The organism is Zavarzinia compransoris, assembly GCF_003173055.1.
Taxonomy (GTDB): domain Bacteria; phylum Pseudomonadota; class Alphaproteobacteria; order Zavarziniales; family Zavarziniaceae; genus Zavarzinia; species Zavarzinia compransoris.
This window is the reverse complement of record NZ_QGLF01000004.1, coordinates 1-110,345: the sequence shown is the minus strand read 5'-3', so window position 1 is coordinate 110,345 and position 110,345 is coordinate 1. Positions and strand designations below refer to the sequence as shown.

108 protein-coding genes, 2 tRNA genes and 3 riboswitches (1 of these 113 running past the window's edge) are annotated in these 110,345 nt (G+C 69.5%); of the genes, 52 read left to right on the top strand and 58 right to left on the bottom strand.

The window, feature by feature from the left end:
* A protein-coding gene (locus DKG75_RS14390) for a succinyl-CoA:acetate CoA-transferase ScpC (protein ID WP_109921830.1) crosses the window boundary here: on the top strand, window positions 1-892 show its 3' portion. The gene continues 605 nt to the left of window position 1, outside the view; only the last 892 of its 1,497 coding nucleotides appear in the window; the start codon falls outside the window, past its left edge; the stop codon is at window positions 890-892.
* Window positions 893-953: 61 nt separating this feature from the next.
* On the opposite strand, the gene cydX is transcribed toward DKG75_RS14390, so the two are convergent.
* The 6 genes from cydX to DKG75_RS14360 are packed head-to-tail and all read right to left on the bottom strand — an operon-like array spanning window position 954 to window position 7,787.
* Window positions 954-1,073 carry a cytochrome bd-I oxidase subunit CydX gene (gene cydX, locus DKG75_RS14385; RefSeq protein WP_109921829.1) on the bottom strand — a complete coding sequence of 40 codons (120 nt, stop codon included), beginning with the start codon at window positions 1,071-1,073 and terminating at the stop codon, window positions 954-956.
* Between the two features lie 15 nt (window positions 1,074-1,088).
* On the bottom strand, window positions 1,089-2,243 hold the full coding sequence (gene cydB / locus DKG75_RS14380) for a cytochrome d ubiquinol oxidase subunit II (protein WP_109921828.1): 1,155 nt from the start codon (window positions 2,241-2,243) through the stop codon (window positions 1,089-1,091).
* Window positions 2,244-2,248: 5 nt separating this feature from the next.
* Window positions 2,249-3,823 (bottom strand): cytochrome ubiquinol oxidase subunit I, encoded by a 1,575-nt coding sequence (locus tag DKG75_RS14375; protein WP_109921827.1) that lies wholly within the window; start codon window positions 3,821-3,823, stop codon window positions 2,249-2,251.
* Window positions 3,824-3,865: 42 nt separating this feature from the next.
* Window positions 3,866-5,584 (bottom strand): amino acid ABC transporter ATP-binding/permease protein, encoded by a 1,719-nt coding sequence (locus DKG75_RS14370; protein ID WP_109921826.1) that lies wholly within the window; start codon window positions 5,582-5,584, stop codon window positions 3,866-3,868.
* Window positions 5,566-7,242 carry a thiol reductant ABC exporter subunit CydD gene (gene cydD, locus DKG75_RS14365; protein ID WP_109921825.1) on the bottom strand — a complete coding sequence of 559 codons (1,677 nt, stop codon included), beginning with the start codon at window positions 7,240-7,242 and terminating at the stop codon, window positions 5,566-5,568. The genes DKG75_RS14370 and cydD overlap by 19 nt, the downstream gene beginning before the upstream one ends.
* A 2-nt stretch (window positions 7,243-7,244) precedes the next feature.
* Window positions 7,245-7,787, bottom strand: a complete 543-nt coding sequence (locus DKG75_RS14360) for a GbsR/MarR family transcriptional regulator (protein WP_109921824.1) — start codon at window positions 7,785-7,787, stop codon at window positions 7,245-7,247.
* 223 nt (window positions 7,788-8,010) lie between these two features.
* On the opposite strand from DKG75_RS14360, the gene DKG75_RS14355 reads away from it, so the two are divergent.
* From DKG75_RS14355 to DKG75_RS14340, 4 genes are read left to right on the top strand one after another with little or no spacing between them, the layout of a single operon-like run.
* The gene (locus tag DKG75_RS14355; RefSeq protein WP_109921823.1) at window positions 8,011-8,328 is read left to right on the top strand and encodes an ArsR/SmtB family transcription factor; all 318 of its coding nucleotides are present in this window, start codon (window positions 8,011-8,013) and stop codon (window positions 8,326-8,328) included.
* Entirely contained in the window at window positions 8,321-8,743 is a 423-nt protein-coding gene (locus tag DKG75_RS14350; RefSeq protein WP_109921822.1) for a YeeE/YedE family protein, read from the top strand. Before DKG75_RS14355 ends, DKG75_RS14350 begins: the two co-directional genes overlap by 8 nt.
* Before the next feature lie 11 nt (window positions 8,744-8,754).
* On the top strand, window positions 8,755-9,171 hold the full coding sequence (locus DKG75_RS14345; protein WP_109921821.1) for a DUF6691 family protein: 417 nt from the start codon (window positions 8,755-8,757) through the stop codon (window positions 9,169-9,171).
* A 5-nt stretch (window positions 9,172-9,176) separates the two neighbouring features.
* Window positions 9,177-9,833: a DUF599 domain-containing protein gene (locus DKG75_RS14340; RefSeq protein WP_109921820.1), complete on the top strand. Its 657-nt coding sequence runs from the start codon at window positions 9,177-9,179 to the stop codon at window positions 9,831-9,833.
* Between the two features lie 77 nt (window positions 9,834-9,910).
* On the opposite strand, the gene DKG75_RS14335 is transcribed toward DKG75_RS14340, so the two are convergent.
* From DKG75_RS14335 to DKG75_RS14295, 9 genes are all read right to left on the bottom strand, one after another.
* A complete protein-coding gene (locus DKG75_RS14335; RefSeq protein ID WP_109921819.1) occupies window positions 9,911-11,659 on the bottom strand; it encodes a SulP family inorganic anion transporter in 1,749 nt (582 codons plus the stop codon).
* Entirely contained in the window at window positions 11,659-12,273 is a 615-nt protein-coding gene (locus tag DKG75_RS14330) for a class I SAM-dependent methyltransferase (RefSeq protein WP_166646586.1), read from the bottom strand. The genes DKG75_RS14335 and DKG75_RS14330 overlap by 1 nt, the downstream gene beginning before the upstream one ends.
* Window positions 12,274-12,284: 11 nt before the next feature.
* Window positions 12,285-14,048, bottom strand: coding sequence for a bifunctional protein tyrosine phosphatase family protein/NAD(P)/FAD-dependent oxidoreductase (locus DKG75_RS14325; protein WP_109921817.1), 1,764 nt, complete (start codon window positions 14,046-14,048; stop codon window positions 12,285-12,287).
* A gap of 38 nt (window positions 14,049-14,086) precedes the next feature.
* On the bottom strand, window positions 14,087-14,503 hold the full coding sequence (locus tag DKG75_RS14320; protein WP_109921816.1) for a TIGR01244 family sulfur transferase: 417 nt from the start codon (window positions 14,501-14,503) through the stop codon (window positions 14,087-14,089).
* A 1-nt stretch (window position 14,504) separates the two neighbouring features.
* Entirely contained in the window at window positions 14,505-14,705 is a 201-nt protein-coding gene (locus tag DKG75_RS14315) for a YgaP family membrane protein (protein WP_109921815.1), read from the bottom strand.
* 13 nt (window positions 14,706-14,718) lie between these two features.
* The gene (locus DKG75_RS14310; RefSeq protein WP_109921814.1) at window positions 14,719-15,582 is read right to left on the bottom strand and encodes an MBL fold metallo-hydrolase; all 864 of its coding nucleotides are present in this window, start codon (window positions 15,580-15,582) and stop codon (window positions 14,719-14,721) included.
* A 281-nt stretch (window positions 15,583-15,863) separates the two neighbouring features.
* Window positions 15,864-16,262, bottom strand: coding sequence for an ArsR/SmtB family transcription factor (locus tag DKG75_RS14305; RefSeq protein ID WP_109921813.1), 399 nt, complete (start codon window positions 16,260-16,262; stop codon window positions 15,864-15,866).
* Window positions 16,262-16,978, bottom strand: a complete 717-nt coding sequence (locus DKG75_RS14300; RefSeq protein ID WP_243746611.1) for a peroxiredoxin — start codon at window positions 16,976-16,978, stop codon at window positions 16,262-16,264. The genes DKG75_RS14305 and DKG75_RS14300 overlap by 1 nt, the downstream gene beginning before the upstream one ends.
* Before the next feature lie 81 nt (window positions 16,979-17,059).
* Window positions 17,060-17,746: a helix-turn-helix domain-containing protein gene (locus DKG75_RS14295; RefSeq protein ID WP_109921811.1), complete on the bottom strand. Its 687-nt coding sequence runs from the start codon at window positions 17,744-17,746 to the stop codon at window positions 17,060-17,062.
* A gap of 147 nt (window positions 17,747-17,893) precedes the next feature.
* Here DKG75_RS14295 and DKG75_RS23020 point away from each other — a divergent pair, with 147 nt between their 5' ends.
* Complete coding sequence (locus DKG75_RS23020; protein WP_166646587.1) at window positions 17,894-18,283, top strand: response regulator; 390 nt, start codon at window positions 17,894-17,896, stop codon at window positions 18,281-18,283.
* 3 nt (window positions 18,284-18,286) lie between these two features.
* Here the strand turns inward: DKG75_RS23020 and DKG75_RS14285 are convergent, their stop codons facing one another.
* On the bottom strand, window positions 18,287-18,952 hold the full coding sequence (locus DKG75_RS14285) for a TetR/AcrR family transcriptional regulator (protein ID WP_109921810.1): 666 nt from the start codon (window positions 18,950-18,952) through the stop codon (window positions 18,287-18,289).
* A 187-nt stretch (window positions 18,953-19,139) separates the two neighbouring features.
* Here DKG75_RS14285 and DKG75_RS14280 point away from each other — a divergent pair, with 187 nt between their 5' ends.
* From DKG75_RS14280 to DKG75_RS14260, 5 genes are read left to right on the top strand one after another with little or no spacing between them, the layout of a single operon-like run.
* Window positions 19,140-20,156, top strand: a complete 1,017-nt coding sequence (locus tag DKG75_RS14280; RefSeq protein ID WP_166646588.1) for a BMP family protein — start codon at window positions 19,140-19,142, stop codon at window positions 20,154-20,156.
* A 6-nt stretch (window positions 20,157-20,162) separates the two neighbouring features.
* Window positions 20,163-21,677 carry an ABC transporter ATP-binding protein gene (locus DKG75_RS14275; protein WP_109921808.1) on the top strand — a complete coding sequence of 505 codons (1,515 nt, stop codon included), beginning with the start codon at window positions 20,163-20,165 and terminating at the stop codon, window positions 21,675-21,677.
* Window positions 21,674-22,741 (top strand): ABC transporter permease, encoded by a 1,068-nt coding sequence (locus DKG75_RS14270; RefSeq protein ID WP_109921807.1) that lies wholly within the window; start codon window positions 21,674-21,676, stop codon window positions 22,739-22,741. Before DKG75_RS14275 ends, DKG75_RS14270 begins: the two co-directional genes overlap by 4 nt.
* The gene (locus DKG75_RS14265; protein WP_109921806.1) at window positions 22,734-23,678 is read left to right on the top strand and encodes an ABC transporter permease; all 945 of its coding nucleotides are present in this window, start codon (window positions 22,734-22,736) and stop codon (window positions 23,676-23,678) included. The genes DKG75_RS14270 and DKG75_RS14265 overlap by 8 nt, the downstream gene beginning before the upstream one ends.
* Window positions 23,675-24,946: an amidohydrolase family protein gene (locus DKG75_RS14260; RefSeq protein WP_109921805.1), complete on the top strand. Its 1,272-nt coding sequence runs from the start codon at window positions 23,675-23,677 to the stop codon at window positions 24,944-24,946. The genes DKG75_RS14265 and DKG75_RS14260 overlap by 4 nt, the downstream gene beginning before the upstream one ends.
* On the opposite strand, the gene DKG75_RS14255 is transcribed toward DKG75_RS14260, so the two are convergent.
* The 8 genes from DKG75_RS14255 to cobD form a co-directional block, all read right to left on the bottom strand.
* On the bottom strand, window positions 24,947-27,103 hold the full coding sequence (locus tag DKG75_RS14255; protein WP_109921804.1) for a malate synthase G: 2,157 nt from the start codon (window positions 27,101-27,103) through the stop codon (window positions 24,947-24,949).
* Window positions 27,104-27,144: 41 nt separating this feature from the next.
* Window positions 27,145-27,552, bottom strand: coding sequence for a GlcG/HbpS family heme-binding protein (locus DKG75_RS14250; RefSeq protein WP_109921803.1), 408 nt, complete (start codon window positions 27,550-27,552; stop codon window positions 27,145-27,147).
* Window positions 27,553-27,644: 92 nt separating this feature from the next.
* A complete protein-coding gene (locus tag DKG75_RS14245; protein WP_109921802.1) occupies window positions 27,645-28,442 on the bottom strand; it encodes an ABC transporter ATP-binding protein in 798 nt (265 codons plus the stop codon).
* A complete protein-coding gene (locus tag DKG75_RS14240; RefSeq protein ID WP_109921801.1) occupies window positions 28,442-29,446 on the bottom strand; it encodes a FecCD family ABC transporter permease in 1,005 nt (334 codons plus the stop codon). Before DKG75_RS14240 ends, DKG75_RS14245 begins: the two co-directional genes overlap by 1 nt.
* Window positions 29,446-30,279 carry an ABC transporter substrate-binding protein gene (locus DKG75_RS14235; RefSeq protein ID WP_109921800.1) on the bottom strand — a complete coding sequence of 278 codons (834 nt, stop codon included), beginning with the start codon at window positions 30,277-30,279 and terminating at the stop codon, window positions 29,446-29,448. The genes DKG75_RS14240 and DKG75_RS14235 overlap by 1 nt, the downstream gene beginning before the upstream one ends.
* A 2-nt stretch (window positions 30,280-30,281) precedes the next feature.
* Window positions 30,282-32,222: a TonB-dependent receptor plug domain-containing protein gene (locus tag DKG75_RS14230; protein WP_166646594.1), complete on the bottom strand. Its 1,941-nt coding sequence runs from the start codon at window positions 32,220-32,222 to the stop codon at window positions 30,282-30,284.
* 147 nt (window positions 32,223-32,369) lie between these two features.
* Window positions 32,370-32,554, bottom strand: a riboswitch (cobalamin riboswitch).
* Window positions 32,555-32,589: 35 nt separating this feature from the next.
* Window positions 32,590-33,231: a 5,6-dimethylbenzimidazole synthase gene (bluB, locus tag DKG75_RS14225; RefSeq protein ID WP_109921798.1), complete on the bottom strand. Its 642-nt coding sequence runs from the start codon at window positions 33,229-33,231 to the stop codon at window positions 32,590-32,592.
* The gene (gene cobD / locus DKG75_RS14220; protein WP_208112266.1) at window positions 33,228-34,220 is read right to left on the bottom strand and encodes a threonine-phosphate decarboxylase CobD; all 993 of its coding nucleotides are present in this window, start codon (window positions 34,218-34,220) and stop codon (window positions 33,228-33,230) included. The genes bluB and cobD overlap by 4 nt, the downstream gene beginning before the upstream one ends.
* Before the next feature lie 34 nt (window positions 34,221-34,254).
* Here cobD and cbiB point away from each other — a divergent pair, with 34 nt between their 5' ends.
* From cbiB to DKG75_RS14200, 4 genes are all read left to right on the top strand, one after another.
* The gene (gene cbiB / locus DKG75_RS14215) at window positions 34,255-35,232 is read left to right on the top strand and encodes an adenosylcobinamide-phosphate synthase CbiB (RefSeq protein WP_109921796.1); all 978 of its coding nucleotides are present in this window, start codon (window positions 34,255-34,257) and stop codon (window positions 35,230-35,232) included.
* A gap of 26 nt (window positions 35,233-35,258) precedes the next feature.
* Window positions 35,259-36,080 (top strand): PaaX family transcriptional regulator C-terminal domain-containing protein, encoded by an 822-nt coding sequence (locus DKG75_RS14210; RefSeq protein WP_109921795.1) that lies wholly within the window; start codon window positions 35,259-35,261, stop codon window positions 36,078-36,080.
* Complete coding sequence (locus DKG75_RS14205; protein ID WP_109921794.1) at window positions 36,055-37,017, top strand: fatty acid desaturase family protein; 963 nt, start codon at window positions 36,055-36,057, stop codon at window positions 37,015-37,017. The genes DKG75_RS14210 and DKG75_RS14205 overlap by 26 nt, the downstream gene beginning before the upstream one ends.
* Before the next feature lie 153 nt (window positions 37,018-37,170).
* Window positions 37,171-38,103 (top strand): GIY-YIG nuclease family protein, encoded by a 933-nt coding sequence (locus tag DKG75_RS14200; RefSeq protein WP_109921793.1) that lies wholly within the window; start codon window positions 37,171-37,173, stop codon window positions 38,101-38,103.
* Window positions 38,104-38,143: 40 nt separating this feature from the next.
* On the opposite strand, the gene DKG75_RS14195 is transcribed toward DKG75_RS14200, so the two are convergent.
* Window positions 38,144-39,607, bottom strand: coding sequence for a cobyric acid synthase (locus DKG75_RS14195; RefSeq protein ID WP_208112267.1), 1,464 nt, complete (start codon window positions 39,605-39,607; stop codon window positions 38,144-38,146).
* A complete protein-coding gene (gene cobO / locus DKG75_RS14190) occupies window positions 39,607-40,224 on the bottom strand; it encodes a cob(I)yrinic acid a,c-diamide adenosyltransferase (protein WP_109921792.1) in 618 nt (205 codons plus the stop codon). The genes DKG75_RS14195 and cobO overlap by 1 nt, the downstream gene beginning before the upstream one ends.
* Window positions 40,225-40,314: 90 nt before the next feature.
* Window positions 40,315-40,497, top strand: a riboswitch (cobalamin riboswitch).
* Between the two features lie 107 nt (window positions 40,498-40,604).
* Here cobO and DKG75_RS14185 point away from each other — a divergent pair.
* The 7 genes from DKG75_RS14185 to cobJ are packed head-to-tail and all read left to right on the top strand — an operon-like array spanning window position 40,605 to window position 48,568.
* Entirely contained in the window at window positions 40,605-40,970 is a 366-nt protein-coding gene (locus DKG75_RS14185) for a DUF1636 family protein (RefSeq protein WP_166646595.1), read from the top strand.
* Complete coding sequence (gene cobW / locus DKG75_RS14180; protein WP_109921790.1) at window positions 40,967-42,004, top strand: cobalamin biosynthesis protein CobW; 1,038 nt, start codon at window positions 40,967-40,969, stop codon at window positions 42,002-42,004. Before DKG75_RS14185 ends, cobW begins: the two co-directional genes overlap by 4 nt.
* A gap of 4 nt (window positions 42,005-42,008) precedes the next feature.
* Window positions 42,009-45,296 (top strand): cobaltochelatase subunit CobN, encoded by a 3,288-nt coding sequence (gene cobN, locus DKG75_RS14175; RefSeq protein ID WP_109921789.1) that lies wholly within the window; start codon window positions 42,009-42,011, stop codon window positions 45,294-45,296.
* On the top strand, window positions 45,293-46,471 hold the full coding sequence (locus DKG75_RS14170; protein ID WP_109921788.1) for a hypothetical protein: 1,179 nt from the start codon (window positions 45,293-45,295) through the stop codon (window positions 46,469-46,471). Before cobN ends, DKG75_RS14170 begins: the two co-directional genes overlap by 4 nt.
* On the top strand, window positions 46,468-47,100 hold the full coding sequence (locus DKG75_RS14165) for a precorrin-8X methylmutase (protein ID WP_109921787.1): 633 nt from the start codon (window positions 46,468-46,470) through the stop codon (window positions 47,098-47,100). The genes DKG75_RS14170 and DKG75_RS14165 overlap by 4 nt, the downstream gene beginning before the upstream one ends.
* Window positions 47,097-47,822: a precorrin-2 C(20)-methyltransferase gene (locus DKG75_RS14160; protein WP_109921786.1), complete on the top strand. Its 726-nt coding sequence runs from the start codon at window positions 47,097-47,099 to the stop codon at window positions 47,820-47,822. The genes DKG75_RS14165 and DKG75_RS14160 overlap by 4 nt, the downstream gene beginning before the upstream one ends.
* Window positions 47,819-48,568: a precorrin-3B C(17)-methyltransferase gene (cobJ, locus tag DKG75_RS14155; RefSeq protein ID WP_109921785.1), complete on the top strand. Its 750-nt coding sequence runs from the start codon at window positions 47,819-47,821 to the stop codon at window positions 48,566-48,568. Before DKG75_RS14160 ends, cobJ begins: the two co-directional genes overlap by 4 nt.
* Here the strand turns inward: cobJ and DKG75_RS14150 are convergent.
* Window positions 48,544-49,296: a cobalt-precorrin-6A reductase gene (locus DKG75_RS14150; RefSeq protein ID WP_109921784.1), complete on the bottom strand. Its 753-nt coding sequence runs from the start codon at window positions 49,294-49,296 to the stop codon at window positions 48,544-48,546. The genes cobJ and DKG75_RS14150 overlap by 25 nt on opposite strands.
* A 24-nt stretch (window positions 49,297-49,320) precedes the next feature.
* Here DKG75_RS14150 and cbiE point away from each other — a divergent pair, with 24 nt between their 5' ends.
* From cbiE to cobM, 3 genes are read left to right on the top strand one after another with little or no spacing between them, the layout of a single operon-like run.
* A complete protein-coding gene (gene cbiE, locus DKG75_RS14145) occupies window positions 49,321-50,559 on the top strand; it encodes a precorrin-6y C5,15-methyltransferase (decarboxylating) subunit CbiE (RefSeq protein ID WP_109921783.1) in 1,239 nt (412 codons plus the stop codon).
* The gene (locus tag DKG75_RS14140; protein WP_166646596.1) at window positions 50,538-50,918 is read left to right on the top strand and encodes a cobalamin biosynthesis protein; all 381 of its coding nucleotides are present in this window, start codon (window positions 50,538-50,540) and stop codon (window positions 50,916-50,918) included. The genes cbiE and DKG75_RS14140 overlap by 22 nt, the downstream gene beginning before the upstream one ends.
* A complete protein-coding gene (cobM, locus tag DKG75_RS14135) occupies window positions 50,915-51,685 on the top strand; it encodes a precorrin-4 C(11)-methyltransferase (protein WP_109921781.1) in 771 nt (256 codons plus the stop codon). The genes DKG75_RS14140 and cobM overlap by 4 nt, the downstream gene beginning before the upstream one ends.
* Here the strand turns inward: cobM and DKG75_RS14130 are convergent.
* The gene (locus DKG75_RS14130) at window positions 51,676-52,746 is read right to left on the bottom strand and encodes a cobalt-precorrin-5B (C(1))-methyltransferase (protein WP_109921780.1); all 1,071 of its coding nucleotides are present in this window, start codon (window positions 52,744-52,746) and stop codon (window positions 51,676-51,678) included. The genes cobM and DKG75_RS14130 overlap by 10 nt on opposite strands.
* Window positions 52,747-52,775: 29 nt before the next feature.
* On the opposite strand from DKG75_RS14130, the gene DKG75_RS14125 reads away from it, so the two are divergent.
* Window positions 52,776-54,086: a cobyrinic acid a,c-diamide synthase CobB gene (locus DKG75_RS14125; protein ID WP_109921779.1), complete on the top strand. Its 1,311-nt coding sequence runs from the start codon at window positions 52,776-52,778 to the stop codon at window positions 54,084-54,086.
* Window positions 54,087-54,089: 3 nt separating this feature from the next.
* On the opposite strand, the gene DKG75_RS14120 is transcribed toward DKG75_RS14125, so the two are convergent.
* The 4 genes from DKG75_RS14120 to DKG75_RS14105 are packed head-to-tail and all read right to left on the bottom strand — an operon-like array spanning window position 54,090 to window position 58,077.
* A complete protein-coding gene (locus tag DKG75_RS14120) occupies window positions 54,090-55,376 on the bottom strand; it encodes a M20 family metallopeptidase (RefSeq protein ID WP_109921778.1) in 1,287 nt (428 codons plus the stop codon).
* Window positions 55,373-55,849 (bottom strand): GNAT family N-acetyltransferase, encoded by a 477-nt coding sequence (locus tag DKG75_RS14115; RefSeq protein WP_243746617.1) that lies wholly within the window; start codon window positions 55,847-55,849, stop codon window positions 55,373-55,375. Before DKG75_RS14115 ends, DKG75_RS14120 begins: the two co-directional genes overlap by 4 nt.
* Window positions 55,846-56,778 (bottom strand): 3,5-dioxohexanoate:acetyl-CoA acetone transferase, encoded by a 933-nt coding sequence (gene kce, locus DKG75_RS14110; protein WP_109921777.1) that lies wholly within the window; start codon window positions 56,776-56,778, stop codon window positions 55,846-55,848. The genes DKG75_RS14115 and kce overlap by 4 nt, the downstream gene beginning before the upstream one ends.
* A 3-nt stretch (window positions 56,779-56,781) precedes the next feature.
* Window positions 56,782-58,077, bottom strand: coding sequence for an aminotransferase family protein (locus tag DKG75_RS14105; RefSeq protein WP_243746618.1), 1,296 nt, complete (start codon window positions 58,075-58,077; stop codon window positions 56,782-56,784).
* Window positions 58,078-58,391: 314 nt separating this feature from the next.
* On the opposite strand from DKG75_RS14105, the gene DKG75_RS14100 reads away from it, so the two are divergent.
* Together DKG75_RS14100 and DKG75_RS14095 are read left to right on the top strand one after the other, a co-directional pair.
* Complete coding sequence (locus DKG75_RS14100) at window positions 58,392-58,664, top strand: type II toxin-antitoxin system RelE/ParE family toxin (protein WP_109921775.1); 273 nt, start codon at window positions 58,392-58,394, stop codon at window positions 58,662-58,664.
* Window positions 58,664-58,963 carry a HigA family addiction module antitoxin gene (locus DKG75_RS14095; protein WP_109921774.1) on the top strand — a complete coding sequence of 100 codons (300 nt, stop codon included), beginning with the start codon at window positions 58,664-58,666 and terminating at the stop codon, window positions 58,961-58,963. Before DKG75_RS14100 ends, DKG75_RS14095 begins: the two co-directional genes overlap by 1 nt.
* Before the next feature lie 225 nt (window positions 58,964-59,188).
* On the opposite strand, the gene DKG75_RS14090 is transcribed toward DKG75_RS14095, so the two are convergent.
* Window positions 59,189-59,265: transfer RNA gene (locus tag DKG75_RS14090), tRNA-Pro, on the bottom strand.
* 79 nt (window positions 59,266-59,344) lie between these two features.
* Window positions 59,345-59,451: riboswitch (TPP riboswitch) on the top strand.
* Between DKG75_RS14090 and DKG75_RS14085 the strand changes: the two genes are divergently transcribed.
* The 3 genes from DKG75_RS14085 (at window position 59,445) to DKG75_RS14075 (ending at window position 61,968) form a co-directional block, all read left to right on the top strand.
* A complete protein-coding gene (locus tag DKG75_RS14085) occupies window positions 59,445-60,239 on the top strand; it encodes an ABC transporter ATP-binding protein (RefSeq protein WP_109921773.1) in 795 nt (264 codons plus the stop codon). It overlaps the preceding riboswitch by 7 nt.
* The gene (locus DKG75_RS14080) at window positions 60,236-61,033 is read left to right on the top strand and encodes an ABC transporter permease (RefSeq protein WP_109921772.1); all 798 of its coding nucleotides are present in this window, start codon (window positions 60,236-60,238) and stop codon (window positions 61,031-61,033) included. The genes DKG75_RS14085 and DKG75_RS14080 overlap by 4 nt, the downstream gene beginning before the upstream one ends.
* Window positions 61,030-61,968 carry an ABC transporter substrate-binding protein gene (locus tag DKG75_RS14075; RefSeq protein ID WP_109921771.1) on the top strand — a complete coding sequence of 313 codons (939 nt, stop codon included), beginning with the start codon at window positions 61,030-61,032 and terminating at the stop codon, window positions 61,966-61,968. Before DKG75_RS14080 ends, DKG75_RS14075 begins: the two co-directional genes overlap by 4 nt.
* Before the next feature lie 65 nt (window positions 61,969-62,033).
* Here DKG75_RS14075 and DKG75_RS14070 read toward each other — a convergent pair whose 3' ends face one another.
* Window positions 62,034-62,567 (bottom strand): cold-shock protein, encoded by a 534-nt coding sequence (locus tag DKG75_RS14070; protein WP_109921770.1) that lies wholly within the window; start codon window positions 62,565-62,567, stop codon window positions 62,034-62,036.
* Window positions 62,568-62,874: 307 nt separating this feature from the next.
* On the opposite strand from DKG75_RS14070, the gene DKG75_RS14065 reads away from it, so the two are divergent.
* From DKG75_RS14065 to mce, 11 genes are all read left to right on the top strand, one after another.
* Window positions 62,875-63,366: a Na+/H+ antiporter subunit E gene (locus tag DKG75_RS14065; protein WP_109921769.1), complete on the top strand. Its 492-nt coding sequence runs from the start codon at window positions 62,875-62,877 to the stop codon at window positions 63,364-63,366.
* A gap of 1 nt (window position 63,367) precedes the next feature.
* On the top strand, window positions 63,368-63,625 hold the full coding sequence (locus DKG75_RS14060; RefSeq protein WP_109921768.1) for an MrpF/PhaF family protein: 258 nt from the start codon (window positions 63,368-63,370) through the stop codon (window positions 63,623-63,625).
* Window positions 63,622-63,975, top strand: coding sequence for a monovalent cation/H(+) antiporter subunit G (gene mnhG, locus DKG75_RS14055; protein ID WP_109921767.1), 354 nt, complete (start codon window positions 63,622-63,624; stop codon window positions 63,973-63,975). Before DKG75_RS14060 ends, mnhG begins: the two co-directional genes overlap by 4 nt.
* A 3-nt stretch (window positions 63,976-63,978) precedes the next feature.
* Window positions 63,979-64,953 (top strand): DUF4040 domain-containing protein, encoded by a 975-nt coding sequence (locus tag DKG75_RS14050; protein WP_109921766.1) that lies wholly within the window; start codon window positions 63,979-63,981, stop codon window positions 64,951-64,953.
* A complete protein-coding gene (locus tag DKG75_RS14045; protein ID WP_109921765.1) occupies window positions 64,950-65,333 on the top strand; it encodes a cation:proton antiporter subunit C in 384 nt (127 codons plus the stop codon). Before DKG75_RS14050 ends, DKG75_RS14045 begins: the two co-directional genes overlap by 4 nt.
* Window positions 65,330-66,814 (top strand): proton-conducting transporter transmembrane domain-containing protein, encoded by a 1,485-nt coding sequence (locus tag DKG75_RS14040; RefSeq protein WP_109921764.1) that lies wholly within the window; start codon window positions 65,330-65,332, stop codon window positions 66,812-66,814. Before DKG75_RS14045 ends, DKG75_RS14040 begins: the two co-directional genes overlap by 4 nt.
* A gap of 4 nt (window positions 66,815-66,818) precedes the next feature.
* Window positions 66,819-68,312: a proton-conducting transporter transmembrane domain-containing protein gene (locus tag DKG75_RS14035; protein WP_109921763.1), complete on the top strand. Its 1,494-nt coding sequence runs from the start codon at window positions 66,819-66,821 to the stop codon at window positions 68,310-68,312.
* Window positions 68,309-69,883, top strand: coding sequence for a proton-conducting transporter transmembrane domain-containing protein (locus DKG75_RS14030; RefSeq protein ID WP_109921762.1), 1,575 nt, complete (start codon window positions 68,309-68,311; stop codon window positions 69,881-69,883). Before DKG75_RS14035 ends, DKG75_RS14030 begins: the two co-directional genes overlap by 4 nt.
* A gap of 15 nt (window positions 69,884-69,898) precedes the next feature.
* The gene (locus DKG75_RS14025; RefSeq protein ID WP_166646597.1) at window positions 69,899-70,306 is read left to right on the top strand and encodes a DUF4149 domain-containing protein; all 408 of its coding nucleotides are present in this window, start codon (window positions 69,899-69,901) and stop codon (window positions 70,304-70,306) included.
* Between the two features lie 16 nt (window positions 70,307-70,322).
* Entirely contained in the window at window positions 70,323-70,859 is a 537-nt protein-coding gene (locus tag DKG75_RS14020; protein ID WP_109921760.1) for a glutathione peroxidase, read from the top strand.
* A gap of 79 nt (window positions 70,860-70,938) precedes the next feature.
* Window positions 70,939-71,361 carry a methylmalonyl-CoA epimerase gene (mce, locus tag DKG75_RS14015; RefSeq protein ID WP_109921759.1) on the top strand — a complete coding sequence of 141 codons (423 nt, stop codon included), beginning with the start codon at window positions 70,939-70,941 and terminating at the stop codon, window positions 71,359-71,361.
* A 51-nt stretch (window positions 71,362-71,412) separates the two neighbouring features.
* Here mce and DKG75_RS14010 read toward each other — a convergent pair whose 3' ends face one another.
* Window positions 71,413-72,018 (bottom strand): hypothetical protein, encoded by a 606-nt coding sequence (locus DKG75_RS14010; RefSeq protein WP_109921758.1) that lies wholly within the window; start codon window positions 72,016-72,018, stop codon window positions 71,413-71,415.
* A 127-nt stretch (window positions 72,019-72,145) separates the two neighbouring features.
* On the opposite strand from DKG75_RS14010, the gene DKG75_RS14005 reads away from it, so the two are divergent.
* Window positions 72,146-73,120, top strand: a complete 975-nt coding sequence (locus DKG75_RS14005; protein WP_109921757.1) for a hypothetical protein — start codon at window positions 72,146-72,148, stop codon at window positions 73,118-73,120.
* Here the strand turns inward: DKG75_RS14005 and DKG75_RS14000 are convergent.
* Window positions 73,054-73,386, bottom strand: coding sequence for a hypothetical protein (locus DKG75_RS14000; protein ID WP_133637093.1), 333 nt, complete (start codon window positions 73,384-73,386; stop codon window positions 73,054-73,056). The two genes, DKG75_RS14005 and DKG75_RS14000, sit on opposite strands and share 67 nt — an antisense overlap.
* Before the next feature lie 91 nt (window positions 73,387-73,477).
* Between DKG75_RS14000 and DKG75_RS13995 the strand changes: the two genes are divergently transcribed.
* Both DKG75_RS13995 and DKG75_RS13990 read left to right on the top strand, forming a co-directional pair.
* Window positions 73,478-73,756 carry a type II toxin-antitoxin system RelE/ParE family toxin gene (locus tag DKG75_RS13995; protein WP_109921755.1) on the top strand — a complete coding sequence of 93 codons (279 nt, stop codon included), beginning with the start codon at window positions 73,478-73,480 and terminating at the stop codon, window positions 73,754-73,756.
* A 113-nt stretch (window positions 73,757-73,869) separates the two neighbouring features.
* The gene (locus DKG75_RS13990) at window positions 73,870-74,175 is read left to right on the top strand and encodes a HigA family addiction module antitoxin (protein ID WP_109921754.1); all 306 of its coding nucleotides are present in this window, start codon (window positions 73,870-73,872) and stop codon (window positions 74,173-74,175) included.
* Window positions 74,176-74,244: 69 nt separating this feature from the next.
* On the opposite strand, the gene DKG75_RS13985 is transcribed toward DKG75_RS13990, so the two are convergent.
* From DKG75_RS13985 to tsaE, 7 genes are all read right to left on the bottom strand, one after another.
* Window positions 74,245-74,319: transfer RNA gene (locus DKG75_RS13985), tRNA-Gly, on the bottom strand.
* A gap of 106 nt (window positions 74,320-74,425) precedes the next feature.
* Window positions 74,426-74,746: a thioredoxin TrxA gene (gene trxA / locus DKG75_RS13980; protein WP_109921753.1), complete on the bottom strand. Its 321-nt coding sequence runs from the start codon at window positions 74,744-74,746 to the stop codon at window positions 74,426-74,428.
* A gap of 67 nt (window positions 74,747-74,813) precedes the next feature.
* Entirely contained in the window at window positions 74,814-78,233 is a 3,420-nt protein-coding gene (gene addA, locus DKG75_RS13975; protein WP_166646598.1) for a double-strand break repair helicase AddA, read from the bottom strand.
* Window positions 78,230-81,217, bottom strand: coding sequence for a double-strand break repair protein AddB (addB, locus tag DKG75_RS13970; protein WP_243746620.1), 2,988 nt, complete (start codon window positions 81,215-81,217; stop codon window positions 78,230-78,232). Before addB ends, addA begins: the two co-directional genes overlap by 4 nt.
* Complete coding sequence (locus tag DKG75_RS13965; RefSeq protein WP_109921750.1) at window positions 81,201-81,932, bottom strand: nucleotidyltransferase family protein; 732 nt, start codon at window positions 81,930-81,932, stop codon at window positions 81,201-81,203. The genes addB and DKG75_RS13965 overlap by 17 nt, the downstream gene beginning before the upstream one ends.
* Window positions 81,929-82,975 carry an aminoglycoside phosphotransferase family protein gene (locus tag DKG75_RS13960; RefSeq protein WP_109921749.1) on the bottom strand — a complete coding sequence of 349 codons (1,047 nt, stop codon included), beginning with the start codon at window positions 82,973-82,975 and terminating at the stop codon, window positions 81,929-81,931. Before DKG75_RS13960 ends, DKG75_RS13965 begins: the two co-directional genes overlap by 4 nt.
* A complete protein-coding gene (gene tsaE / locus DKG75_RS13955) occupies window positions 82,972-83,457 on the bottom strand; it encodes a tRNA (adenosine(37)-N6)-threonylcarbamoyltransferase complex ATPase subunit type 1 TsaE (RefSeq protein ID WP_166646599.1) in 486 nt (161 codons plus the stop codon). The genes DKG75_RS13960 and tsaE overlap by 4 nt, the downstream gene beginning before the upstream one ends.
* 115 nt (window positions 83,458-83,572) lie before the next feature.
* Here tsaE and DKG75_RS13950 point away from each other — a divergent pair, with 115 nt between their 5' ends.
* Entirely contained in the window at window positions 83,573-84,595 is a 1,023-nt protein-coding gene (locus DKG75_RS13950; RefSeq protein ID WP_109921748.1) for an NAD(P)/FAD-dependent oxidoreductase, read from the top strand.
* 22 nt (window positions 84,596-84,617) lie between these two features.
* Window positions 84,618-84,944, top strand: a complete 327-nt coding sequence (locus DKG75_RS13945) for a YnfA family protein (protein ID WP_109921747.1) — start codon at window positions 84,618-84,620, stop codon at window positions 84,942-84,944.
* Between the two features lies 1 nt (window position 84,945).
* Here DKG75_RS13945 and DKG75_RS13940 read toward each other — a convergent pair whose 3' ends face one another.
* From DKG75_RS13940 to DKG75_RS13920, 5 genes are all read right to left on the bottom strand, one after another.
* Window positions 84,946-86,016, bottom strand: a complete 1,071-nt coding sequence (locus tag DKG75_RS13940) for a GSCFA domain-containing protein (RefSeq protein ID WP_208112268.1) — start codon at window positions 86,014-86,016, stop codon at window positions 84,946-84,948.
* Window positions 86,017-86,018: 2 nt separating this feature from the next.
* The gene (locus tag DKG75_RS13935) at window positions 86,019-86,876 is read right to left on the bottom strand and encodes a WcbI family polysaccharide biosynthesis putative acetyltransferase (RefSeq protein WP_109921746.1); all 858 of its coding nucleotides are present in this window, start codon (window positions 86,874-86,876) and stop codon (window positions 86,019-86,021) included.
* Window positions 86,877-86,993: 117 nt separating this feature from the next.
* Window positions 86,994-87,329: a hypothetical protein gene (locus DKG75_RS13930; RefSeq protein WP_109921745.1), complete on the bottom strand. Its 336-nt coding sequence runs from the start codon at window positions 87,327-87,329 to the stop codon at window positions 86,994-86,996.
* 8 nt (window positions 87,330-87,337) lie between these two features.
* Window positions 87,338-88,216: a TraB/GumN family protein gene (locus tag DKG75_RS13925; protein WP_166646600.1), complete on the bottom strand. Its 879-nt coding sequence runs from the start codon at window positions 88,214-88,216 to the stop codon at window positions 87,338-87,340.
* The gene (locus DKG75_RS13920) at window positions 88,213-88,986 is read right to left on the bottom strand and encodes a SapC family protein (protein WP_133637096.1); all 774 of its coding nucleotides are present in this window, start codon (window positions 88,984-88,986) and stop codon (window positions 88,213-88,215) included. The genes DKG75_RS13925 and DKG75_RS13920 overlap by 4 nt, the downstream gene beginning before the upstream one ends.
* 167 nt (window positions 88,987-89,153) lie before the next feature.
* On the opposite strand from DKG75_RS13920, the gene msrA reads away from it, so the two are divergent.
* Window positions 89,154-89,777: a peptide-methionine (S)-S-oxide reductase MsrA gene (gene msrA / locus DKG75_RS13915; RefSeq protein WP_109921743.1), complete on the top strand. Its 624-nt coding sequence runs from the start codon at window positions 89,154-89,156 to the stop codon at window positions 89,775-89,777.
* 32 nt (window positions 89,778-89,809) lie between these two features.
* On the opposite strand, the gene DKG75_RS13910 is transcribed toward msrA, so the two are convergent.
* Window positions 89,810-91,483, bottom strand: coding sequence for a serine protease (locus DKG75_RS13910; protein ID WP_109921742.1), 1,674 nt, complete (start codon window positions 91,481-91,483; stop codon window positions 89,810-89,812).
* Window positions 91,484-91,787: 304 nt separating this feature from the next.
* On the opposite strand from DKG75_RS13910, the gene DKG75_RS13905 reads away from it, so the two are divergent.
* Window positions 91,788-93,653: a hypothetical protein gene (locus DKG75_RS13905; RefSeq protein ID WP_109921741.1), complete on the top strand. Its 1,866-nt coding sequence runs from the start codon at window positions 91,788-91,790 to the stop codon at window positions 93,651-93,653.
* Between the two features lie 76 nt (window positions 93,654-93,729).
* Window positions 93,730-94,893, top strand: a complete 1,164-nt coding sequence (locus DKG75_RS13900) for a DUF3089 domain-containing protein (RefSeq protein ID WP_109921740.1) — start codon at window positions 93,730-93,732, stop codon at window positions 94,891-94,893.
* Here the strand turns inward: DKG75_RS13900 and DKG75_RS13895 are convergent.
* The 5 genes from DKG75_RS13895 to DKG75_RS13875 all read right to left on the bottom strand — a co-directional run bounded on the left by DKG75_RS13895 (window position 94,883) and on the right by DKG75_RS13875 (window position 100,535).
* The gene (locus tag DKG75_RS13895) at window positions 94,883-96,142 is read right to left on the bottom strand and encodes a DUF445 domain-containing protein (protein ID WP_109921739.1); all 1,260 of its coding nucleotides are present in this window, start codon (window positions 96,140-96,142) and stop codon (window positions 94,883-94,885) included. The genes DKG75_RS13900 and DKG75_RS13895 overlap by 11 nt on opposite strands.
* Window positions 96,143-96,202: 60 nt before the next feature.
* Complete coding sequence (locus DKG75_RS13890) at window positions 96,203-97,000, bottom strand: esterase/lipase family protein (RefSeq protein WP_109921738.1); 798 nt, start codon at window positions 96,998-97,000, stop codon at window positions 96,203-96,205.
* Window positions 97,001-97,088: 88 nt separating this feature from the next.
* The gene (locus tag DKG75_RS13885) at window positions 97,089-97,670 is read right to left on the bottom strand and encodes a glutathione peroxidase (protein ID WP_109921737.1); all 582 of its coding nucleotides are present in this window, start codon (window positions 97,668-97,670) and stop codon (window positions 97,089-97,091) included.
* Window positions 97,671-97,940: 270 nt separating this feature from the next.
* Window positions 97,941-99,146, bottom strand: coding sequence for an AGE family epimerase/isomerase (locus DKG75_RS13880; protein ID WP_166646601.1), 1,206 nt, complete (start codon window positions 99,144-99,146; stop codon window positions 97,941-97,943).
* Window positions 99,147-99,485: 339 nt separating this feature from the next.
* The gene (locus tag DKG75_RS13875) at window positions 99,486-100,535 is read right to left on the bottom strand and encodes a mannose-1-phosphate guanylyltransferase (protein WP_109921735.1); all 1,050 of its coding nucleotides are present in this window, start codon (window positions 100,533-100,535) and stop codon (window positions 99,486-99,488) included.
* A 745-nt stretch (window positions 100,536-101,280) separates the two neighbouring features.
* Between DKG75_RS13875 and DKG75_RS13870 the strand changes: the two genes are divergently transcribed.
* Window positions 101,281-103,983 (top strand): glycosyltransferase family protein, encoded by a 2,703-nt coding sequence (locus tag DKG75_RS13870; protein ID WP_109921734.1) that lies wholly within the window; start codon window positions 101,281-101,283, stop codon window positions 103,981-103,983.
* A 22-nt stretch (window positions 103,984-104,005) separates the two neighbouring features.
* Here DKG75_RS13870 and DKG75_RS13865 read toward each other — a convergent pair whose 3' ends face one another.
* The 4 genes from DKG75_RS13865 to DKG75_RS13850 all read right to left on the bottom strand — a co-directional run bounded on the left by DKG75_RS13865 (window position 104,006) and on the right by DKG75_RS13850 (window position 108,533).
* A complete protein-coding gene (locus DKG75_RS13865) occupies window positions 104,006-105,679 on the bottom strand; it encodes a hypothetical protein (RefSeq protein ID WP_133637089.1) in 1,674 nt (557 codons plus the stop codon).
* Window positions 105,680-105,934: 255 nt separating this feature from the next.
* Entirely contained in the window at window positions 105,935-106,597 is a 663-nt protein-coding gene (locus DKG75_RS13860) for an ABC transporter ATP-binding protein (protein WP_109921732.1), read from the bottom strand.
* A gap of 12 nt (window positions 106,598-106,609) precedes the next feature.
* Window positions 106,610-107,440, bottom strand: a complete 831-nt coding sequence (locus tag DKG75_RS13855) for an ABC transporter permease (protein WP_109921731.1) — start codon at window positions 107,438-107,440, stop codon at window positions 106,610-106,612.
* On the bottom strand, window positions 107,427-108,533 hold the full coding sequence (locus tag DKG75_RS13850; protein WP_109921730.1) for a KpsE/RkpR family capsule polysaccharide export protein: 1,107 nt from the start codon (window positions 108,531-108,533) through the stop codon (window positions 107,427-107,429). Before DKG75_RS13850 ends, DKG75_RS13855 begins: the two co-directional genes overlap by 14 nt.
* 928 nt (window positions 108,534-109,461) lie before the next feature.
* Between DKG75_RS13850 and DKG75_RS13845 the strand changes: the two genes are divergently transcribed.
* On the top strand, window positions 109,462-110,345 hold an 884-nt coding region (locus tag DKG75_RS13845; protein WP_211315710.1), incomplete at its 3' end, for a coiled-coil domain-containing protein.

Genomic DNA, 110,345 nt, shown 5'->3' with positions numbered 1-110,345 from the left:
CTATATCCCGATCCCGCCGGAAAAGATCGCGGCGATCGTGCTGACCGGCAAGAAGGACAGTTCCTCGAACATCCTGCCGCCGGACGCCGAGACGCAGGCGATCGCCGGCCACCTGATCCGCTTCTTCGAGGGCGAGGTGGCGAAGGGCCGCCTCGGCTATAACCTCCAGCCCCTTCAGGCGGGCATCGGCACCATCGCCAATGCGGTGCTGCACGGCTTCATCGACAGCCCGTTCAAGGACCTGACGATGTATTCCGAGGTGTTGCAGGACAGCACCTTCCAATTGCTCGACGCCGGCAAGATGCTGTTCGCATCCGGCGCCTCCATGACCCTGTCCAAGGAGATGGAGGCCCGGGTCCTGCCCGCCTTCGCCACCTATCGCGACCGGCTGGTGCTGCGCCCGCAGGAGATCTCCAATCATCCGGAGGTGATCCGCCGCCTCGGCATCATCGCCATCAACACGGCGCTCGAGGTCGATCTCTACGGCAACGTGAATTCGACCCATGTGAATGCCACCCACATGATGAACGGCATCGGCGGCTCGGGCGATTTCGCGCGCAATGCCTATCTCTCGATCTTCGTCACCAAGTCGGTGGCGAAGGCGGGCGCCATTTCGTCGATCGTGCCCTTCGTCACCCATGTCGACCATTGCGAGCACGACGTCGACCTGATCGTGACCGAGCAGGGCCTTGCCGACCTGCGCGGCCTCGCCCCGCGCGAGCGGGCGCAAGCGATCATCGACCATTGCACCCACCCGGATTACCGCCCGGCCCTGCAAGCCTATTTCGACGAGGCGAAGGCCCGCGGCGGGCACACGCCCCATGTGCTGGAACGGGCCTTCGCCTGGCACCTCGCCTATCGCGACCGGGGCACGATGAAGGCGGCCTTCTGAGAGGCCGGACACGACAAGGGCGCCGGCGGTAACCGCCGGCGCCCTTTTTCTTTGCGCTTGCTTATTTCCCGGCCAGTTTCTTCCGGGCGGCCTCGTCATCCATCAGTTCGTACCACATGGCGTTGAGGACGGCGAAGGCGGCGGCCAGCGGCAGGCCGAGCAACCAGGCGAAATACCACATCTGTCTTTCTCCTTGTCAGTAGGCGTGACCGCCCTTGCGGGTGATGTCGGCGGCTTCGACCTTGCCCCACAGGATCTTGTAGACCCAGGCGGTATAGGCCAGCACGATCGGCAGGAAGATGACGACGACGCCGAGCATGATGAACAGCGTGAGGTGGCTCGACGAGGAATCGAACACCGTCAGGCTGGCGCGCGGATCGATCGAGGACGGCAGGATGAAGGGGAACATCGACAGGCCGACGGTCGAGATGATCCCGAAGATCGACAGCTTGCTGGCCAGCAGGGTCAGGCCTTCCTTGCGCGCCCCGAAGCCGACGAAGGCGAGGAAGGCGCCGAGAAGCCCCAGCACCGGCGCGATCAACATCCAGGGATGAGCGCCGTAATTGGCGAACCACGCCCCGGCGACGACGCTGACCGTCTTCGACAGGGGATTGGACGGCCCCGCCCCGTCCTGCACGCTGGTGATCACATAGCCGTCGACCATGAAATAGAGCGCGACGCCGCCGAGCGCGAACAGCACGACGCTGGCGAAGGATGCGCCCTGGCCGAAGCGCCGGGCCCGTTCCTGCACGGCACCGCTCGTCTTCAGCATCAGCCAGGCGGCGCCATGGGTGACCAGCATGGCGACCGAGAGCAGGCCGCACAGCAGGGCATAGGGGTTGAGCAGGGCGAAGAACGTCCCCTCGTAGACGATGCGGAGATCGTCCTCGAGCCGGAACGGAACCCCCTGGAGCACATTGCCGACGGCGACGCCGAAGATCAGCGCCGGCACGAAGCCGCCGACGAACAGGGCCCAGTCCCAACCGCTGCGCCAGGCGGCGCTGTCCCGCTTGCTGCGGTACTTGAAGCCGACCGGGCGCAGGATCAGCGCGGCGAGGATCGCGAACATGGCCAGATAGAAGCCCGAGAAGGACACGGCGTAGAGCTGCGGCCAGGCGGCGAAAATGGCGCCGCCGCCGAGGATCAGCCACACCTGGTTGCCTTCCCACACGGGCCCGACGGTGTTGATGACGATGCGCCGCTCCAGGTCGCCCTTGCCGACGAAGGGCAGCAGGGCGCCGACGCCAAGGTCGAAGCCGTCGGTGGCGGCGAAGCCGATCAGCAGGATCCCGAGCAGCAGCCACCAGATCAGGCGGAGCGTTTCGTAGTCGATCAGTTGATGAAGGATCATGTCGGTTACTCCCCGGGCACGATGGCGGGCGAGATCAGACGGGCTTCCGGCGCCTCGTCCGGTTCGGGCCCCTTGCGGATGGCCTTCAGCATCAAGCCCATCTCGATGACGATCAGCACGGTATAGATGGCGACGAAGCCGACGATGGTGAGCAGCAGCGTGCCTGCGCCGAGGTTCGACACCGCCGCCGCCGTGGGCAGCACGCCTTCGATGATCCAGGGCTGGCGGCCGAATTCCGCGACCACCCAGCCGAGTTCCGCCGCGATCCAGGGCAGCGGGATCGCCAGCACCGCGAGCTTCAGCAGCCAGGGCCGCTCGGTCAGGCGGCGCCGGGCCGAGAGGACGAAGAAGGTTCCGGTCAGGATGATGAAGAAGAAACCGAGGCCGACCATGATGCGGAAGGCCCAGAACAGGGGCAGGACCTCGGGCACCGTGTCCCAGGCCGCCTTGTCGATCTGTTCCGGCGTCGCCGTGCGCGGATCGTCGGTGTAACGCTTGAGCAGCAGGGCATAACCGAGCGAGGCGCCGTTGTTCTCGAAGGCGGCGGTCACTTCGGGCGCGACACCCTTGCCGCCGGCGGCGCGGATCTGCTGCAGGGCGTCATAGGCGATGATACCCTCGGCGATGCGGCCCTTGGCGCTTTCGACCAGATCCTTGATGCCGGGCAATTCCTCGGTCAGCGAGCGGGTGGCGATCAGGCCCATGACGGCGGGGATATGGACCGCGAAATGGGTCTCCCGCGCCTCCTGGTCGGGGAAGCCGATCAGGGTGAAGTCGGCGGGCGCCGGCTGGGTCTCCCACATGCCCTCTATGGCCGCGAGCTTCATCTTCTGGTGCTCGTTGGCGAGATAGCCGCTTTCATCGCCAAGGACGACGACCGAGAGCGAGGCAGCGAGGCCGAAGGAGGCGGCGACCGTCATCGAGCGCTTGGCGATCTCAAGATGGCGGCCCTTCAGCGCATACCAGGCCGAGACGCCGAGGACGAAGATCGCCGCCGTGGTGTAACCGGCCGAGACCGTATGGACGAATTTCGCCTGGGCCACGGGGTTGAACACCACGTCGAAGAAATTCTCCACCTCCATGCGCATGGTCTGGGGGTTGAAGCGGGCACCGATCGGGTTCTGCATCCAGCCGTTGGCGATCAGGATCCACAGGGCCGAGAAATTCGAGCCGAGCGCCACCGCCCAGGTGGCGACGAGGTGCCCGACCCTGGACATCTTGTCCCAGCCGAAGAAGAACAGGCCGACGAAGGTCGCCTCGAGGAAGAAGGCCATCAGGCCCTCGATCGCCAGCGGCGCGCCGAAGACGTCGCCGACGTAATGGCTGTAGTAACTCCAGTTCATGCCGAACTGGAATTCCATGACGATGCCGGTGGCGACGCCAAGGACGAAGTTGATGCCGAACAGCGTGCCCCAGAACTTGGTCATCTGCCGCCAGATCGGGCGGCCGGTCATGACATAGACCGTCTCCATGATCGCGAGCAGGATCGAGAGACCAAGGGTCAAGGGCACGAATAGAAAATGGTAGAGCGCCGTGATCGCGAACTGCAGTCGCGACAGGCTGACGATATCCAGTTCCATGCCGTTTCACGCCGGCGGCTGCCGGCGCCCTCCTGTTGGACCTCACCCGTTGCCGGGTGCAACACCGGACGCCCGCGCGGACCGCAGCCCCGCGAGCATGTCCTCGAACGCCGCCTCGCCCTTGCGGGCTTGGCGGCGGATACCACCGCCACCGATTTCGACCAGCCGGTCGGCGAAAGCCGCCTCGCGCCGCAGATGGGTGGCGATCACGACCGTCCGCCCCTGGGCCCGCCGGGCTATCCTGGCCAGCACATCGGCGGCGGTCGCTTCGTCCAGCGCCTCCGTAGGTTCGTCGAGCAGCCAGACCGGGACCTTGCGCTGGATCAAGCGGGCGAGCGCCAGGCGTCTCATCTGGCCGCCGGAAAGCCCGAGGCCGCCGTCGCCGAGCATGGTCGAAAGCCCCGCCGGCAAGGCGCGGACATCGTCGCCGAGCCCCGCCGCATCGAGCGCCGCCATCAGGTCCCCGTCCCCGGCCGCGGGATCGGCAAGGCGCAGGTTGCCGGCCAGGGAGTCGCGGAAAACCTGGCTTTGCTGGGTGAGAAGGGCTGCCGGCAGGGTCTCCACCCGGCCCCACGCAGCCGCGATTTCCCCGGCGACGAGGGCCAGCAGGCTGGACTTGCCCGCCCCGCTCGGCCCGATCAGGGCGACGATTTCGCCGGGTGCGACGGACAGCGTGAGATCGGCGAATACCGGACTTGCGGCACCCGCATGGGTTAGAGAAACCCGGTCGAGGCGAAGCGCCGCGCCCCCCGCGGGCGCCGGCAGCGGCGGCACCGGCGCGGTTCCGTCGAGCGCCGGCCCCAGCCGGTCGAGGGCGAGCAGGCTGCGGCCGATCTCGACCGCGCCCCGGCGCAGCGCCGCAAAGGGTTCCATCACGGCGAGCGCGACCAGCACGGCGAAGGCGGCAAGCGGCGCATCGATCGCCCCCTGCCCCGCCAGATGGCCGACGGCGAGCAGCACGCCGGCCAGGACCAGCGCCGCGGCCAAGCCGAGGGCGAGGCCGGCCGCGGTCTCGATCCGGTTCAGCCGGTCGTCCGCTGCGGCGAGATAGCGGTCGGCGGCAAGGGCCGCCTCGCGCGCCGCCGCCAGCCGCCCGGCCATGGCCAGATCGGCCTGGCCGTCGACCAGATCGACCGTGCGCGCCCGCAGCGCCTCCAACCCCAGGGCCCGGCGCCGGGCCGGACGCCGCCCCGCCCGCGCCGCCAGCACGGGAATGCCGAGGCCCGCCCCCGCCAGCACCAGCGCAAGCCCGAGGCCGAGCCAGGGCGCGAGCAGGCCCAGGGCGACGGCGGCCGCCAGCGCCGTGCCCAGCGCCGCGGCCAGGGGCACCAGCAGGCGCAGGTAGAGCGATTCGAGGGCATCGATATCATTGGTCAGGCGGAACAGCAGGCGGGCCGGCCGGGCGAACAGCTCGCGTGCGGCGCCCGGCTGGGCGTAATGGCGGAACACCTGCCCGCGCAGGCGGGCGAGCAGCGCCAGCGTCGCGTCATGGGTGACCAGCCGTTCGCCGTAACGCGCCCCGGTCCGCCCGAGGGCGAGCAGGCGGATCCCCGCCGCCGGCGCGAAGACATCGAAGGCGAGCGCCGTCGCCGGCACCAGCCCGGCCAGCGCGGTCGCGGTGATGAACCAGCCGGACAGGCCGAGCAGGGCGATCCCCGCCAGCACCGTGACCACGGCCAGGATACAGCCGAAGGCGAGCTGGCGCCTGTCGGCCAGCGCCAGCAAGCGGGTAAGCGCCGGTCTCAGGCGACGGCGGCGCATGGCGCGTCTCCCGGCGGGTTCAGGTGGATCACCCGGTCCATGGCGGCGGCCAGCACCGGATCATGGGTGGCGACGATCAGGCCCCGCCCCTCGGCGAGGCGAAGCAGGCCGGCCGTGACCGCCTGCGCGGTTTCGGCATCGAGATGGGCGGTCGGCTCGTCCGCCAGGATCAGGCCCAGATGCGGCGTCGCCGCCGCCCGGGCGATGGCGAGGCGCAGCACCTCCCCGCCCGAAAGGCCGAGGCCGCCCTCGCCCAGCACGCGGGCACCGTCGGTGCCGCCGACCGGGGCGAGCGCCGCCGTCTCGATCGCCGCCGCGACCGCCGCCGGCCCGACGCCGGCCCGGCCCAGCGCGATATTGGCACGCATCGAGCCCGGAAAGACATGGGGCCGCTGGCCGATCCAGGCCATGCCGGCGCGAAGGGCGGCGGCATTTTCCGCGCCCAGGACCTGCCCGCCGATCAGTACCCGGCCGCTTTCCGGCACCAGAAGGCCGGCGATCAGGGCCAGCAGGGTGGATTTGCCCGCCCCGCTCGGCGCCATCAGCGCGACTTTCTCGCCCGGCTTCAGGGCCAACGCGAAGCCGTCGAGCACGGCCGCCGCCGCCCCGGCATGGCGGAAGCGCAGCGCCTCCACCGTCACCGCCGGCGCCGGCCCCGGCTGCCGTGCCGGCGCGGGGTCGAGGGCGCCGGGCAGGTCCAGCCCCGGCGCCAGCAAGCCTTCCAGCGCCGCGACGCCGGCCGCCCCGGCGGCGCGGTCGTGCCAGACGGCGGAGAGATCGCGCAGGGGTTCGAAAAAGGCCGGGGCCAGCAGCAGGATGAACAGCCCCTCGCCCAGGCTCAGCACCCCGCCCCAGGCGCCGAAAGCCAATTGCCCGAGCAGGTGAAAGCCGACATAGACCGCGACCATGGCCACGCCGAGCGCGGAAAAGAGTTCGAGCACGGCGGAAGAGAGGAAGGCGATGCGCAGCACCGCCATGGTGCGCTGTTGCAGGCCGCGCGCCGCGGCGTCCAGCCGTTCGGCGGTGGCGGCGACCGCGTTCAGCCCGCGGATGGTGGCAAGCCCGCGCAGGCGGTCGAGCAGGAAGGCGTTCATGCCGCCGAGTTCGACCATCTGCGCCTCGCTCGCCGCCTTGGCGCGCCAGCCGACCAGGGCCATGAAGACCGGGATCAAAGGCGCCGCGACGAGAAGGATCAGCGCCGCGACCCAGGACAGGGTGCCGACGACGGCGGCAATGGCCAGGGGCACCGCCATCACCCGCCATTGCACCGGGCGGAACCGTTGCAGGAAGGGCAGCACCGCCTCGGCCTGTTCGGCCAGGACGCTGGCGGCAAGGCCGGCGGGATGGCGCCGGGGATCGAAGGGCGAGCCTTCGGCCAGCACGGTCAGCGCGCGGGCCCGCGCCGCCGTCAGCAGGGCCCGCGCCCGGCGATAGGACAGGCGCCCGCCCCAGGCCTCCAGCCCCGCCCGCAAGGCGCCGAGGGCAAGGACCAGGGCCGCCGGCCCCGCCGCCGCGCCGAGGCCGCCCCCCGCCGCCAGCGCATCGATGCCCAGGGCGAGGCCGGCCGCCTGGGGCAGCCACAGGAGGGCGGCGGCCAGGGCGAGAGCGGCGCCGCGGTCGGGCGGCGCGCCCCGTTCGATGGCATTGTCCCGGGCCATGGTCAGCGCCCCTTCCGGCCCGGCGCCCGGTCGAGCAGGCGGGTGATGCCGGCGCCGAGGCCGAGAAGCGCCGTCAGGCGTTCCGTGTCCAGGCGCTTCACGTCGTCGTACCAGCCGGTCAATTGCTCGATCAGGCCGTGCATTTCGGCAAGGCGCGCCTGGGCATGGCGTTCCGCCGCCGTTTCCGGCACTTCCATCAGAATGTCGCGCAGCACGGACAAGGTTGGATCGACCTCGCGCTTTTTGCGTTCTTCGGCCAGCGCCCGAAGGATGATCCAAATATCCGATGGTGTCGTGAAAAAATCGCGACGGTCGTCGGGCCGATGGCGCAGGAGAACGAGATTCCAGGCCTGAAGCTCGCGCAGGGACATGGAGACATTGGAGCGGGAAATGCCCAGGGCCTCGACGATCTGATCGGCGCACAGCGGCTCGGGCGAGACATAGAGCAGGGCATAGATCTGCCCCACCGTCCGGTTGATGCCCCAGCGGCTGCCCATTTCACCGAAGTGAAGCACGAAGGTCTGGATCAGCGGCGGCAGTTTCATGGCGGGCCTGCCCGCTTCCTCTCATTTCAATAAGTCCTGAAAATACGATAATCTTAAGTGATATCGGGAACAAGGGCGCAACCGCCCCTGCGACAAGATAGAGCGCCCCCGTGACCGGCCGCCGCAGCCCCCTGCGCCAATCGTCGCAGGGCCGGTGCGACGGGGTTCCGTATGTGCGGGAGCCCCCTGGCGCTGGCACGCCGGAAGGTATATATTCAAATTCATGAATATACATAATGTGGAGCGTAAAACCGCCCTGGTGGCGGAAACGCTGAAATCCCTTGCCCATCCGAAGCGGCTTCTCCTCCTCTGCCACATGACGGCGGGGGAGCAGACGGTGGGGGAACTCGCCCGCCGGCTGGCGTGGCGCGAATCCTCCGTCTCCCAGGCCCTGATGGGGCTGCGGCGCGAAGGCATGGTCGCCGGCCGGCGCGAGGGCCAGCACATCCATTACGCCATCGCCCGCGACGACGTGCGCCGGCTGCTCGGCTTTCTCTATGCCACCTATTGCCAGGACGAGGACGACCCCGACCATGACTGATTTCCTGCTGCCAACCCTGGGCGGGGCGCTGATCGCCTTGTCCGCCATCGTCATGATGGGCGCGCTCGGCCGTATCGCCGGGATCAGCGGCATCCTGGGCGGCCTGCTGCCCCCCGCCCCGGCCCGGGGCGAGGAGGCGGGGATCCGCCTCGCCTTCATCGCCGGCCTTTTGGGCGGGCCGCTGCTGCTGGCCCTTGCCGCCGGCGGCAGCGGGATCGGCGCCCCCGTCGTCTCCCTGCCCCTGATGATCGCCGGCGGTTTCATCGTCGGCGTCGGCACCGCGCTCGGTTCCGGCTGCACCTCGGGCCACGGTATCTGCGGGCTGCCGCGCCTGTCGCCGCGCAGCTTCGTCGCGGTCGGGACCTTCATGGCCACCGGCATCGCCACCGTCTTCGTCGTCCGCCACCTGATCTGAGGAACGGTACCATGGCACGCATCCTGACCGCCCTTGCCGCCGGGCTCGTCTTCGGCCTCGGCCTTGCCCTGGCGGGCATGACCGATCCGGCCCGGGTCCTCGGCTTCCTCGACCTTGCCGGCGCGTGGGATCCCTCGCTCGCCTTCGTCATGGGGGCCGGGGTCATCGTCACCTTCATCGGCTACCGCCTGGTCTTCGCCCGCGGGCGGCCGCTGCTGGCCGCCAGCTTCCAGGTGCCGACGCGGCGCGACATCGACCTCAATCTGGTCGGCGGCGCCGCCCTGTTCGGCATCGGCTGGGGCCTTGCCGGCTATTGCCCGGGGCCGGCGCTGTCGTCGCTGGTCGGCGGCGATCTCCGGGTGCTCTATCTCGTCCTGGCCATGGTCGCCGGCATGCTGGTCGTCCGCCTCGCCCGGGCGAAGGGGTGACGGGGATGGAACAGCCCGATCTCTGGCGCTGGGCGGGGCTCGGCGCCGGGGCCCTGGCGCTGGCCCTGTTCGACCTGCGCCAGCGCCGCCGGGCGACCGCGCGCCAGCGCCATGCCCGCCTGCGCGGCCGCTGGCTCGATGCGGTGCTGGCCCGGCCGGGGCAGGAAATCGTCGCGGTGCAGACCATCCGCAATTCGGTGATGGCGGCGACCATCGTCGCCTCGACCACGGTGATCGCCCTGATGGGCACCATCAGCCTGGTCGGCCCGGTCGCCCTGCATCTGGCGCTGCGCGCCGCCGATACCCTGGGCGAGACCGCGATCACGCCGGTACGCACGGCGATCGGCGGACTGATCGTCGCCACCCTGTTCACGTCCTTCATCCTGGCGACCCAGTCGGCGCGCTTCTACAACCACCTCGGCTATCTGGTCGGCTTCGGGGCCGATATCGCGCCCGAGGACCGGGCGGTCGCCCAGCGCTATGTCGCCCTGGCCGGGCGCTATTACAGCGACAGCCTGCGCACCCTGTTCTATCTGGCGCCCCTGGTCGCCGGCCTTCTGGAACCCCTGGCGGTCCTGCCCGGCGTCCTGCTGATCATCGCCGCCCTGGCCTGGTTCGACCGGGGCGGCGCCTCGCCTCAGAGTTTGTCCGATTTCGGCTGAATCAGCCAAAATCGAAAAAGACAAACGGCCACGCATCAGGCTGGAATTTGTCCGCTTCAGCATGAAGCGGACAAACTCTAAGCCCGGCGCAGCGCCGGCCCGTCCTCGCAACAGGCGGGGTCGAGGGCGGCCAGGGCCGCCTGCTGGCTGAGGAAGACCCGGCCCGACAGATGTTCGAGGAACGGGGTGCGCTTCAGGCGGTCCATCACCGGCCCCTTGACCTCGGAAAGGTGAAAGGCGACGCCGGCCGCCTTCAGCCGGGCGTCGATCGCCTCCAGGCTTTCGAGCGCGCTGGCATCGATCAGGTTGACCGCCGAACACATCAGCACGACATGGCGCACCGACCGGCGCCGGGCGATCAGGTCGTAGATCCGGTCTTCGAGATAGCGGGCATTGGCGAAATAGAGGCTTTCGTCGACCCGGAGGCTGAGGACCGTCTCGCTCTCGATCACCGCATGGCGCTCGACGTTGCGGAAATGCTCGGTTCCGGGCACGCGGCCGACGATCGCCATATGGGGCCGGCTGGTCCGGTGCAGGAAGAGGAGAAGGGAGACGGCGACCCCGGCGACGATCCCCGCCTCGACCCCGACCAGCAGGACAAGGGCGATGGTCACCGCCATGGCGGCGAAATCGGCCCGCGAATAGCGCCACGTCCGGCCCAGCGCCCCGAGATCGACCAGCGACAGCACGGCGACGATGATGGTCGCCGCCAGCACCGCCTGGGGCAGTTTCTCGAACAGTGGCGTGAACAGCAGGGTGGTGACCAGCAGGCCCAGGGCGGTGAAGACGCCGGCCAGCGGCGTTTCCGCCCCGGCATCGAAATTGACCACCGAGCGGGCGAAACCGCCGGTGACCGGATAACCGCCGGTGACCGCCGCCGCGACATTGGCCGCGCCCAGGCCGACCAGTTCGGCATTGGCATCGATCCGCTGGCGCCGCTTGGCCGCCAGGGTCTGGGCGACGGACACGGACTCGACGAAGCCGACGACGCTGATCAGCAGCGCCGGCCCCGCCAGCGCCAGCCAGAGACCGGCATCGAACAGCGGCAGCCCCAGGGGCGGCAGGCCGCCGGGGATGAGACCGACCGTCTTTACCCCCTCGGCATCCAGGGCGAAGCCGGTCACCACCGCAATCGAACCGACCACCGCCGCCACCGGCCCCGCCTTCGCCACCATGTCGGCCGCCCGGGCCCCAAGGCCCAGGCGGACCAGCAAAGGTTTCAGGCGCTTGCGCACCCAGAACAGGAAGACGGTCGCGACCGCGCCGATCGCCAGCGTGTAGGGATTGACCGCCGAGAGCCCCTGGAACAATTCGGCCGCCAGTGCCGGCAGCGTATCGCCCGCTGCCTTCACCCCCAGGATATGCTTCAACTGGCTGGCCGCGATCAGCAGGCCGGAGGCCGAGATAAAGCCCGAGATCACCGAATGCGACAGGAAATTCGCCAGGAACCCCAGGCGAAACACCGCCATCGCCAGCAGGATGAGACCGGATTCGAGCGCCAGGATCAGCGCCGCGGCGACATATTCGGGCGTGCCCGGCGCCGCCACCGTGCCGGCCGCGGCCGCCGTCATCAGCGAGACCACCGCCACCGGCCCCACCGCCAGCGTCCGGCTGGTGCCGAACAGGGCATAGGCGACCAGCGGCAGGATCGAGGCATAAAGCCCGATCTGCGGCGGCAGGCCCGCCAGCATGGCATAGGCCAGGCTTTGCGGCACCAGCATGATGGTGACGACGATGGCGGCGACCAGATCGCTCGCCAGGGTGCGGCGATCGTAGCGGCGGCCCCAGTCGAGACAGGGCAGCAGGCGGGCCAGCTTCGGCGACATCAAAGGTTCCCCAGGCGGCGGGCGCGCAGGCGGATCAGGGCGGCCGGGCCCTGGTGGCCCCGGCCCTCCTCCAGCACCGCCTCGGGCGTCGACAGATGCTCGATCGAGAGAGCGGCGAAATCGGCGCGCAATTCGTCGGCGCCGTAATACCAGCCCGGCTCGGCCGGCCCGCCGGAGGGGCGGCCGCATTGCTCGGCCCGGAAGCCTTCGATGATCGCCAGGCCGCGGGGGGCCAGCGCCCGGACCATCCCGGCATGGACCAGGGCACGCAGGGCCCGGGGCATATGGGCATAGACGGCGACCACGCCGTCATAGAGGCCGGCGGGCGGCGACCACAGGCCCAGGTCCTGCTGCACCACGGCGAGCGGCAGGCGCAGGGCCTGGGCGCGGCTGCGCAACTGGGCGCAGGCGACGGCGGACAGGTCCATCGCGGTCACGGTGTAACCGCGCGCGGCCAATGCCAGGGCATGGCGGCCCTGACCCTCGGCAAGGCACAGCACCCGGCCGCCCGGGGGAATGGCGCCGGCACTGTCCATGACGAAGACGGAAGGGGCGAGGCCGTAATAGGCCTCGTCCCGCGCGAAGCGCTCGTCCCAGGGGTTCAGCGCCGCCATGCCGGCCCGCCTCACCGCCGGCCGGCCTGGCGGGCGGGCGAGGATTTGGCGCAATCGTCGAGGGACGGATCCTCGGCCCGGGCCTGGGGTTCGTGCGGCAGCAGCTTCGGCGCCGCCAGCCATTCCCGCCCCTTCAGCATGAAGTCGAAATAGAGCGTCGGCATGAAATCCGCCTTCAGCCACCAGGCCAGCCGGCGCGGCACTGCGGGATCGAGCGGGAAGGTCGGCAGCAGCTTGCCGCCATAGCCGAATTCGGCCAGCACCACCTTGCCCTTCTCGACCGTCAGCGGGCAGGAGCCGTAACCGTCGTAGATCGCCCGCGGGCTCTTGCCGTCGAGGATGGCGATGATGTTCTCGGCCACCACCGGCGCCTGCTTGCGCACCGCCGCCGCCGTCTTGGCGTTGGGCGCCGAGGCGACGTCGCCCAGCGAGAAGACATTGCCGTAACGCTTGTGGCGCAGGGTTTCCTGGTCGACATCGACCCAGCCCGCCGCATCGGCGAAGGGCGAGGCTTGAATGAAGTCCGGCGCCGATTGCGGCGGCACCACATGCAGCATGTCGAAGGGCTTGACCACGCGGGATACCGTGCCGTCCGCCGCCTTGACGTCGAAATGGGCTTCGCGCTTGGCGCCGTCCACCGCCTTCAGGTTCGAATTGAAGGCAAGCCTGGCGCCGTAAGCCTCGACATATTTCATCAGGGGCGGCACGAAGGTGCCGACGCCGAACAGCACCGCGCCGGCATTGTCCAGCTCGACCTCGATCTTCGACAGCACGCCCTGGCGACGCCAATAGTCGCAAGAGAGATAGAGCGCTTTCTGCGGCGCGCCGGCGCATTTGATCGGCATGGGCGGCTGGGTGAAGATCGCCCGCCCGCCGCGCAGGCCCTGGACCAACTGGAAAGTATAGGGGGCGAGATCGAACAGGTAGTTCGAGGTGACGCCGTTCCGGCCCAGGGTCTCGGCCAGCCCTTCGATGGCGTTCCAGCGCAGCGTGAGACCGGGGGCGACCACCAGGGTCCGGTAGGCGAGACGCCCGCCGTCCTCCAGCACCACGAGGTTGCGTTCCGGCTCGAAGGCCGCGGCGGCGGCGCGGATCCAGCGCACCCCCTTGGGGATGACGCGCGCCATCGGCCGTTCCGTGCGGGCACGGTCGAAGGCGCCGGCGCCGACCAGGGTCCAGGCCGGCTGGTAGTAATGCTTGTCCGAGGGCTCGACGATGGCGATGGCAAGGTCGGGCCGGCGCTTGCGCAGGCTGGCGGCGGCGGCGCAGCCGGCCGCCCCGCCGCCGACGATCAGGACGTCGAAACTGGTGGCGCGGGTGAAGGGCAGGACATCGCCGCCGCCCTTGCCGCTGGCGGCCAGCGCCTCGAGCCGGCCGCGCAGGCCTTCGATGTCATAGCCGGCGCCGGCGGCGGTGGCGATCAGGGCCTCCGCCGTCAGGTGATGGGCTTCGGCCAGGGCCCAGAGGGTGGTGGAACGGGTGCCGGTGCGGCAGAAGGCCAGCACCGGCCCCTTCAAGTCGTCGAGGGCGGCGCGGAATGCCTCCGCCGCCGCATCCGGCGCCTGGCCGGAAATCACCGGAATATGGCGATAGGCGAGGCCATGACGCCGGGCCGCCGCCTCGATCGTGGTGCCGGCCGGCTGGTCCGCCGCCTCGCCGTCGGGGCGGTTGTTGATGATGGCGCGATAGCCCAGCGCCGACAGGGCGCCGACATCCGCCTCCCCGATCTGCGGGGCGACGGAGAGAAAGGGCGTGAGTTTCTTCAGGCGGTCCATCCGGTGATCCTCCCCAGCCGGTTATGATGCGCCCCGGCTCACAGCCGGGGCTTGAGCGCGGTCAGGTCGCAGCCGGCGGCCGCGGCCTCGGCGATGACCGTATCGGCAGCGCGCCGGCCCCGCTGGCCGAGCGCCCAGAGCACGGCGGAACGATTGCCCGTGCGGCAATAGGCGAGGACCCTGCCGCCGCCGGCCGCCGCCCGCGCGGCCTCGAAGGCGGCGGCATCGCCATCGGTCGCGGCCGCGGCGGAGGCGATCGGGATGTGACGCGCCGCGATCCCCACCGCCTCGGCCGCCGCCGCCATGTCGGCGAAGCTCGGCTGGCCGGGGTCTTCGCCGTCCGGGCGGTTGACGATCATCATGCGATAGCCGGCGGCGGCCAGCGCCGGCAGGTCGCCCGGCCCGATCTGGCCGGTGACGGCGAGATCGGGGGCCAAAGCCTTCAGGTCCGGCATGTCAGCGCCTCGCGACCTTGCAGGTGCGGATGCCGAACAGCGTGTAAAGCGGGCACCACGACAGGCCGGCGGTCAGCAGCGGCACCAGGCCGATCAGGCCGAACCAGCGCCCGCCGCCGTCGAGAACGAACAGCAGCGACAGCAGCGCGAGGCCGGCGACGATGCGGAAGGCCCGGTCCAGGGCACCGATATTGCGATCCATGATCCGGTCTCCCTCACAGCGCGTTCAGCGGGATCTTCAGGTAACGGGTGCCGTTGTCTTCCGGCGGCGGCAGTTCGCCGGCGCGCATGTTCACCTGCACCGAAGGCAGGATCAGCCGCGGCATCGAGAGGGTCGCGTCGCGTTTCTCGCGCATGGCGACGAAATCCGCCGCCGCGATCCCGTCGCGGACGTGGATGTTCTTCGCCCTCTCCTCCGCCACCGTGGTTTCCCAGGCGTAGGTCTCGCGCCCCGGGGCCTTGTAGTCGTGGCACATGAAGAGGCGGGTTTCCGGCGGCAGGGCGAAAATCCGGCCGATCGAGCGGAACAGGGTCGCCGCGTCGCCGCCCGGGAAATCGCAGCGCGCGGTGCCGTAGTCCGGCATGAACAGCGTATCGCCGACGAAGCCGGCATCGCCGATCAGATAGGTCAGGCAGGCCGGCGTGTGACCCGGCGTGTGCAGCACCCGGCCGGCGATGGAGCCGACGGCGAAAGTGTCGCCGTCGGCGAACAGGCGGTCGAACTGGCGGCCGTCGGTGGCGAAGCCCTGCTCGGCGTTGAACACTTTCGAGAAAATGCCCTGCACGGTGCGGATGTCAGCGCCGATGGCGATCCGGCCGCCGAGGGTGGCCTTCAGATAGGGCGCGGCCGACAGATGATCGGCATGGACATGGGTTTCGAGCAGCCAGTCGACGGTCAGCCCCCGCTCCCGGACGAAGGCCACGATCCTGTCCGCCGAGGCATGGGACGTTCGGCCCGAGGCGGGGTCGTAGTCGAGAACGGAGTCGACGATGGCCGCGATCTTGGTCGCCGGATCCTCGACCACATAGCTGACCGTGAAGGTCGGCTCGTCGAAGAAGGCATGAACGAGGGGCTGCATGCTCGGTCTCCTGGGCTTTCGCCGTTTCTCGATTCACGTTTTATATTTACGTGAATCAATATTCAAGATCAAAACAGTTCGAAACTGTAAAACCATGCCGCCGGCGCAGCCCAGTTTCGGCTGTTTCCCTGGCTGGGCGCGGCTATCGCCAGATGCCGGCGCCCGGCCGATGATCCTGAACATAGGCTTCCGCTGCCGGATTTCAATATATATTTTACGTAAATATATATTGAAACGGCGCGATATCCCCTGCCCCGCCCCTGCGGGGCGGGGCAGGGGCTTCAGGGGGCGCTGCGGCGGCGGATGGTCGGGAAGGCGGCGGCTTCGCCGAGACTGGCGGGGCGGGACGGCCCGGGCCCGGCGGGAAGGACGGCGGGCGCGACCGGCTGGCCGCAGAACAGGCTGTTCATCAGGGCGATCAGGGGGCGGGCGCGCTCGTCGGTCAGGCGGTAGATGACCGACTTCGCCTCGCGCCGGCCGGCGATGATGCCGGCCTCGCGCAGGATGCCCAATTGCTGCGACAGGGTCGGCTGGCGGATGCCAAGCTCGGCCTCGAGGTCCGCCACCGATCTCTCGCCGCCCAGCAGGTGGCAGACGATCATCATGCGGTTGGCATTGGCCAGGACCTTGAGGAATTCGGCGGCCTGTTCGGCCATGGGCTGCAGGTCGGCGCCAGCCATCAGCGGCGGCCCTTGCGGCCGCGGGCGGCGGGCGCGCCAGCCGGGGTGAAATACCAGTCGCCGCCCTCGGCCGGGGCGCGGCGATGCCGGGCCTCGTCGAGCAGCAGGGGCGGCGGCGCCAGCACGGGATCGCCCGCCTGCCAGTCGGCCGGGACCGAGCAGGTGCCGTCCTGCGCCGCCTGAAGCCCGGCGATCAGGCGCAGCAATTCCCCGACCGAGCGGCCGACCGCCATCGGGTAATATTGGATCGCCTGGATGATGCCGTCCGGATCGATGACGAAGGCGGCCCTGATGGTCGCCGTGGTCGCCGCCTTGGGGTGGACCATGCCGAAAGCGCGGGAAATCGCCAGCGAGACATCCTCGACGATGGGGAAATCGACGGCGACGCCGAATTTCTCCTCGATCGACAGGCTCCAGGCGATATGGGCGAACAGACTGTCGACCGACAGCGCCACCACCTCGCAGCCGAGCGCGCGGAAGCGGCCGATCTGTTTCGCGACAGCGACGAATTCCGAGGTGCAGACCGGGGTGAAATCGGCGGGATGGGACAGCAGCAGGACCCAGCGCCCGCGATAGTCGGACAGGGTCACCACCCCCATGGTCGAGCGGGCCTGGAAATCCGGCGCCGCCTCGCCGATCAGGGGCAGGCTGTCGTGAGGGGACAGGCGGTCTTCAGGCGGGCAAGCCGCATCGGCAGGAAAGGCCTGGTCGGTCAAGGGGATCGTGCTCCGGCGCCGTGGTCCCCCCATATAGGACGCCGGCCCGGACAATTTCAATATTTCCTAAGTGATCATCCGTCACTCGCACATCTCTTCCAGCGCCTCGCGGTTGCGCAGGATGATGTTGCGCGACTTCGGGATCTCGATCAGCCCTTCCGCCTGGAGCTGGCTGAGGGTGCGGGACACGGTCTCGATGGTCAGGCTCAGGTAGTCGGCCATGTCCTGGCGGCTCATGGGCAGTTCGAGGCCGGTGCGGACATCCGCCCGCTCCGCCATGTCGAGCAGGAAGCCGGCGACGCGCTCGCAGGCGGTCTTGTGGCTCAGCATGGCGACATGCTCGTGGGCCCGCTCCAGGCCCTGGATGGCCAGCCGGAACAGGGTGGCGGCGACATCGCCGCGCCGCGCCGCCAGATCGTTCAGGGCGGTGCGGCGCACCACCTGCACCGCCGCCGGGCCCAGCGCCTCGGCCGAGGCCCGATGGCTGCCGCCCGCCTCGATGCCGAAATATTCGCCCGCCAGATGGAAGCCTTCGACCTGCCGGCGGCCGTCGCGCAGGATGCGATAGGTGCGCACCCAGCCCGACACCACCTTGTAGAGGCAATCCGCCTTCTCGCCTTGGCCGAAGATTTCGGCGCCGCGGGCGAAATGCATCACCTGGCCGAGATCCATCGGCAGGTCGTCGTCGCCGAAGGAGGCCGCCCGGACCGGAAACAGCGCGGCGGGAAACGGGACGGCATTGGCGGTGTCGATCTTGGCGGCGTACATCGGGCAATTCCTTTCGGCTGGCAGGAACAGTCCTACGCCTTCGCGCGGCCCCGCGACATTCAGGGCGGGCGCATAAGGGAAACTACGTATCCGGGGATTTTGCTTTGGATCAATGGCAGGCGCCCCGGAACCGGCATGATGCCCGCCATGGACGACCGCCTGCCCTTCGACGGTTCGACGAGCCCCCGCCCCTGCATCGCCCTGATCGAGGACGATGTGCCGCTGCTCGACGCGCTGTGCTTCGCCCTCGACACCGAGGGTTACGCCATCCGCGCCTTCGCGGACGAGGCCAGCCTGCTCGCCGCGGGCGACCTCGGCGACGTCCGCTGCTTCGTGATCGATTTCATGCTGGTGCCGATGGACGGGCTGGACCTGCTGGCCGAATTGCGCCGGCGCGGCTCCACCGCCCCCGCCATCCTGATCACCACCGAGCCGGACAAGCGCTGCCGCCGCCGGGCCCGGCTGATGGGCGCCGCCATCATCGAGAAACCCCTGATGACCGACGCCCTCAGCCGCAAGATCCGGGCGCTGGTCTGAACCTCAGCGCCTGATGCCGCAGCCCTTCAGGACGATGGCGGTCACGGTTTCGATCGCATCCTCGAAATCCTGTTCGCGCAGGCGGCGGTGGCCGAGCACGGCCCCGATCTGGGCGGCGAAATCGGCATAGGTCTGGGTCGCCGCCCAGACCAGGAAGAAGAAATGATGGGGCGAGACCGGGTCCATCCGCCCCTCGGCCGCCCAGGATGCCAGGACCTTGGCCTTCTCCTCGACCCAGCCGCGCAACTCCTCCTCGAGGAAGGGGCGGAGGATGGGGGCGCCGCGGATGATCTCGGTCGCGAAAATGCGCGAGGCGAGCGGGCGTTTCCGGGAATAGAGGAGCTTTCGCCGGATATAGCCGGCGACCGCCGCCGCCGGATCGTCCCGGGCCGTGATCTCGCCGAACGCCTTCAGCCACAGATCGACGATGCCCGCCACCACCTCGCGGTAGATCGCTTCCTTGGTGCCGAAATAATAGTGGACGTTGGATTTGGCGAGGCCGGCGAGTTCGGCGATCTCGGCCGTGGTCGCGCCGTCGTAGCCCCGCTCGGCGAAGACCTTTTCCGCCGCCGCGATGATCTGCGCCTTGTTGCGCGCCCGGATGCGGCCGCCGCGCGGCTGGGCGTCCTCGTCCGTATTGTCGTCGTCGAAGCCGAAGCCGTGCACCATGAACCAGCGCCTCCCACGCCCCTTCATCGTTAACGGATGCGGGTCGCCCTGTGAAGCCGGGGCGGTCGCAAAAAACCTAACCAATTGGACAATTTTTCTTGATCGCGCTGAAAGCCGGAGTGAAAACTTGTGCACCCACGGGCAACGGAATTGCCAGAGGCTAAAATTTGGGCAAATGGGGGATGCAATGACAGTGCATGGCTGGAAATTGTCGCGGCGCGGGCTGGTGGCCGGCCTCTTTGCCGCGGCGGTGGCGCTGACGGGGCTTGCCGGCACGCCGGCGGCCCGGGCGGAGGAAAAGCTGAAGGTCGCCGCCGTGTTCGAAACCCCGATCGAGGAACCCTGGGTCAACCAGATCCATGTCGCCCTCGAAAAGGCCAAGACCGAACACGGCATCGAATACGTCTATTCCGAAAGCGTGAAATCCGCCGATTTCGAGCGGGTGATGCGCGAATATGCCGAAGGCGGCTACAAGCTGATCACCGGCGATGCCTTCGGCGCCGAGCGCATCGCGCGGAAGGTCGCCAAGGATTACCCGGACGTCGCCTTCGTCTTCGGCTCGGGCATCGGCCCGGCGGAACCGAATTTCGGCGTCTTCGACAATTGGATCCACGAGCCCGCCTATCTCTCGGGGCTGATCGCCGGCAAGCTGACCAAGACCAAGGTGGTGGGCGCGGTTGCCGCCATGCCGATCCCCGAGGTCAACCGGCTGGTCAATGCCTTCTGCGCCGGGGCCAAGGAAGCCAACCCCGAGGTGAAGTGCAAATTCTCCTTCATCGGCTCGTTCTTCGATCCGCCCAAGGCGAAGGAAGCGGCGCTGGCCCAGATCGAATCCGGCGTCGACGTCATCTATGCCGAACGCTTCGGCGTGGTCGAAGCCGCGGTCGAGAAGAAGATCCTGGCCATTTCCAACATGTCCGACCAATCGTCGCTCGGCCCCGATACGGTGATCACCGGCCCGGTCTGGGACATGAGCCCGACCGTCAACCAGATGATCAAGCTGGTGAAGGCCGGCGTCTTCACGGCGCAGGATTTCGGCGGCTTCTCCTTCATGGGCAAGGGCGGCTCCTATCTGGCGCCCTATCACAAGTTCGACACCGTTCTGCCGGCCGAGGTGAAGGATCTCGTCGCCAAGAAGACGGCGGAAATCCTGGACGGCACCTATCGCGTCGACGTCGACGAATCGATCCCGAAGTCGGAGTAACCGGGCATGGCGCATGCCCTGCTGGAAATGCGCGGCATCACCAAGCGCTTCGGCGCGGTCGTCGCCAACGACCGCGTCGGGCTCGGCCTCGACCCCGGCGACATCCTGGGCCTGCTCGGCGAGAACGGCGCCGGCAAGACCACTTTGATGAATATCCTCTTCGGCGCCTATGCGCCCGACGAGGGCGAGATCCTGGTCGACGGCCGGCCCGTCGCCATTCATGCGCCGGCCGATGCGCTGGCGCTCGGCATCGGCATGGTGCACCAGCATTTCCACCTGGTGCCGAGCATGACCGTGCTCGAAAACCTGATGATCGGCCTGCCCGGGCGGCGCGGCCGGCTGGACCGGGCCGGCGCGCTGGCCCGGCTGCGGCGGGTGGAGGCGGATTTCGGCCTCGCCCTCGATCCCGATGCCCTGGTTTCCGGCCTTGCCATCGGCCAGCAGCAGCGCCTGGAAATCCTGAAAGTCCTGTTCCGGGGGGCGCGCATCGTCATCCTGGACGAGCCGACCGCGGTCCTGACCCCGCAGGAGGCGGAAAGCCTGTTCCAGGCCCTGCGCGCCATGGCGGCCCAGGGCTTCGGCATCATCTTCATTTCCCACAAGCTGCACGAGGTTCGCGCCCTCACCACCCGGGTCACCGTGTTGCGCCAGGGCCGCATCGCCGCCAGCCTGCCCATGTCGGACACGATCACCGACCGGCAATTGGCCGAACTCATGTGCGGCCATGAATTGAGCGCGCCGGCAAAGCCCGCGGCCGAGGTCGGCGCCCCCCTTCTCAGCCTCGACCGGGTCTCGACCGATGGCGGCCGGCGGCTGCGCCTTGCCGATGTCAGCCTCGAGGTCCGGGCCGGGGAAATCCTCGGCATCGCCGGGGTTTCGGGCAATGGCCAGCGCGAGCTGGCCGATGTCGTCGCCGGCATGCTGGCGCCCGTCGCCGGCACGGTGACGATCGACGGCCGGCCGGTGGAACGCTTCACGCCCCGGGGCATGCAGGCCCGCCGCGTCGGCCGCGTGCCGGAAGACCGCATGACCACGGGGCTGATCACCGCCCTGCCGCTTTCCGACAGCATGGTCCTGCCCTGGATCACGACGCGGCCCTTCAGCCGCTTCGGCCTGATCGACCATGGCGCCGTGCGCCGCTTCGTCGAAAGCGAGATCCGCGCCTTCGCCATCCGCACCCCGGGGCCGGCGGCGCGCACCGGCACCTTGTCCGGCGGCAACCTGCAGAAGGCGCTGCTGGCCCGCGAACTGGCGCGCGATCCCCTGGTCCTGCTGGCGGCGCAGCCGACCCGGGGCCTGGATGTCGGGGCCGCCCGCTTCGTCCACGAGAAATTCCTGGCGTTGCGCGCCGCCGGCCGCGCCGTCATCGTGATTTCCGAGGACCTGGAGGAATTGTTCCAGCTGTCGGACCGGATCGCCGTGATGTTCGAGGGCCGGATCATGGGCACCCTGCCCATCGCCGAAGCCAGTGTCGCCCGCATCGGCCTGATGATGAGCGGCGCCGAAGGGATCGCCGCATGATCCGCCTGCGCCTGGAACAACGCGCCGCGACACCGGTCTGGTTCTATGCCGCCCTGCCGCTGGCGGCGGTGCTGGCGACCCTCGTCCTTTGCGCCGGGCTGATCGTGCTTGCCGGCGGCAATGTGTTCGAGGCTTACGGCAAGCTCTTCCTGTCGCCCGTCGCCTCGCGCTTCGCCCTGGTCGAGACGGCGGTGAAGGCGGCGCCGCTGATCTTCACCGGGCTTGCGGTCGCCATCGCCTTCCGGGCCAAATTCTGGAACATCGGCGGCGAAGGGCAATTGCTGGTCGGCGCCATGGCCGCCGCCTTCATCGGCGGGCGGACAAGCCTGCCGGACCTAAGCCTGATCCCCCTGATGATCCTGGCCGGCGCCCTGGCCGGGGCGGCCTGGGCCATGGTGCCGGCGCTCCTGCGCACCCGCTTCAAGGTCGACGAGGTGGTGGTCAGCCTGCTGCTGAACTTCATCGTCTTCTACGCCATGATGGCCCTGCTCGACGGCGTGTGGAAGGACCCCTTGTCCGGCTATCCGGATTCGCCCGACATCCGCGACGAGGCGGGTTTCCCGACCCTGGTGGCGCGCACCCGCCTGCACCTGGGCGTGGCCCTGGCCTTTCTGGCCGTGCCCGTCGTTCATATCGTCATGCGTCACACCACCCTCGGCTTCGCCATCCGCGCGACGGGGGAGAATACGACCGCCGCCGCCTATGCCGGCTTCCCAGTCGGGCGGGTGACGCTGGCGACCGCCGCCCTGTCGGGCGCGATGGCCGGGCTGGCCGGGGTCGGCGAAGTGGGCGGGCTGCATTACCAGGTGATGGCCGGGATCTCACCCGGCTACGGCTATACCGGGATCGTCATCGCCATGCTGGCCGGGCTCAACCCGCTGGGGGTGCTGCCGGCCGCCTTCTTCTTCGCCGTGGTCATCACCGGGGCCGAGGCGATGAGCCGGGCGACCGGCATCCCGGTCTATCTGGCCGATGTCATCCAGGGCACGGCGCTGATCACCATGCTGATCGCCCTGCTGTTCACGCGCTATCGCCTGCGTTTCCGGGGGGCCGCCCATGGATGAGATCTGGGGCCAGATTTTCCAGATCGGCTTTTTCGCCGCCCTGCTGCGCATCGCGACGCCGCTGATCCTGGCCTCGCTCGGCGAGATGTTCGCGGAACGGGCCGGGGTCCTCAACCTCGGGATCGAGGGCATCATGCTGCTCTCGGCCATGACCGGGTTTTCGACCGCTTATTTCACCGGCTCGCTCTGGCTCGGGCTCGCTGCCGCCATGGCGACGGGGGCGGCCATGGGCGTGCTCATGGGGGTGCTCACAGTTACTTTGGGGCTGTCGCAGCATGTCTCCGGGATCGGGGTGACCATGCTGTGCACCGGCTTCGCCTTCTTCTTCTACCGCCTGATCTTCGGCCAGCCGGGCACGCCGCCGGCGATCACCGCCTTCACCACCGTGCCCCTGCCCCTGCTGTCCGACCTTCCCTTCATCGGCCCGGTGCTGTTCGACCAGTTCGCCCTGGTCTATCTCGCCCTGGTCGCGGTGCCGGTTGCCGCCTTCGTGCTTTACCGCACGCCCTGGGGCCTCAGCCTGCGCGCGGTGGGCGAGAACCCGCGCGCCGCCGATTCGGCCGGCATCGGCGTGGCCGCCACGCGCTATCAGGCGCTGATGCTGTCGGGCGCCCTGATGGGGGCGGCCGGGGCCTTCCTGACCATGGCGCAATTCAACGCCTTCACCTTCGGGGTGATCTCGGGGCGCGGCTGGGTGTGCATCGCCCTTGTCGTCTTCGGGCAGTGGAGCCCGTGGAAATGCGCCCTGGGCGCCCTGGTCTTCGCCCTGATCGATACGCTGCAACTGCGCCTTCAGGCGTCGAACGCGATCGATGTGCCCTATCAGGTCTTCCTGATGCTGCCCTTCGTGCTTACCATCGTCGCCATGGCCCTGGTCTCGCGCAATGCCCGGGCCCCCGCCGCCCTGCTGACCCCGTTCCGGAAGGAGGAACGATGAGCCTCGATCTCCTGATCCGCAATGTCGCCCTGCCCGACGGCAGCCGCAGCGACATCGCCATCGACAAGGGGATCATCGTCGAGGTCGCACCCGCCATCGCCGCCGAGGCCGGCCGCGTGATCGAGGGCGAGGGTTATCTGGCGACCCCGCCCTTCGTCGACAGCCATTTTCACATGGATTCGACCCTCAGCCTGGGCATGCCGCGCCTGAACCAGTCGGGCACCCTGCTCGAAGGGATCGCGCTCTGGGGCGAGTTGAAACCCCATCTGACGGTGGCGGCGATCAAGGCCCGCGCCCTCGATTTCTGCAAGCTGGCGATCGCCCGGGGGACGCTGGCCATCCGCAGCCATGTCGATATCTGCGACGACCGCCTGCTGGCGGTCGATGCCCTGCTCGAGGTGCGGGCGGAGATGCGGCCCTATATCGACCTGCAACTGGTCGCCTTTCCGCAGGACGGCTATCTGCGCTATGGCCGCTCGGCGGAAAACCTGGCCCGGGCCTTGAACCGCGGGGTCGATGTCGTCGGCGGCATTCCCCATTTCGAGCGCACCATGGCCGATGGCGCCGCCTCGGTCCGTACCCTGTGCGAGATCGCGGCGAAGCGCGGCCTGCTGGTCGACATGCATTGCGACGAATCGGACGATCCCCTGTCGCGCCACGTCGAAAGTCTCACCTGTGAGACCACGCGCCTCGGCCTGCAGGGCCGGGTCACCGGCTCGCATCTGACCTCCATGCATTCCATGGACAATTACTATGTCTCCAAGCTGATCGGCCTCATGCGCGAGGCGGACCTGCATGTCGTCGCCAATCCCCTGATCAACATCACCCTTCAGGGCCGCCACGACACTTACCCCAAGCGCCGGGGCATGACCCGGGTGAAGGAATTGCTGGCCGCCGGGCTCAATGTCGCCTGCGGGCACGATTGCGTGATGGACCCGTGGTATCCCCTCGGCAGCCACGACATGCTGGAGGTCGCCAGCATGGGCCTCCATGTCGGCCAGATGACCGGGGTGGCCGAGATGGCAGCGATGTTCCAATCCGTCACCAGCCATGGCGCCAAAGTCCTGCACCTGGACGGTTACGGCATCGCCAAGGGCGCGCGGGGCGACGTGGTGATCCTTCAGGCGCGCAACCCGATCGAGGCCCTGCGCCTGAAGCCCGCCCGCCTCTATGTGATCCGTGGCGGCACGGTGATCGCCGAAACCCCGAAGGTGGAGGCATTGCTCCACCTCGGGGCCGGCGCCCAGGCGTTCGACTTCACCCGCTGATCAGCCCTTGGCGACGAGGCGCCACTTGTGCAGCAGGGGTTCGGTGTAGCCGCTCGGCTGTTCGCGGCCCTTGAACACGAGGTCGAGGGCGGCCTGATAGGCGACACTCCCCTCATAGGCCGGCACCATGGGCTTGTAGAGGGGATCGCCCGCATTCTGGCCGTCGACCACCGCCGCCATGCGCCGGAACGTCTCGTGCACCTGATCCGCGGTCACGATGCCGTGGTGCAGCCAGTTCGCCATGTGCTGGCTGGAGATGCGCAGGGTCGCCCGGTCTTCCATCAGGCCGATGTCGTTGATGTCCGGCACTTTGGAACAGCCCACCCCCTGGTCGATCCAGCGCACCACGTAGCCGAGGATGCCTTGGGCGTTATTGTCCAGTTCCGCCCGGATCTCGTCCGGAGACCAATTGGTGTCGGTGGCGACCGGGATGGTCAGCAGGGCATCCAGCACGTCTTCCGACTGGCCTTCCAGCCCGGCCTGGATCTCCGCCACATCGACCTCGTGGTAATGCAGGGCGTGCAGGGTCGCCGCCGTCGGCGACGGCACCCAGGCCGTGTTGGCCCCGGCCTTGGGGTGGGCGATCTTCTGCTTCAGCATCTCGCCCATCAGGTCCGGCATCGCCCACATGCCCTTGCCGATCTGCGCCTTGCCGCGCAACCCGCAGGCAAGGCCGGTCAGGACATTGTTCCGCTCGTAGGCCGAAATCCAGGCGGATGATTTCATCGCGCCCTTCCGCACCATGGGCCCGGCTGCCATCGAGGTGTGGATCTCGTCGCCCGTGCGGTCCAGGAAGCCCGTGTTGATGAAGGCCACCCGGTGCTTGGCCGCCGCGATAGCGGCCTTCAGGTTCACGGTCGTCCGGCGTTCCTCGTCCATGATGCCGAGCTTCACCGTATAGGGGGCGAGGCCGGCCAGTTCCTCCGCCCGGCCGAAAAGCTCGTCGGCGAAGGCCACCTCTTCCGGCCCATGCATCTTCGGCTTCACGATATAGATCGAACCGGCGCGGGAGTTGCGCAAGGGGCCCGTGCCCAGCAGGTCGTGCCTGGCGATCGTGACCGAGACCACCGCATCCAATATGCCTTCCGGGATCTCGCTGCCGTCCTCAAGCAGGATCGCCGGGTTGGTCATCAGGTGGCCGACATTGCGGATGAACATGAGCGAGCGGCCCGGCAGGGTGAGCGTGCCGCCCCCCGGCGTCGCATAGGTCCGGTCCGGGTTCATGGCGCGGGTAAAGGTCCGGCCGCCCTTCGCCACCTCTTCCGTCAGCGTGCCCTGCATCAGGCCCAGCCAATGGCCATAGGCGACGACCTTGTCCGCCGCATCGACCGCGGCGACCGAATCCTCGCAGTCCATGATCGTGGTCAGGGCCGCTTCCACCAGCAGGTCCTTCACCCCGGCGGGATCGGTGCTGCCGATGGGATGGGTCTTGTCGATCTGGATTTCGATGTGCAGCCCGTTGTTGACCAGCAGGATCGCGCTGGGCGCCTCCACCGGGCCGCCGTAGCCGACATATTGGCCGGGATCGGCGAGGCCGATCTCGCCATCGCCCATGATCGCGACCAGGGCGCCGCCGGCGATGGCATAGCCGCGGGCATCCTTGTGGCTGCCGCCGGCAAGCGGGGCCGCGAGATCGAGGACGTCGCGGGCATAGGCGATGACCTTGTCGCCCCGGGCCGGGTTGTAGCCCTGGCCCTTCCCGGCGCCGCCGGTCTCGGGAATGGCGTCGGTGCCGTAGAGGGCATCGTAGAGACTGCCCCAGCGGGCATTCACGGCATTGAGGGCATAGCGCGCATTCATCACCGGCACGACGAGCTGGGGCCCGGCCTGGGCCGAGATTTCCGTGTCGATGCCCGTGGTCTCGATGGCGACATGCTCGGGCACGGGGGCGAGATAGCCGATCCCGGAAAGGAACGCCTTGTAGGCGGCAAGGTCGCCCTTGCCGTTCGCCCGGTGCCAGGCGTCGATCTGGGCCTGGATATCGTCGCGCTTCGCCAGCAGGGCCTTGTTCTTTGGGGCGAGGTCATGGGCGACGGCGTCGAGGCCGGCCCAGAAGGCCCCGGCCTCGATGCCCGTGCCCGGCAGGGCCCGGTCTTCGATGAAGGCGGCAAGCTCGGCCGCGACCTGGAGACGATGGCGGGTAACGCGGGATGTCATGGGGCACCCTCCGGCGGTAAGCGGGAACGAACGGGCGGGGTTCAGCCGAGCAGGGCGGCGATGCCGGCCTTGGCGATCTGAGCGTCTTCCGAGGATTTCACCCCCGAAACGCCGACGGCGGCGATGGTCTCGCCGTCGACGATCACGGGCACACCGCCTTCCAGCGTCCCCTGGATATAGGGCACCGAGAGGAAGGACACCCGGCCGCCGTTGATCATATCCTCGTAGATCTTGCTTTCGCGTCGGCCGAGGGCGGCGGTGCGGGCCTTTTCCGGCGCGATATAGGCGGAAAGCGCCGGCGCCCCGTCGAGCCGGGTCAGGCCAAGGAGATGGCCGCCGTCGTCGACGACGGCGATCGTCACCGCCCAGCCGTTGGCCAGCGCCTCGGCGCGGGCGGCGGCGAGGATGGTATCGACGTCGACATGGGTCAGGACGGCCTTGGATTTCATGCCAGCACTCCTTGGGGCAAACGCATCACCGCACCTTAAAGGCTGGCCTGCCGCCCCGTCCACCCGGCGGCGGCGGAAGCACTGTTCGGGGATCAAGAAAAATCCCGGCCGTCACCCGGCGGCAACCGCCGCCATGGCAGGGTGAAGCACAGGCCCTCGGCCGCGCCGTGCAGGGCCTTGATGTGATAGGCCTCGGCAATGTTGCGGTCGGAAAGGACCGCGCCCGCCGGCCCGTCGGCCAGCACCCTGCCCCCGGCCAGCAGCACCAGGCGGTCGCAGAAACGCGCCGCCAGGGTCAGGTCGTGCAGCACGACCACCACCCCCGCCCCCTTTTCGGTGACGGAGCGGAGCAATTCCATGGTGTGCAACTGGTGATAGGGATCGAGGGCGGCCACCGGCTCGTCCGCCAGCAGCATTTCGCCCTCGACCGCCAGGGCCCGGGCCAGCAGGGCCCGCATCCGTTCCCCGCCCGACAGCGTGTCGAAGCGGCGGGCGGCGAGCACCGTGGTCTCGGTCGCGGCCAGCGCGGCGGCGACGGCGGCAAGATCCGCCGCCGTCTCGCCCGACAGGGGCCGGCGGTGCGGCAGGCGCCCCAGGCGCACCAATTGGTCGACCCGGATCGGCCAATGGGCGTCCGCATCCTGGGCCAGATAGGCAAGGCGCCGGGCCAGCGCCGGCCGGCTCATCTCGCGCAGGCTCTGGCCGTCATAGGTGACGCGGCCCGCCGCCGGCGCCGCCAGCCCGGCCAGATGGCGCAGCAGCGTGGTCTTGCCCGCGCCGTTCGGCCCGATCAGCCCGACCATTTCCCCGGGCCGGCAGGAGAGCGTGACCTCGCCCAGCACCAGCTTGTCGCCCGCCCGGCAGGCCAGCCCCGTCGCCTCGATCAGCATCACGCCCCCTCCCGCCGCAGGCGATAGATCAGGGAGAAGAGGAAGGGCGCCCCGACCACGGCCGTCAGCACCCCGAGCTTCAGTTCCGGCTGCACCGCGAGCAGGCGGACGGCAATATCGGCCAGGAGCAGCAGGGCCGCCCCCCCGAAGCCGGAGACCAGCAGCAGGCGCCCGGGCCGGTGCCCGACGAAGGGCCGCAGCACATGGGGCACGACCAGCCCGATGAAGCCGATCGCCCCGGTGACCGCGACCGCCGCCCCGACCGAGAGCGCGGTGCCGGTCACGAGCTTCAGGCGCAGGCGCTTCAGGTCGAAGCCCATGCTGGTCGCCGTATCGTCGCCGAGCGACAGCCCGTCGAGCGCGCGGGCGGACGACAGCAGCAATGCCCAGCCGACCGCCATCAGGGGCAGCGCCAGCATGACGTGATCCATGCTGCGGTCGGTCAGCGAGCCCATGAGCCAGAAGGTGATCTCGACCACCGCATAGGGATTGGGCGAGAGATTGAGGGCGAGCGCGGTCAGGGCGCCGGCGAAGGCGGAAATCGCCACCCCGGCCAGCACCAGCGTCGTCGTCCCCGCCCCGCGCCCGACCATGGCATAGAGCAGCACGGTCGCGACCAGCGCCCCCGCGATCCCGCCCAGCGGCAGGGCCAGGGTGAAGGCCCCGGCCAGCCCGGAATAGAACACGAGGACGGCACCGAGCGCCGCCGCGCTGGACACCCCGATCACCCCGGGCTCGGCCAGGGGATTGCGCAGGAGGCCCTGCAAGGCCGCCCCGGCCAGCCCCAGGGTGAAGCCGGTCAAAACGCCCATCAGCGCCCGCGGCAGGCGGAGATCGGCCAGGATCAGGGCGGGCAGCGTCTCCCGCCCGGCCAGCCAGTCGGCGAAGGCGGCACCGAGATCGAAGGGGGCATAGCCGATGGCGACGGAGGCGGCGAACAACCCGCCGGTGGCCAGGATAAGAACGGCCAGCAGCAGGCCGTAGGGCGGCTCGCGCCGGGGCATCAGGGTGTTCCTTCCAGGCGGCGGCCGATCTCGGCAAGGCGGGCGACGGCCTCGACCACCGCCGGCCCGGCGCAGGTCCAAAGCCGGGACGGCAGGCCCGCCGCCTGCATCCGGTTCGGCATGTTGCGCAGCACCGGGTGGCGCAGCACGTCATAGGCGAGGGCCGGGGCCGGCACTTCCTCCTCGTCCAGGATCACGAGGTCGGGCTTGGCCAGCACCAATGCCTCCAGCGGCAATTCGCGATAGGTGGCGAGGACCGGATCGGCGCCGAGGTTGACCAGCCCGGCGCGCCGCATCAGGTGATCGACCAGCGAGCCCTGCCCGACCGTGAAACCGTTCGGGCGCAGCACCAGGGCGCGCAGCGGCCGCTCCACCGGGGTAACGGCGGCAAGGCCGGCCATCATCGCCGCCACCATCGCCTCGCCTCGCTCGGCATGGCCGAGCAGGGCCGCGACCGCGCGGATCTGGGCGGTCACCTCGTCGAAAGTGGCCGGGGCATCCAGTTCCACCACCGACAGCCCCACCTGCTTCAGAAGGGCGACCGTGCCCCTGGTGGTATAGCGCCCGGCAAGGACCAGGTCGGGGCGGGAGGCGATGATTTCCTCCGCCTGGCCGTGGTTGACCGGCACCGTGGCGGCCAGCGCCGCGACATTGGACCCGGCCGGATCCCGCGACAGGAAGGAGACGGAGGCCACCTGCGCCCGGTCGGCCAGTTGCAGCACCAGTTCGTCGGCGCAGAGATTGATCGAGACGATGCGCTGCGGCGCGGCCGTCGCCGCCGTCCCGGCCAGGACGGCGGCGAGAAACGCAAGCCGTGCCGCCGCGCCCGCCATGCTCAGAAGGTCGCTTTCACGCCGCCGATGGCGAGACGGCCGTTGGAGCCGAAGGAATAGACTTCCTCGTAATCCGTATCGAACAGATTCTCGACCCGGCCGTAGAGCTGGACGTTGTCGAGGACGTCATAGGCGCCGGCGACATTGACCAGGGTATAATCGTCCATCGGGACATTGCGGTTGTTGAAGGAACTGTCGAACACCCGGTCGGTGAAATCGCCGTGATAGACGACGCCGACATTGGCAAGCGCCCGGCCGTCGAGGAAACGATAGGTGACGTCGAAGGTCCCGGCCTGTTCCGGCCGGCGCACCAGTTGCACGCCCTGGGCATCCTCGCTGTCCATATAGGTATAGGTGGCGCGGAGCGTCAGGCCGTTCAGGGGTTCCAGCGTGCCCTCGACCTCGACGCCCCGGACCTTGGAAGTGCCGGCGAGATTGATCGGGCGCGAGACGCCGCCGCCCAGGAATTCGCTGCTGATCAGGTCGGAAATCGACTGGCGGAAATAGGTCGCGCCGACGGCCCCGCGCCCGCCCCAGAACGACTGGTCGACGCCGATGTCGAAGCCCCGCGTCTGTTCCGGCTTCAGGCCCGGGTTGCCGACGAACGTATTGCTGTAGCCGTGGAGTTCGAGCAGGGTCGGGTTCTTCACCCCGGTCCCGTGCGAGGCGTGGAACTTGGTGCCAAGCGTATCGATGAAATAGGCTGCGGTCAGGCGGTAGGTATTGGCGTCCTCGAACCGCTCGTTCTCGTCGCGGCGGAAGGCGGCGGTCAGGCTGAGGCCGTCCAGCAGGCTGACCTGATATTGCCCGGTGTAACCGGTCTGGTCGATCGAGGTCGAGAGATAGCTGCCGAAGCTGCTCCAGATCCGGGCATCGTCCTCTTTCCGCTCCGCCGCCAGGGTGAAGACATGGGAGGCGCCGGCAAGGGACGGCGTGTCGATGCGGAAATCGGTCTGGTAGTCGTAGCGGGTGCTGGTGCCCCGCGTAGTGAAGGTCGGGTCACCGTTGACGATATCGCCGTAGTAATCGACGTCGCTGTCGGCCCGGCTGATGCCGAGGCGGTGGGTCCAGCGGCCGTCCAGCAGGGAAAGCCGGGTCTGGCCGCGGAAGAAGCTCTGCCGCCCGCTGCCGCCGGCGCGATCGTCCAGGGTCAGGCTGATGCCGGTGCCGGGCTCGATGCCGAAGCCCTCGTCGCCCTCGCGGCGGAATTCGGTGCCGCGCGCGACGACGTCGAAACCCAGTTCCGGCAGCGGATCATAGGCGAATTTCAGATAGGCGGTGCCGTTGTTGTAACCGTCCCGTTCCGTATTGCCCCGCGCCTCGGCGGCGGAGGAAAAGCCGGAGGTAACGCCGCCGGTGACGCCGGCGAGAATGCTGTATTGTTCCCCGCCCGCGCTGAACGACAGGGCGCCCGCCGCGGTGCCCCGGCTGCCGGCTTCGGCGCTGAGGGCGACGCTCGGCTTGCCGCTGCCCTTGCGGGTGACGATGTTGACGACGCCGCCGGCCGCGTCCGAGCCGTAGAGCGCCGATTGCGGCCCGCGCAGCACCTCGATCCGCTCGATGTCGGCGGTCGGGATATGGGCGAAATCGACGCTGGAATCCGCGGCCGGGTCGTTGACCACCACGCCGTCGATCATGACCAGGGTCTGGTTGGTTTCGCTGCCCCGGATGCCGGCGCCGGTCAGGCCGCCGGTGACGCCGGTGCGGGTGACCGAAACCCCGGGCACGAGGCGCAGCGCGTCGGAGACGAGGCGCACCTGCTTTGCCTCCAGGTATTCCCGGTCGAGCACGGTGACCGTGCTGCCCACCTCGGTCAGCGGGGTCTGCTCGCCGCGATTGGCGGTGACGGAGACGGCGGGCAATTCCTCCGCCGCCAGGGCCGAAGCCGGCAAAGCGGCGGCGGAAACGACGGCGAGAAGCGAAACCCTGACCCCGAAAGACATGCCCATACCCCCTGCACCGCCAGATGGCGGCAACCGATGATCGAGGGACGCCGTGCGGGGAAGGGCTGGAGAAGCCCCGCCGCGACAGCGTCCATGACGCATCACCGCAGCGGGTTGACCGCACCCTGGGCTCGCCCGGCCCGGGGTTGAGTGATGCCCTCGGCGGCAGGTCTCCTGGCTCGCGGGTTATGGCCTTGCACCGTCTTCCCGGCCCAAAGGCCAGTGACGAATGGTGCAGGCTCGCCGCTTACAGTTGCGGGGACAGCCACGGCAGGGCTTTCGCCTTCCGTGTTCCCTTTTAATCCGGTGGAACCGCCAAAGCAGGCGCAGTTGAAGCGCGGCGCACGGAAGATGTCAATCCCGTTGCTCAGCGGCGCAGGCGGCGGCCGTCCAGGGGGGTGCGGGCCTGCCAGCCGTGGCGTTCCAGTTCCGGGTCCTCGTGCTCCTCGACCGGATGGCCGATGCACAGATAGGCGATCAGATGCCAGCCCGGATCGCAGTCGAGATCATCATTCACGGTCAGGGGATCGAGGATCGACACCCAGCCGACGCCGACGCCATGGGCCCGCGCCGCCAGCCACAGGGTATGGACGGCGGTGGTCGCCGAATGCTCGATGGTCGCGGGCATGGTGCGCCGGCCCAGCCCCTGGCCCTGGTCGGGCGCCATGTCGGCGAAGACGGCGAGATGGACCGGCGCCTCGACCAGGCCGGCGAGTTTGAGACGGGCGTAAAGCGCCGCCCGTTCGCCCGCGTAATCGGCCAGGGCCTCCGCATTGGCGCGCTCGAAATTGGCGCGGATGCGGGCACGCCGCGCCGGATCGTCGACGGTGACGAAGCGCCAGGGCTGGCAATTGCCGACCGAGGGGGCGAGATCGGCCAGCACCAGCAGATGGTCCAAGAGGCCGGGCGCCAGGGCATCGGTCCGGAAGCGGCGGACGTCGCGGCGCCAGCGCAGCAGGGTTTCGAACCGCGCGCGGAAATCCCGGTCGAAGACGGGCGGCGCGGTCATGCCAGCGCCGCCGCCAGCCGCGCGAACGCCGCCTCATCCGCCGGCAGGCCGAGGCGCAGCCAGTCCGGGCGATAGGCGAAGGGCCGGGCCAGGATGCCGGCCCGGCCCAGCCGCTCGAACCACGCCCCCGCCGCCGCGTGGCCGTAGAGGCGGAACAGCCGGCAGCCGCCCTCGAGGCGGAAGCCGGCGCCGGCCATCAGCGCGTCCAGCCGGGCGGCCTTTTCCGCCGTCGCGGCCGCGGCCGCCATACGCCAGCGCTCGTCGCCGAGGGCCCCGGTGCCGATCGCCATCGCAGGGCCCGACACCGCCCAGGCGCCCAGCGCCTCGCGCATCGCGGCGGCGATTTCCGGCGCCGCCAGCAGGAAGCCGAGACGGACCCCCGCCAGCCCATAGGTCTTGCCGAAGGAGCGCAGGATCACCAGCCCCGGCCGGGGCAGATAGGGCGCGAGGCTGACCCCGGGTTCGAGATCGGCAAAGGCTTCGTCGACGACGAGAAAGCCGCCCGCCCGGTCGAGCCGGGCCGCCAGCGGGATCAGGTCGGCCGCCTTCAGCACCCTGCCGTCCGGGTTGTTCGGGTTGACCACCACGGCGTGGCTGGCGCCATCGAGTTCGGCCAGGCTCCGCGCCTCGCGCACCCTATGGCCGGCGCGGGCCCAGCCCGGGCCATGCTCGCCATAGGTCGGGCCCAGCACCGCCGCCGCCCCGGGCGCCGCCAGCAGGGGCAGCAGTTCGATCAGGATCTGGGTGCCCGGGGCCGCCACCACCAGGGCCGGGTCCGGCACGCCGTAGGCCGCCGCCGCGATGCTTTCCAGGCGGGCGAGGTCTTCGGGTTCCGGCAGGTCGGTGAAGACGGCGGGATCGAGGGTGGGCAAGGGATAGGGCACGGGGTTGATGCCGGTCGAAAGGTCCAGCCAGGGCCGGGGCGCATCGGGAAAGCGGGCTTGCGCGGCGCGGCGGCGGCCGCCGTGGACCGTCAAGGGATCTGACATCCGGGGCGATTCCATGCTAGCGGTGCTGCCCTCCATGACGTTCGATCTCCTTCCCCTGCTGCTGGTGCTGGCCCTCGCGATCGAGGCGGCCTGCGGCTATCCCCAGGCGCTGATCCCCCGGATCGGCCATCCCGTGATCTGGCTGGGCGGCCTGATCGCGCGATTCGACCGGCACTTCAATCGACCGACCATGCCGAAGCGCCGGCGCCGGCTCAATGGGCTTGCCGCCCTCGTCCTGCTGCTGGCCGTCGCCGCGGTGCCTGCCGCCCTGGTCCAGGTCGCGGTGTTCCGGGTGCTGCCGCCTTGGCTGGCCCTGGCCGTTCTCGCCCTTGCCGCCTCCACCCTGCTGGCCCAGCGCAGCCTTTACACCCATGTCGCGGCGGTCGCCACCGCGCTCGAGACCGGCGGGCTGACGGCCGGGCGGCAGGCGGTTTCGATGATCGTCGGCCGCAATGTCTCGGTCCTGGACGAGGCCGGCGTGGCCCGGGCCGCGATCGAAAGCCTGGCCGAGAATTTCTCCGACGGGGTGACCGCGCCCGCCTTCTGGTGCGCCGTCGGCGGCCTGCCCGGGATCGCCGCCTATAAGGCCGTCAATACCGCCGACAGCATGATCGGCCACAAGACCGAGCGGCATCTGCACTTCGGCTGGGCGGCGGCGCGGTTCGACGATCTCGTCAACCTGCCTGCCTCGCGCCTGACGGCACTGTTCATCGCCCTGGCCGCCGGCCGGGGCGCGGGGGCCGCCTGGCGCGCGGTCCGGCGCGATGCCCGGCACCACCGGTCGCCCAATGCCGGCTGGCCGGAGGCGGCCATGGCCGGGGCCCTGGGCTTGCGCCTGAACGGCCCGAAACGCTATGGCGAGACCCTGTCCGACGATCATTGGATGGGCGACGGCCGGGCCGAGGCGACCGCCGCCGACATTCGCCGCGCCCTGACGCTCTATGTCCGCGCCTGCATGGTGCAATTCTCCCTCGCCGCCGGGGCGGCGGCGATATTACATCTGATGACATAGATCGTTTCCGTTTGTATCATCGGTGCATGACGAACGGCGGCCCCAAGGCGAAGACCCTGATCCTGCAATTGCTGCTGGCCGCGGACGGCGGCGCCCTGGCGGCACGCGATGCCGTCACCGCCTGTTCCCTGTTCGATATCGCGGAAAGCGCCGCCCGGGTGACCCTGGTGCGGCTGGCCGCCGCCGGCATGATCGAGGGCGCGGGGCGCGGCGCCTATCGCCTGGGCCCGGCCGCGGCCGGCTTTGCCGCCGATGTCGCCGGCTGGCGCCGCGCGGGCGAGCGGCTGCGCCCCTGGGCGGGCGGCTATGTCGCGGTTCACAGCGGGGCGCTGGGCCGCAGCGACCGGGCGGCGCTGCGGGCACGGCACCGCGCCCTCGACATGCTGGGCTTCGCCGAGATGGACAAGGGCCTGCACCTGCGGCCGGACAATCTGGCAGGCGGGGTCGGCGCCATCCGCCGGCGCCTGCTGGCCCTCGGGCTCGATGCCGGGGCGACGGTCTTCGCCGCCGGCGATTTCGCCCGCGACCCGGGCCACCTGTGGGACGGCGCCGCCCTGAACGCCGCCTATCGCCGCCGCAGCGTGCTGGACGACTGGCTGGCCCGGGCCGGCGATCTGGACCCGGATGTCGCGGCGCGGGAAGCCTTCCTGATCGGCAGCCGCGCCATCCGCCAGATCGTCTTCGATCCCCTGCTGCCCGAGCCGCTGGTCGACGGCGGCGAGCGGGAAGCCTTCTTCGCGGCGGTCCGGCAGTTCGATGCCGCCGGCCGCGCCCTCTGGCGGCGTTTCTTCGCCGCCCAAAACCAACGACCGGGAGAGATCGATGAGCCGGGCCTTCACCCTCACTGACGCCTTCACGCCGGCTGAAATCAGGGCCTTCAACACGAAATCCGACCTTTGGGGCTGGTGGGCGGTGGCCAGCACCTGGGCTGTGATCGCCGGCACTTTCGCCCTGATGGCGCTATGGCCCCATGTCGTTACCGTAATCGTTGGGCTGGTCCTGCTCGGCGGGCGGCAGCTGGCACTGTCGATCCTGATGCATGAGGCGGCGCATTACAGCCTGTTCCGCACCCGGGCCCTGAACGACATCGTCGGCACATGGCTGTGCGCCGCCCCGGTCTGGGGCGATGTCGCCCGCTATCGAAAGCATCACATCCAGCATCACGCCCATACCAACAGCGAGCTCGATCCCGACCTGTCGCTGGTGACACCCTTCCCGACCAGCCGCCGCTCGCTCCGCCGCAAGATCCTGCGCGACCTGACCGGCGCGACCGGCCTGAAGCGGATGATCGGCCTGTTCCTGATGGATATCGGCGCCCTGACCTATACCGTCTCGGGCGGTGCCCGCCTGGTGCCGCGGGCGGAACGCCGCCTGTCCCGCCAGATCGCCCAGGGCCTTAACCGCATGGGGCCGATGCTGGCGACCAATGCCGTGATCGCCGCCGCCCTCGGCCTGCTCGGCGCCGGCTGGACCTATCTGGTCTGGGTCGCGGCCTATCTCACCACCTACAGCCTGTTCCTGCGCATCCGCGCCATCGCCGAACACGCCTGCACGGAGAGAAGCGACCATCCCTTGCGCAACACCAGGACCACCAGGGCCGGGCTGCTGGCCCGGGCGACGGTGGCGCCGCTGCATGTGAATTATCACCTGGAACACCACCTGATGCCCGCCGCCGCCTATTACCGCCTGCCGGCCATGCACCGGCGGCTCCGCGAAAAAGCCCTGACCGGCCCCGCCCCCGGCTATCTCGACGTGCTGCGGCTGGTCACCGCCCGCGCCGCTTAAAACTTACTCTGGCGAGATCGGTTCAACACCAGCAAAGACACCAAAGCGAATTGCCCGTAAAATGCGACCCCGGCGCTATATGGACCTCGCACACTGCTATGCGACATTGCCGGATGTTGCGGCAAACTAAAACGCCTGTATGGGTGGAAAGTCATGACCAAGGGCCGTTCGATCCGCTTGTTCCTCGCCGATGGCACCCCTGGAGGCATCATCACTGCCGAAATCATGAACTGGACCGGCCACGTCATCGTAGCACCGCGCTCACGCCTTGCTGACTTGATCCAGCGACCGGAAGCCGGTCGCACCGGAGTTTACATCCTTACCGGGGCCGATCCGGAGGGCGACTATAAACCCCTGGCCTATATCGGCGAGACTGACAATGTCGGCAAACGGTTGGCGCAGCACAACAAGGACGAGAGCAAGGAGTTCTGGGAGCAGACCTGCATTGTCACCAGCAAGGATCAGAACCTCACCAAGGCCCATGCGCGGTATCTCGAAAGTCGCTTGATCGCCATTGCCACGGAAGCGGCAAGGACCCGATTGGAAAACGGTACGGCACCCGATTTCGGCCTGCTGCCGGAGGCCGATCTCTCCGATATGGAATTCTTCATCGATCAGTTGCGTGTGGTCTTGCCGGTACTGGGGCTGGATTTCCTGAAAGAGCCAGCGAAGGCCATGCCAGCGAAGCCTTCAGTGGCCAGTGAGACCTCGACTTGCGAGACTCCCCTGTTCGAACTGTTCACCAAGAAATATTCAATCCGCGCGGAAGCCAGAGAAACCAATGGGGAATTCATCGTCCTCGCGGGATCACAAGCGCAAGACAGTTGGATTGCAGCACCAGGAATGGGATACTATAACTTGTTCAGGCAATTGGTCGACAACGGCGTTCTCGTTCCCGACCAGACAGGGCATCGCCGCTTCGGCCAGGATTTTGGATTCAAGAGCCCCAGCGCCGCGTCCGCGACCATTTTGGGTCGGCCGGACAATGGGCGGACGAGTTGGCGCCTCAAAGGAACCGACAAGACTTATGCCCAATGGCAGGAGGATCAGGTCGCAGCCGCCACGCTGTTGGAAAGCGAAGAGTGAGCTTTTGTCGCCGCTCACCGGGCGGCGCAACGCCGTTACTCTAACCGGCGAACCCCAGCATCCGGTCCAGGGCGAGATGGGCTTCGAGATGGTCGGCGAGGCCGTCGAGCGCGGCTTCGATCCGGGCGTGATGGTCGAAGCCTTCGGCGCGTGAGCCCAGGCGTTCCAGCCAGGCGGCGCGCTGGTCGTTGCCGGTGAAGAGGCCGTGGACATAGGTGCCGCGCACCAGACCGTCGGCACTGATCGCGCCGTCGCGGCGCCCGTCCGCCAGTTTGACCAGGGCGCGGGCGGTGTCGGGCCCCGCGGTCCGGCCCATGTGCATCTCGTAGCCCGTGAAGGCGATGCCGTCGTCGAGGCTGCGGCCGGTCACTTCCGCCAGCCGCTTGGCGGCGGTCAGCACCGTATCGACGGCAAGAAGGCCCAGCCCCGGAACCGTGCCGGCCGGCCCCTCGATCCCGTCCGGATCGGCGATGCTTTGCCCCAGCATCTGATAGCCGCCGCAGAGGCCCAGCACCCGGCCGCCCTGGCGATAGTGGGCCTTGAGGTCGATGTCCCAGCCTTCCGTCCGCAGGCGGCCGAGGTCGGCGATGGTCGCCTTGGAGCCGGGCAGGACGATCAGGTCCGCCGGCGGCAGCGGCCGGCCCGGCCGGGCCAGGACCAGATCGACCGCCGGTTCCGCCTGAAGGGGGTCGAGATCGTCGAAATTGGCGATGCCCGGCAGCACCGGCACCACGATGCGCAGACGCCCCGCGCCCGCCGGTGATGGGCGCCGGGCGGCAAGGTCATAGGCATCTTCCGCCGGCAATTGCCCCGCCGCCTCGTAATGCGGCACGAGGCCGAGGGCCGGCCAGCCGGTGCGTCCCTCGATGTAACGCATACCGTCGTCGAACAGGCTGGCGTCGCCGCGCATGCGGTTGACGATGAAGCCCCTGACCAGGGCCGCATCGCCGGCGTCGAGAACCGCCGCCGTGCCCACCAGGGCGGCGATGACGCCGCCGCGCTCGATATCGCCGATGATCACGACGGGCACATCCGCCGCCCGGGCGAAGCCCATGTTGGCGATGTCGTTGGCGCGGAGATTGACCTCGGAAGCACTGCCCGCCCCCTCGACCAGGACGATGTCCGCCGCCGCCTTCAGCCGGGCGAAACTGTCCAGCACGAAGGGCAGCAGTTCCGCCTTCCGCGACTGATAGACCCGGGCCCCGGCATTGCCGATCACCCGGCCCTGGACCACGATCTGGGCACCGACCTCGCTTTGCGGCTTGAGAAGGACGGGGTTCATATGGACGCTGGGCGCGACCCCGCAGGCCCGGGCCTGGAGCGCCTGGGCGCGGCCGATCTCGCCGCCCTCCGCCGTCACCGCCGCATTGTTCGACATGTTCTGCGGCTTGAACGGCAGCACCGCGAGGCCGCGCCGGCTGAGCGCCCGGGCGATCCCGGCGACCAGCAGCGACTTGCCGACGCTGGACCCCGTGCCCTGGAACATCAGGCTGCGCGCCGCCATCAGAATTCGATGCCCGACTGCGCCCGCACCCCGGCCGCGAAATGATGCTTCACCGCCTTCATCTCGGTGACGAGATCCGCCGCCTCGATCAATTCGGGCCTGGCGTTCCGCCCGGTGACGACGACATGAAGATCGGCCCGCCGGGCGGTCAGCGCCGCCACCACTTCGGCGATCTCCAGATAGTCGTAGCGAAGGGCGATGTTCAATTCGTCAAGGACGAGCAGGGACAGGCCGGGATCGGCCAGCAGCTCCAGCACCCGGGCCCAGCCGGCGCGGGCGGCGGCGATGTCGCGCGCCTTGTCCTGCACCTCCCAGGTGAAGCCCTCGCCCGAGGAATGCCAGGTGACGAGATCGCCGAATCGCTCGAACAGGGCGCGCTCGCCGGTGCCCCAGGCGCCCTTGATGAATTGCACCACGGCGACCCGCCGGCCATGGCCGATCATGCGCAGCATCAGGCCGAAAGCCGCCGTGGACTTGCCCTTGCCCGCCCCGGTGTGGACGATCAGCAAGCCTTTCTCCAGGGTCTTCGAGGCCACTTCGGCATCCTGCACCGCCTTCCGCGCCTGCATCTTCTCGCGGTGGCGGGCGGCCTCTTCGGGGCTGACGGGATCGGGCATCACGGCACTCCACGACAAATGGGGCGGCCATCAAGAGCACGGCCCCGAAGCCGCCGCAAGCGTCGTGCCGTTGACAGCGCCGCCATTCCAGCCTACCCAGAAGGCGACGGTCCCGGCCTCGCCGGGTGAAAAGGGAATTCGGTGCCATGCCGAAGCTGCCCCCGCAACTGTAAGCGGTCAGCCGCGCGCCATCATGCCACTGGGCCATCCCGGGAAGGCGGCGCAAGGCCACGACCCGCGAGCCAGGAGACCTGCCGTCATTCGCGTGAACCGTAACCGGGCGGGGTGCCCTGGGCTGCGGCGATGCCCCCCGGGCATCGGGCCCGGCGGGGGATGCCGGGCCGCCGGCACCCCGATTTGCGATGCGACGGGGCCCGATCTTGAGCCAGGACCAGCCCATACTTCATGTCTGCACCTCGTGCCGCCACGGCGACGACCGCGGCGCCGGGGCAAGCCTCGCCGACCGCCTGGAAACCCTGGCGGCCGGGGCGGAAGGCGGGTTCCGCGTGAACCCGATCGTCTGCCTCGCGGCCTGCGAACGGGGCTGCACCGCCGCCCTCTCGGCAGCGGGGAAATGGTCCTATGTCGTCGGCGGCCTGACCCCGGATCTTGCCGGCGACATGGCCGCCTATGCCCGCGCTTACGGCGCCTCGCCGAACGGCGTGGTGCTGCGCGCCGGCCGGCCCGTCAGCCTGCATCAGGCCATCGTCTCGCGTCTTCCGCCCCTGCCGGAGCCCCGCTCATGACCCCTGTTTCCCGCAAAATCCCCGCGACCGTGATCACCGGCTTCCTCGGCGCCGGCAAGACCACCTTGCTGCGCCATGTCATCGCCCAGGCCGGCGGGCGGCGCATCGCCGTCATCGTCAATGAATTCGGCGAGACCGGCGTCGACGGCGACCTGCTGCGCGGCTGCGGCGCCGCCTGCGACGACGACAGTATCGTCGAACTGGCCAACGGCTGCCTGTGCTGCACCGTGGCCGACGATTTCGTGCCCACCATGGAAGCCCTGATCGACCGGCCGAACCCGCCCGATCACATCCTGATCGAAACCTCGGGCCTGGCCCTGCCCAAGCCCCTGCTGAAAGCCTTCGACTGGCCGGGCGTGCGCAATCGGGTGACGGTGGACGGCGTCATCGCCGTGATCGACGGCCCGGCCGCCGCCACCGGCCGCTTCGCCGACGATCCCACCGCCGTCGCCGCCCAGGCGGCCGAAGACCCGAGCCTGGACCACGACAACCCCCTGGCCGAAGTCTTCGGCGACCAGGTGAATGCCGCCGACCTGATCCTCCTCAACAAGGCCGATCTCCTGGACGCGGCCGGCCGCGCCGCCGCCGAGGCCGCGATCCGCGCCGCCGGGCCGCGCCGCCCGCCGCTGATCGAGACCCGCGAATGCCGGATCGACCCCGCCGTCCTGCTCGGCCTCGGCGCCGCGGCCGAGGACGACCTCGCCGCCCGCCCCTCGCACCATGATGCCGAGGACGGCGCCCACGAGCACAATGACTTCGAGAGTTTCACCGTCCCCCTGCCCCCGGCCGCCGATCCGGAAGCACTGGCCGCCCGCCTCGCCCGGGTCGCGGCGGATTACGGCGTGCTGCGCATGAAGGGTTTCGTCGCCGTCGCGGACAAGCCCCTGCGCCTGCTGGTGCAGGGGGTCGGCAGCCGCTTCCGCCACCAGTACGAACGGCCCTGGGCGCCGGGGGAGGAACGGCAGGGCCGCCTCGTCGTGATCGGGGAGACCGGGCTGGACCGGGCGGGCATCCTTGCCGCCCTGACGGCGTAACCCCATGCACCTGCAGTTCCGCGCAGAGCTCGGCCTGGACGAGACGGCGACCGCCGTCGATCTCGGCCATGCCCCCGCGGACCTGCTGTTTCTCTCCTTCGCCGACAGCGAGCTGGCGGCCCTCCGCGCCGCCCAGGGGCCCGGCCATCCAAGCCTGCGGATTGCCGACCTCGGGCGCCTGCGCCATCCGCTTTCCGTCGATCTCTATCTCGAACGGACGGCGGCCGGGGCCCGCGCCATCGTCGTCCGCCTGCTCGGCGGCCTGGACTATTGGCGTTACGGGGCGGAGGAGATCGCGGCGCTCGCCCGGGGCCGGGGCATCCCCCTCGCCCTCCTGCCCGGCGACAATGGCGCGGACGAGCGCCTTGCGGCCCTCTCCACCATGGCACCGGAAACCCTGGCGCTGCTGGCCGACTGCTTTCGCCATGGCGGCGCCCGCAACATGGGCCTTGCCCTGGACCTTGCGGCCCAGGCCGCCGGCCTCGGGCCCCAGCCGGCGGCCGGGGTCGAAGTCCTGCCGCCCTTCGGGGATTTTCCCCTGCCGCCGGCCGAAGGCGAAGCCCGGGCGCTGATCGTCTTCTATCGCAGTCATCGCCTGGCCGGCGATACCGCCATGGTGACGGATCTTGCGGCGGCCCTGGCCGGGCAAGGGCTCGTCCCTGCCGCCCTTCACGTCGCCAGCCTGAAGGACGGGGCCTGCGCCGCCTTTGTCGAGGCCCGGATCGCGGCCCTGGCGCCCGCCGTGGTCCTGAACCTGACCGGTTTCTCCGCCCGGCTGGGCGATGCCCCCTCCCCCCTCGATGCCGCCGGGGTGCCGGTGCTGCAACTGCTCTGCGGCAGCAATGGCGAACGGGCCTGGGCCGGCAGCAGCCGCGGCCTCGGCGCCGCCGATCTGGCCATGCAGGTGGTGCTGCCGGAACTGGACGGGCGCCTGTCCGGCGGCCTGATCGCCTTCAAGGAGCGGGACGAGGCGGGCGAGGCCCGGCACCGGCCCTCGCCGTCCGGCATCGCCATGGCGGCGGCGCGTGCCGCCGCCTGGGCCCGGCTCGCGGCCAAGGCCCCGGCGGAACGGCGCCTTGCCCTCGTGCTGTCCGATTACCCGGGCGTCGGCGGGCAGGCGGGCCATGCGGTCGGCCTCGACAGTTTCGCCTCCGCCGGGGCCATCCTGGCCGATCTCGCCGCCGCCGGCTATGACACCACCACCGTCACGGCGGAAGGGATCGCCGCCGCCCTGACCGGGGCGCCCGCGGCCTTCCTGCCGCTGGCCGCCTACGAGATCCTGTTCGCCGGCCTGCCGGCACCGGCGCGGGCCCGGGTCCTGGCCGCCTGGGGCCCGGCGGCGGATGATCCGGCGGTCGCGGACGGTGCCTTTCGCCTGCCGCTGCTCAGCCTCGGCCGCGTCACCGTCGCGCTTCAGCCGGACCGGGGCCGGGCGGCCGGGCGGAAGGCGGAATTCCACGATCCCGACCTGCCGCCCCGCCATATCTATGTCGCCTTTTACCTGTGGCTGCGCCACCGGCTCGGGATCGACGCACTGATCCACCTGGGCACCCACGGCACGCTGGAATGGCTGCCGGGCAAGGCGGTGGCCCTGGACGAGGCTTGCTTCCCGGCGGCCCTGGCCGGGCCGCTGCCCGTGGTCTATCCCTTCATCGTCAACAACCCGGGCGAGGCGGCCCAGGCCAAGCGGCGCCTCGGCGCCGTCACCATCGGCCACCTGACGCCGCCCTTGCGCCGCGCCGGATTGCATGGCGAAGCCGAGGACCTGGAACGGCTGATCGACGAATTCGCCGCCGCCGACGGCCTCGACCCGCGCCGCAGCCGCCTGCTGAAGCGCGAGATCCTGGACCGCGCCGGGGCCGCCGGCCTGCTGGCCGAAAGCGGCATCGCCCCCGGGACCGACGACGACACGGCGCTCGCCCGGCTCGATGCCTGGCTTTGCGATGTCAAGGATCTCCAGATCCGCGACGGGCTGCATGTCTTCGGCCGCCCCGCCCCCGGCCTGCGGCACCTGCGCGCCGCCCTGCCGGCCGGTGCCGCCCTCGATCCTTGTGCCGAGGGCGAGCGCCGGGGCCTGCTGGCAGCGCTGGACGGGCGCTTCGTCGAGCCGGGGCCGGCGGGGGCGCCGACGCGGGGGCGCGCCGACGTCCTGCCCACCGGGCGCAATCTCTATACGATCGATCCCCGTGCCGTGCCCAATCGCTCGGCCCTGGTGCTGGCGGAGAAGGCGGCGGCGGCGCTGATCGAACGCTACCTCCAGGATCACGGCGACTGGCCGCGCCGCTTGGTGCTCGACCTCTGGGGCAGCGCCACCATGCGCACGGGGGGCGAGGATCTGGCCCTGGCCCTGCTGCTGATCGGCGCAAGGCCCCTGTGGGACGAGGGCAGCGCCCGGGTGGCGGGCACGGAGATCCTGCCGCTGGCCACCCTGGGGCGGCCGCGGGTCGATGTCACCCTGCGCATCTCCGGCCTGTTCCGCGATGCCTTCGCCGCCCAGATCGCCCTGTTCGACCAGGCGGTGCAGGCGATCGCCCGCCGCGACGAAGATGCCGCCTGGAACCCCCTGGCCGCGACCGCCCGCGCGCTTCAGGGCGCCGAGTTCCGCCGCGCCACCACGAGAATCTATGGCGCCGCCCCCGGCAGTTACGGTGCCGGCGTCACCGGTCTCACCGACGCGGGCGGCTGGCAGGACCGCGCCGACCTCGGCCGCGACTATATCGCCCGGGGCGGTGCCGCCTTCGGCCTCGATCTCGACGGCACGGCCGATGCGGCCGGCTTCGCCGACCGGCTGCGCAGCGCCGATGCCCTGGTCCACGGCCTCGACCACGGCGAAATCGATATTTTCGAGAGCACGGATGTCGCCGCCCATATGGGCGGTTTCGCCGCCGCCGGCCGGCCCGGTGCCGCCCTCTATCTCGCCGACCAGCGCGACCCGGACCGGCCCCGGCTGCGCCCCTTGCGCGACGAGATCGCCCGCGTTACCCGCGGCCGCGCGGCCAACCCGCGCTGGATCGCCGGCATGATGCGCCACGGCTATCGCGGGGCGGCGGAAATCGCCCGCACGGTCGAACCCCTGTTCGTCTTCGCCGCGACCCTGGCCGAACCGCTGGACGCCCAGTTCGACCTTCTCTTCGCCGCGACGCTGGGCGACGAGGCGGTCGACCGTTTCCTCGCCGACACCAACCCCGCCGCCCGCGCCGCCATGACCGCCCGCTTCGCCGAAGCCCGGGCCCGGGGCCTGTGGCACCCAAGGCGTAACGATGTCGCCGCACGGATCGAGGGCGGCGCATGACGGCGGCGGCGAAGGGCTGGTGCCCGTCGATCGGACGGCCCATGGCGGCGGCGGACGGCCTGATCCTGCGGGTGAAGCCGCCCGGCGGGCGGCTGCGCGGGGGCGATGTCCTGGCCTTGGCCGAAGCTGCGGCCGAGGGCGGCAACGGCCTGATCGACCTCACCGCCCGGGGTAACCTGCAATTCCGGGGCTTCGGGGAGGGCGCGGCCACGAACTTCGCCGCCCTGGCCGTCGCCCGGGGTCTTGCCCTGCCGGAGGGGCTCGTGGAACAGCGGCGCAATATCCTGGTGGCGCCGCTGGCCGGCGACGGGGCCCGGGCCCTTGCCGCGGCCCTGGCCGGCGCCCTGGCGGACGAGGATCGGTTCGGCGCCCTGCCGGCCAAATTCGCCTTTGCGATCGAGGATGACCGGGGCCTGCCCCTCGGCCCCGGTCACGGCGATATCGCCTGCCGCCTCGGCGGCGATATCGCCGACCTGCTGCTGCCCGGCGCCACGGCCAGGGTGGCGGCGGGGGCGGCCTTGCCTGCCATGCTCGCCCTTGTCGATCGCTTCCTGGCGGTGCCGGGGGCGCGGCGCCTGCGCGACCTGCACCCGGGCGTCCTGACCGCCGGCCTTGCCGGGGTCGGGCCGGCACCGGCACCCCTTGCCCCGCCCGCGCCGGGGCCCCTTGCCCATGGCGGCTGGCGGGGGGTGGCGGTCGGCTTTCCCTCCGGCCAGGGCAATGTCCGGCAGTGGCGGCAGCTTGCCCGCCTGGCCGGGGACGGCTGGCTCTATCCGACCCCGTGGCGGAGCGTGCTGGTGCCCGGCGATGCCGATACCATGGTGCCGGTGCTCGACCGTCTCGGCCTCGTCACCGCGGCCGGCGATCCGCGCCTTGCGGTCATCGCCTGCACCGGCCGGCCGGGCTGCGCCGCCGCCAGCGTGCCGACCCGGCCCGATGCCGCCCGGCTGCTGGACCTGCTGGCCCCGCCCCTGCCGGCGGGCGGCATTCACCTGTCCGGCTGCGCCAAGGGCTGCGCCCATCCGGGGCCGGCCGCCGTCACCCTGACCGGCAATGCGGGGCATTACGACCTCGTGCTCGGCGGCCGCGCCGGGGCGCCGCCGATCGCCACCGGCCTCGATATCGACGAGGCCGCCGACCTGATCACCACCCTGCTGGAAAGCCGCCGGGCATGACGACGACCTATGACTATATCCGCGACGGCGCGGCGATCTATGCCCGCTCCTTCGCCATCATCCGGGCCGAGGCCGATCTTTCCCGCTTTCAGGGCATCGAGGAAAAGCTGGTGGTGCGCATGATCCATGCCGCCGGCATGGTCGGGATCGCCGATCAGGTGGAACTTTCCCCCGGGTTCGGCGCCACGGCGCGCAAAGCCCTGCTGACGGGCGCCCCCGTGCTGTGCGATGCCCGGATGGTCGCCATGGGCATCACCCGCGCCCGCCTGCCCGCCGGCAACGAGGTCGTCTGTCTTCTGGACGATGCGCGCGTGGCCGAGCGGGCGCGGGCGATCGGCAATACCCGTTCCGCCGCCGCGCTGGATTTCTGGGGCGACCGGCTGGGCGGCGCGGTGGTCGCCATCGGCAATGCCCCGACCGCCCTGTTCCGCCTGCTGGAACTGGTGGCGGCCGGGGCGCCGCCGCCCGCCGCCGTGATCGGCATGCCGGTCGGCTTCGTCGGTGCCGCCGAATCGAAAGCAGCGTTGGCCGCCGATGGGCGCCTGCCCTTCGCCATCGTGCGCGGGCGCCTGGGCGGCAGCGCCATGGCCGCCGCCGCCGTCAACGCGCTCGCCAGCGAGGTCGAATGATGGCCACCCTTTACGGCGTCGGCATCGGCCCCGGCGATCCCGAACTGCTCACCCTGAAGGCGGCGCGCATCGTCGGCGCCGTGCCGGTCGTCGCCTATTTCTGCAAGGCCGGGCGGCCGGGCCATGCCCGTACCATCGCCGCCCCGCACCTGAACCCGGCGGCGGCCCATCTCCGCCTCGAATATCCCTTCACCATCGAAGTGCCTGTGGGCGATCCCCGCTACCTGATCGAGATCGGCCGTTTCTACGATGCCGCCGCCGAGCAGGTCGGGGCGGAACTGGACCAGGGCCGCGACGTCGCCGTGATCTGCGAGGGCGACCCGTTCTTCTACGGCTCCTTCATGTATCTCTACGACCGGCTGCGCGACCGCTTCCCGACCGAGGTGATCCCCGGGATTACCGGCATGGGCGGCTGCTGGACCCGCGCCGGCAGCCCGATCACCCATGGCGACGACGTGCTGACCGTGCTGCCCGGCACCCTGGGGGCGGAGGCCATGGCCGCCCGCCTTGCCGGCGCCGATGCCGCGGTGATCATGAAGGTCGGCCGCAACCTGCCGAAGATCCGGGCGGCGCTGCAAGACGCCGGCCTGCTGACCCGCGCCATCTATGTCGAGCGGGGCACCATGGCGGACGAGGCGATCCGCCCGCTGGCCGCCGTCGAGGGCGACGACGCCCCCTATTTCGCCCTGATCCTCGTGCCCGGCCGGCAGCGCCCGCGATGACCGGCGCGCTCTTCATCATCGGCCTCGGCCCCGGGGCCCCGGAACTGGTAACGCCGGAAGTTTCCGCAGCACTGGCGGCGGTCGACGACGTGCTCGGCTATTTCCCCTATGTCGAGCGGGTGCCGGCCCGGCCCGGCCTGACGCGCCACGGCAGCGACAATGGCGACGAACTGGCCCGCGCCCGCCAGGGCCTGGCGCTGGCGGCGGCAGGAAAGCGGGTCGCGCTGGTGTCGGGCGGCGATGCCGGGGTCTTCGGCATGGCCGCTGCCGCCTTCGAGGTGGTGGAAGGGGAGCCCGGTTTCGCCGGCCTCGACATTCGCGTGCTGCCCGGCATCTCGGCCATGTTCGCCGCCGCCGCCCGTGTCGGGGCGCCGCTGGGGCATGATTTCTGCGCCATCTCGCTCTCCGACAACCTGAAGCCCTGGGACGTGATCGCGGCGCGGCTGGCGGCGGCGGCCGAGGCGGGCTTCGTCGTCGCCCTCTACAACCCGATTTCCCGGGCCCGGCCGTGGCAGCTGGATGCCGCCTTCGACCTGCTGCGCCCCCTGCTGCCGGGCGACGCGCCGGTGGTCTTCGCCCGCGCCGTCACCCGGCCGGACGAAGCGGTGGCGGTGGTGCCCCTGGCCGAGGCGCGGGGCCAGATGGCCGACATGCGCACCCTGGTCATCATCGGCACCGCCGAGACGCGGCAGGTGGCGCGCCCCGCCGCGCCCCCCTTCGTCTATACCCCGAGAAGGATGGCCTGATGGCGCAGCCAGGCGAGCGCCGCCTCGGCGGTTTCCACCGTCTCGACGTCCGGGACCGGCGGGCGTTCGACCATGATCACCGGCAGCCCCAGGTCGCGCGCCGCCGCCAGCTTGGCCGCCGTGGCCGTGCCGCCGGAATTCTTGGTCACGATGACATCGATGCCGTGCTCGTCCAGAAGGGCACGCTCGGCCGCGACGTCGAACGGGCCCCGGGCATTGATCAGCACCGCTTCCGGCGGCAGCAGCGCGGCATCGATCGGATCGACGCTGCGGATCAGATAGGCGTGCCGGGGCCGGTCGCGGAAAGCCGCCACTTCCTTCTGGCCGACGGTCAGGAAGACCCGGCGCCGGGCGATGCCGATCGCATCCGCCGCCGCGGCCATGTCCGGCACCCGGTGCCATTCGTCGCCCGGCCCCGCCGTCCAGCCGCCCCGGCGCAGCGCCAGCAGCGGCACCCCGGCATCCCGCGCCGCCCCGGCGGCATGGGCGGAAATGCGCGCGGCAAAGGGATGGGTGGCATCGATCAGGGCCCGCACCCCGTTCCCCCGCAGGTAATCGGCCAGGCCCGCCGCGCCGCCGAAGCCGCCGATCCGGGTCTCGACCGGCTGCGCCGCCGGGTTGCGCGTCCGCCCGGCATAGGACAGCACCGCCCGGAACCGCCCCTCGCCGGCGAGCAGGCGCGCCAGCGCCGAGGCTTCGGTGGTGCCGCCGAGAACCAGAACCTTCATGACCGCCTTGCCTTGAGGTAACCCATGCCTGTCCATGCCGGTGACGAGGGCGAATCCCCGCCGTGGCTGACCATCATCGGGATCGGCGCCGATGGTGTCGAGGGCCTGTCGCCCAAGGCTTGCGCGGCGATCCGCGCGGGCCGCCTGGTGGTCGGCGGCGCCCGCCACCTGGCACTCGCCGCCGCCCTGATCGAGGGCGAGACCATGGCCTGGCCGAGCCCGCTGGCCGGGGCCCTGCCCGGCCTCCTCGCCCGGCGGGGCGAGGCGGTGGTGGTGCTCGCCTCGGGCGATCCGTTCTTTCACGGTATCGGCGCCACCTTGTCGCGCCACCTGCCGGCGCGGGAGATCATGGTGCTGCCCGCGCCCTCGTCCCTGTCGCTGGCCTGCGCGCGGCTGGGCTGGCCGGTGGCCGGGGTCGCGGCGATCAGCCTGTGCGGCCGGCCGCTGGAACCCTTGCGGCCGCTGCTGCACCCGGGGGCGCGGATCGTCGCCCTGTCGGCGGACGGCGGCACGCCGGCGGCGGTCGCCGCCCTGCTGGCGCGCGAGGGCTTCGGCGCCTCCACCCTGCATATCCTGGAAAACCTGGGCGGGGCCGGCGAGCGCCATTTCCAGGCCACGGCCGGCGCTTTTCCGGACACCGCCTTCGCGCCTCTGAACCTGCTGGCGATCGAGGTCGCCGCCGGGCCGGATGCCCGCGTCATCCCGCTTGCCCCCGGGCTTGCCGACGCTTGGTTCGACCATGACGGGCAGTTGACCAAGCGCGAGGTTCGCGCCGTCACCCTGGCCGCCCTTGCCCCGCGCCTTGGCGAATTGCTGTGGGATGTCGGGGCCGGGGCCGGTTCCATCGCCATCGAATGGCTGCTGCGCCACCCCGGCCTTGCCGCCATCGGCCTGGAACGGGACCCCGCCCGCGCCGCCCGCTGCCGCGCCAATGCCGCCAGCCTCGGGGTGCCGCACCTGCACGTGGTCGAGGGGGCGGCGCCCGCTGCCTTCGCCGGCCTGCCGGCGCCGGATGCGGTCTTCATCGGCGGCGGCCTGACCGTGCCGGGCGTGCTGGACGGCGCCTATGGGCATTTGAAGCCGGGCGGCCGCATCGTCGCCAACAGCGTCACCCTGGAGGCGGACGCGGTGCTGGCCGGGGCGGTGGCGCGCTTCGGCGGCACGCTGACCCGGATCGGCATCGAGCGCCTCGATCCGATCGGCCGGCTGCACGGCTTCCGGCCGGCCATGACGGTGACCCAATGGGCGGCGGTGAAACCATGATCGTCGCCGGCATCGGCTGCCGCCCCGCCTGTCCGGCGGCAGAAATACTGGACCTGCTGGCGCGCGGCGGCCGGCGGCCCGACCTGATCGCCACCGTCGCGGCGCGGCTGTCCGCCCCCGGCCTCGCCGCCGCCGCGGCCACGCTCGGCCTGCCGCTGGCCGGCTTTTCCGCCGCTCGGCTGGCAGACGAAGTTGGGCGGATCACCACCCCCTCGGCCCTGGCCGGACGGCACCTCGGCACGCCCTCGGTGGCGGAGGCGGCGGCGCTGGCGGCGGCAGGGCCCGGCGGGCGGCTGATCCTGTCCCGGATCGCCAGCGCCGGCGCCACCCTGGCCCTTGCAGAAGGAGAAGGACCGTGACCATCCATTTCATCGGCGCGGGCCCCGGCGCGCCCGACCTGATCACGCTGCGCGGGCGGGACCTGATCGCGGCCTCGCCGGTCTGCCTTCACGCCGGCTCCCTGGTCCATCCGGCGATCCTGTCCCATTGCCCGCCGGGGGCGCGCATCATCGACACAGCACCCCTGTCGCTGGACGAGATCATCGCCGAATGCGCGGCGGCGACGGCGCGGGGCCAGGATGTCGCCCGGCTGCATTCCGGCGATCTCTCGGTCTGGAGCGCGATGGGCGAGCAATTGCGCCGGCTCGACGCCCTGGGCATCCCCTATGACGTCACCCCCGGCGTGCCCAGCTTTGCCGCCGCCGCCGCCGCGCTGAAGCGGGAACTGACCCTGCCCGGCCTTGCCCAATCCCTGGTCCTGACCCGGACCGGCGGCCGCGCCTCGCCCATGCCGGCGGGGGAGGAATTGGCCCGCTTCGCCGCGACCGGCGCCACCCTCGCCCTGCATCTGTCGATCCATGTGCTGGACAGGGTGGTGGAGGACCTGCTGCCTTTCTACGGGCCGGAAGGGCCGATCGCCGTGGTCTGGCGCGCCACCTGGCCGGAGGAGCGGATCGTCGCCGGCACGCTCTCGACCATCCGGGCCCTGGTCGCGGCGGCGCCGATGGAACGCACCGCGCTCATCCTGGTCGGCCCCGCGCTGGCGGCGACCGATTTCCGCGAGAGTGCGCTTTACGACCCCAGCTATCAGCGGCGCTTTCGCGGCCGCCCCGAGCTTCAGCCGTGACGGGCGAGCAGGCGGCCCGCCCGGTCGAAGACGATGACCTCGACCGCGATCCCCGTGCCCTCGACGGTGGCGGCGGCGACCGCCTGCGCCCGCCGGGCGACGAGGGCGGCGATGTCCAGCCCCCGGGCCTCGCAGCGTTGCAACGCTTCGAGTGCGGTATTGCAATCGGCAAGGCCGGGATCGCCGGCAAGCCCGGCCAGGAAGCCGAGGTCGAGGGCGCCGCGCCGCGAATGCAGGTCGAGCAGGCCCTGGGCCAGCTTGGTCATCTTGGCGAAGCCGCCGGCGACGGTGACCCGGGAAACCGGGTGCCGGCGCAGGTATTTCAGCATGCCGCCGACGAAATCGCCCATGTCGATCAGGGCGATCTCGGGCAGGCCCAGCAAGGCCGCCACCGCCGCCTCGGAGGTGGAGCCGGTGGCGCCCGCGACATGGCCGAGGCCGGCAGCCCGGGCGACGTCGATGCCCCGATGGATCGAATGAATCCAGGCCGAGCAGGAAAAGGGCACCACGATGCCCGTGGTCCCCAGGATGGAAATCCCGCCGACGATGCCAAGGCGCGGGTTCAGGGTCTTCCGCGCCAGTTCCGCCCCGCCGTCCACCGAAACCTCGACGATCACATCGCCGGCCGCGCCGGTGGCAGCCGCGACATCGGCGACGGCGCGGGCGATCATGGCCCGGGGCATGGGGTTGATCGCCGGCTCGCCCGGGGGGACCGGCAGGCCCGCCCGCGTGACCATGCCGACCCCGGGCCCGGCCCGGTAGAGAACGCCCGCGCCCGCCGGGCCCGGCGTCACCGCGGCCCGCACCAGGGCGCCGTGGGTGACATCCGGATCGTCGCCCGCATCCTTGACGATGCCCGCCTCGGCCCGGCCGGGGGCAAGGCCGGTGACGGCAAGGGCGAAGGCCGGCTGCTGGCCCTTCGGCAGGGTGATGGTCACCGGGTCCGGGAAATCGCCGGTCACCAGCGCCGTGAACGCCGCCTTGGCCGCCGCCGCGGCGCAGGCACCGGTGGTCCAGCCATAGCGGAGATTGTCCTTTGGGGGCAGGTCGGCATCGCTCATGCCGCCCTCTATAGCACGGGGCTAGCGCCGTGAACCCGCCCGGCCTCATCATCGCCGCGCCGCGCTCGGGCGCGGGCAAGACCACGGTCGCCCTCGGCCTGATGCGCGCCTTCGCCCGGCGGGGCCTGAGAGTGCAGGCGTTCAAGAACGGGCCCGACTATATCGACCCCGCCTTCCATGCCGTCGCCACCGGCCGGCCCGGCTGCAACCTGGACAGTTGGGCCATGACCGGCCCGATGATCGACGGGCTGATCGCCGCCCATGGCGAGGCCGACCTTGCGCTGGTCGAGGGCTCCATGGGCCTGTTCGACGGCGGCGCCCTGCCCGGGGCCTCGGGCCATGGCGCCAGCGCCGATCTCGCGGCCCGGACCGGCTGGCCGGTGGTGCTCGTCCTCGATGTCTCGGGTCAGGCGCAGTCGGCCGCCGCCACGGCGCTGGGCTTCGCCCGCTATCGGGCCGATGTGCGGATCGCCGGCATCATCCTGAACCGGGTGGCAAGCGCACGCCATGCCGGGCTGATCGGGGACGCCTGCGCCGCCCTGGGCCTGCCGGTACTGGGCGCGCTTTACCGCGACACCCTGCCGAAACTGGAGGAGCGGCACCTCGGCCTCGTCCAGGCCGGGGAAGTGCCGGCCCTCGACGGGTTGCTGGACCGGCTGGCGGCGGCGATGGCGGAGGCCCTCGACCTCGACCGGCTGGCGGCGCTGGCCCGGCCGGCGGCCACCGGGCCCAGGGCGCCCTTGCCCCTGGCGCCGCCGGCGCAGCGGATCGCGCTGGCGCGGGACGACGCCTTCTCCTTCCTCTATCCCCATCTGGCGGCGTCCTGGCGCGCGGCGGGGGCGGAGATCCTGCCCTTTTCCCCCTTGGCGGACGAAGCGCCGGCGCCGGATGCCGACCTCGCCTGGCTGCCCGGCGGCTATCCCGAGCTTCAGGCCGGGCGGCTGGCGGCCAACGGGCGCTTCATGGCCGGGCTCCGCCGCTTTGCAGCAGAAAAGCCGGTCCATGGCGAATGCGGCGGCTACATGGTGCTGGGCGCGGGGCTGGTCGCGGCCGACGGCACGCGCCACGCCATGGCCGGCCTGCTGGGCCTGGAGAGCGATTTTTCCCGCCGGCGCCTTCATCTCGGCTACCGGCTGGCGGAAACCCTGGCCGCCAGCCCGCTCGGGCCAAAGGGGCTCAAGCTGCGCGGCCATGAATTCCATTATGCGACCGTGGCGGCGACCGGCGGCGACGAGCCCTTGTTCAAGGTGGAGGATGCCGCCGGCCAGCCCGTCGCCGCCGGGGGCAGCCGGCGCGGCCCCGTCACCGGCAGTTTCTTCCACCTGATCGCGCCGGCGTGACCGTCAGCGTTGCTCCAGCCCGCACCATGCGGCCATGAACAGGGCCAGGACTTCGGCGACCTCCATCATGCTGGGGATCGAGACCCATTCGTCGATGCCGTGAATGCTGCCCGCCGTCGGGCCATAGCAGGTGGCGGGCGTATCGCCGTAAAGGATGAAGAAACGGGCATCGGTGGTCGCGGTCGAGGCCAGGTCCGCCAGGGGCTTGGCGGAAACCTGGACATGGGCCCGGCGCAAGCCTTCCAGCAGCGGGTCCTGCGGATCGATGGTGCAGCCCTCGGCCTGGAAACCGCGATAGCGCACCGTCACCCGCGCCCCCCGCAGGCCCGGATCGGTGGCGACCGCCTGCGCGATCGCCGCCTCCAGCGCCTGTTTCACCGCCGCGATGGTCATGCCCGGATAAAAGCCGACACGGACATCGATCCGCGCCGCGCAAGGGACCGAGGACGGCCATTCGCCGCCCTCGACCCGCCCCAGGTTGAAATTCACCGGGTGGCGATGATCGCCATAGCAGGCATGGCGGAAACCCGGCTCGTTCCACGCCGCCTCCAGCCCGCGCAGGGCCCCGAACAGGGCATGGGCCGCCTCGATCGCATTGATGCCGGCGGCGGTGTCGAGAACATGGGCCGGCCGGCCCACGACCTCCACCGTCAGCCACATGACGCCCAGTTGGGCGACCAGCAGGCTCTGGTCGAACGGCTCGGGAATGATGGCGGCATCGGCCCGGTAACCCCGGGCAAGGCAGGCGAGCGCACCGTTGCCGGTGCATTCCTCCTCGATCACCGATTGCAGGATGACCGGGGCCGCCGGTTGCAAGCCAAGGGCGCGCAGGGCTTCGAAGGCCAGGGTATAGGCGACGATCCCCGCCTTCATGTCGCCGGCGCCCCGGCCGTAGAGCCGGTCGCCGTCGAGGCGCGGCACGAAGGGCCCGCCGGTCCAAAGGTCCGCCGGCCCGGTCGGCACCACGTCGATGTGACCGTTGAGGATCAGGGACTGGCCCTTTTGCGCATGCGGCCGGTGCAGGCCGACCACATTCTCGCGCCCGCCGTAATCCTCGATCACCGGGGGCGAGAAACCGGGCAGGTCCCGGATCAGGGCGGGATCGACCTCGAAGCGGTCGAGGGCGAGGCCGAGATCGCTGAACCGCGCCGCCATCAAGTCCTGCGCCGCCGCCTCGCGGCCAAGGGTGCTGTCGGCCGCGACCAGGGCGGACAGGTGGCCGAGCCCCGCCCCCTGCAAGGCGCGGACGGCGGCCCGGATCTCGGCCACGAGGCCGGTGTCGAGGGTCATGGCGCCTCCCCCGCGAGGCGCTGGAATGCCTCGCCGTCGATCTGGTGGATCAGGTCGTCGGCCGCGGGGCGGAACCCGGCGCGGCGATAAAACCCTTGCGCCGCCCCGTTCGCCGCATCGACCGAGAGGCGGATATAAGTCCCGCCCCGCGCCGCCATGCGCGCGGCACAGGCCGCCAGCAGGCGCCGGCCAAGGCCGCCGCCGCGGCAGGCCGGATCGACGTAGAGATCCTGGACATAGGCGCCGGGCCGTCCCCGCCAGGTGGAGAACGAACGGAAATAGAGGCAGAGGCCGACCGTCCGCCCCCCGTCCTCGGCGATCAGGGCTTCGAAGGCGGGATCGGCGCCGAAGCCGTAACGCCTCAAGTCCTCGACCGTGCCCCGGATCTTGCCGGCCTGATCCAGGGCGGCGCCGATGCCGAGGATCATGGCATGGATGGCCTCCGCATCCTCGATGGTGGCGGGGCGGATCAAAACGCCACCTTGTCGCCGCCCTTCAGGTGCAGCATGGCCCGGGCCTCGTCCGGGCTCGCCACCTCGAGGGACAGGGCTTCGAGAATGGCGCGGATGCGCCGGACCTGTTCCGCGTTGGAGGTCGCCAACTGGCCCCGGCCAAGGGTAAGGCTGTCCTCCAGCCCGACGCGGACATGGCCGCCGAGAATGGCGCCCATGGTGACCAGCGGCATCTGGAAACGCCCCGCCCCAAGCACCGAGAAACGGTAGTCGCGGCCGAACAGGCGGTCGGCGATGCCTTTCATGTGGATCAGGTTCTCGGGCTCCGGCCCGATGCCGCCCAGCACGCCGAGCACGAACTGGATGAACAGCGGCCCCTCGACCAGCCCCCGGTCGCGGAAATGGGCCAGGGTATAGAGATGGCCGACATCGTAGCATTCGAATTCGAAGCGGGCGCCGCAGCCCTTGCCCAGGCGCTCCAGGATATCCTCTATGTCCTTGAAGGTATTCTTGAAGATCGTGTCGCGGGTGTTCTCCAGCAGGCGCGGCTCCCAGTCGTGCTGCCAGTCCGGATAGCGCTCCACCAGGGGGAACAGGCCGAAATTCATCGAGCCCATGTTGAGCGAGCACATTTCCGGCGCGGCGCGCAGCGGTGCCGCCAGCCGCTCGTCCAGCGTCATGGCCGACGAGCCGCCGGTGGTTATATTGATCACCGCGTCGGTCGCCTGGCGGATGCGCGGCAGGAAGCGGAAGAAGATGTCCGGGTCCGGGCTCGGCCGGCCGTCCTTGGGGTCGCGGGCGTGGAGGTGCAGGATGGCGGCGCCCGCCTCGGCCGCCGCGATCGCCTGCCCGGCGATCTCGTCCGGGGTGACCGGCAGGTGCGGGCTCATGGTCGGGGTGTGGATCGAGCCGGTGACCGCGCAGGTGATGATGACCTTCCGCGCCGCCATGGCTCAGGCCCCGACCGGGAGATGCAGTTCCGCCGCGAGGTCCGCGAGGCTTTCGGTCAGGATCGCCATCAATTCCTCGACCTGCGCCTCGGTGATGATCAGGGGCGGGCAGACCAGGACATGATCGCCCTCGTAACCGCCCCGGGTTCGCCTTGAATAGATGATCAGGCCTTTGTCATAGGCGATGTCCACGAGCCGCTGATAGGCGTTCAGCCGGGCCGGCAGGGGTTCCATGGTCCCTGGGTCCGCGACCAGCTCGGCGGCCAGCAGCAGGCCCTTGCCCCGGACGTCGCCGATGAAGGGAAAGCGCGCCTTCAACCCTTCCAGCCGGGCCGCCAGCACGGCGCCCATGCGCGCGGCATTGCCGATCATGTCGCCGCGCTCCATCTCGTCGAGGACGGCGAGGCCGGCGGCACTGGCCAGCGGGTTGCCGGCATAGGTGAAGCCATGCAGGAAGCCCCCCGCCGCCAGCACGGGCGCGACGATCCGGTCCGGCGCGACCATGGCGCCCAAGGGACAATAGCCGGAGCCGAGCCCCTTCGAGAGGGCGACGAGATCGGGCCGCCCGTCCGGCCAATGGTCGCCGGCCAGGAATTTGCCGGTGCGCCCCGCCCCGCTCATCACCTCGTCGTGGATCAGCAGGACACCGTAGCGGTCGCAGATCTCGCGCACCCGGGGATAATAGCTGTCCGGCGCGACCAGGGCGCCGGTCGAGGCGCCGCCGACCGGCTCCATGATGAAGGCGAGCACGGTTTCCGGCCCCTCGGCCTTGATCGCCGCCTCCAGCATGTCGGCATAGCGCAGGCCCCGCCCGGCCGGGGTGAGGTCGTCGCGGTCGAGATAGGCGGTGGGCGCCGGGATCTTCGGCATGGCCGCCATCAGGGGCGAGAACGGCGCCGCCAGCGCGGCATAGCCGGTCACCGCCAGGGCCCCCAGGGTGCAGCCGTGATAGGAGGGAAAGCGCGAGATCACCTTGTAGCGGCCCGCCTGCCCGGTCGCGACCGCATATTGCCGGGCCAGCTTGATGCAGGACTCGGTGGCCTCGGAACCGCCGGAAACGAAGAACACCCGGTCGAAGCCGGGCGGCATCAGGTCGCACAGGCGGGTGGCGAGGTCTTCGGCCGCGTCATTCTCGAAATGCAGGCGATAGGCGAAGGTCGTCCGCTCCATCTGCCGCTTCATGGCGTCGAGGACGTTGCGGTTGCCATGCCCGATATTGACCACCATGGCGCCCGACGAGCCGTCGATCCAGCGCCGCCCGTCCTGGGCCCAGATGTAGATCCCCTCCGCCCGGTCCACCGGGGGCCGCCGGCTCCCGCTTTGATAGAAGAGATTGGAGGCCCGGCGATTCGATCCCGCATGCATTTCAACAAGCGACCCCTGGATTTAGGACCTCCGCAGCTTGCGCCCGCCCCGGGGACAAGGGCAAGGGGGACGGCGACCGACCACCACAGACGTATCAAGCCGCTTCCACCTTGATCGAAATGTTCAAGGCTTTCATCACGCCGAGCAGGGTGGACTGGTTAGGATCGCCATCGGTATCGAGGGCCCGGCCAGGGATGATTTGTAAGGCGTTGGTTTACATATCGATCGTAAAGCGTTACCTTACAGGCATGATCAAGACGTTCCGATCCAAGGCCCTGGAGACCTTCTTCACCACCGGCAACGGTCGGAGGCTGCCGGTACAGAACGAGGCGCGTTTGCGGCGAATGCTGCTGGCCCTGGATGCAGCATCGAAGCCCGAGGACATGAATCTCCCCGGCTTCAAATTTCATGCGCTGCACGCGGTCCCGGCCCGCTGGTCGGTGTGGCTTTCCGGGAACTATCGGCTGACCTGGGCATGGGACGGCGGCGCGATCGATGTCGATGTGGAGGATTACCACTGATGAATAATGCCCTACCCCCGATGCATCCCGGCGAGCTTCTTGCCGAGGATCTCATTCCCGCCACCGGCCTGACGAAGACCGCGATTGCCGAGCGCCTGCGCATCTCCCGCCAATCGCTTTATGACATCCTCAGCGGCAGGCAGCCGGTAACCGCGAACATCGCCCTCCGCCTCGGGCGCCTGTTCGGCAACAGTCCCTCGTTCTGGCTCAACCTCCAGGCGGCCTATGATGTTGCCGTGCTTGGGGCCGAGATGGCCGGCGAACTGGACAGGATCGAGCCGGTTCAGGCAGCAGAGTGAAAAGCACGGCCAAAGCTGCCGATGTCAGGGCTGCGGCGAGGTTGAAGCGGTCCGGCACTGCATTTCATCCGCAGCCCGGGAAGAGCCGCCTCACGCGAGGGAAACGACTCGTGTAACCGGTTCTGCCCCGCGAACGACCGCATCCGCCGAACCGACGGGAACAGCCGTCGAACGGCATCGGAAAAACCAGCGGAAAAACCGTCTGCCAAAAAATGAGCGAAGTCCTGGTCGGGGCGACAAGATTCGAACTTGCGACTTCTTGCTCCCAAAGCAAGCGCTCTACCAGGCTGAGCTACGCCCCGACGGCCCCTCCATACACGAGGGGGGCGGCAGGTTCAACGGCACTTGCGGCAGATGGCGGAAGCGGGCATCATGCCGCCCTCTTTCACTCGGGGGAGCCGGAGCGCCGGCTGAGAGGTTCCACGCGGAACGACCCCTTGAACCTGATCCGGTTCATGCCGGCGTAGGGATGGGTGGTGTCATGGTCGTTTCGGTGCCGCCGGCCGATGCCGGGGCTTCGTCACCCGCACATGGGATACAGGCGGCGCCCGGCGTGGCGGTGCGCTGCGCCTCCCTTGTCTACGGCGCGACCTGCCACTTCGACCGTCTCGACCTCGACCTCGCCCCCGGCGAGACCACCTGCCTGCTGGGCCCGAGCGGGGTCGGCAAGTCCAGCCTGCTGCGCCTGATCGCCGGGCTTGTCCAGCCGGGCCTTGCCGGCACGGTGGGCGCGGACGACGGCCGCGCCCTGGCCGGGCGCATCGCCCTGATGGCGCAGCAGGATCACCTGCTGCCCTGGGCCCGGGTCGTCGACAATGTCATGCTGGGGGCGCGCCTGCGCGGTGACGCAGCGGATCCCGAACGGGCGCGCCGCCTGCTGCGCCAACTCGGCCTCGAGAACGCTGAAGCGTTGTACCCCCGGGCGCTGTCGGGCGGCATGCGCCAGCGCGTGGCGCTGGCCCGCACCCTTTACGAGGCGGCGCCGATCGTCCTGATGGACGAGCCTTTCTCCGCCCTCGATGCCGTCACCCGTCACCGGCTGCAGGGCGAGACCGCCCGCGTGCTGGCCGGGTGCACTGTCCTGCTGGTCACCCATGATCCGCAGGAGGCGCTGCGCCTCGGCCACCGGATCCTCGTCCTGGCCGGCCGCCCGGCGACCCTCCGCGCCGTCGCCCCCTCGCCGGAACCGGTGCCGCGCGATGCCGGCAGCGCGGCCCTGGCCGCGGCCCAGGGCATGCTTCTCACCGCACTCGGCGCGGCGGAGGAGCGGTCATGACGGGGCTGCGCGCCGTCGCTGCGGGGCTGGCGACGCTCGCCGTCCTTCTGTTGCTGTGGCAGGCGGTGATCCTGCTGGCGGCGCCGCCCCCCTTCATCCTGCCGAGCCCGCTGGCGGTCGCCCGCGCCCTGGTCGAACAGCGCGAGCTGCTGCTTCGGCACGGGGCCGTGACCGGGCTCGAAATCGCCGCCGGCCTTGGCCTCGGCACAATGCTCGGGATCGGGGCGGCGGTGGTCCTCTCGGTCTCCCGGGGCCTGCGCCGTATCGTCCTGCCGCTGGTGATCGCCAGCCAGGCGGTGCCGGTCTTCGCCATCGCGCCGCTTCTGGTGCTCTGGCTCGGCTTCGGCATGGCGTCCAAGATCGCCATGACCTGCCTGATCATCTTCTTTCCGGTCACCATCGCCCTTGCCGACGGCATCGCCCGGCTCGATCCCGGCCTGACCGACATGGCGCAGGTGATGACCGGCGGCAGCGGCCGGCGCGGCCGGCGCCTGCGCCTGCTGCTGCGCCTCTACGGCCCGGCCGCCCTGCCCGCGCTCGGCTCGGGCCTGCGGATCGCGGCGGCGGTCGCCCCGATCGGGGCCGTGGTCGGCGAATGGGTGGGGGCCGCCGGCGGGCTCGGCTGGCTCATGCTCCATGCCAATGCGCGGGCCAAGATCGACCTGATGTTCGCGGCGCTGATCGTGCTCGCCGCCATTGCCCTGCTGCTTTACCGGCTGGTCGACCTGTCGATGCGCCGGCTCACCCCCTGGGCCGCGGGAAACGCCGCCCCCCTCGAGGAGACGACCCGATGAAACTGCTGAAGTCCCTGGCCCCGGCCCTTCTCGCCGCCGCCCTCGCCTTGCCCGCCCAGGCGGCCGACCGGCTGACCGTGCTGCTGGACTGGGCGGTCAATCCGGACCATGCCGCCCTCTTCGCCGCCAGGGCGCAGGGCTATTTCGCCGCCGAGGGGCTGGAGGTCGAACTGATCGCCCCCTCCGATCCCAACGACCCGCCGAAACTGGTCGCCGCCGGCAAGGCGGATGTCGCCGTCTCCTATCAGCCGCAACTGGTGCTGCTGGTCGACCAGGGCCTGCCCCTGCGCCGGATCGGCACCCTGGTCGACACGCCGCTGAACTGCCTGGCCACCATCGCCGACGGGCCGGTGAAGACGCTGGCCGACCTCAAGGGCCGCAGGATCGGCTATTCGATCGCAGGGTTCGAGGATGCGCTGCTCGGCGCCATGCTGAAGGACGCGGGGCTGGCGCCCGGCGACGTCGAACTGGTCAATGTCAATTTCGCCCTGGCGACCTCGCTGGCGTCGGGCCAGGTCGATGCGGTGATCGGGGCTTTCCGCAATTTCGAGATCCCGGAAATGCGCCTGCTCGGCAAGCCCGCCCGCATCTTCGCGGTCGAGGACCACGGCGTGCCCGCCTATGACGAATTGATCCTGGTCGCCGCCGCCGACAAGACCGCCGACCCGCGCCTGCCGCGCTTCCTGCGCGCCCTGGAGAAGGGCGCTACCCATGTCCTCAACCACCCGGACGCCGCCTTCGCCCAATTCGTGCAGGAGCATCCGGAACTGAACGACGACCTGAACCGCGAAGCCTGGACCCTGACCGTGCCGCGCCTCGCCGCCAGCCCGGCCGCCCTCGACCCCGGCCGCTTCACCCGCATCGCCGCCTTCCTGAAGGAGGCCGGCCTGATCGCCGAGGCCCTGCCTGCCGGGGCTTATGCGGCGACACCCTGAGGGACATAAAAAAAACGGCGCGTATCCTGCCCGGTACGCGCCGTCGGCTGATCCTTGCGGAATGCCTAGTCCGGTTTCAGTTCGGCGACTTGCGGTCCCTTATCGCTTTCGACGATACGGACCATCACGGCCTGTCCGGGCGCCACTTCAAGCACGCCGGAGCGCCGCAGGACTTCCATATGCACGAAGATGTCGGGCGTGCCTTCCCCGCGCGACACGAAGCCGTAGCCCCGCGCGCGGTTGAACCATTTGACCGAGGCGGGCACGGGCTGGCCCGCGTCCTCGATCTGGGGCAAGGCCCGGCGCGGCGGCGGGCGGAGCCGGTCGGAGGGCAGGGCCGTCGAGGGATCGTGATCGATCACCCGCAGGGCCTGGAACCCCTTTGGCCGGCGCACGGCCTCGCACCGAAGGGTCGCCCCCTCGTCGACATGGTCGAGCCCCGCCTGGCGGAGCGCCGACAGATGCAGCAGAACGTCCCCCTGACCGTCGCCCGGCGTGACGAAGCCATACCCCTTCGTCATGTCGAACCATTTCACCCGGCCGGAGATCTCGATTGTGGCGAATTCGGCGCCGCCACCCGCCGCCATGACATGTTCCATGAGCTACTCTTCCCACACTGAAAAAGTGACGGGCAGGTCACCTTTTCTGGCTATCCCCCTATATTTACGCGCAGATTTTCCTGCGTTCTTTATGACGCTATCATTCCACCGCCGTCATCGCCTGTCACGCGGAATGAACGGTCGGGCTGGGATCAATTCACACCCAATTGGATGCAGGAATGCTGCACCGCAGTGATCGGAGAGGTGACAGAGCCACACTTTCGGTGGATTTTGGTTTTCAAAGCGGTACCCGATAATGCACATTGTCCGGGTATAGACGAAGGCAACGGGGCGGAAAGGGAGGCCGGTGACTCAACGAATCCTGCTTGGCGCCGCCTTCTATTTTCTCTGGCTCGGCCTGTCGGGGCATTTCTCGCCCTTCCTGCTCGCGACCTCGATCCTGTCGGTGATCGGGGTCGTGCTGCTGCTCTCCCGGCTCGGCCTCGTCGCCCGCGACTACCAGCCGTTTTCCCTTGTGGTTTCGCTGGTTATCTATTGGCGCTGGCTGCTGGCCGAGATCGTGAAGGCGAATATCGAGGTGGCGCGCTGCGTCCTTGGCCTCGGGCGGCCGGCGACGCCGTCGATGGCCTGGGTCGAGGCGTCGCAGAAGACCGACCTGTGCCGCGCCCTCTATGCCAATTCGATCACCCTGACCCCCGGCACGATCACGGTGCTGGCCGAGGGCGACCGCTTTCTCATCCATGCGCTGCACCGCGAGGGAATCGCGGCACTGCAAGAGGGCGAGATGGACCGACGCTGCCTCGCCCTCGATGAAAATTTTCGCGGGCGGCGCGGCTGACATGCTGTTCGCCGCCGCCGCCGCCCTGTTCGCCACCCTGGCGCTGGCCCTGATTCGGGCGCTGGCGGGGCCGACCGTGTTCGACCGGATCCTCGCCCTCAACCTGATCGGCACCAAGACCATCCTGCTGATCGCCGTGCTCGGCTTCGCCACCGACCGCTACGACTTCATCGACATCGCCCTCATCTATGCCGTGCTCAACCTGATCGGCACGGTGGCCGTCATGCGTTACCTGATCGGCGAGAGGGAGCGGGCATGAGCGCGGCCGACCTCTTCGACCTTGCCCGCGACGCGCTGGGCGGCGGCCTGCTGCTGGCCGGCGCCCTGGCCGCGCTGGTCGGCGCGTTCGGCCTGCTGCGCCTGCCCGAATTCTATACCCGGGCCCATGCCGCCGGCATTACCGATACTGCCGGCGCGCTCGGCGTGCTGCTCGGCCTTGCCGTGCTATCGCCCGACCTGCTGATCGCCCTGAAACTGCTGGTCGTCCTCGTGGTCGTGCTCTTCGCCTCGCCCACCTCCTGCCATGCGCTGGCCCGCGCCGCCTTTCGCAGCGGGGTCCGCCCCGCCCTCGACGGCGACCGGCCGCCGCCGGCCCAACCGGGGGAATAGGCCATGGAAACCTTCCTGATGGTCGGCCTTCTCGCGGCACTCTGCGCCACCGGGATCGCGATCGCCTTCATGCGCGACCTGCTCGTCGTCGCCATGCTGTCGGGCATCTTCAGCTTCATCTGCTGCGCCGTCTTCGTCCTGTTCGATGCGCCCGACGTCGCCTTCACCGAGGCCTGCGTCGGCGCCGGCGTCGCCACCGTGCTCACCATCGCCGCCATCCGCCTGACCGGCCGGCGGGAAAAGCCGGGCGGGCGGCGCGCCTCCGCCGCCGGCCTCGCCGCCGCCTGCATCTGCGGCCTGGCGCTCATCTACGGCACCCTGGAACTGCCGCGCTTCGGCGATCCCCGGGCCCCGGCGCAGAGCCACGTCGCGCCCCATTACATCACCGAAACGGCGACGGAGATCGGCGTCCCCAACATCGTCACCGCCGTCCTTGGCGCCTACCGCGGCTACGACACGATGGGCGAGACCGTGGTCGTCTTCACCGCCGCGCTCGGCGTCCTCATCCTGCTCGGCGGTGCCCAGTCCCGGCCGCTCGCCCGGGGCGAAGCGCCGGCGCGCCGGGACCGGGACGTGGTGCTGCGCGGCGTCGCCACCCTGTTCATCCCCCTGACCCTGTTCCTGGCCCCCTATGTCCAGTTCCACGGCGCCTACAGCCCCGGGGGCGGGTTCCAGGCCGGCGCCATTCTCGGCGGGGCCATGATCCTCTACGGGCTCACCTTCGGCATCGACCGGCTGAACCAATTGGTCCCCGAACGGATCTTGCGGGTGATCGCCGCCCTCGGCGTCCTCACCTATGGCGGGACCGGGGTGGCGACCATCCTTCTTGGCCACCGCTTCCTCGACTACGACGCCCTGGGCGCGCGGCCGGCCGGGCAGCAGATCGGCCTGACCCTGATCGAACTCGGCGTCTTCATGACCGTCGCCTGCGTCATGGTCATCCTCTACCAGCGTTTCGCCAGCCGGGGTCAATCATGAAGGACCTGATCGGCCTTCTGCCCTATTGGGCGGTGGTCATCCTGATGATGACCGGCCTCTATATCGTCATCGCCCAGGGCAATCTGGTGAAGAAACTGGTCGGCCTCGGCATTTTCCAGGTTTCCGTCTTCCTGCTCTATATCGCCGCCGGCGTGGTCGAGGGCGGCACGCCGCCGATCCTGAACGATGCCTTCGCCACCTATACCAACCCCCTGCCCTCGGTGCTGATCCTGACCGCGATCGTGGTCGGCGTCGCCACGCTGGCGGTCGGCCTTGCCCTTGCCGTCCGCATCCGCGAAGCCTTCGGCACCATCGAGGACGATGAATTGCAGCCCCTGGCGGCCCCCGACCAGCCGGCAGCCGGGGGGCCGGGCTCATGACGATCCTGGACCACGCCCCGGTCCTGGTGGTCGTGCTGCCCCTGCTTGCGGCGCCGGTCGTCGCCGTCCTGCCCCGCCCGGCCCTGGCCGGCGCCGCCACCGCGATCGTCGCCGCCCTCGACCTCGCCCTTGCGCTCTACCTGCTGGTGCCCGCCCTTGACGGTGCGGTGATCTCCTATCCGCTCGGCAATTGGCTGCCGCCGATCGGCATCGAATACCGGATAGACCTTCTCGCCGCCGCCATGACCGTGCTGATCGCCGGCAGCGGCACGCTCACCGCCCTGATGCTGCCGACCGCGCTGGGGCCCGAGGTGGCGCCGGGCGACCGGCCGCGCCTGTTCGCCGCCTTCCTGCTGTGCCTGGCCGGCCTGATCGGCATGGTCGTCACCGGCGACCTGTTCAATGTCTTCGTCTTCCTCGAAATCGCGTCGCTGTCGACCTATGTGCTGATCGCGGCCGGGGCCGGGCGCGACCGCCGGGCACTGACCGCCGCCTTCGACTATCTGGTGCTGGGCGCGACCGGGGCGACCTTCTTCGTCATCGGCATCGCCTTCCTTTATATCGCGACCGGCACCCTCAACATGGCCGACCTCGGCGAGCGGTTGCCCGGGGCCGGGCGGCGGGCGATCATCGTCGGCTCGTCCTTCCTCTTCGTCGGCCTCGCGCTGAAGGCGGCCATGCTGCCCCTGCACCGCTGGCTGCCCAATGCCTATGCCTATGCGCCCGCCGCGGTCACCACCTTCCTGGCGATGACCGCGACCAAGGTTTCGCTCTACCTGCTGATCCGCCTGGCCGACCTGGTGTTCCAGACCCCCGGGGAACTGGGCCGGGTGAATTTCGCCGCCCTGCTGCCGCCGATCGGCCTTGCCATGCTGATCACCGGTTCGGTCATGGCCGTGACCTCGAAGGACCTGAAGCGCCTGCTCGCCTTTTCCTCGATCGCCAATCTCGGCCTGATGCTGGCGGCGCTCGGCCTCGGCGGGGTCGCGGGCATCGCCGCCGCCCTGATCAACCTGTTCAACCACGCGATCATCAAGGGCGGGGCCTTCGCGGTCACCGCCGGCATCGTGCACCGGCGCGGCAGCGCCGGCCTTGCCGCCCTGGCCGGCCTGTCGCGGCAGATGCCGATCGCCTTCGCCCTGCTCGTCGTCGCCGGGCTCGGGCTGATCGGCGTACCGCTGACCGCGGGCTTCGTCTCCAAGCTCGCGGTCCTTCAAATCGCCGCCGGGCGCGACCTGTGGCTGGTCGCGGGCGGCATCCTGCTCGCCTCGCTGATCACCGTCGTCTACATCTGGCGCGTGGTCGAGGCGGCCATGCTGGCGCCGCCGGCGGAAGACATGCCGAAGGGCGACCTGCACCCCGCCTTCCTGCTGCCGGCCGGCGTGCTGGCGGCGGCGACCATCGGGCTCGGCATCGACAGCCGCCCCGTGGTCGAGCTTGCGACCCGGATCGCCGGCCAGATCGTCGGGGGAGGGGGCTGACGCCATGACCCCGCACGACCTGATGCTGGCGGCGATCCTGCTGCCGCTGGCGGCCGCCCTGCTGATCCTGGCGGCGGACAAGGTGCCGACCCTGCGCGAGGCCGTGACCCTGGCCGGCGCCGCCGGCCTTGCGATCGTCGCCGGCCTGCTGATCGCGGGTTTCGACGCGGCGACGGCAACGCCCCTGGTGCTGGCGGAGATCCTGCCCGGCTTCAGCCTCAGCCTGCGGGCGGAGCCGATCGGCCTCGTCTTCGCCGGGGTCGCCGCCGGGCTCTGGGGCCTCAACTCGCTCTATTCGATCGGCTATATGCGGGCGGAACATGCCCCGCGCCAGACCCGTTTCTACGCCTGTTTCGCCCTTGCCCTGTCGGCGGCCATGGCGATCGCGCTGGCCGGCAATCTCGCCACCCTCTTCGTCGCCTACGAGGTGCTGACCCTCGTCACCTATCCCCTGGTGGTCCATTGGCAGACCGAAGGGGCGATCGCCGGGGCACGGCGCTATCTCGGCTATCTGCTGGCGACCTCCCTGGTGCCCTTCCTCGGCGCCCTGGTCTGGACCTGGGCCGCGGCCGGGACCCTTGACTTCACCGCCGGCGGCATCCTCGCCGGGCGGCTCGGCGACGGGGCCCTGACCGTTCTCCTTCTCCTCTATGCCTATGGGGTGGGCAAGGCGGCGCTGATGCCGCTGCACGGCTGGCTGCCGGCGGCCATGGTCGCGCCGACGCCGGTCTCCGCCCTGCTGCACGCGGTCGCCGTGGTCAAGGCGGGGGCCTTCACCCTGCTGAAGATCGCCGTCTATATCTTCGGGCTCGACACCATCGCCCGCGGCCCGGGCGACGTGCTGGCGGTGATCGCCGCGGCCAGCGTCATCGCCGCCAGCCTGATCGCCATGACCAAGGACGACCTGAAGGCCCGCCTCGCCTATTCGACCGTGGCCCAACTGGCCATGGTGACCCTGGCCGTCGCCCTGGCGGAGCCCCTGGCGATCGCCGCCGGCGTGCTGCAACTGGTCATGCATGCCTGGGGCAAGATCACCCTCTTCTTCGGCGCCGGCGCCATCCAGATCGCGACCCACAAGAAGAAACTCTCCGAAATCGCCGGCATCGGCCCCAGGGTGCCGCTGCTGATGGTCGCCTTCCTGTTCGGGGCGCTGTCGGTCGCCGGCCTGCCGCCCTTCGGCGGCCTGTGGCCGAAATACCTGCTGCTCGAAGCCGCCCTCGACCGCCACCTGATCCTGCTGGCGGTCTGCCTCGGCCTGTCGACCTTGCTCACCCTCGGCTACCTGCTGCCGGTGGTGATCCAGGCCTGTTTCCGCCGGCCGGGGGACGACGGTCTCTCCCCGCACGGGCAGGCGCAGGACGAAGACGGCCGCCGCCTGCCCCTGCTCGCCCTGATTCCGCCCGTGGTGACCGCGACGGGCTGCATCCTGCTGTTCCTGGCGGCGCCGGCGATTCTCCGCTTCATCGCGCCCGCCATCGGCCTGGGGGCCCTGCCATGACCGCGGCGCTTGCCTTCGATCCCGCCGCCCTGCCGCCCGGCTGGCCCCTGCTGCTCGCCGGCCTGCTGGCCGCGGCCATCGCCCATCCCGTCGCCCATCGCGTTGCCGGCTGGGCCGGGGTGGTCGCCAGCCTTGCCCTGATCGTCTTCGCGCCCGGCCCGGGCTTCGCCCCCCTGGACGGGGCGCTGGTCCTCGCGTTCCATCTGGCGGCGGCGGCCGGGCTTCTGTTCGCCGCCGGCCAGCGCGACCGTATCGCGGTCGGTGCCGGCCTCGTCGCCACCGGCGCCGGTGTCGCCGCCCTTGCCTCGACCAGCCTGGCCGGCCTGATGATCTGGACCGAGGTGATCGCCATCGCCTCGGCCCTCATCGTCATGGCCGGCGGCAGCCCCGAAGCGGTGCGGGCCGGCCTTGCCTATCTCCTGTTGCAGGTCCTGGCCGGCGTCCTGCTGCTGGCGGCCATCGCCATCGGGCCCGGGGGCGCGCCCCTGGGGGCGGCGGGCATCGCGGTGCTGATCGCGCTCGGCATCAAGGCGGCGCTGCCGCCGGCCCATGGCTGGCTGATCCATGCCTATCCGGCGGCGAGCCCGACCGGCACCCTCTTCCTCTCCGCCATCGCCACCAAGGTCGCGGTCGTCGCCCTCGCCCGGCTCTATCCGGGTGAACCCCTGCTTCTCTGGCTGGGGCTGGTGATGGCGGTCGGCGGCGTCCTGCCCACATTGTTCGAACGCCACTGGCGCCGGCTGCTGGCCTGGGCCCTGGTCAGCCAATTGGGCGTGATGGTGATCGGCATCGGCATCGGCAGCCCGGAGGCGCTGGCCGGCACCGGCCTTCTCGCCGTCGGCCATGTCCTCTATGCGAGCTTGCTGTTCCTGGTCGCCGGCAGCCTGGAGGCGCGGGATGGCCGGGCCCCCCGGGGCCTGCGCCCGGCAGCCCTGGCGGCCACGCTGTCGATCGGCCTGCCGGGGCTGGCCGGTTACGGCGGCAAGGCGGTGATCGGCGAGGCGCTGATCCATGCCGGGCTCGGCTGGGCGGATATCGTCATCGTCGTGGTCGGCGCCATCGTCTTCGCCACCGCCGGGCTGCGGCCGCTGATCGAGCGCTGCGCGGCAGCCCCCGGCGCCCCGGCCCTGCCCCTGCGGGAGGGGTTGGCCGTTCTCCTGCTCACCCTTGCAGGCTTCGCGGTCGGCAGTTTCGGCGCCCTGCTCACGCCCCATGCCGGTGCGGCCTTTCACCTGACGCCGCTGCTGGTCCAGGGGGCGGCGCTGGCGCTCGTCTCCGCCCTTCTCCTCTCACCCCTCGGCCGGGCCTTGCCCGGGCGGGACGGCGCGCTCATGGTGCTGGCGGTGCCGCAGCCGGGATGGGCGATCGGCGCCATCGACCTGTTCCGGCCCCTCGGCACCCTTCTCGCCCGGCTGGGCGCGCGATCGGACCGGCTTCTCGCCGGCGGCGGGCGCATCGGCGGCCGGGGCCTGCTCGGCCTGTCGCGCCTCTTCAATCGCGGCGCGCTGGGCGATAGCGTGCTCTGGACCTTGACCGTGCTGACGATCGTGCTGATCGTCTCCTTCGGTTGAATGCAAAGGAAGACCATGGCGACGTTTGCCGGCCTGCTCACCAGCCTTGCTTTCGGGGGCATGGCCTTTTTCACCCTGGTGATGGCGCCGCTCGTGTTCGGCAAGCTCGGCCCCGACCAGGGCGGGCGGCTGATGCGCGATGCCTTCGCCCTCTATTACCCGGTCATGGCCGGGCTGACCGGCCTGGCCGCGATCAGCGCGCCGCCGTTCTGGATGGGGGCGCTGCTCAGCCTCGTCGCCAGCGGCTTCATCCTGGCCCATCTGATGCTGCGGCCCGAGATCAACCGCCTGTCGGACCGTCGCGCCGACGGCGATGCCGAAGCGGCGGGCCAGTTCCGCCGCCTGCACGGCTTGAGCCAGATGCTGAACCTTGCCCAGTTCCTTGCGCTTTTCGTGGTCGTTTTCGGTATGGTCAATCACTGAACGGGGGACCGCCGCCATGCTTGCCCGCCTCGCCTTCGTCATCGCCCTGCTGATGCCGGCGCTTGCCGCCGCCGAGACCGCCTTCGACTTCGCCTTCCGGAAGCTCGAAGGCGGCGAACTGCCGCTCTCCGCCTATCGGGGCAAGGCGCTGCTCGTCGTCAACACCGCCTCCTTCTGCGGCTTCACCAGCCAGTACGAGGGCATGGTGACGCTGTGGAACACCTATCGGGACCGGGGCCTGGTCGTCATCGGCGTGCCGTCGAACGACTTCAACCAGGAGCCGGGCAACGCGGGCGACATCCGGGAATTCTGCGACCTGACCTATGGCGTCGATTTCCCCATGGCCGACAAGGAACAGGTGAGCGGCCCCGGGGCCCATCCCTTCTACGCCTGGGCGGCGGCGACCTTCGGCGCCGACAAGGTGCCGAGCTGGAATTTCCACAAATACCTGATCTCGCCCGAGGGCCAGATCGTCGCCGCCTATTCGGGCCTGACCGGGCCGACCGCCGGCAGCCTGACCGATGCGATCGAAATGGTGCTGCCGAGACCCTGATTGCGCCGGGGCCCTGATTTCGCTTGGCAGGCGGGCGGTGGATTTGCTTCTCTCCGCCCGTTCAACCCCGGAGGCCAAGATGATCGGCAAACTGAATCACGTGGGCGTCGCCACGCCCTCGATCGAGAATTCGGTCGCCATGTACCGCGACCTGCTCGGCGCGACCAGGATCCACGAGAAATTCGCCATGCCGGACCAGGGCGTGTGGGTCTGTTTCGTCGACCTGCCGAATTCGCAGATCGAACTGATCGAACCCTATGACGACAAGTCGCCGATCAAGAATTTCCTGGCCAAGAACCCCCAGGGCGGCCAGCACCACATCTGCTTCGAGGTGAAGGACATCATCGCCGCCCGCGACGAGATGATCGCGAAGGGCGCCACCGTGCTCGGCACCGGCGAGCCGCGCATCGGCGCCCATGGCGTGCCGATCATCTTCCTGCACCCGAAGAACACCGGCGGCGTCCTCGTCGAACTGATGCAGGAACCCGCGCACGGCCATTGACCGGCGCCGCCCGTGCCCGTTCCGGCGGGCACGGGACCCAGGGCCGGGGGGTCAGATCCCGGCCAGTTTCTTGAGTTCCGCGATCTTCCAGGCGCCGAACAGCGCCTTCACCTGATCGAGCGGGACCGAACCGGTTTCCGCGGTCAACAGCATGCGGCCGCCGATCGACAGCATGATCGAGATATTGCCCGCCTTGTCGTCCTGGAGCATGGCATCCTCGCTGCCGATGCGCAGGCGCTGGTAGCCGGCCTGGGCCGCCAGCATCGGGTTGGCGAAGATCATGCCCATGGTCTGCAGCAGCGGGCTGTCGACCGCGAGCGACAGTTTCACCGTATTGCCGTTCGGATCGGTATAGGTCCGGGTCAGGCTCTGGCCGAGGCCCATGACGGCGGCATTCTGGGCATCGACCGCATCGGCGGTCCAGCCGGCCGGCGGCTCCGGCAGCGTGGCGCCGTAGGATTCGTTCAGCCTGCCCTGGATGCCGGTGGTGGCGAAGCCGAGTTCGCGCAACGCACCGGCCAGATCGCCGGCGGCATAAAGCTCGCCCGCCTTGGCGATACCGTCGCCGACCTCGTCGGCACGGGCCGCCGTCAGCCCGGTGATCAGCAGCCCGGCCCCCAGTACGGCTGCCTTCAGCATGGTCGCGGTCTTGGTCATGATCGACGCCTTCCCTGATGTCGCGCCGAATCCCCCCGGCGCCGGAAAGACATTGCCCTGACCGGCCACGGCGGAAAAGCCCGAATGGCCCGTGCCGTGACCGCGATCACGTGGCAGGATCCCGGTCATGATCGCCCTGCTTGCCGCCCTTGCCCTCGCCTTCGCCCTGCTCGCCGCGGCCATGCCGCTTGCGGTCTATACGGTCTTGCTGGCGGGGTTCGGCCTTGCCCATGTCATGGCCGAATTCGCCTATGTCGACCGCCGCTTCGGGCGCCGCCTGGGCCGCGGCCAGGTCGTCGCCTGCGTCGGCCTGCTGGCGCTGGCCGCGCTGTGGCGGGCGCTCGGGGTGTTTCACGTGATGGCCGTGGAACCGGCCCTGGTTCTCGAACTGGGCACGGTCGTGGTGCTGATCCTGGCGGTGGCTGCGCCGGGCGGGCCCCGTGCCGCCGCCCTGGCGCTGGCCGCCGCCCTGCCGCTGGCGCTGGCGACCGCGCTCGCCCCGTTCGAGACGGCGGTGATCCTGTCGATCGGGCATAATTTCACCCCCCTCGGCCTGCTCTGGGAAGGGTTGCCGCGCCGGCGGCGGGCTTTCGGCATGGGGCTGGCGCTGGCCGGCTTCGTCGGCCTGCCGCTGCTCGTCGCCAGCGGCTTGCCGCGTGCCCTGCTCGGGCTCGGGATCGAGGGGGCCGATCCCCTCGGCACCGGCGGCATTGCCCGCCATCTCCATGTCTATGTCCCGCGCGCCCTGGCCGGCGGGCCTTCCGCCGTCGATCTCTTCGCCGCCTCGGTGGTGGCGCAAGGGGCGCATTACGTCGCCGTCATCGGCATCCTGCCCCGGCTGCTGCCCGGGCAGGCCAAGGGCTTCCTGCCCTGGCCGCGCCTGCCCCTGTTCGCCGCCCTCATCGCCGGGGCCAGCCTTGCCGGCTTCATCGGCTTCCTCGACGATTTCGCCGGGACGCGGGGGCTTTACGGCATCGTCGCCTCGGTCCATGCCTGGATCGAACTGCCCCTGCTCGTCCTGATCGCCGGCGGCCTTCAGGCCAGCAGCAGGCCGGCCGCGACCGAGGCCAGATTGGCCGCGAAGGACAGCCCGAGCGCCTGAGCCGGCCGCAGGCGCAGGATCCACCCCATCACCCCGGCCTCGAACAGCACGACCAGGATTTCCAGCCCGATCAGCGACGGCCCATAGCCATAGCGCGGATAGGCCCAGAGCGCCGCCGCCCACAACTGCGGATGGCTGGCCGCCGTCGCCAGGGCGGAAGCCCCGGCCGCCGCCAGCGCCTGCCCCGGCCGGACACGATGAACCAGCAAGGCCGCGACCGGCGCCTCGAACAGCACGGACAGCAGCATGGCCTGCCATTCGCTCATGGCGACAGCTCGAAGGAAACCAAGGGCCGGGAGCAGGTTCCCCTGTAAGTGAATTGTTGACACATGTCAGCGATACGCTTACGCTGACGACGTGATCAAGTCGTTCAAGAGCAAGGCCTTGGAGGGCCTGTGGCGCTCCGGCAGGAGCGGAAAGATCGACGCCAAACTGCACAAGCGCATTCTCGCCCGCCTGGACCGGCTCGATGTCGCGCTACAGCCAGAAGATATGAACGTCGCCGGGTTCAACTTCCACCCCCTGCACGGTTTCGAGCCGACGCGCTACACCGTGCACATCAATGGCCCCTGGTGCATCACCTTCGAGTTTTCGGACGGAGACGCCTGCAGGATCGACTTCGAGCAGTATCACTAGAGTATCTGCAGGCGAAGTGGAAACCGGTTCGCCGTCTGAAGCTCCGTAGAATAAGCATGTCCGGAATGACGGTCGTTCCGGACATGCCCCAAGGCAAAGCCAGGAGGCAAGCCATGACTGAAGACGCCGTGCAGCGCCCCGATCGCGCGCCCACGCATCCCGGCGCCGCACTGGAGGATATCCTTCTCGACCTCGACACCCCGAAGGCCGAGATCGCCCGCATGGCGGGGATTTCCCGCCAGCACCTTTACGACCTGCTGGCATGCCGCAAGCCGGTCTCGCCCGAGATCGCGGTGCGCCTGGGCAAACTCCTGGGCGGCGGCGGCGGGCCCTGGATCCGCATGCAGGCCGCTTACGACCTCTGGCAGGCGGAACGGAACGTCGACACCAGCGCCATCCCGACCATCAGGGCAGCCTGAAGCGAACGCCGCGACGGCGCATCGGAAAAACCGGTAGAAAAACCGTCTGCGGAAAAGTGACCTAAGTCTTGGAGCGGGCGATGGGAATCGAACCCACGACACTCAGCTTGGGAAGCTGATGTTCTACCTCTGAACTACGCCCGCTCAACGACGCAGCCGGCCGGGCCGGGTGCCGTTCTTAGCAATGTAACGGCCCGCCGTCAAACGATTGGCGGCGCGGTTCCGGTGGAAACCGCGCCGCGCCGAACCGTCAGATCGAATTGTTGATCCACTCGACGATCTTGCCCTTGGGCAGGGCGCCGACCTTGGTCGCCGCGACCTTGCCGCCAAGGAACAGCATCAGCGTCGGGATGCCGCGGACGCCGTAGCGCGCCGGGGTATTGGGGTTCTCGTCGATATTGATCTTGGTGATCGTCACCTTGGCGCCCAGTTCCTCGGAGATTTCCTCGAGGCTGGGGCCGATCTGCTTGCAGGGGCCGCACCACTCGGCCCAGAAGTCCACGACGACGGGGCCGTCGGCGCCCAGCACGTCATCCGCGAACGAGTTGTCAGTCACCTTCTTGGTGGGCATGGCTCTACGCACCTTTCATGGTCGCGGGCAATCTTGCCGGCGACGGAATCCTATTCGGCCAACAAATCTAGGAAGCGGGACCGGGCCCGTCAATCGCGGCCTGCGCGCCGGTCAGCCCTGCAAGGCTTGCATCCAAGGCGTCGGCCGGCACCGGCATCAGGTGCGGCGTCTCGGTCCAGAGCAGGGCGGCCTCGATGCTGCGGCCGGGAAAGAGCTGGCCGACCGCCGCCCGGTAGAGCGCCAACTGCCGGATATAGCCGGGCGCCACCGCGCGCCAGTCCTGCGGCGAGGGCCGGTCGGTCTTGAAGTCGACGATCAGCACCCGATCGGGCAGGACCGCCAGCCGGTCGATCTGGCCGACCACCGATTCGCGGCCGATGACGGCGGCGATGGGCACTTCCGGCCGGCTGCCCGGGGCAAAGACGGCGCTGAACGCCGGATCGTCGAGCACGCCCAGGGTTTCCGCCGCCAGGGCCGCCCGTTCCTCCGCGGCGAGATCGTCGGCGCGCAGGGCCAGGAAGCGGGCCGCCGCCCCGGCCCGCCGCTCCGGCGCCAGGTCCGGCAGCAGTTCCAGCAGCCGGTGCACCAGGCGCCCGCGCAGGAAGCGCGCGGCACCGCCAAGGGCGATGGGGCTGGCGACGCCGAGATCCGCATCCGCCTGGCGCGACGGGCTCAGCGGATCGGAAGGGCGCAATTCGACCGGCGCCGCCCGCCCCGCCCAGTCGGGCAGCGCCAGGGGCGAGGCGGCGGCGGCGGCCTGATGGCCGCGCTCGGCGACCGCAGGTCCCGGCGGGTCTTCACAGGCGCGGATCGCGATGCCGGGGGCGACCTCCTCCTCCACCGCGTCCGCAGGAAAGGCGGCGGCGATCAGATCGTACCACGAGCCGTCCTCATAGGGTTGCCCGGCCCGGCGCCCGCCGGCCCAGCCGCAGACGACGAGGCGATCCTCAGCCCGGGTCAGCGCGACATAGAGGAGGCGGCGGTATTCGCGCAAGGCTTCCTCGCACATGCGGTCGCGGATCGCCGCCACCTCGGGCACGATGCCGGCGCCGGCGACGGGCCAGACCGGCAGCCCCGCCCCCGACCACAGCAGGGTTTCGAGGCGGGACGGCAAGGTGGTCGTGTCCGGCAGGATCACCACCGGCGCCTCCAGGCCCTTGGAGGCATGGACGGTGAGGATACGCACCTCGTCCCGCCCCCGGTCCAGGTCGCGCTTCAATTCGGTGCCGCCGGTCTCGACCGCGTGAAGAAAGGCTTCGAGCGAGGGAATGGCCTCCGCCTCGTGGCGGAGCGCGTGGGAGAGGAATTCCTCGACCGGCTCGATCGCCTCCGCCCCCAGGCGGCCGATCAGGCGGCGCCGGCCGCCGCCCTCGTCGAGCAGACGGGCGAAGAAGGCGAAGGGGGTGACGTAGTCCGCCCGCGCCAGCACCGCCGCCAGCGCCGCCTGCGCCGCGGCGAAATCCGGCCGCGACGCCGCCCGTTCCACCAGGGCGCGCCACAGGCTCTGCCGCTCCGGGCGGGGATGGGCGAGGTCGAACAGCGCCTCCTCGGCCAGGCCGACGAAGGGACCCTTGAGGACGGCGGCCAGGGTCAGGTCGTCGTCGGGCAGCAGGGCGAAGCGGCCCATGGCGATCAGGTCGCGCACGCCCAATTGGTCGGCCAGCATCATGCGGTCGCTGCCGGCGACGGGCACGCCCAGCGCCTTGCAGGCCCGGGTCAGGGCATCGACGAAGGCGGTGCGCCGGCGCACCAGCACCATGATGTCGCCGGGGCGGAGCCGCCGCCCGCGCGCCGGCAGCACGTCGCCCGCCGCAAGCAGGGCGGCGATGCGCCGGGCGATCCGTTCCGCCAGCACGGCCTGGGCGCTGCGGCCCCGGCTGGCGGTCTGCGCCGGCGCCCAGGCTTCCGCCTCCTCGACCGTCTCCCCCGTCTCGACCGGCCACAGCTCGATCCGCCCGGCGGCGGCCTCGCGGTATGCCTTGTGTTCCAGGGCGCCGCCTTCGACCACGCCGTCGCGCGCCAGTTTCTGCGCGAAGACGGCATCGACGAGGCGCAGCACCATAGGCGCGGAGCGGAAGGAAAGATCAAGCTCCACCGGCCGGAAAACCTTCCCCGCCGTCGCGGCCGCGGTGCCGACGCGGCGGCGCTCCCGCCCGAAAACCTCGGGCGCGGCGCCTTGGAAGGAATAGATCGACTGTTTCAGATCGCCGACGGCGAAGACCGTGCGATGCCGCCCGCCCTGCCCCTCCAGGGCGAAGAATTCGTCGGTCAGGGCGCTGACCAGCTGCCACTGCGCCGGGCTGGTGTCCTGCGCCTCGTCGATCAGCAGGTGGTCGAGGCCGCCGTCGAGCTTGTAGAGCACCCAGGCCGCCGCCGTGCCGCCGGTCAGCAGGTCGCGGGCCTTCAGCACCATGTCGTCATAGTCGATGGCGCGCCTGGCCGCCTTGGCCCGGTGGTAACGCTCGAGGATCGCCGCCCCGAGGACGAGCAGCGCGCGCGAGACGAGATGGGTCTCGGCCCGCGCGGCCGCGATTTCCAGCGCCTGAAGCGCCGCCGCCTCGGTGGCCATCCAGGCGGCGACATCGGCGTGGACGGCCGCCAGCTTCTTCGTGATCGGGTTCTGCCGCGGCTCCCCGTCCGCCTTCAGGAAAACGCCGGCATAGGCGGTGTAATCGAAATCATCGCAGCAGGCGAGCAGGACCTCGGCGGCCTTGCGGTCGGTCGGGCTGCCGGCGGCGAGTGCGGCGGCGGCCCTGCGCAAGGGCCCCGGCGCTGCCGTCCGGGCATCGGCGAAGGCGGCGACGATGGCGGTCCGCCCGCCCTCCGCCGCCGGCGCGCAGCCGAGCAGGCGGGCGAGATCGCCGAGGTAACGAGGCAGGCTGGCCGGCCCCAGGTCTTCCGGCAGGCGCATGCGCCCGCCGACGAAAGCCTGCACCAGATCGTCGAACATCGTATCGGAGGCCAGCGCCGACAATTGTCCGACCGCGCGGCGAAGCCCGTCGTCGGGGGCGAGCAGCACCTCCCCCGTCGCCTCGGCCAGAAGAAGGGCGGCGGCGCGGTCGTCGAGCGCGATGAAGCCGGGCGGCAGGCCGACCTCGACCGGAAAGCGGCCGAGCAGGGATTGGCAGAAGGCATGGATGGTCTGGATGCGCAGGCCGCCGGGCGCATCCAGCACCAGGGCGAACAGGCGGCGCGCCCGCACCATCAGCGCCGGCCCCGGCGGGTTGCCGGTCAACTGGCGCAGGGCGGCGAACAGGCGCTCCTCCGGCTCGACCGCCCAGGCGGCCAGCCGGTCCTGGATGCGGTTGGCCATTTCCGCCGCCGCCGCCTTGGTATAGGTGAGACACAGGATGCGTTCCGGCAGGGCGCCGGCCAGCAGCAGGCGCAGCACCCGGTTGGTCAGCACATGGGTCTTGCCGGTGCCGGCCGAGGCCGACACCCAGACCGAGGCGGCGGGATCGGCCGCCGCATCCTGCTGGCGCGTCATGCCCCGCCCTCCCCCTGGCCCCATTCGCCGACCCGGGCGAGATGATCGTAATCGCCGTAAGCCGCCTGTTTCGGGTTGGGCGTCGCCAGATAGGGCTGGGCCCGGTCGGCATAGCGGGCCAGCAGGCGGGCGACGCCCTCGAGCGCCTGTTCGACCAGGCTGTCGGTATCGCCATCGGCGATGGCGGCGATCCGGCCCGGCGGCCGGCCGCCCTTCAATTGCCAGACCTCGATACCGCCGACCGGCCGCGCCGCGACCGCGGGAAAGCCGCCGCGCGCGATCATCGCCCCTTCGAGCGGCAATTGCGGGCGATAGCCGGCCTGCATCTGGCTCTTGGTCGGGGGCGTGCCGGTCTTGTAATCGATGACGACCGCATAGCCGTCGGGCCGGCCGTCGATCCGGTCGGCACGCGCGGTGATGCGGTGCTCGCGGCCGCCGGCGACGATGCTCAGCGCCCCTTCGGTCTCGACCGCCAGGGTCACGATCCCCATCAGGCGGCGCTGGTCCTCGACGGCGACGAACCAGCGCGCCACGGCCCGGAAACGCGGCCACCAGAAACTGCGCACCGCCGGCCGGTCGCTGTAGCGGGCGAAGGCGGCCTCGCCGATTGCCTCCAGCCGCTCGACCGCATCGGGTGGCAGCGGCCCGCGCAGGGCGCCGCCCAGGAAACTGTCCAGGACATCGTGGATGATATTGCCGCGATCGGCGGCGCCGGGCGGCGCATCGATCGGATCGAGCGGGCGCAGGCGCAGCACACGCTTGGCGTAAAGCGCATAAGGATCGCGCACCAGAAGCTCAATGTCCGAAACCGAGAAGGTCACGGGCCTGGCCTCGACCGGGGGGCGCGGCGCCGGTTCCGGCCACGGCGCGCCCTCGGGCGGATCGAGCGACAGCGCCCAGCCCGGCGCCGGCCCCGCCTGCCACAGGCCGCGCGGCACCAGGGCTTCCAGCCGGCGCAGCCAGCGCGACGGCACGGTGGGCGAGAGATCGACCTTGGTCGCCCGGGTCAGCACCACCCGGGGCGCCGCGGCCAGGGTGGCGAAATCATGGGCCGCCTGCCCCAGGCGCTTTTCGAGCGGCGGCAGGCCGAGATCGCGGCGCATGGCCCGCGACGCCCAGGGATCGGCCGGCGGCTCCGCCGGCCAGCCGCCTTCGTTCAGGCCGCCGAGGATGACCAGATCCGCCGCCTCCAGCCGCGCTTCCTGCGGCCCGAGGATCCGCAGGCGCGGGTGCAAGCCGTGGCTGGGCCGGACGGTGACGGCGCCGGCCAGGGTCTCGAACAGGCCGGCGTAATCCCTTGCCGGCACCGGGCCGAGGGTGGCGGCCGCCGCCAGCATGTCCTGCACCAGGCCCGCCGCCGCCTCGCCCGCATCGCCGCGCCAAAGCGCTTCGGCACCGGGCGCCGCGTCGGTCGCCGCCACCTGCTCCGCAGCCGTGATGTGGGCAGTTACCATGCCGGCCAGATCGCCCGTGCCGCCGGCCAGCGCCCGGGCCAGGGCGGCGCAGGCATCCTCCAGCCGGTCGATCAGGTCGAGGACGCCGGCGGGCACCTCTTCCTCGCGGGCGATGGCGCGCAGGCTGGCGAGGCCGGGGGCCGGGCGGATACCGCGCAACACCCGCCGTTCCAGCCGGCGCAGCGCCCGCAGCATGTCGCCGCGCGGCAGGCCGAGGGCGGCCAGCGGATGCTTCAGGCAGGCGAGCAGGTCGAGGGGGGCGAAACCGCCCGCGACCATGGCCAGCACCAGGCGGAGGAAGGCGCCCGGCACGCTGGCCGCGAGCGCGGTGCCAGCGCTGTCGTCGACCTCCACCGACCAGCGCGACAGTTCGGCCGCGACCCGGCGGGCCAGCTTGCGGTCCGGGGTGACCAGCATCGCCGTTTGCCCCGGCTGTTCCAATTGCCCGCGCATCAGCAGGGCGATGGCGCGGGCTTCCGCCGGGCTGTCGGCGGCATCGATGCGGGTGACGCCGGCCAGCGCCGCATCGAGGTCGAGGTCGCGGCTGGTCGCCGACCAGCGCTCGGTGGTGACCGCCGGGGCCAGGGCTTCCGCCAGCAGGGCCTGGCGCGGGCCGGGCGCCGGCACCGGGCCGCCGCCCGGCCAGAGGCCGACCTCGGCGCGGTCGGCGCGCAGCCGCTCCAGCACTTCCCGCATGGTCCATTGCGGGTGGCCGGGGTCCAGCTTCTGCCAATCGTCGTCGCTCATGGCGGCATCGAAGCCGGGCAGGATGACGGCGCCCCGGGGCAGGCGGGCGACCACGCTCATCAGATGGGCGGTGGCCGGGATCGAGCCGGTCGAGCCGGCGACGATGACCGGATGCGCCGGCGGCGCGGCCCGCCATTGCTCGGCCTGGAGCAGCAGCAATTGGTTGCGGCGGCTGGCCGGGTCCATGGCGCCATGGGCATCGCGGATCTCGGGCCAATAGTCGCGCGCCGCGATCTTCAGGAAATCCAGGGTCGCCTGCCAATGGCCGGCCAGGGCATCGGGCACCACGCCGTCGAGGGCGGCCCAATCCGCCCCCTCGGTCTCCATTTCGTCGATCAGGCGGGCCAGTTCGCCGGCATGGGCGACGGCGGCGCCCAGATCCGCCGCCTCGCCCCGCGCCCGCCACCAGCCCATGACCAGCCGGGCGAGCAGGAATTTGCGCGCCAGCGGCTCGATCGCCGGGGGCAGGTCCAGGGTGTCCTCGCGCCCGGCCAGGGTCAGTTCCTCCTCGTCCGCATCGCCGAGGGGGCGGAGGCGCGGCAGCAGCACGGCGCGCCCGCGGCTGCGGCGCAGGAACGCCTCGCGCAGCGAGCGAGCGGCGCGGCGCGTCGGCACCAGGATCAGGGTGGCGGCAAGATCGAGCGGATCGGCGCCCGCCCGGTCCAGGAGCGTATCCGCCAGCGTATCGACGAAGGATTGCCCGGCCGGAATGGTGAACAGACGCGGCCGGCCGGTGACCGGCGGCAGCCGGCTTGGGTCCAGGCGCTCAAAGGGCGCCGGCAAGGGCGGCCTCCGCCTCGGCGATGGCAGGGATCGTGCCGACATGCAGGAACTGGCCGTCCAGCCGGTGGCCGAACAGGCGCCCGGTCCCGATCGCCCGGTCCCACAGGAGGTTCAGGGAAAAGGCGCCCGGGGGCAGGTCGGTGAAGGCGGCCGGCGTCATGATCGCGCAGCCGGCATAGACAAAGGGCGCCACTTCCAGTTCCGGCCGCCGGGTCAGGCCGCCGTCCGCCGCCATCAGGAAATCGCCGAAGCCTTCGAGGCCGATGGCGGTCACGGTCGGCGCCAGCAGGAGCAGGGCATCCATCCGGGCGGGATCGAAGGCGGCGATCATGGCCGCCAGCGGCGCCTGCACGCCTTGCAGCCAGAAAGTATCGGCATTGCAGACCAGAAAGGGTGCCGGCCCCAGCAGGGGCAGCGCCCGGGCGACCCCGCCGCCGGTTTCCAGCAAGTCGCCGCGCTCGTCCGAGACCAGGGTCTCGGGCCCCTGGCCTTCCGCGCGGCGCGCCGCGAGCCGGGCCTCGATCTGATCGGCGAGGTGATGGACATTGACCACCGCGCGCCGGATCCCCGCCGCCGCCAGCCGGTCCAGCAGGCGGTCGAGCAGGCTGCGGCCGTCGACCCGGACCAGGGGTTTCGGCAGCCGGTCGGTCAGGGGGCGCATGCGCATGCCCTTGCCCGCGGCCAGCACCATGGCGGTATCGATCGTCGTCGTCATGCGGCGAGCTTCCGGACGCCGGCGCGCAAGTCCTCGCCCGGCAGGTAATGGTCGTACCAGGCCGAGAGATTGGCCAGCAGGGGATGCCGCAGGTCGCGTTCCAGATGGCGCCAGACCCGGGGCAGGAAATCGAGATAGCGCTTCTTGCCGTCGCGCTTCCACAGGCGGACGAAGACGCCGGCGATGCGGCTGTTCCGCTGCGCCCCCATGATGGCATAGGCGGCATCGAAGGCCGCCCGGTCGAAGCCGGGATCGACCCGCGCCGCCCCCGCCGCATAGCGGGCCTTCAAGTCCTGGCCGAAGGCAGGATCGACGTCGCGCCGCGCATCCTCGATCAGGGACACGAGGTCATAGGCCGCGGGCCCGACGGTCGCATCCTGGAAATCCAGCAGGCCGACCCGCGCCGCCCCGGTCCGCCCCGGCAGCCACAGGAGATTGTCGGCGTGATAGTCGCGCAGCATGACGACGGCGCGCTCGCGCGGCAGGCGGCGCCAGAGATCGTGCCAGATCGCGCCGAAGGCGGCCGCCGCCTCCGGCTCCAGGAGGACGCGCAGGGCCTTCACATGCCAGTCGAGGATCAGCGAGGGGCCGAAGCCGAAGGCCCGGGCGTCATAGGGCTTCACCTGATGGCCGCTGCCGTCGACGAAGCGGGTGACGCCCGGGGCCGGGGCGCCGCGCAGGGCGACGAGAACGTCGACCGCCGCCTCGTACAGGGCGGCGGCCCTGTCCGGGTCCGCGGCGGCGACGGCGCTGAAACTGTCGTCCCCCAGGTCTTCCAGCAGCATGAAGCCCCGCGCCACGTCGGGTGCCAGGATCGCCGGCGCCGAAAGGCCGAGACGGGACAGATAGCGCCCGACGCCGATGAAGGGCCGCGTATCCTCGTGGGGGGGTGGGGCATCCATCAGCACGGCGGTGCGGCCGTCCGGCTTCTCCACCCGCTCGTAGCGGCGGAACGAGGCGTCGCCGGCCAGCAGGCGGCGGCGGCCGTCGCCCCAGCCGGTCGCAAGCAGGAAATCGTCGATGGCGGCGGAACGGTCGGTCATAGGTTCAGTCCGGCGAGGCGGGCGCGCCAGGAGCCGCGCCCGGTCAGGGCGGCGGCGCGGTCGCCCGCCGGCCCCAGGGTGAATTGGATGTCGAGCCGGTCGCCCGGCAGGCGATCGCCCGCATGGCCCGGCCATTCGACCAGGACGATGCCGTCGTCAAGCGCCATGTCGAAGCCCACTTCGTCGAGATCGGCAGCACTTTCGATCCGGTAGAGATCGAAATGCGCGATCGGGCCGATCCCGGTGTCATAGGGCTGGACGATGGCGAAGGTCGGGCTCGGCACATCCTCGGTCACGCCGGCGGCGCGGAGGAAGGCGCGGGCGAATTCGGTCTTGCCGGCGCCGAGATCGCCCCAGAGGGCGAAACAATCGCCCGCCCTGGCCGTTTCCGCCAGTTTTCGGGCAAGGCCGGCCGTCCCCGCCAGATCGGGCAGGGCCAGATGCTTTTGGGGCAGGTCCGATTCCGTGTCGGGGCGGGGCATGGCGCCATTTAGCCGAAGCGGCCGCCCGCCCGCAATCCCGGCCTGCCCCGGCGCTTGAAACCGCGGACATTGAGGGTCATCTTGACGCCCGAGTTTCAATGGGGAGCCTTGCAGCATGTCCGACATCCTTTCGACCGACGTGGCCATCATCGGCGCCGGCCCGGTCGGTCTCTTCGCCGTGTTCGAAGCGGGGATGCTGGGCTTGAAGGCGGTGGTGATCGATGCCCTCGACGGGATCGGCGGCCAGTGCAGCGCGCTTTACCCCGAAAAGCCGATCTACGACATCCCGGCCCATCCCGCGATCGACGGCCAGACCCTGGTCGACCAGCTGGAAGCCCAGGCCGCCCCCTTCGCCCCCTATTACCTGCTGGAACAGCAGGTGATCGCGGTCGAGCCCCGGGAGGGCGGCCGTTTCCGCCTGAAAACCTCGACCGGGGCGAAGATCGACGCGGGCGCCGTCATCATCGCCGCCGGCTGCGGCGCCTTCGGCCCCAACCGGCCGCCGCTGGCCGGCCTCGAGGCTTACGAGGCGACCAAGGGCGTCCAATACATGGTGCGCCGGCGCGAGGATTTCCGCGACCGCAAGGTGGTGATCGCCGGCGGCGGCGACAGCGCGGTCGACTGGGCGCTGAGCCTGGCCGAGGTGGCGGCCGGCGTCGCCCTGGTGCATCGCCGGCCCAAGTTCCGCGCCGCCCCCGAATCGCTCCGCCAGCTCGACGATCTGGCCAAATCCGGGCGGATCGAGATGGTGGTGCCCTATCAGCTCGACGGGCTGGAGGGGACGGACGGGCAATTGACCGGCGTCGTCGTCTCCACCCTGGACGGGCAGAAGAAGGTGCTGCCGGCGGATGTCCTGCTGCCCTTCTATGGCCTCGCCATGACGCTGGGCCCGATCGCGCACTGGGGCCTGGGCCTCGAGGACAGCCGCATCGCCGTCGAGCAGCGCAATTGCGCGACCAATGTTCCCGGCATCTATGCGGTCGGCGATATCGCGGTCTATCCGGGCAAGCTGAAGCTGATCCTGTCGGGCTTCGCCGAGGCGGCCGCCGCCTGCCATGCGGCCCATGCCCATATCCACCCGGACAAGGTGGTGCATTTCGAATATTCAACCTCGAAGGGCGTGCCGGGCGCCGCCTGAACCGGACAGGAAGGAACGGCCCATGGCCTCGATCAGCTGGTTCGTGCTGGCGTCAATCGCCGAGATCGCGGGCTGTTTCGCCTTCTGGGCCTGGGCGAGGCTGGACAAATCCGCCCTCTGGCTGCTGCCCGGCCTCGCCTCGCTGATCCTCTTCGCCTATGTGCTGACGCGGGTGGAGACGGATTTCGCCGGCCGGGCCTATGCCGCCTATGGCGGGATCTATATCGCCGCCTCGCTCGCCTGGCTGTGGCTGGCGGAGGGCAGCCGCCCCGATCGCTTCGACCTGCTGGGGGCGGCGCTTTGCCTCGGCGGCACCGCCGTCATCCTGTTCGCGCCGCGCGGGGCTTAGTTTAGACCGCGCTCCTTTGCAGCGCGCGTTCGATCACTTCCTCGTCGCAGACCACGTCCTTGGCGGCCGCGATCACGCTGTCGGCGTCGAAGGCCGCCGCTTCGGGCGCCGTGGCGCGGTCCGGCCGGTCGAAGAAATGATCGCCGAAGACGCGCATGACATGGCCGACGCCGAGATCGGTCACCTGCCGCAGGTCGTCGGCGTAATAGCGCCCGCCCGCCGCCGGCGAGGTGATGATCTCGAAGGACGGGAAATAGATCACGTTGGGGAAGCGGCGTTCCGCCTCGTCCGCCGCGACACGAAGGGCCGACTTGCTGAACACGGTCGAAACCAGCACATGGCGCCGCTCGTAGGTCGCGATCAGGGGCACCGGCGAGATGGTGAGAATGATCTTCAGGCCCGGATTGACCGCCGAGACCCGCTCGATGAAGGCGGCCAGATCGGCCGACACTTCGCCCGCGGTGAAATTCACGAATTCGTGCCGCTCGGGATCGAAGGCGCCGCCGCTGACCCCCGGCGCGACCGGATAGACGGCCCCGTCCAGGCGCGACCGCCAGCCCTCGGTCAGGCCCAGGGTGAAGACCAGCCAGCGGGCATCCAGGAACATCTGGCGGACCAGCGCCAGATGCTCGGCCGCGGCGGCGCGCACGGCGTCCTCGGTCGGGAAGGGATCGGGCTGGATCTGCGGCCGGAAGGCATCGACGAAGCCGCCGTCCCGGGCCCAGACGTCTTCCGCCGGCTGGAAGCGGCCGAAGGCGCGGTCGAACAGCTGCACCGCCTGGCGGACCGTGTAGATATTGCCGTAGCGGGCTGAAAACACGTTGTAGTTCAAGGCTTTGGCCAGGTCTGCCGGGGTCCCCGCGGGGGCCTTCTCGGCGACATGGTAGTTAAGCCCCGAGGTGCTGATATGGCGCGCCAGATGCTGGGCGAAGCAACTGCCCATGGTGACCACCGGATCGGCGGCGGTGATGACGTCGGCCTTGACGACGGGATCGATCCGCCCCGGCGCCGGCCAGGTCATGGCCCGCGACCAGAAGCAGAAATCGTCCAGTCCCCGATAGGGATTGCTCATGATCAGCCTCGCAGCGCCTTGCCGAGAACGTCGTCGTAGAGTTCGACCGGGGTGGAAAAGACCACGTCGCCCTTGGTCAGACCGAAGTCCAAGTATCGGTTGTACGCGAAATGGATATAGGTCGCCAGGCCGTCGCAATAACCGCCGTTCTGCACCAGCCAGTTATAGTCCCCGCTGAGCGAATAATGATGCGCCAACTCAGGATAGAGCGGCCAGATATTGTCGTTCAGGGCATCGGGGACATGAATGAATTTCTCCATGACCGTGTCGTCGCCCCCCATGCGGCGGGCGCAGAGCCGCGCGAGTTGCTGAAGCGTCTCGATCTTCGGGTGATTGATCGTGTGCATGAAATTGCCGTTGCGCTTCACCGGCAGGAAGAAGGCGGCAAAATCGAGATCGCTGTTGGCGAAGACCTTGCGCAGATGGGCGACCGACTTGTCCCACAAGGAAAAATAGCCGAGCGCGGCAAAATTGCGGCTGTTGAACAGGGGCGGCACTTCGATCGGATCGAGGCCGTTCACGAAGGCCCAGGCGATGATGCCCGAATTGTAATGCGGGACGATCGGCGCCCATCCGGTCGAGATCTTGGAAATATAGACAAGGTCAGGGTGAAAGGCCGGGAAATAGATTTCGGGGATACGGATGATCCTGGTCGCCGCCGCCGCTCCTGCGGACTGCCCGGCAAGATCGTGCCGACCGGTGGTCACCCAGCAGTCGGCGCTGGCGATCTGCGCGCGATGGTCCTCGGACAGGGAGGTGACCGGCACGGCCTCGACGGTCCATTCGGGCAGCAGACGCTGAAGAGAGACGGCGATGCCACCGGTTTGACAGTTACTGGAAACGACGACTCGTTTGCTCATGCCATGGCTTCTCTCGATTGCGGCCGGGCCGGACGCAAGATGCAGTGCAGCGTGACTCTTACCCCTTGTTCGCGCTCATTGCCACCGGGCTTTGAAATGTCCGTCCGATCCGGGGGCTCAAGCCTGGCCGGCGATCAGGCGGCGGGCCTTGTCGTCGAGGGGGGCGCCCAGCCCGTCCAGGGTGCACAGCAGGCGGACCGCCTCGCCGCGGTCGGCGAAATTGGCGCTGAAGCTGCGGAAGCCGGCCTTGGGCACCAGGGTCACCAGCTGGCCGATGGCGCGGCTGGTGGTGACCCGGGCGAGGTCGGCGATGCCGAGGCGCAGGCGGCGGAACACCCGGATCTCGACCTGATCCCCCTCGACCGACAGCAGGGGATTGAGCGAATTGCGGGTGAGCGCGAGCAAGGGCACGCCCTTGATGCCGCTGAAGGTGGCAAGCGGGTGAAACGACATCGGTCCTCCTAAAAGCGCTCGGCGTTCAAGCCGCGGGCCGCCAGCATTTCGATGACGCTGTCGGGCCCGACCAGATGGCCGGCGCCGACGGCGATGAAACTGATGCCGCTGCCGGCGAGGCGTTCCTCGATGCGGCGGGTCCAGGCGGCATTCCGGTCGACGATCAGGCCCTGGTAGAGCGGCCCCTGTTCCCCCATCTGGGGATCGGCGACCAGGAGCCCGGCCAGGGCCGCCTCGTCGCCCGCCAGCCAGTATCCGGCCAGGGCCGCCGTATCGTCCTGTTCCGGGTGGTCCAGGGCATCGAGGGCGTCGCGCAGCACGGCGATCTCGTCGGCAGGCGCAAGCTCGGCGAAGGGGCGCAATTGGTCCGAGACGGATTCGAGGCGGTGGATCGGGATTTTCCGCGCCCGGGCCTCGCCTTCCAGGACCATGTCGGCGCCCGCCGCCATGTCGAAGCCGGCGGCGACGCTGGGCAGGGTCGAGATCATGATGGCGATCAGCCAGGGCCGCAGGCGGTTGATGGCCCCCGGCGACAGCCCGGCCGGCACCAGAAGGTCGTGAACCCGGGCCAGGTCCGCCGGCGTCAGCAGCCGGTCCAGGGGCTCGCCGAAGCTGAGCCCGTAGCGCAGCGTCGGCCCGAGGGTCGACAGCAGGCCGACATCCGCCTCCAGCCACAATTCGTCCGCCCCGGCGAAAGCGTCGCGGATCTTCGGCGTCTGCCAGGGCGTGCCCGGTTGCAGCAGGTGGATGGTGCCGAACAGATAGATCGTCGAATCCGCATCGCGCAGGCGCCACAGCGCGGGTTCCGCCCGCGCCGCCCCTGCCCCCGCCGCCGCCAGCAGCAGCAGCGCCAGGGCCGGCAGCAGGCGCTGCAGGCGGGACTTCAATGGGCGCGCCCCGCGGGTGCCGCGGCACGGTCGTAGCGCCGGGCCAGCGCCGCCCAGTGCCGTTGCGACAGCATCTGGGCATGCAGCGCGGCGAGATAGCCGTTGCGCTGGAAGTCGAGCACGGTCGCATCCGGCAACTGGCGGTACCGCTCTTCGTCGATGATGCAGAAGCCGCCCATGGTGTGGCGGATCGCGCCGCTGCTGATGTTGATCTGGCGCTCGACCAGCAGGCCGGCATCGCGGATCGCGCGGACGAAGGCCCGGGTATGCAGGACCTGGCGCTGATAGAGTTCGCAGAATTGCAGGGCCCGCTTCGCCGCCTCGGTCGGCTTGCCGTCGGCGAAGAGGGGCAGGCCCGCCAGCCGGCCCGCCTCGCCCACCATGGGCGCCGCCCGGTCGATGCACAGCGGCAGGGCATCGCTGCCCGCCTGCTCGAAGAAGATGAAGGGATAGCGCCGGACATAGGCCGGCACCGGGTGATCGGCCGCCCAGCCGCCCTTGACGTCGACGAAGAGATTGACGTCGCTGCCGAGCCCGACCGCCGCCACCGGCGCCGCCAGGTCGCCCCGGGCGAAGACGATCGGATAATGCAGGGCCATTTCGAAGAATTCCTCGACCGTGACCGGTATCGCATTGGTCGCCCGGGCGAAGCCGAAGCTCATTTCGGCCTGGACGACGAGACTGCCGTGGCGCCGCGCCTCCAGAACCTCGGGCTGGCGGTAGAACAGGGGCAGGCCCTGCATGCCGGAAGCCGGCTTATCGCTGCTCATGAACAACCCCCTGCGTTCCGCATCGGATGGCGGCCCTGAAATCTATGACCAGAGATCTATGCCTTGCGCCCGGCGCTGGACGCAAGGCGGCCATGACCGTAACTTTGCCGGGCCGCCAGCGAAAATGACCAGGCGGCACCCTTGCCGTCCAGTACGGAGACGATCCCATGACCTCCTGCCCGATCCCGGTCGGCCGCGGCCTGAAGCCCGCCGAATTCCCGGACCCCGCCGTCGACATCCCGGCGAGCGACGCCGCCGAACAGGTGGCGGTCCTGGCGGGCGGCTGTTTCTGGTGCACCGAGGCGGTCTACCGCGAGATCGACGGCGTGCTCGACGTCGTGCCCGGCTATGCCGGCGGCACGGCCGAAACCGCGGACTACCGCACCGTCTGCACCGGCGCGACCGGCCATGCGGAGGTGATCCGCATCCGCTTCGACGCGCGGAAGACCTCCTATGGCCGGCTGCTGAAACTGTTCTTCTCGGTCGCCCACGACCCGACCCAGTTGAATCGCCAGGGCAACGACGTCGGCCGGCAATACCGTTCCGCCGTCTTCTACGCCGATGCGGCGCAGAAACAGGCGGCCGAAGCCTATATCCGCCAGCTGACCGAGGCCGGCGCCTTCACCGCGCCCATCGTCACCACCCTCGAACCGCTCGACGCCTTCCACCTGGCCGAGAGCTATCACCATGATTACGCCGCGCGCAACCCGGGGCAGCCCTATATCGCCCATGTCGCCCTGCCCAAGGTCGACAAGCTGCGCCAGTACTTCCCGGACGACCTGAAGGCCTGACGCGACAGGGGGCGGCCGCGCCGCCCCCAACCTCAGCGGCGCTGGCCGCCGCCGCCCGCGGTCGGGCCCGGGCGCAGGAATTCCTCCGCCGCGATGGCGAAGTTCAGTGCCTGGGTATCGCGCAGCATGAAGGTGGTGATCCCGAGCAGGTTGCCCCGGGCATCGAACAACCCGCCGCCCGAGGAACCGGGGGAGATCGGCGCGCTGGTCTGGACATATTGCTGCCCCTCGTGCCGGCGCTTGGCCGAGACCAGCCCTTCGCCGAGGGTGAGGTCGAGGCCGGACGGCGCGCCGACCGTATAGGCGCGCTCGCCGACGACGACATCGGCATGGCTGCGGATCGAGACGAAAGCCGGCAGGTCCGGCTTGTCGACGCGGATGATGCAGCGGTCGCCCTCGGCATCCTGCATCTTCACCGAGACCTGGCGCAGGTCGGACATATCCTCGTTGCGGAAGATGCCGAAATACTGCTGGCCCTCCAGCACGTGGCAATTGGTGAACAGGTGTTGCGCCGTCACCGCGACGGCGGACCCCTGGCTGACATTGCCTTCGAGGTTGGGCAGGCCGTTGCGGCCCATGGGCGCCGCGACCACGACCCAGACCGCATCCTTCACCTTCTGGAAGACGCCGGCGGGATCGAGAACCTGGGTGGCCACTTCCATGGGCAGGGTCGGCAGCGGCACCTGGTCGCCGGCATCGGCCGGGCGGACCGGCGGCCGGGCCGGGCCGCCCTGGCCGGGCGAATCGGGGCGCGGCGGCCGCGGCGTCTCGGGCGGGGCCGGGTCGCCGGCGGAAGGCGTGGTCGCGACCTGCGCCGGGTCCTTGGTGTAGAGGCCGACCTCGGTATCGGCCGGCGGCGGCGCCGGCGGGCCCAGGCGGTCCGGCACGGTGAATTCGCTGGCGATCGCGGCGACCAGCCCCGGATTGGACAGGGAATCGGTCGACGGGTAGAAATAGGTGAAGCCGACGATGCCCTCGGCCCGCCGCTCCACCCGGCCGACGAAGCGGGTATTCCCCTCCTGGCCTTCGAAGGCGAAGCTGTTGCCGCGCATCTCGGCCGTCGTCACCCGTTTCGCACCCTCGTTCAGGGTGCGGACGGATTCGAAGAACGAGCGGAACTGGCCCTCGTCCATCGGGCCGATGACTTCGATGTCCAGGCGGCGGGTCTCGTCCGCGCTGGTCAGCACCCGGCCGCCGTTGGCGCCCGCCCGCGCCTTGGTCAGCAGCACGCCCGGATAGCCGGCGCGATAGCCCAGTTCCTGGTTGATATAGGAAGTCCAGCCGACCTTGGCCCGGGCTTCGCCGCCCCGGCGCAGCAATTCCAGCATCTGGTCCTGGGTGATCGAGCCGGTGACCCGCGCGCCGATATCGCGCTGATAGGCCTTCACCGAGTCCTGCGTCGCGCCGTCGAGGGTGCCGGTGGCGACCCTGGTCGAATAGCCGGCCCAGATCAGCGCCAGCTGCAGCACGCGGGTATCGCGGGCCGCCGCGATATCGGTCAGGCCGTTGCTTTCGTCGCCTTCGACCGCCGGGCCCGTGCCCGGGCTCGGCGTCGCCTCGGGCGCAGGCCGGGTGCGGCCGGGTTGCAGCCCGCCCTTGCCGGTCTGGGCCAGGGCCGGCAGCGAGATCGCCCCCGCGAGGATCAGAGTCGCCACTGCCGCAACCCCGCGCAGCTTACGCTTGGCGGCCAACTCACGCTTTGCCATCGATAATCCCGCCTGCTTGTACAGTTCCCCCAGGTGCGCCAGCCTATGCGATCCGCGGGCCGCGGCCAATCCTGCGCTTTGGGGTATTTCGCCGGATTTTTCAGGAACGCTTTCCGCAAGCGTTTTTGGGGCGTTGTGTGATCCGCTACATTGTCTCGCAACCGTATCACGGTTGAGTTAGGTTGCCTGCGCGTTCCGCCCGCCCTCGTGGGGCGATGGCCGGCAGCCGGACATCGGGGTGACGCCGGCCATCGGGGTGACGGAAGTCATTTGAGCAAGTCGAATCCGCCGAAAGGGGAAGCATATGAACAAGATCGTCATCGGCGCCGTGACCGCCGTCGTGGTGGGCGTGGGGGCCGCCGCGGGCTGGTACTTCATCGGGAAGGAAAGCGGTCCCTCGGTCGCCTCCGTCGGCTCGGCGCCGGCGCTCGATTGCGCCGGCATCAAGGCGAATGTGGACGCCACCCTGGCGGCCCTGCCGCCCGAAGTGAAGGCGACCTACAGCGGCCTCGAATGCGCCGGCGCGAAGCTGACCTTCGCCGAATTGCGCTTCGGCTTCCTCGGCGGCGGCGGGGTGGAGGACAGCGCGCTGAAACTGTCCGGCCTCGTCATCGACGATGCCTTCGCCGCCAATGCGAAGACCGTGTTCAACGCCGCCTCCTATCCCCAGGGCCAGGCGCCCGGCACCGCCGCCCTGCCGCTGGCGGGCAAGATCACCGCGGTCAAGGTCGCCATCGGCCCCGCGTCGGGCGGCGGCATCGCCTTCGACAATCTCGATATCTCCGACCTCGCCTCGCGCCAGTTCGGGAAGGCGCCGCCGGCGACCCTGGCCGAACTCGGCGCCCTTGGCCCGGCGGGCCTGGCCGACGTGCTCCAGGCCTTTTCCTTCAGCGCCTTCACCTTCAAGAACCTGACCGGCGGCCCGGCCGATGCGGTCACCCCCGGCGCGACCAAGACCGTGCTGTCCATCGCCTCGGTCGGCCTTTCCGCCTTCGACGGCAAGACCCTGGGCGGCCTCGACGTCGCCTCGATCACCGCGACGCCGGACGCCGGCAGCGGCAAGGTCAGCTTCGGCAGCATCGGGGTGAAGGGTCTCGGCGTCGCCGATCTGGCCGCGCTCGCGACCTCGGCCGCCAATATGGGCATGGGCGACGAGACCTCGATGGGCGTCAAGGCCCTGCTCTCGATCACCGCCGAATCGGCCACGGTGAAGGCGTTCGAAGCCGCCGGCCTGGACGATCCGAAGGACCGGATCAAATTCGCCTCGATCTCGGTCGAACAGCTGAAGGCCCTCGCCTTCTCCAAGCTGACGCTCGAAGGGCTCGAAGGCGTCGTCTCCGCCTCCGACGTCTTCTTCTCGCTCGACAAGCTGACGCTGGCCGGCATCGACATCGGCTCGGCCCTGAAGCCGCTCGAGACCGACCCGAACGCCGAGCCCGATTTCTCCAAGATGCGGGCCGATGCCTATGACCTCGCCGGCCTGAAGGTCGGCCCGGTCGAGGGTGCCCGGGTCGAACTGGCCTCGCTCACCGCCCGGTCGTCGGACTATGTCGACGGCATCGCCACCCGCGGCAGCGCCAGCCTGAAGAGCCTGGTGTTCCCGGCCGCGATCATCCCGGAAGGCGACCGCCAGCCCCTGACCGACCTCGGCTATGACGCGCTGAAGTTCGACGCCTCGACCGACTATGCCTTCGATCCGAAGACCAAGACGATGGATCTGAAGGACTTCACCTTGAAGCTGGTCGACGGCGGCGCCCTGACCCTGAAGTTCAACTTCTCGAACTTCGACATCCAGGCGCTGCAGGCCGCGGCCCAGTCGTTCGAGCCGCCGGCGGCGCTGCTCGCGTCCAAGGTGACCGGCGCCAGCCTGTCCTACAAGGACGACACGCTGATCGGCCGCGCCCTGAAGCTCATCGCCAAGGAACAGGGCGCCACCGAGGACGCCCTGATCGAACAGGCCAAGGGCTTCATCCAGATGCAGATCGCCGCCGCCCCCGGCCCGGTGACCAAGGCCGCGCTCGAAGGCGCGCTCGCCTTCGTCAACAGCCGCAAGGGCGTCACCATCACCCTGGCCCCGCCGGCCGCGGTCAGCTTCGGCGAACTCGCCGGCCTGATCGAGAATGTCGAAGGCGCCGCCGCCGCCCTGGGCCTGACGGTGAAGGCCGACTGACGCCCGGCGCATAGCGCTTCCATCGAGGGGGCGCCCCGTCAGCGGGGCGCCCCCGTTTCATTCCGGGGTTTCCGACATGATCCGCCGCATCATCCTGATCACGCTCGCGGTCCTGGTGGCGCTCTGCTTTGCCGCCTATCACTTCCGTTATGATCTGCTGGCCTTCATGGTCACGCCGGCCGGGCCCTTCGATCCCGCCCATGTGCCCCGGGCGCCCAATTATGCCGATGCGGCGACCTGGCTCGCCCTGCCCGACCGCCAGGATTCCGCCGATATCGTGCCGGCGGGGGCGGTCCCGGGCGACAATCAGGGCCGGGCGCCGGCCGACGTCTTCTATATCCACCCGACCACCTTCGTCGATGCCGCGGGCTGGAACGGGCCCTGGAACGATCCCGCCGCCGCCGGGCTGGCCGCGGAACTGGGGCAGGCCGCGATCTTCAACGGCTGCTGCCAGGTCTATGCCCCGCACTACCGCCAGGCGACCCTGGCCGCCTTCGCCGCCGAGGCCGGCAGCGACGGGCGCCGGGCCCTGGACCTCGCCTATGGCGACGTCGAGCGCGCCTTCCGCCACTATCTGGCCGCCTGGAACAAGGGCCGCCCCTTCATCCTGGTCGCCCACAGCCAGGGCGCCCTGCACCTGCAACGCCTGCTCGCCCGGGTGATCGCCCCGGACGCGGCGCTGCGCGGGCGCCTGATCGCCGCCTATGCCGTCGGCTATCCCCTGCCCCTCGACCAGTTCGACGGGCCGCTGGCCCCGCTCAAGCCCTGCCGCAGCTCGGGCGAGACCGGCTGCGTACTCGCCTGGTCGACCTTCGCCCGCGACGGCGCGCCCGACTTCTACCGCCGCACGGCGGAAATCTGGAATGCGGCCAGCCCGACCGGCTTCTCGCCGGTCGCCGGACGGCCCATCCTCTGCGTCAATCCGGTCAGTTTCCGCATGGACGAGGTGCTGGTCCCGCGCGAGGCGAACCGCGGCGGGACGGTGCGCTCCATCACCTCGGGCACGCTGGAGGCGCTGACCCCGGCCCTGGTCGAAAGCCAGTGCCGGGCCGGCATCCTGCGGATCTCGGAACCGGAACCCTTCGTCTTCCGGGCCATGCTGCTGCCCGGCCGGGATTATCACATCTACGATTTCGCCCTGTTCTGGCAGGACGTGCGGCTGGATGCCGTCGCCCGCGTGAACGGCTTCGTCGCCCGTCCCGAAGCGGCGCCGGCGCCGGCGCCCGCCCCTACCCCGTGACCCGTTCGACCAGATAGAGGCAAAGGCCGATCAGCCCGCCGACCAGGGTGCCATTGATGCGGATGAACTGAAGATCGCGGCCGACCTGGGTTTCCAGCTTGTTCACGATCATGTCCTTGTCCCATTTCTGGACGATCGAGCCGATCCATTCGCCGATCTGCTCGCGCCGGCCGACCACGGTCGAATTCACCGCCTGCTCGATCCAGCTTTGCAGCGTGTTGCGGATGCCGGGATCGCGGACCAGCGTCTCGCCGTAGACGCGCATGGCGGCGTCGATCTGGCGGCGCAGGCCCGAATCGTCGGACAGGGCGTCGGCCGTGATCCGGTCCTTCAGCGAGCGGGCGATATCGCGGAAATACTGCTTCAGCGTATCGTTCGCCAGCAGGCGGTGCAGCATCTCCTCGCCCTTCTGCCGCATCTCCGGGCTGGTGCGCAATTCGTGGACGAAGGCCCTGGTCGCCTCGTCGAACTGCTGGCGCCAGGGGCCCTCGGGATCGCGGATCTCGTTCAGCGTATTGTCGAGGGCGGACAGCACCTTGGTATAGACCGCGCGGTCCACCGCCTTGGGCAGCCAGCGCGGCAATTGCTCGTCCACCCGCTTCTCGATCAGTTCGCGGTTGTCGTGGACGAGGCGGGCCGCGCGCTCCAGCAATTCATCCAGCAGGCGCTGGTGATGGCCCTCGTTGGTCAGCAGCTGCACGACCTGGCCGAGAATCGGGGCGACGCCGATATCCTTCATCCGGGCCGAGAGATTGGTCTGCATGAAGCGGCCGACATCGTCGTCGTCGAGGGCGTTCAGGATCCCGGGCACCGAGCGGGCGATGCGCTCGGACGCCCGCGCCCGGTTCTCCGGCTGGTCCAGCCAGTCGGCGATGATCTTCGGCAGGTCGACCTGGCGCAGCTTGGCCGTCACCTCCTCGGGCTTCAGGAAGTTCGAGGCGACGAAGCGGCCGAGGGTCGAGCCGATGCGCGACTGGTTGCGCGGCACGATCGCCGTATGCGGAATGGGAATGCCGAGCGGATGGCGGAACAGCGCGGTGACCGCGAACCAGTCCGCCAGACCGCCGACCAGGGCCGCCTCGGCGAAGGCGCCCGGAATCTCGATCCAGGGAATGTGCTCCACGAGCAGGCGGGACAGCAGGAAGACCGCCGCCATCAAGAGGATCATGAGCCCCGCCACGCGCTTCATGCGGCGCAGCGCGGCGGCCTTCTCTTCGTCGGTCAGGGGAACCGGCTGGGTGGTGCTCATGGCCTCGCGACGGTGGTTGCCGAAAATTTGTCAGCCAGACTGAAGACCCTGGCCCATATGTCAAGCCGCCGCGACGCGCTGATAGGCCGTCGCATCGCAAGGATAGAGCAGCGAGAGCGGTGCTTTCGGCTCGAACGGCGCCCATTCCCCCTCGGGCTGGGCCAGCCGGTCGGCGATCACCATCAGCGCCGCCACATTGTGGCCGAGGCCGCAATGGCTGCCCCGGACGCGGATGTTCTGGCGCATCGGCCCCGGCTGCTCGAGACAGCCGCGCCAGGCGACGATACCGTCCGACTTGCTGAAGATCGCCGTCGCGGGAATCCCGTCGACCGCCTCGAACATCTGCTGGGCATAGGCTTCGGCGACCTCGTCGACCGACTGGCCGGACAGGCGCTCGAACAGTTTCCAGGCATTGGTCGATTTCGGCCCGGCCGCGATCGGACTGCCCAGGGTGATGATCTGGCGGATCAGTTGCGGCGCCTCGCGGGCGATTTCCCGGGCATAGACCCCGCCCAGGCTCCAGCCGATGATCGAAACCTTGCGGCCGTGGGCGGCGACAATATCGACGAGGCGCTCGCGCAGGCCCTCCTCGACCCGGACATTGGGGCCGAGATTGCGCCCCAGTTCCCAGGCCTGGACCGCATAGCCCCGATGCGTCAGGAAACGGCGCAGCAGCACGGTCGAAAGATCGGAGGCGAGGAAGCCCGGCAGCACCAGGACCGGGTGGCCGTCGCCCCGGGGCGCCAGCCGCATCAGGGGGCCGGCCTGGATCGCCTGGAACAATTCGGCCACCGCCCGCACCTCCGCCACCGCCAGCCAGGTCGGCGGCGGGCCGGGTTCCCTTTCGATCGCACGCATTCTCGTCTTCGCCCTCGCAGTCCCGATACGGGCTAGGGTCACCACCCTAGCCCCTGTCCGCATGGTCCATTTGGCGGCAATTGTCTTGTTATTTCGTTTCCGGCAGCAGTTTCTCGATCGCCTTGACCAGGGCGCCCGACTGCGGGCTGGTGACCGAGGCCGCGGCCTCGACCAACTTGCCCTGGCCGTCGAACAGATATTTATGGAAATTCCAGCGCGGCCGGGCCAGCGGGCGTTCGGCGGCGATCCATTTGAAGAAGGGATGGGCGTCGTCGCCGGTCACCGGCACTTTGGCGGCCAGGGGAAAGGTGACGCCGAAATTGATTTCGCAGAATTCGGCGATGTCCTCGGCCGAGCCCGGCTCCTGGTTGGCAAAATCGTTGGAGGGCACGCCGACGATGGCAAGACCGCGCCCGCCATAGGCTTGGTAAAGCGCTTCCAGCCCCTTGTACTGCGGGGTGAAGCCGCATTTCGACGCGGTATTGACCACCAGAAGCGGCCGGCCGGCGAATTGCTTCAAGGGCAGGTCGCCGCCGCGCAGGCCCTCGAAGGCGAAGTCATGGGCCGAGCCCTTGCCCGGCTTGTCCTTGGCGGTGGCGGCGTCGGCAATGGCGGTGACCACGCCGGTCAGGGGATTGTCGCGCAGCAATTTGCCGAGCTTGTCGAACATGGCACTCTCCTCGGGCGATATCGTTTCGCGTCGCTTACGACAATGCTTGCCCGAAGTGGCGGCGGGGCGAAAGCACCCGCTTTGACAATCCTGCAACTTATGTCGCCAATGTCGGTATGACGGACTGGCGATGCCCGGCCGGACACTTCGAAGAACCTCCGCCGGGCCTCACCGATGCCGGGCCCCACCGATGCCGGCCCGGGCGACACCGCGATGACTTCGCCGCCCCCTGCAACGTCGCCCGCCGCCGGCCCCCCTAGGATGGGCCCCCTAGAACGATGCTACCCTGGCGACCTGCCGGTGCTGTCTGCGGGCGTTGCCGGTATCGATCAGGTCGGCGACTTCGCTGATGGCGCAGATGATGTGATAGAGGCTGCTGGTCCGGGTGTTGTTGCGGATGGGGCGGCCTTCGACGTCGATATATTCGTGCCAGCCGCCGCGCAGCGGGTATTCGAAATACCGCCGCAATGCGCGGATGGCCTCGACCGCGAGGCGGGCCGAGGCCTCGGCCGCCTGTTCGCTGACCGCGGTCGCATAGCTGATGACATGGGCCTTGATCCGCTCGGTCTGGGGCCAGAGCCGGCTGGTGCCGATGCGGATCGAGAGGTCGCCGTTCAATTCGTTGTAGGCAAGGCCGCGCTCGCGGCAGATGCCGTATTGCTCGCCGACAGCGATCAGCCGGTCCGCGACCCGGAACGCGTCCGGCCGGTTCCGGCTCAGGCCCCAGCGTTTCAGCAGCCACGCCCATTCGAACTGGTGCCCGGGCTCGACCAGGTCGCCCGGCGCCTCCTCGATCCGGTTCCAGTCGTGGTCGAAGAATTCCCGCAGCGCCCCGGTTTCCGGGTCGATGAACTTCTCCAGGCAAAGCTCCGCGATCTCGTCCGCGAGCGCGCCCCAGGCCGGGTCGTCCGAGATCGTCTCCCAGGCCAGCGCCGCCTCCAGCATATGCATGTGCGGATTGGCCTTCAGCACCACCGAGCCCCGCGGCCCTTCCTGGAAGCCGGCCACCGGGTGGGCGAAATGCGCCTGGATGCGCCCGCGCAACTGCTCCGCCAGCGCTTCCAGCCGCGCGCATTGCTCGCCCGTGCCGACCGCCGCCGCCAGCCCGAACAGCACGAAGGCATGGTCGTAGAGGTCGAAGTCATGGCGCAGCACCGTGCCGTCCACCGTCTTCAGCGGCACCACGAAACCGTTCGTGCCGATGAAGCTCTCGAGGCTGACCAACCCGTGACGGACCAGATCGCGGGTCGGGCCGTCCCAGCCCAGTTGCTCCGCGATCGCGAAACTATAGATCTGCCGACCGGTCACCCGGGCCCGCCGCGGTTCCTCCACCGGGGCGCCGTCTTCCGTCAGCCATTCGAAAAAACCACCGGACCGCCGGTCGACCGCGGCGGTGGACCACAAGGGCAAGGCTTGCTCGAACAGCCACTGGCGCAGCAGCGAGAACTCGACCTCAAGCGCATGCGAACCCATCATTCCAAATCCCCTTGTGCCGTCACGGACGGATCGAGAACTCGAAGCACGGCACCGCCCCCGGGCCTGCCGCGCACGGCTCCCTCCATCGCCCCCGATGACATCCCGTTCCCGCTGCCCCCCTGCCAGGACGCCATGGAACGGGCCTTTGCCCCTGTCGACACGAACAGCGGCAATACCCCCGCAACCCAACCCGCCGGCCCGGGGATCCTGTTCCTCCTGAGCCGGTTCTATCTGAGCCCGTGCCATCGTATCCGAGCCCATCGCCGAAGCAATGGGATCGCCAATCGATATTGCATCGCAGCAATATACAATCGCCTCGGCCTGGGATTCAATAAGCCTTCACAACACTTCCTTGAGCCGGACCGCATCGTCCAATTTGCAGACCAGCACCCCGTTGGCACTCACGATCACCGCGATCCCGTCGACCCCGAGCACCCGGACGGGCAGACCGTCGGTCAGCACGATGCTGTCCCGGCACGCCAGAACCCGCACATCCCCTTGCATGACGTTGCGGGCGCCGTCCTTTTCCAGTTCGGCATGGGCGGCCTGCCAGTTCCCGAGGTCGTTCCAGCCGCAGTCGAGCGGCACCGTCACCACCTTCCGCGACCGTTCGAACAGGGCGTAGTCGATCGAAGTCTTCTCCGCCCTGCGGAAGGCCGCCGGCTCCAGCAGATAGGTGCCCGGCTGCGCCGCAGGCTTTGCCCCGGCGACCGCCTCGTCCGCCGCCGCCTGGATCCCGGGCATGTAGTCGGCCGCTTCGGCCATGAAGGCCCCGGCCGCAAACACGAACATGCCGCTGTTCCAGTCAAATTGACCGGAGGCGAGATAGGCCAGCGCCGTCTCCAGCTTGGGCTTCTCGTGGAAGCTGGCGACGTGATAGGCCCCGGCCTGGTCGGCGCAAGGGGCCCCGCGCTCGATATAGCCGAACTCGGTCGCCGGGCGGTCGGGACGGATGCCGAAGGTGACCAGATCGCCGGCCGCCGCCGCCGCCGTCGCCACCGCCAGCGCCTGCCGGAAGGCGGCATCGTCGCGGATCAGCTGATCGGACGGAAACACCCCGAGCACCTGCCCGGGGCCATGGCTGCGGGCGACCCAGGCCGCCGCCGCGGCGATCGCGGCCGCCGAATCCCGCCGCTCCGGCTCCAGCAGCGTCACCGCGCCGTCGATGCCGATGGCCGCCAGCTGCTCGCGCACCGCCGCCTCGTGCAGCCTGTTGCAGATGATCAGCGGCGCCGACGACCCGGCAGCGGCCAGGCGCTGCGCCGTGATCTGAAACAGGCTCAGCCCCTGCCAGATGCTCAGAAACTGCTTCGGCGCCTCATCCGTCGACGCCGGCCAGAAGCGGGTCCCGGAGCCACCGCAAAGAATTACCGGCACCATCGTCTGCATCTCGATCTTTGCCTTGAAAACAATCAATTCATATAAATCAACCGCCGAACGGCAGCCGCCCGAGCAGCACCGACCTGCAAGCCCGCCGGGCCACCCCCGCACAAGCCGCCCCGCAATGCGGCCACACCTTAACAGTCTGCCGAAAAAGGACAAGTTTGCGCGCCGTTTTCCGCTGCACCGGCCCCGAGCCGCCCATGCAGCCCCTTTGAGCGGGCTCCACCGGTTCGAAACGGCGCGGGAGAAGCGTGACCGCCGCCGCCGTCAGCTTTGGCCGCCAGACAGGAATGCCGGTGCATGTTCGGGCGGCGAGCCGGTGCCAGATCACCCGAAGAGGCTTGTCTCGACCGACTGTCCGGCGATAACGTTGCGGCAATTCGGCACCGGAGCCCCCCAGGCCAGCGCGCCGCCGGTCGGCGCGGCTGGTCAAGGCGCAGCCGGGCCCCCAGCGCGCTGTCATCAGGCCTTCCCGACCTGCACAATATCGCTCGTGGTTGAAATCTCTCGTGGTCGACCACCATGCCCACCGCTCGGCAGGCCTCTCCGGGAAAAACGTCATCGCCGTCCCGCTTGCCATCGCCATATCCTCCCCGGAAGGACCGGCCTCCGACGAACCCGGCGGGATTCGCTCCGCCGGCGATTGCCCGAGCCTACAGGTAGATCTATGCCACCGATTCCCCCCTTGCCGCCAAGCAACCCGCCCCCTCCCTCTCGCCGGGAGGGCCTCCGGACCGAGGGGTACCGTCGATTGGTTTCCGGCCTGAGCCGTTTTCTGCGCCGCGCCCCCCCGCCACGGCCGCGCCTCGCGATCGTGGACAATTGGCCGAACCTCAGGGACAGCGCGGAACGCGAATTCATCGCCCGCTTCATCCGGGCCTGCGAAAATCTGGGCATCGAATGCGCAGGCGCCGTGACCAGCGACGATCTCGAAAAATTGCAGCCGGATGCCGTGATCCTGACCCATGAATATGGCTGCAAACTGACCCGTTTCCCGACCATTGCCGCCATCTGGAGCCCGCAGAGCTTTTTCGAGGGCGACACCTATCGCGAGCGGTCGATCCGCTCCTGCGACGGCTACCTCGCGGGCAGCACCGAACTCCGGCATTTTCTCGACGACGGTCAACACGGTCTCGGCGTTCGCAAACCGGTAGCGCGGGAGATTTTCCTGCCGACGACCTATCGGACCCCTCACGATGCCCTCGCCAAGGTGCCCGAGCCGAGCCTTGCCTATGTCGGGATCCATTGGGACGGCGACCGGCACGGCCTTCTGTTCGAGATTCTGGCGGAACGAGGCCTGGTCCACTGCTATGGCCCCGCGGCAAGCTGGAGCCATATCGGCAATGCCTATGCCGGCCCCCTTCCCTTCGACGGCCGTTCGGTCCAGGACATGCTGGCGCGCCATGGTGTCGCGCTCTGCCTGCATCACCGCGAACATCGGACGCGCAACGTCCCGTCGATGCGGATCTTCGAGACGCTTTCGGTCGGAGCGCTGGTGATTTGCGACGATATTCCCTTCGCCCGGGAATTCCTTTCCGATATCGCCCTTTTCGTCGATACCCGGAAATCGATGCATGCGCTTGCCGATCAGGTCGCGGCCCATCTCGACTGGATCCGCAGCCATCCCGACGACGCCCGGCAGCGCGCCGCCCGCGGCAAGGCATGGTTCGACGAATGCTGGTCGCTCGAGACGAAAATCGAGCATGTGCTGCTGCCGTTGCTCGACGAGGTGAAGGCGGCCGGCGCTCCGGCGCTGGCGGGGACCGCCGATTGCGACATCGTCTTCCCGATCGACACCGGGGAAATCGCCGCCCTGGAAGCCACTCTTTCGTCGATCGCCGCGGCCAAGTCGCCCGGCCTCGATCTGCGCATCGTCATGGTGGCGAGCAAGGCCGCCGCCCACCGCGTCGAGATGCTGGCAAAATCGGCGCGGCGCCTCGGCCTGTCGGTCCGGAAGGTTGAAGCCCCCCCCGGCCCAGGCTCGACATCGCTCTGGGCCGGCCTTCAGGCGGCAAAGGCCCCCTTCGTCGCGCTCGCCGATCCGGCGGGGACGGTTTTCCCGCACCATTACCGCCATCTCGTGGCAACCCTCCTCGCCCGGACGGAGGCGCCCGCGGCCATTGCAACAACCCTGGATCAATGCCGTGACGGCGAATTTGCCGACGCCCCGAACTTCGAAGGGCCGCTCGGCAGGACGATTGCGGAACGGCGCGCGGTCACAGTCAATGCCAGTTTCGACCTGCGGGCCCTCGCCCGCTTCGACGATGCCGTTGCCGCCAACAGCTGGGTTGCCCGGACTGAAATCCTGCGCTCGGTTCTCGGCCGGGATCCCGAAGTCGATCGCCACTATGTCGCCTATCTCCTGCTTCTAGCCGCCAGCCGCGGCCCCCTCGCCCCCTCCGGCAGCGTGACGGCCGTCCGGTTCGGCGCGCCACGGGATCAGGCGGCGGTAGGACGAGATCCCGTCGCCCGCAGGCTGCGCCGGCGCATCAGCCGCCTGACGTTCCCCTATGCGACGACCATCGGACAATTGACGGCGGCCGGCGAGCCCCAGCCCGTCGCGACGGATGACGCCCCCCCGCCCGGCACCGTGACGCCTCTCGATTTCGGCGACAGCGCGCATGGCGGCCCCGCCCTTCAGGAGCACGCCGCACTGACCGGCTTCCTGTCGCCGGAGCAGCAGGGGGCCTGGAGCCGGCAGACGACAGCCATCGCCGAAATCGCCTTGGCGGCCGAAGCCGCATCGGCGGGAGGCTGGCTCGCCTTGGAGATCATGGCCGCCCATGACGATACCGGCGCCAGAGTGATCGACGTCGAATTGCCGGAAAGACATGCCCTTCGGCTCGAAGCCGTTGACTGGACATGGCATCGAATCATCGTGCCCTTCGCCCCGTCGGCACGCGGCAATCTGCCCATCCGGCTGACGGTCGACCGGCTGCGCGCGATCACCGGCGGCGATAAGCACCCGCACGGAATCGGCCTCTGCCTCAGATCCGTCGCCTTGGCGCGCCAACCCGAGGATTTTCCCGACCTCACTCGCGAGATACCATCGCATAGCTTTTCGAGCTATGAGCAGGGCGATTTTGCCCAGGTCGAGGTGAAATTTTCATACTCCAACAATATCTGCACGTCGCTGAAAATGCAGCGCATCGAAAATAACTATAGTATAGAATTCGATATGGGCGACATGTGGCCTGATGAACGGATCGATTCCGATTACGTCGAATTCCAATCAAATCCAATATATCGGATTTATTTTAACGGCGACGATCACGATATGGCCAGGCGGGAAGGACTTCTTCCAGAGCGGCTGCGCAACCTGATGCTGCGCGTGCGCGATTTTCCTGCCCGAAGCCTGACCCCGGAACGCACACGCCTGCCGCCGCCGCTCCTCAACCTGCTGCGGGAGAGTCAGGCGCGGATCGCGGCCCTGCTCCCCCCCCTCGGCCACTGAGGGGGCCTCCCGCCGCGGGGGCTCAAGCCTCGTCGACGGCGACCCCGCCGATGGCCACGCTGATCATGCGCGGGTCGTGTTCCGACGCGCGCGCGGTGACCGAGCGCAGAACGACGACCTCCAGGCCATCGGTGCGCAGGCCCCGACGGTCAAGCGAAAACACCATCTGCCAGCGCCTGCCGTCAAAACTGCTGTCGACGAGGGGCAGATCCCCCGAACGGCCCCGGGCCTTCAGCTGCGTCGCCGGATCGCCGACGACGGTCATCGGACCGCTGAGGATGAGCCGGCCGGCGGCCGTCGCGGGCAGCAGGATGACCCCCTGTTCCTCCATCCAGCGAAACGGTACGTGTTCACCGTCATATTCCACATCGCCCCAGCCCGCGACCAGGGCGTCATCGCCGATGCCGAGCACCGGCAGCGGCTTGGCGGGCCCGACCTCGATGGCCCCGACGGACAGATCGCCACCAGCCCGCGCCGCGCCGGGGCGCTGAGCCTCGACGGTCGAAATCGTGACGGCGGCGAGGCCGTTAGCGGCGACCACGCCAAAGGGCAGAGGCGCGACATAGGCCCAGCCCGTGGCCGTAGGATAGCCGCCGCCGGCGGCGATGTGGCCGTTGACCGCCACCGTCATGCGCGCGAGGTCGACATGCTCGCCACACTTCGTCCCGCTGATTTCCAGAAACAAGGGCTGCCGGCCGGCGACTTCGAGCAGGACGAACCCGGTGCCGCGAAACCACCGCTCGCCCCGAAGCTCGGGATCGGGCTCCGACCAGCCGTAACCGGAGAAGCCTCCGGCCAGCAAAAGCTGCGCACGGTCGGGCTGCTTCGTCCGCGGGATGAGGGCCGGTGCTTCATCGGGGGCGACGGCCTGCCATAGAGCCAGCAGTTGCCGTTCGATCTGGAACCGCTGGATTTCGACCATGGCATCGACGCGCGGCACGGCAAAATCATAGAACAGCCGGGCGACATCGCGCGCCAGATTGCGCCGCAAATCGGCGAATTCCTCGGACAGGAGCCTCAGCCCGGTTTCGGCCGCCACCACCCGCTGGGCAAGGACTGCGCCGGTGTCCGCAGAGATGACGATAGGGCTCCCCGCGAATGCCTCGCGCCGGCCTGCCAGCCGAACCTGCAGGGCGACCGAGCCGATATTGAGAAGCGACTGCACCGGCAGCGGCACGACAAGGTCGAGAGGCGGCAGAAGCCCGTCCGGGCCCGCCTCGACAACGGGCCGCTCGACCGCCAGCCTGGCGACATCCTTGCCGCTTCCGTCGCTCACTTCGACGACGAGCGGCAGAACCGCCGCGGCGACCCCGGTCAAGGTGACGTGGAGCGCGCCGTCCCTGAGGACCACCACCCCCTCGGCCGCGGTGACCGCGCGCCTCAGGTCATCCTCCGTCGCCAAGAGTACGGGGGCGGCCAGTTCCCGGCCGCTGGCCGCGATGCGGCCGCGAACGGTGGCCGGCGCCGTCAACACCAGGTCGGGCGGCAGGACGATTGCGAACCCGACATCGTCTTCGCCGGGACCGCGTTCGACTTCAACTTCGCCGATTTTCAGGCCATCGATGAAAATCTCGACCGTCACCTTGCTGGCGGCGTCGGCGTCGAACGACAAACGCCCGGTTACCACTCCAGCGCGGACAGAAGAAATCTGTCCTGACGTCGCATCGGGAAATACCGGATCGACCTTACCAGCCATTATCATTCCATTTTTTATATGAATAACTATCCAGCAGACGTCACACCAGAGATCCACAGCAGCACATCTGTAGCCCTTTGGAATTTATAGCACATTCTGCAGTTGAGGAACCCCCAATCGGGGGCGCCGGCGGCCCGGCGCGAAGGCGGGCAAATGATGCCGGCGCGGCTCAACAGAACGGTCCGCCAAGGGCCGGGCGGGTATTGCGGAACCCGGCCGTCCCCTCACATCCCCTTCGAGCCGCAACAGGCCGCCTCAAACACCCTGCAATTGGGCATGAAATTCGATGCCATCGTGTGGATTTTCGAAGTGAAAACTCACGCCATTGTCGAGAACGAGTATTGAGTCGCAGATTTCAGCCAGGAACTGCAAGCTGTGAGAGGCGATAACCATGGCTTTCTTGCTGTTCCGGTTGAACAGATATTCCTGGCATTTGGCATGAAAGCGCGCGTCACCGGCAAGAATTACTTCGTCGATCAGATAGCAGTCAAAATCGAAGGCGACCGAAAGGGCGAAATTCAATCGAGCCTGCATGCCGGTCGAATAAGTCCGGGCGGGTTCCCGCATATGCTCGCCCAACTCGGAGAAGTCATAGACAAAAGCAAGCAACTGCTTGAAGTCCACTCCATAGACCTTGGCAAGGAAGCGGACATTGTCGATGCCGCTGAGGCCGCCCTGACACCCGCCGGAAAAGCCCAGCGGCCACGACATGGTCATGCCGTTCAGGTCGATTTTGCCCGCTGCCGGCTTTTCGATCCCACCGAGCAGGCGGATCAATGTCGACTTGCCCGCGCCGTTGGAGCCGACCAAGCCCAGTTTCCGCTCCGGCGCCAGGCTGAAGCTGACGTCGCGCAGCGCCCACAGCTTATGCCCGGATTCGGTGTGGTAGAACTTGGCGACATTGGTAACGTTCAACATCCGGTGGCGCCGTCAGTTGATGCGCATGAAATCGGGCGCTCGGCGGAGCAGGAGAAGCCCGACCAGCAGCAAGACCGTGCAGAATGAGACGGCATAGACCACATCGTAGTGGGTTGCGTAGCCCGGCGGCAGAAGTCCCTCCCGCATGATTTCATAGGCGTGGACGCTGGGCATCAGCAGCGCGAGGGGCCGATAGGCGGCCGGCAGCCAGTCGACCATGAAGAAGGCGCCGGACAAGGGAATGTAGATATAGGAGAGAAGGCCCGTCACCTTCTCGATGAAATCCGACATCTCGCTCACGGCCGAGACGAACACGCCCGTGGCGAAGACCCAATAGATGTGGAGCAGCCAGCCCGCATAGAACGGTCCGAGATCCGTCGGCCAATCCATCAGGCCGATGAAGATAAACAGCGAGGACGCGATGACGTAGGCAAGGATGACGCCGAAAACCTCGATCACCACCCGCGACGTGACGAAATTGATCAGCCGGATCCGCTGATGATACATGAGCGCGGCATTGGCGCGAAATGCCAGGACCGAGCGGGAGAAGACGCCGCGCCACATCACCATGGGCATGTAGCCGGAAACGGTGATGGTGAAGACGCCGATGCCATGTTCATAGGCGGGTTTCATCGCCCCCCAAAGGAAGGCAACGGCGACGCCGAAAAGCAGGGGTTCGGCCATCACCCACAGAAAGCCCAGATTTTCGCGCCCATAGCGGGTGTGCATCTCCCGCATGATCAGGGCCAGCAGAATTTGCCCCTCAAGGGCGAAGGACTGGAACAGGGTCTTGGGGTAGGTGGGTTTCAGCGCCGCCCGGCCGAGGCCCCTATCTGTTGGCATGATCTCGCACCCCCAGGAGCAACAGCCACAACATGAAGTAGAGCACCAGGCCGGAAATCAGAACGATGGCGATCGAGACGATGCGCTTCGGATAGAGTCCGACGTCAGGCGCATTCGGCTCGACGACGCGCTCGAGATAGAAATGCTGGCGCTGCGCCTCCATGCGGGCGGTTTCGAGGCTGGCGGTCGCAGAGGCCAAGGCCTTCGACGCGAATTCCTGCTCGAGGATCAGCAACTGGTAGTCGGCGATTTTCTGCGCCATGGCGCCGGAAGCGCCCGCGACCTTGGCCCGTTCGCGGATGATTTCCTCTTCAAGGGCCCGGACCGTCGCCCGCAGCGTGGGCACCAGCGGACTGTTGGGCGAGCTCTGCAGCACCTGCGACAATTGCGCATTGGCCATCGACAACTCGGCCTGGAGCTTGGCGATCCCCTCGATCAGCAACACGGACTGCTTGGTCGGATCGATGATGATTTCGCGCTCGCGATAGTCGAGAAGCGATTTCTCGGCGGCTTTCACCCGTTCTTCGGCGTTGCGGACCTCGTTCTGGGCATCGCGCAGGGCATTTTCCTGCGCTCGCGCGCTCAGCTGGTTGATCAGGCTCTCGCCGGCCACCAAGGCCGCCGCAGCCACGATTCTCGCATCTTCGGGGCGGAAAGCCTTCACGCTCAGCGTGGTGATCCCGGTGCTGTTGTCGAGCGCAACGACGACCCGCTTCAAATAATATTTGTAGAGGCCCTCATCGCTCGTATCGAACAGGATATTCGGATAGCGGGCAAAATAGTCGGTGTCGGGCCTGCCGTAGATCTGGCGCAGGTCGATGTTGCTGGCCTGGATCGCCTTCACCGCGTCGCGGGATTGCAGGAAATCGTTCACCGCATAGGTGTCGTCCTGCGCCTTGACCAGGCCCGAGCCTTGCAGCACGCTCGACAGGGCGGACAATTGCGTGCGATTGGGACTGCGCACAATATACTTGGCCTCGGAAAGATAAATATCCGAAGCAATCGCGGTATAATAGACGGTCGCGCCAAATGTCGGCAAAACAACAATAAGGATGAACCAAAGGTTCCGAATGATAAAATGAGAGAATTTCATTTAGACTTTTAACTCCCCCGCTTAAGCGGCGCCGTCGGTCGAAAAACCAACCCCGACAACTTGACCCCTGTCCGTTTCATCGATTTCCGTTTCATCGATTCAAGCAATCGAAGTGCTCGCCAATGCTGTCGCGGAGCCATCACTCGTTTCCGCACCCCTGTCGATGACGGACAGGCAGGGAGCCATCGCCAACGATGTGCAGGGACATTCTCGTATCAGTCAAACGCCAGGGGGGCAAGCCGATCATCTCGGGCAGGAAATCCGCGCCATCGCCATCTTTCCTGCTGCCCGCACGGGCTCATCGCCTGGACACACCGAAGAGCCTGCATCGCGGCGGCGCCTGCATCGAATATGGCGTCGGACCGGCATCGAGCGCCTTGATCTGGGGCGCAGGGCAATGGCCGAGAAGGCCCTGCCCCTCCCACGGGCTCTTCAGGTTGCCGGCTGGCGCTCCGTAGCGCCTGACATTACAGGCGAGGTTGGCGAGGCAGTCTTCGTGGCGGCCCCGGGGATGCCGATGGTGGCAAGGCCGCGAGCGTATTTCCGGCGGGCGAAGCCTCCCCGGGCGCCGCGCCCGTGGAACGGGGATGATCCACAGAACACCCGGTGGTTGCCTTTGCTTGCCCCCCTGCCGCCGACGCGGCAAAATGAATATCGACTCATGGAGATACCTAAAGCGGGGTGGCCGCGTGGTATATTCCGCTGATATCCCGAATGCCAGCGCAGAAGCCAGACGGCGCCGACGCCTGGAATGCGAATGCAGAGTTGCGCACACAATCATAGAGATTTGTCGGATAACCGCATTAACCAACGTGAAGCATCTTCTGTGTAACTCTCCGATTTCTATGTGTTGCCCGAAAACAGCGGGAATTGACCTGCAGATCCAGAAAGCACAGCTATGGCTAAATTTTTTCTGTACGGGAGAGAGTTGGCAAAGCTCAAGGCGGATCTATCTGACGTAGAGGCCAGATATTCAGATTTGCAGAGCGAAACCGCGGCGCTGAATGCAGCGCGGGACGAATTCGACAGACAGCGTAACGAGCAATACGCAGACCTTCAGGAACACCTGGCTGCGGCCGAAGGCGCCTGGCAGGAAAATGAATATGCGCTGCGCGGCAGGATCGAAGCCCAGGAACGGAATTTCGCGGCATTGCATGCCGATTACCAGTCAGTGGCCAACATGGAAGCCGCCGGCCGGGCGAGAGAGGCCGCCCTGCTTGATCAAGTACAGCAGCTGAAGCACGACATCGCCGCGGCGAGCGCCGAACACGAGGCGAAGCAGGCGGACATCATCGCGGCCGGCGCCGAGGCAGCCGAGCGGCTGTCGGGGCAAATCGCCGCGCTGGAACTGTCCCATGCCGGGCATGTGGCCGATCTTGAAGCACGCCTGGCCATGGCGGGAACGGCGAAAGCCGAGGTCGAGCAACATTTTGCAACGCGTGTCGCGGAATTTGAGGAACATCTGGCAAAGACTGGCGCTGCCCATGACGCCAGCATCGCCGCTCTCGAAGCACAGAAAACAGCCGCCGAACAGAGCCTGGGCACCCGGATCGCCGGCCTCGAGGCCGACCTGTCCCGGGCGATCGCCGAGGGCGAGACCCGTCTGACGGCAGCACATCTGGCCAAGGAACAGGACGATCGGGAGCACAACGCGCTCGTCGAGACCCTCCAAGTCCAGGCGACGGCGGACGCAGCGGCAGCGGCGGACGCAGCGACCGCGCATGCCGCCGCCCTTGCCGGGCGTGACGACGAGATCGCCCGCCTCCAGCAGGAGCATCAGGACAGGCTGGCCGAGGCCGAGGCGGCACAGCG

Bases quoted from the DNA above. Each gene is read 5' to 3' on its own strand.
- cydX (WP_109921829.1), bottom strand. From the start codon at position 1,073: ATGTGGTATTTCGCCTGGTTGCTCGGCCTGCCGCTGGCCGCCGCCTTC.
- cydB (WP_109921828.1), bottom strand. From the start codon at position 2,243: ATGATCCTTCATCAACTGATCGACTACGAAACGCTCCGCCTGATCTGG.
- DKG75_RS14375 (WP_109921827.1), bottom strand. From the start codon at position 3,823: ATGGAACTGGATATCGTCAGCCTGTCGCGACTGCAGTTCGCGATCACG.
- DKG75_RS14370 (WP_109921826.1), bottom strand. From the start codon at position 5,584: ATGCGCCGCCGTCGCCTGAGACCGGCGCTTACCCGCTTGCTGGCGCTG.
- cydD (WP_109921825.1), bottom strand. From the start codon at position 7,242: ATGGCCCGGGACAATGCCATCGAACGGGGCGCGCCGCCCGACCGCGGC.
- DKG75_RS14360 (WP_109921824.1), bottom strand. From the start codon at position 7,787: ATGAAACTGCCGCCGCTGATCCAGACCTTCGTGCTTCACTTCGGTGAA.
- DKG75_RS14355 (WP_109921823.1), top strand. From the start codon at position 8,011: ATGAATATACATAATGTGGAGCGTAAAACCGCCCTGGTGGCGGAAACG.
- DKG75_RS14350 (WP_109921822.1), top strand. From the start codon at position 8,321: ATGACTGATTTCCTGCTGCCAACCCTGGGCGGGGCGCTGATCGCCTTG.
- DKG75_RS14345 (WP_109921821.1), top strand. From the start codon at position 8,755: ATGGCACGCATCCTGACCGCCCTTGCCGCCGGGCTCGTCTTCGGCCTC.
- DKG75_RS14340 (WP_109921820.1), top strand. From the start codon at position 9,177: ATGGAACAGCCCGATCTCTGGCGCTGGGCGGGGCTCGGCGCCGGGGCC.
- DKG75_RS14335 (WP_109921819.1), bottom strand. From the start codon at position 11,659: ATGTCGCCGAAGCTGGCCCGCCTGCTGCCCTGTCTCGACTGGGGCCGC.
- DKG75_RS14330 (WP_166646586.1), bottom strand. From the start codon at position 12,273: ATGGCGGCGCTGAACCCCTGGGACGAGCGCTTCGCGCGGGACGAGGCC.
- DKG75_RS14325 (WP_109921817.1), bottom strand. From the start codon at position 14,048: ATGGACCGCCTGAAGAAACTCACGCCCTTTCTCTCCGTCGCCCCGCAG.
- DKG75_RS14320 (WP_109921816.1), bottom strand. From the start codon at position 14,503: ATGCCGGACCTGAAGGCTTTGGCCCCCGATCTCGCCGTCACCGGCCAG.
- DKG75_RS14315 (WP_109921815.1), bottom strand. From the start codon at position 14,705: ATGGATCGCAATATCGGTGCCCTGGACCGGGCCTTCCGCATCGTCGCC.
- DKG75_RS14310 (WP_109921814.1), bottom strand. From the start codon at position 15,582: ATGCAGCCCCTCGTTCATGCCTTCTTCGACGAGCCGACCTTCACGGTC.
- DKG75_RS14305 (WP_109921813.1), bottom strand. From the start codon at position 16,262: ATGGCTGGCGCCGACCTGCAGCCCATGGCCGAACAGGCCGCCGAATTC.
- DKG75_RS14295 (WP_109921811.1), bottom strand. From the start codon at position 17,746: ATGTACGCCGCCAAGATCGACACCGCCAATGCCGTCCCGTTTCCCGCC.
- DKG75_RS23020 (WP_166646587.1), top strand. From the start codon at position 17,894: ATGGACGACCGCCTGCCCTTCGACGGTTCGACGAGCCCCCGCCCCTGC.
- DKG75_RS14285 (WP_109921810.1), bottom strand. From the start codon at position 18,952: ATGGTGCACGGCTTCGGCTTCGACGACGACAATACGGACGAGGACGCC.
- DKG75_RS14280 (WP_166646588.1), top strand. From the start codon at position 19,140: ATGACAGTGCATGGCTGGAAATTGTCGCGGCGCGGGCTGGTGGCCGGC.
- DKG75_RS14275 (WP_109921808.1), top strand. From the start codon at position 20,163: ATGGCGCATGCCCTGCTGGAAATGCGCGGCATCACCAAGCGCTTCGGC.
- DKG75_RS14270 (WP_109921807.1), top strand. From the start codon at position 21,674: ATGATCCGCCTGCGCCTGGAACAACGCGCCGCGACACCGGTCTGGTTC.
- DKG75_RS14265 (WP_109921806.1), top strand. From the start codon at position 22,734: ATGGATGAGATCTGGGGCCAGATTTTCCAGATCGGCTTTTTCGCCGCC.
- DKG75_RS14260 (WP_109921805.1), top strand. From the start codon at position 23,675: ATGAGCCTCGATCTCCTGATCCGCAATGTCGCCCTGCCCGACGGCAGC.
- DKG75_RS14255 (WP_109921804.1), bottom strand. From the start codon at position 27,103: ATGACATCCCGCGTTACCCGCCATCGTCTCCAGGTCGCGGCCGAGCTT.
- DKG75_RS14250 (WP_109921803.1), bottom strand. From the start codon at position 27,552: ATGAAATCCAAGGCCGTCCTGACCCATGTCGACGTCGATACCATCCTC.
- DKG75_RS14245 (WP_109921802.1), bottom strand. From the start codon at position 28,442: ATGCTGATCGAGGCGACGGGGCTGGCCTGCCGGGCGGGCGACAAGCTG.
- DKG75_RS14240 (WP_109921801.1), bottom strand. From the start codon at position 29,446: ATGCCCCGGCGCGAGCCGCCCTACGGCCTGCTGCTGGCCGTTCTTATC.
- DKG75_RS14235 (WP_109921800.1), bottom strand. From the start codon at position 30,279: ATGGCGGGCGCGGCGGCACGGCTTGCGTTTCTCGCCGCCGTCCTGGCC.
- DKG75_RS14230 (WP_166646594.1), bottom strand. From the start codon at position 32,222: ATGTCTTTCGGGGTCAGGGTTTCGCTTCTCGCCGTCGTTTCCGCCGCC.
- bluB (WP_109921798.1), bottom strand. From the start codon at position 33,231: ATGACCGCGCCGCCCGTCTTCGACCGGGATTTCCGCGCGCGGTTCGAA.
- cobD (WP_208112266.1), bottom strand. From the start codon at position 34,220: ATGTCAGATCCCTTGACGGTCCACGGCGGCCGCCGCCGCGCCGCGCAA.
- cbiB (WP_109921796.1), top strand. From the start codon at position 34,255: ATGACGTTCGATCTCCTTCCCCTGCTGCTGGTGCTGGCCCTCGCGATC.
- DKG75_RS14210 (WP_109921795.1), top strand. From the start codon at position 35,259: ATGACGAACGGCGGCCCCAAGGCGAAGACCCTGATCCTGCAATTGCTG.
- DKG75_RS14205 (WP_109921794.1), top strand. From the start codon at position 36,055: ATGAGCCGGGCCTTCACCCTCACTGACGCCTTCACGCCGGCTGAAATC.
- DKG75_RS14200 (WP_109921793.1), top strand. From the start codon at position 37,171: ATGACCAAGGGCCGTTCGATCCGCTTGTTCCTCGCCGATGGCACCCCT.
- DKG75_RS14195 (WP_208112267.1), bottom strand. From the start codon at position 39,607: ATGGCGGCGCGCAGCCTGATGTTCCAGGGCACGGGGTCCAGCGTCGGC.
- cobO (WP_109921792.1), bottom strand. From the start codon at position 40,224: ATGCCCGATCCCGTCAGCCCCGAAGAGGCCGCCCGCCACCGCGAGAAG.
- cobW (WP_109921790.1), top strand. From the start codon at position 40,967: ATGACCCCTGTTTCCCGCAAAATCCCCGCGACCGTGATCACCGGCTTC.
- cobN (WP_109921789.1), top strand. From the start codon at position 42,009: ATGCACCTGCAGTTCCGCGCAGAGCTCGGCCTGGACGAGACGGCGACC.
- DKG75_RS14170 (WP_109921788.1), top strand. From the start codon at position 45,293: ATGACGGCGGCGGCGAAGGGCTGGTGCCCGTCGATCGGACGGCCCATG.
- DKG75_RS14165 (WP_109921787.1), top strand. From the start codon at position 46,468: ATGACGACGACCTATGACTATATCCGCGACGGCGCGGCGATCTATGCC.
- DKG75_RS14160 (WP_109921786.1), top strand. From the start codon at position 47,097: ATGATGGCCACCCTTTACGGCGTCGGCATCGGCCCCGGCGATCCCGAA.
- cobJ (WP_109921785.1), top strand. From the start codon at position 47,819: ATGACCGGCGCGCTCTTCATCATCGGCCTCGGCCCCGGGGCCCCGGAA.
- DKG75_RS14150 (WP_109921784.1), bottom strand. From the start codon at position 49,296: ATGAAGGTTCTGGTTCTCGGCGGCACCACCGAAGCCTCGGCGCTGGCG.
- cbiE (WP_109921783.1), top strand. From the start codon at position 49,321: ATGCCTGTCCATGCCGGTGACGAGGGCGAATCCCCGCCGTGGCTGACC.
- DKG75_RS14140 (WP_166646596.1), top strand. From the start codon at position 50,538: ATGGGCGGCGGTGAAACCATGATCGTCGCCGGCATCGGCTGCCGCCCC.
- DKG75_RS14130 (WP_109921780.1), bottom strand. From the start codon at position 52,746: ATGAGCGATGCCGACCTGCCCCCAAAGGACAATCTCCGCTATGGCTGG.
- DKG75_RS14120 (WP_109921778.1), bottom strand. From the start codon at position 55,376: ATGACCCTCGACACCGGCCTCGTGGCCGAGATCCGGGCCGCCGTCCGC.
- kce (WP_109921777.1), bottom strand. From the start codon at position 56,778: ATGGCGGCGCGGAAGGTCATCATCACCTGCGCGGTCACCGGCTCGATC.
- DKG75_RS14100 (WP_109921775.1), top strand. From the start codon at position 58,392: ATGATCAAGACGTTCCGATCCAAGGCCCTGGAGACCTTCTTCACCACC.
- DKG75_RS14095 (WP_109921774.1), top strand. From the start codon at position 58,664: ATGAATAATGCCCTACCCCCGATGCATCCCGGCGAGCTTCTTGCCGAG.
- DKG75_RS14085 (WP_109921773.1), top strand. From the start codon at position 59,445: ATGGTCGTTTCGGTGCCGCCGGCCGATGCCGGGGCTTCGTCACCCGCA.
- DKG75_RS14080 (WP_109921772.1), top strand. From the start codon at position 60,236: ATGACGGGGCTGCGCGCCGTCGCTGCGGGGCTGGCGACGCTCGCCGTC.
- DKG75_RS14075 (WP_109921771.1), top strand. From the start codon at position 61,030: ATGAAACTGCTGAAGTCCCTGGCCCCGGCCCTTCTCGCCGCCGCCCTC.
- DKG75_RS14070 (WP_109921770.1), bottom strand. From the start codon at position 62,567: ATGGAACATGTCATGGCGGCGGGTGGCGGCGCCGAATTCGCCACAATC.
- DKG75_RS14060 (WP_109921768.1), top strand. From the start codon at position 63,368: ATGCTGTTCGCCGCCGCCGCCGCCCTGTTCGCCACCCTGGCGCTGGCC.
- mnhG (WP_109921767.1), top strand. From the start codon at position 63,622: ATGAGCGCGGCCGACCTCTTCGACCTTGCCCGCGACGCGCTGGGCGGC.
- DKG75_RS14050 (WP_109921766.1), top strand. From the start codon at position 63,979: ATGGAAACCTTCCTGATGGTCGGCCTTCTCGCGGCACTCTGCGCCACC.
- DKG75_RS14045 (WP_109921765.1), top strand. From the start codon at position 64,950: ATGAAGGACCTGATCGGCCTTCTGCCCTATTGGGCGGTGGTCATCCTG.
- DKG75_RS14040 (WP_109921764.1), top strand. From the start codon at position 65,330: ATGACGATCCTGGACCACGCCCCGGTCCTGGTGGTCGTGCTGCCCCTG.
- DKG75_RS14035 (WP_109921763.1), top strand. From the start codon at position 66,819: ATGACCCCGCACGACCTGATGCTGGCGGCGATCCTGCTGCCGCTGGCG.
- DKG75_RS14030 (WP_109921762.1), top strand. From the start codon at position 68,309: ATGACCGCGGCGCTTGCCTTCGATCCCGCCGCCCTGCCGCCCGGCTGG.
- DKG75_RS14025 (WP_166646597.1), top strand. From the start codon at position 69,899: ATGGCGACGTTTGCCGGCCTGCTCACCAGCCTTGCTTTCGGGGGCATG.
- DKG75_RS14020 (WP_109921760.1), top strand. From the start codon at position 70,323: ATGCTTGCCCGCCTCGCCTTCGTCATCGCCCTGCTGATGCCGGCGCTT.
- mce (WP_109921759.1), top strand. From the start codon at position 70,939: ATGATCGGCAAACTGAATCACGTGGGCGTCGCCACGCCCTCGATCGAG.
- DKG75_RS14010 (WP_109921758.1), bottom strand. From the start codon at position 72,018: ATGACCAAGACCGCGACCATGCTGAAGGCAGCCGTACTGGGGGCCGGG.
- DKG75_RS14005 (WP_109921757.1), top strand. From the start codon at position 72,146: ATGATCGCCCTGCTTGCCGCCCTTGCCCTCGCCTTCGCCCTGCTCGCC.
- DKG75_RS14000 (WP_133637093.1), bottom strand. From the start codon at position 73,386: ATGAGCGAATGGCAGGCCATGCTGCTGTCCGTGCTGTTCGAGGCGCCG.
- DKG75_RS13990 (WP_109921754.1), top strand. From the start codon at position 73,870: ATGACTGAAGACGCCGTGCAGCGCCCCGATCGCGCGCCCACGCATCCC.
- trxA (WP_109921753.1), bottom strand. From the start codon at position 74,746: ATGCCCACCAAGAAGGTGACTGACAACTCGTTCGCGGATGACGTGCTG.
- addA (WP_166646598.1), bottom strand. From the start codon at position 78,233: ATGACGCGCCAGCAGGATGCGGCGGCCGATCCCGCCGCCTCGGTCTGG.
- DKG75_RS13965 (WP_109921750.1), bottom strand. From the start codon at position 81,932: ATGACGACGACGATCGATACCGCCATGGTGCTGGCCGCGGGCAAGGGC.
- DKG75_RS13960 (WP_109921749.1), bottom strand. From the start codon at position 82,975: ATGACCGACCGTTCCGCCGCCATCGACGATTTCCTGCTTGCGACCGGC.
- tsaE (WP_166646599.1), bottom strand. From the start codon at position 83,457: ATGCCCCGCCCCGACACGGAATCGGACCTGCCCCAAAAGCATCTGGCC.
- DKG75_RS13950 (WP_109921748.1), top strand. From the start codon at position 83,573: ATGTCCGACATCCTTTCGACCGACGTGGCCATCATCGGCGCCGGCCCG.
- DKG75_RS13945 (WP_109921747.1), top strand. From the start codon at position 84,618: ATGGCCTCGATCAGCTGGTTCGTGCTGGCGTCAATCGCCGAGATCGCG.
- DKG75_RS13940 (WP_208112268.1), bottom strand. From the start codon at position 86,016: ATGAGCAATCCCTATCGGGGACTGGACGATTTCTGCTTCTGGTCGCGG.
- DKG75_RS13935 (WP_109921746.1), bottom strand. From the start codon at position 86,876: ATGAGCAAACGAGTCGTCGTTTCCAGTAACTGTCAAACCGGTGGCATC.
- DKG75_RS13930 (WP_109921745.1), bottom strand. From the start codon at position 87,329: ATGTCGTTTCACCCGCTTGCCACCTTCAGCGGCATCAAGGGCGTGCCC.
- DKG75_RS13920 (WP_133637096.1), bottom strand. From the start codon at position 88,986: ATGAGCAGCGATAAGCCGGCTTCCGGCATGCAGGGCCTGCCCCTGTTC.
- msrA (WP_109921743.1), top strand. From the start codon at position 89,154: ATGACCTCCTGCCCGATCCCGGTCGGCCGCGGCCTGAAGCCCGCCGAA.
- DKG75_RS13910 (WP_109921742.1), bottom strand. From the start codon at position 91,483: ATGGCAAAGCGTGAGTTGGCCGCCAAGCGTAAGCTGCGCGGGGTTGCG.
- DKG75_RS13905 (WP_109921741.1), top strand. From the start codon at position 91,788: ATGAACAAGATCGTCATCGGCGCCGTGACCGCCGTCGTGGTGGGCGTG.
- DKG75_RS13900 (WP_109921740.1), top strand. From the start codon at position 93,730: ATGATCCGCCGCATCATCCTGATCACGCTCGCGGTCCTGGTGGCGCTC.
- DKG75_RS13895 (WP_109921739.1), bottom strand. From the start codon at position 96,142: ATGAGCACCACCCAGCCGGTTCCCCTGACCGACGAAGAGAAGGCCGCC.
- DKG75_RS13890 (WP_109921738.1), bottom strand. From the start codon at position 97,000: ATGCGTGCGATCGAAAGGGAACCCGGCCCGCCGCCGACCTGGCTGGCG.
- DKG75_RS13885 (WP_109921737.1), bottom strand. From the start codon at position 97,670: ATGTTCGACAAGCTCGGCAAATTGCTGCGCGACAATCCCCTGACCGGC.
- DKG75_RS13880 (WP_166646601.1), bottom strand. From the start codon at position 99,146: ATGATGGGTTCGCATGCGCTTGAGGTCGAGTTCTCGCTGCTGCGCCAG.
- DKG75_RS13875 (WP_109921735.1), bottom strand. From the start codon at position 100,535: ATGCAGACGATGGTGCCGGTAATTCTTTGCGGTGGCTCCGGGACCCGC.
- DKG75_RS13865 (WP_133637089.1), bottom strand. From the start codon at position 105,679: ATGGCTGGTAAGGTCGATCCGGTATTTCCCGATGCGACGTCAGGACAG.
- DKG75_RS13860 (WP_109921732.1), bottom strand. From the start codon at position 106,597: ATGTTGAACGTTACCAATGTCGCCAAGTTCTACCACACCGAATCCGGG.
- DKG75_RS13855 (WP_109921731.1), bottom strand. From the start codon at position 107,440: ATGCCAACAGATAGGGGCCTCGGCCGGGCGGCGCTGAAACCCACCTAC.
- DKG75_RS13850 (WP_109921730.1), bottom strand. From the start codon at position 108,533: ATGAAATTCTCTCATTTTATCATTCGGAACCTTTGGTTCATCCTTATT.